The 115,343-nt window shown below is 71.5% G+C and carries 85 protein-coding genes (1 of these 85 running past the window's edge); 22 read left to right on the plus strand and 63 right to left on the minus strand.

Annotation, left to right across the window (positions count from 1 at the left end; all coding sequences use genetic code 11):
* From ADL03_RS44785 to ADL03_RS21775, 3 genes are all read right to left on the minus strand, one after another.
* Positions 1–1,171: lytic polysaccharide monooxygenase (locus tag ADL03_RS44785; protein ID WP_082373384.1), on the minus strand; the 1,171-nt coding region annotated here is incomplete at its 3' end.
* Between the two features lie 11 nt (positions 1,172–1,182).
* A complete protein-coding gene (locus ADL03_RS21770) occupies positions 1,183–4,056 on the minus strand; it encodes a glycoside hydrolase family 48 protein (RefSeq protein WP_053735368.1) in 2,874 nt (957 codons plus the stop codon).
* Between the two features lie 157 nt (positions 4,057–4,213).
* Positions 4,214–4,543: a hypothetical protein gene (locus ADL03_RS21775; protein ID WP_157529072.1), complete on the minus strand. Its 330-nt coding sequence runs from the start codon at positions 4,541–4,543 to the stop codon at positions 4,214–4,216.
* A gap of 167 nt (positions 4,544–4,710) precedes the next feature.
* On the opposite strand from ADL03_RS21775, the gene ADL03_RS21780 reads away from it, so the two are divergent.
* Entirely contained in the window at positions 4,711–5,475 is a 765-nt protein-coding gene (locus ADL03_RS21780) for a pectate lyase (protein ID WP_053735370.1), read from the plus strand.
* Positions 5,476–5,511: 36 nt separating this feature from the next.
* Here the strand turns inward: ADL03_RS21780 and ADL03_RS21785 are convergent, their stop codons facing one another.
* From ADL03_RS21785 to ADL03_RS21815, 6 genes are all read right to left on the minus strand, one after another.
* Entirely contained in the window at positions 5,512–6,657 is a 1,146-nt protein-coding gene (locus ADL03_RS21785) for an enolase C-terminal domain-like protein (RefSeq protein WP_053735371.1), read from the minus strand.
* Positions 6,654–7,922, minus strand: coding sequence for a sugar ABC transporter substrate-binding protein (locus tag ADL03_RS21790; protein ID WP_053735372.1), 1,269 nt, complete (start codon positions 7,920–7,922; stop codon positions 6,654–6,656). The genes ADL03_RS21785 and ADL03_RS21790 overlap by 4 nt, the downstream gene beginning before the upstream one ends.
* A gap of 243 nt (positions 7,923–8,165) precedes the next feature.
* On the minus strand, positions 8,166–9,047 hold the full coding sequence (locus tag ADL03_RS21795) for a carbohydrate ABC transporter permease (RefSeq protein WP_053735373.1): 882 nt from the start codon (positions 9,045–9,047) through the stop codon (positions 8,166–8,168).
* A complete protein-coding gene (locus ADL03_RS21800) occupies positions 9,044–9,919 on the minus strand; it encodes a carbohydrate ABC transporter permease (RefSeq protein WP_231642111.1) in 876 nt (291 codons plus the stop codon). The genes ADL03_RS21795 and ADL03_RS21800 overlap by 4 nt, the downstream gene beginning before the upstream one ends.
* Positions 9,916–12,099: a pectinesterase family protein gene (locus ADL03_RS48565; RefSeq protein ID WP_082373351.1), complete on the minus strand. Its 2,184-nt coding sequence runs from the start codon at positions 12,097–12,099 to the stop codon at positions 9,916–9,918. Before ADL03_RS48565 ends, ADL03_RS21800 begins: the two co-directional genes overlap by 4 nt.
* 211 nt (positions 12,100–12,310) lie before the next feature.
* Positions 12,311–13,507 (minus strand): MFS transporter, encoded by a 1,197-nt coding sequence (locus ADL03_RS21815; RefSeq protein WP_053735375.1) that lies wholly within the window; start codon positions 13,505–13,507, stop codon positions 12,311–12,313.
* Between the two features lie 72 nt (positions 13,508–13,579).
* Between ADL03_RS21815 and ADL03_RS21820 the strand changes: the two genes are divergently transcribed.
* Positions 13,580–14,563 (plus strand): LacI family DNA-binding transcriptional regulator, encoded by a 984-nt coding sequence (locus tag ADL03_RS21820; RefSeq protein ID WP_053735376.1) that lies wholly within the window; start codon positions 13,580–13,582, stop codon positions 14,561–14,563.
* A gap of 135 nt (positions 14,564–14,698) precedes the next feature.
* Here ADL03_RS21820 and ADL03_RS21825 read toward each other — a convergent pair whose 3' ends face one another.
* The 3 genes from ADL03_RS21825 to ADL03_RS21835 all read right to left on the minus strand — a co-directional run bounded on the left by ADL03_RS21825 (position 14,699) and on the right by ADL03_RS21835 (position 18,621).
* Entirely contained in the window at positions 14,699–15,535 is an 837-nt protein-coding gene (locus ADL03_RS21825) for a cellulose-binding domain-containing protein (protein ID WP_157529074.1), read from the minus strand.
* Positions 15,536–15,723: 188 nt separating this feature from the next.
* Positions 15,724–17,700, minus strand: a complete 1,977-nt coding sequence (locus ADL03_RS21830) for an RICIN domain-containing protein (protein ID WP_053735378.1) — start codon at positions 17,698–17,700, stop codon at positions 15,724–15,726.
* 129 nt (positions 17,701–17,829) lie between these two features.
* Positions 17,830–18,621, minus strand: a complete 792-nt coding sequence (locus tag ADL03_RS21835) for a hypothetical protein (protein WP_053735379.1) — start codon at positions 18,619–18,621, stop codon at positions 17,830–17,832.
* 157 nt (positions 18,622–18,778) lie between these two features.
* Between ADL03_RS21835 and ADL03_RS21840 the strand changes: the two genes are divergently transcribed.
* Positions 18,779–19,606, plus strand: coding sequence for an alpha/beta fold hydrolase (locus ADL03_RS21840; RefSeq protein ID WP_053735380.1), 828 nt, complete (start codon positions 18,779–18,781; stop codon positions 19,604–19,606).
* Here ADL03_RS21840 and araA read toward each other — a convergent pair.
* The 6 genes from araA to ADL03_RS21870 all read right to left on the minus strand — a co-directional run bounded on the left by araA (position 19,576) and on the right by ADL03_RS21870 (position 28,667).
* Positions 19,576–21,078 (minus strand): L-arabinose isomerase, encoded by a 1,503-nt coding sequence (gene araA, locus ADL03_RS21845; protein WP_053735381.1) that lies wholly within the window; start codon positions 21,076–21,078, stop codon positions 19,576–19,578. The two genes, ADL03_RS21840 and araA, sit on opposite strands and share 31 nt — an antisense overlap.
* A 17-nt stretch (positions 21,079–21,095) precedes the next feature.
* A complete protein-coding gene (locus ADL03_RS21850; RefSeq protein WP_053735382.1) occupies positions 21,096–21,749 on the minus strand; it encodes an L-ribulose-5-phosphate 4-epimerase in 654 nt (217 codons plus the stop codon).
* Complete coding sequence (gene araB / locus ADL03_RS21855) at positions 21,749–23,422, minus strand: ribulokinase (protein ID WP_053735383.1); 1,674 nt, start codon at positions 23,420–23,422, stop codon at positions 21,749–21,751. Before araB ends, ADL03_RS21850 begins: the two co-directional genes overlap by 1 nt.
* A 240-nt stretch (positions 23,423–23,662) precedes the next feature.
* Positions 23,663–24,676, minus strand: coding sequence for a LacI family DNA-binding transcriptional regulator (locus tag ADL03_RS21860; protein WP_231642113.1), 1,014 nt, complete (start codon positions 24,674–24,676; stop codon positions 23,663–23,665).
* 86 nt (positions 24,677–24,762) lie between these two features.
* Positions 24,763–26,202: a family 43 glycosylhydrolase gene (locus tag ADL03_RS21865; RefSeq protein ID WP_053735385.1), complete on the minus strand. Its 1,440-nt coding sequence runs from the start codon at positions 26,200–26,202 to the stop codon at positions 24,763–24,765.
* Positions 26,199–28,667 (minus strand): alpha-L-arabinofuranosidase C-terminal domain-containing protein, encoded by a 2,469-nt coding sequence (locus ADL03_RS21870; protein ID WP_053735386.1) that lies wholly within the window; start codon positions 28,665–28,667, stop codon positions 26,199–26,201. The genes ADL03_RS21865 and ADL03_RS21870 overlap by 4 nt, the downstream gene beginning before the upstream one ends.
* Before the next feature lie 163 nt (positions 28,668–28,830).
* Between ADL03_RS21870 and ADL03_RS21875 the strand changes: the two genes are divergently transcribed.
* The 6 genes from ADL03_RS21875 to ADL03_RS21900 all read left to right on the plus strand — a co-directional run bounded on the left by ADL03_RS21875 (position 28,831) and on the right by ADL03_RS21900 (position 34,701).
* Positions 28,831–29,805, plus strand: coding sequence for an ABC transporter substrate-binding protein (locus tag ADL03_RS21875; RefSeq protein WP_053735387.1), 975 nt, complete (start codon positions 28,831–28,833; stop codon positions 29,803–29,805).
* Positions 29,806–29,889: 84 nt separating this feature from the next.
* Positions 29,890–31,422, plus strand: a complete 1,533-nt coding sequence (locus tag ADL03_RS21880) for a sugar ABC transporter ATP-binding protein (protein WP_053735388.1) — start codon at positions 29,890–29,892, stop codon at positions 31,420–31,422.
* On the plus strand, positions 31,419–32,399 hold the full coding sequence (locus tag ADL03_RS21885; RefSeq protein WP_053735389.1) for an ABC transporter permease: 981 nt from the start codon (positions 31,419–31,421) through the stop codon (positions 32,397–32,399). Before ADL03_RS21880 ends, ADL03_RS21885 begins: the two co-directional genes overlap by 4 nt.
* A complete protein-coding gene (gene yjfF, locus ADL03_RS21890) occupies positions 32,396–33,367 on the plus strand; it encodes a galactofuranose ABC transporter, permease protein YjfF (protein ID WP_053735390.1) in 972 nt (323 codons plus the stop codon). Before ADL03_RS21885 ends, yjfF begins: the two co-directional genes overlap by 4 nt.
* Positions 33,364–34,224, plus strand: coding sequence for an expansin EXLX1 family cellulose-binding protein (locus ADL03_RS21895; protein WP_053735391.1), 861 nt, complete (start codon positions 33,364–33,366; stop codon positions 34,222–34,224). The genes yjfF and ADL03_RS21895 overlap by 4 nt, the downstream gene beginning before the upstream one ends.
* Positions 34,225–34,269: 45 nt before the next feature.
* Positions 34,270–34,701 (plus strand): nitroreductase family deazaflavin-dependent oxidoreductase, encoded by a 432-nt coding sequence (locus ADL03_RS21900; protein ID WP_053735392.1) that lies wholly within the window; start codon positions 34,270–34,272, stop codon positions 34,699–34,701.
* A 46-nt stretch (positions 34,702–34,747) separates the two neighbouring features.
* Here the strand turns inward: ADL03_RS21900 and ADL03_RS21905 are convergent, their stop codons facing one another.
* Positions 34,748–36,169: a cellulose binding domain-containing protein gene (locus tag ADL03_RS21905; RefSeq protein WP_197288540.1), complete on the minus strand. Its 1,422-nt coding sequence runs from the start codon at positions 36,167–36,169 to the stop codon at positions 34,748–34,750.
* A gap of 376 nt (positions 36,170–36,545) precedes the next feature.
* Between ADL03_RS21905 and ADL03_RS21910 the strand changes: the two genes are divergently transcribed.
* Both ADL03_RS21910 and ADL03_RS21915 read left to right on the plus strand, forming a co-directional pair.
* Positions 36,546–37,205 (plus strand): response regulator transcription factor, encoded by a 660-nt coding sequence (locus ADL03_RS21910; protein WP_053735393.1) that lies wholly within the window; start codon positions 36,546–36,548, stop codon positions 37,203–37,205.
* Positions 37,202–38,323 carry a sensor histidine kinase gene (locus ADL03_RS21915; protein ID WP_053735394.1) on the plus strand — a complete coding sequence of 374 codons (1,122 nt, stop codon included), beginning with the start codon at positions 37,202–37,204 and terminating at the stop codon, positions 38,321–38,323. Before ADL03_RS21910 ends, ADL03_RS21915 begins: the two co-directional genes overlap by 4 nt.
* 66 nt (positions 38,324–38,389) lie before the next feature.
* On the opposite strand, the gene ADL03_RS21920 is transcribed toward ADL03_RS21915, so the two are convergent.
* The 10 genes from ADL03_RS21920 to ADL03_RS21965 form a co-directional block, all read right to left on the minus strand.
* Positions 38,390–39,994 (minus strand): PHP domain-containing protein, encoded by a 1,605-nt coding sequence (locus ADL03_RS21920; protein WP_053735395.1) that lies wholly within the window; start codon positions 39,992–39,994, stop codon positions 38,390–38,392.
* Positions 39,991–41,277, minus strand: coding sequence for a jacalin-like lectin (locus ADL03_RS21925; RefSeq protein WP_197288541.1), 1,287 nt, complete (start codon positions 41,275–41,277; stop codon positions 39,991–39,993). Before ADL03_RS21925 ends, ADL03_RS21920 begins: the two co-directional genes overlap by 4 nt.
* Positions 41,278–41,490: 213 nt before the next feature.
* The gene (locus ADL03_RS21930) at positions 41,491–42,153 is read right to left on the minus strand and encodes an NADPH-dependent F420 reductase (protein WP_053735397.1); all 663 of its coding nucleotides are present in this window, start codon (positions 42,151–42,153) and stop codon (positions 41,491–41,493) included.
* Positions 42,154–42,305: 152 nt separating this feature from the next.
* Positions 42,306–44,336, minus strand: coding sequence for a cellulase family glycosylhydrolase (locus ADL03_RS21935; protein ID WP_053735398.1), 2,031 nt, complete (start codon positions 44,334–44,336; stop codon positions 42,306–42,308).
* A gap of 24 nt (positions 44,337–44,360) precedes the next feature.
* Positions 44,361–45,839 (minus strand): glycoside hydrolase family 43 protein, encoded by a 1,479-nt coding sequence (locus tag ADL03_RS21940; RefSeq protein ID WP_197288542.1) that lies wholly within the window; start codon positions 45,837–45,839, stop codon positions 44,361–44,363.
* Positions 45,836–47,887, minus strand: a complete 2,052-nt coding sequence (locus ADL03_RS21945; RefSeq protein ID WP_197288543.1) for an alpha-galactosidase — start codon at positions 47,885–47,887, stop codon at positions 45,836–45,838. The genes ADL03_RS21940 and ADL03_RS21945 overlap by 4 nt, the downstream gene beginning before the upstream one ends.
* The gene (locus ADL03_RS21950) at positions 47,884–49,878 is read right to left on the minus strand and encodes a beta-galactosidase (RefSeq protein ID WP_053735400.1); all 1,995 of its coding nucleotides are present in this window, start codon (positions 49,876–49,878) and stop codon (positions 47,884–47,886) included. The genes ADL03_RS21945 and ADL03_RS21950 overlap by 4 nt, the downstream gene beginning before the upstream one ends.
* Positions 49,875–51,914 (minus strand): TIM-barrel domain-containing protein, encoded by a 2,040-nt coding sequence (locus ADL03_RS21955; protein ID WP_082373354.1) that lies wholly within the window; start codon positions 51,912–51,914, stop codon positions 49,875–49,877. The genes ADL03_RS21950 and ADL03_RS21955 overlap by 4 nt, the downstream gene beginning before the upstream one ends.
* A 53-nt stretch (positions 51,915–51,967) precedes the next feature.
* Entirely contained in the window at positions 51,968–52,996 is a 1,029-nt protein-coding gene (locus ADL03_RS21960) for a LacI family DNA-binding transcriptional regulator (protein ID WP_053735402.1), read from the minus strand.
* A 6-nt stretch (positions 52,997–53,002) separates the two neighbouring features.
* On the minus strand, positions 53,003–53,980 hold the full coding sequence (locus ADL03_RS21965) for a carbohydrate ABC transporter permease (protein WP_053735403.1): 978 nt from the start codon (positions 53,978–53,980) through the stop codon (positions 53,003–53,005).
* A 164-nt stretch (positions 53,981–54,144) separates the two neighbouring features.
* On the opposite strand from ADL03_RS21965, the gene ADL03_RS21970 reads away from it, so the two are divergent.
* A complete protein-coding gene (locus ADL03_RS21970; RefSeq protein WP_231642146.1) occupies positions 54,145–55,416 on the plus strand; it encodes a transposase in 1,272 nt (423 codons plus the stop codon).
* Here ADL03_RS21970 and ADL03_RS21975 read toward each other — a convergent pair.
* Entirely contained in the window at positions 55,355–56,302 is a 948-nt protein-coding gene (locus ADL03_RS21975) for a sugar ABC transporter permease (protein ID WP_053735404.1), read from the minus strand. The genes ADL03_RS21970 and ADL03_RS21975 overlap by 62 nt on opposite strands.
* Positions 56,299–57,978 (minus strand): ABC transporter substrate-binding protein, encoded by a 1,680-nt coding sequence (locus ADL03_RS21980; RefSeq protein WP_053735405.1) that lies wholly within the window; start codon positions 57,976–57,978, stop codon positions 56,299–56,301. Before ADL03_RS21980 ends, ADL03_RS21975 begins: the two co-directional genes overlap by 4 nt.
* A 160-nt stretch (positions 57,979–58,138) precedes the next feature.
* Here ADL03_RS21980 and ADL03_RS21985 point away from each other — a divergent pair, with 160 nt between their 5' ends.
* Positions 58,139–60,973, plus strand: coding sequence for a glycoside hydrolase family 3 protein (locus ADL03_RS21985; protein WP_197288544.1), 2,835 nt, complete (start codon positions 58,139–58,141; stop codon positions 60,971–60,973).
* Between the two features lie 141 nt (positions 60,974–61,114).
* A complete protein-coding gene (locus ADL03_RS21990) occupies positions 61,115–62,098 on the plus strand; it encodes an acetylxylan esterase (protein WP_053735406.1) in 984 nt (327 codons plus the stop codon).
* A 78-nt stretch (positions 62,099–62,176) separates the two neighbouring features.
* On the opposite strand, the gene ADL03_RS21995 is transcribed toward ADL03_RS21990, so the two are convergent.
* Both ADL03_RS21995 and ADL03_RS22000 read right to left on the minus strand, forming a co-directional pair.
* Positions 62,177–62,869 (minus strand): hypothetical protein, encoded by a 693-nt coding sequence (locus tag ADL03_RS21995; protein WP_053735560.1) that lies wholly within the window; start codon positions 62,867–62,869, stop codon positions 62,177–62,179.
* 144 nt (positions 62,870–63,013) lie between these two features.
* Entirely contained in the window at positions 63,014–64,012 is a 999-nt protein-coding gene (locus tag ADL03_RS22000) for a LacI family DNA-binding transcriptional regulator (RefSeq protein WP_082373357.1), read from the minus strand.
* A 233-nt stretch (positions 64,013–64,245) separates the two neighbouring features.
* Between ADL03_RS22000 and ADL03_RS22005 the strand changes: the two genes are divergently transcribed.
* Both ADL03_RS22005 and ADL03_RS22010 read left to right on the plus strand, forming a co-directional pair.
* The gene (locus tag ADL03_RS22005) at positions 64,246–65,247 is read left to right on the plus strand and encodes a LacI family DNA-binding transcriptional regulator (RefSeq protein WP_053735408.1); all 1,002 of its coding nucleotides are present in this window, start codon (positions 64,246–64,248) and stop codon (positions 65,245–65,247) included.
* A gap of 219 nt (positions 65,248–65,466) precedes the next feature.
* Positions 65,467–66,324 carry a cellulose binding domain-containing protein gene (locus tag ADL03_RS22010; RefSeq protein ID WP_053735409.1) on the plus strand — a complete coding sequence of 286 codons (858 nt, stop codon included), beginning with the start codon at positions 65,467–65,469 and terminating at the stop codon, positions 66,322–66,324.
* Here the strand turns inward: ADL03_RS22010 and ADL03_RS50515 are convergent, their stop codons facing one another.
* On the minus strand, positions 66,325–68,844 hold the full coding sequence (locus tag ADL03_RS50515; RefSeq protein ID WP_053735410.1) for a glycoside hydrolase N-terminal domain-containing protein: 2,520 nt from the start codon (positions 68,842–68,844) through the stop codon (positions 66,325–66,327).
* Between the two features lie 333 nt (positions 68,845–69,177).
* Here ADL03_RS50515 and ADL03_RS22020 point away from each other — a divergent pair, with 333 nt between their 5' ends.
* Genes ADL03_RS22020 through ADL03_RS22030 form a run of 3 tightly spaced genes read left to right on the plus strand, consistent with a single transcriptional unit; the run spans position 69,178 to position 73,567 of the window.
* On the plus strand, positions 69,178–70,392 hold the full coding sequence (locus ADL03_RS22020; protein WP_053735411.1) for an MFS transporter: 1,215 nt from the start codon (positions 69,178–69,180) through the stop codon (positions 70,390–70,392).
* Positions 70,389–71,852, plus strand: coding sequence for an ABC transporter substrate-binding protein (locus tag ADL03_RS22025; protein WP_053735412.1), 1,464 nt, complete (start codon positions 70,389–70,391; stop codon positions 71,850–71,852). The genes ADL03_RS22020 and ADL03_RS22025 overlap by 4 nt, the downstream gene beginning before the upstream one ends.
* On the plus strand, positions 71,849–73,567 hold the full coding sequence (locus ADL03_RS22030) for an ABC transporter permease subunit (RefSeq protein WP_082373360.1): 1,719 nt from the start codon (positions 71,849–71,851) through the stop codon (positions 73,565–73,567). The genes ADL03_RS22025 and ADL03_RS22030 overlap by 4 nt, the downstream gene beginning before the upstream one ends.
* A 2-nt stretch (positions 73,568–73,569) precedes the next feature.
* Here ADL03_RS22030 and ADL03_RS22035 read toward each other — a convergent pair whose 3' ends face one another.
* Entirely contained in the window at positions 73,570–75,009 is a 1,440-nt protein-coding gene (locus ADL03_RS22035; RefSeq protein ID WP_157529078.1) for an RICIN domain-containing protein, read from the minus strand.
* 251 nt (positions 75,010–75,260) lie between these two features.
* Between ADL03_RS22035 and ADL03_RS22040 the strand changes: the two genes are divergently transcribed.
* Positions 75,261–76,001 carry a FadR/GntR family transcriptional regulator gene (locus ADL03_RS22040; RefSeq protein WP_197288545.1) on the plus strand — a complete coding sequence of 247 codons (741 nt, stop codon included), beginning with the start codon at positions 75,261–75,263 and terminating at the stop codon, positions 75,999–76,001.
* A 149-nt stretch (positions 76,002–76,150) separates the two neighbouring features.
* Here the strand turns inward: ADL03_RS22040 and ADL03_RS22045 are convergent, their stop codons facing one another.
* From ADL03_RS22045 to ADL03_RS22095, 11 genes are all read right to left on the minus strand, one after another.
* Positions 76,151–77,599 carry a BNR repeat-containing protein gene (locus tag ADL03_RS22045; RefSeq protein ID WP_197288546.1) on the minus strand — a complete coding sequence of 483 codons (1,449 nt, stop codon included), beginning with the start codon at positions 77,597–77,599 and terminating at the stop codon, positions 76,151–76,153.
* Positions 77,600–77,675: 76 nt separating this feature from the next.
* The gene (locus ADL03_RS22050; RefSeq protein ID WP_053735414.1) at positions 77,676–78,020 is read right to left on the minus strand and encodes a LuxR C-terminal-related transcriptional regulator; all 345 of its coding nucleotides are present in this window, start codon (positions 78,018–78,020) and stop codon (positions 77,676–77,678) included.
* Complete coding sequence (locus tag ADL03_RS22055) at positions 78,017–79,405, minus strand: alkaline phosphatase family protein (protein ID WP_053735415.1); 1,389 nt, start codon at positions 79,403–79,405, stop codon at positions 78,017–78,019. Before ADL03_RS22055 ends, ADL03_RS22050 begins: the two co-directional genes overlap by 4 nt.
* The gene (gene eboE / locus ADL03_RS22060) at positions 79,402–80,493 is read right to left on the minus strand and encodes a metabolite traffic protein EboE (RefSeq protein WP_053735416.1); all 1,092 of its coding nucleotides are present in this window, start codon (positions 80,491–80,493) and stop codon (positions 79,402–79,404) included. Before eboE ends, ADL03_RS22055 begins: the two co-directional genes overlap by 4 nt.
* Positions 80,490–81,344 carry a TatD family hydrolase gene (locus ADL03_RS22065; RefSeq protein ID WP_053735417.1) on the minus strand — a complete coding sequence of 285 codons (855 nt, stop codon included), beginning with the start codon at positions 81,342–81,344 and terminating at the stop codon, positions 80,490–80,492. The genes eboE and ADL03_RS22065 overlap by 4 nt, the downstream gene beginning before the upstream one ends.
* Positions 81,344–82,672, minus strand: coding sequence for an EboA domain-containing protein (locus ADL03_RS22070; protein ID WP_053735418.1), 1,329 nt, complete (start codon positions 82,670–82,672; stop codon positions 81,344–81,346). Before ADL03_RS22070 ends, ADL03_RS22065 begins: the two co-directional genes overlap by 1 nt.
* Positions 82,669–83,448, minus strand: coding sequence for an SCO3242 family prenyltransferase (locus ADL03_RS22075; RefSeq protein WP_053735419.1), 780 nt, complete (start codon positions 83,446–83,448; stop codon positions 82,669–82,671). Before ADL03_RS22075 ends, ADL03_RS22070 begins: the two co-directional genes overlap by 4 nt.
* A gap of 12 nt (positions 83,449–83,460) precedes the next feature.
* Positions 83,461–84,654 (minus strand): substrate-binding domain-containing protein, encoded by a 1,194-nt coding sequence (locus ADL03_RS22080; protein ID WP_053735420.1) that lies wholly within the window; start codon positions 84,652–84,654, stop codon positions 83,461–83,463.
* Positions 84,655–84,772: 118 nt separating this feature from the next.
* Positions 84,773–85,762, minus strand: coding sequence for an ABC transporter permease (locus ADL03_RS22085; protein ID WP_053735421.1), 990 nt, complete (start codon positions 85,760–85,762; stop codon positions 84,773–84,775).
* Positions 85,759–86,769 (minus strand): ABC transporter permease, encoded by a 1,011-nt coding sequence (locus tag ADL03_RS22090; RefSeq protein WP_082373361.1) that lies wholly within the window; start codon positions 86,767–86,769, stop codon positions 85,759–85,761. Before ADL03_RS22090 ends, ADL03_RS22085 begins: the two co-directional genes overlap by 4 nt.
* Positions 86,766–88,253 carry a sugar ABC transporter ATP-binding protein gene (locus ADL03_RS22095; protein ID WP_053735422.1) on the minus strand — a complete coding sequence of 496 codons (1,488 nt, stop codon included), beginning with the start codon at positions 88,251–88,253 and terminating at the stop codon, positions 86,766–86,768. Before ADL03_RS22095 ends, ADL03_RS22090 begins: the two co-directional genes overlap by 4 nt.
* A 243-nt stretch (positions 88,254–88,496) precedes the next feature.
* Between ADL03_RS22095 and ADL03_RS22100 the strand changes: the two genes are divergently transcribed.
* Positions 88,497–89,672: an ROK family transcriptional regulator gene (locus ADL03_RS22100; protein WP_053735423.1), complete on the plus strand. Its 1,176-nt coding sequence runs from the start codon at positions 88,497–88,499 to the stop codon at positions 89,670–89,672.
* 241 nt (positions 89,673–89,913) lie between these two features.
* On the opposite strand, the gene ADL03_RS22105 is transcribed toward ADL03_RS22100, so the two are convergent.
* The 17 genes from ADL03_RS22105 to ADL03_RS22185 all read right to left on the minus strand — a co-directional run bounded on the left by ADL03_RS22105 (position 89,914) and on the right by ADL03_RS22185 (position 113,870).
* Entirely contained in the window at positions 89,914–90,924 is a 1,011-nt protein-coding gene (locus ADL03_RS22105; protein ID WP_053735424.1) for a polyprenyl synthetase family protein, read from the minus strand.
* Between the two features lie 25 nt (positions 90,925–90,949).
* A complete protein-coding gene (locus ADL03_RS22110) occupies positions 90,950–91,645 on the minus strand; it encodes a hypothetical protein (protein ID WP_157529080.1) in 696 nt (231 codons plus the stop codon).
* A 104-nt stretch (positions 91,646–91,749) separates the two neighbouring features.
* Complete coding sequence (locus tag ADL03_RS22115) at positions 91,750–95,241, minus strand: ThuA domain-containing protein (protein WP_053735426.1); 3,492 nt, start codon at positions 95,239–95,241, stop codon at positions 91,750–91,752.
* Between the two features lie 31 nt (positions 95,242–95,272).
* Entirely contained in the window at positions 95,273–96,124 is an 852-nt protein-coding gene (locus ADL03_RS22120) for a sugar phosphate isomerase/epimerase (protein ID WP_053735427.1), read from the minus strand.
* 74 nt (positions 96,125–96,198) lie between these two features.
* Positions 96,199–97,410 carry an ROK family transcriptional regulator gene (locus ADL03_RS22125; protein WP_053735428.1) on the minus strand — a complete coding sequence of 404 codons (1,212 nt, stop codon included), beginning with the start codon at positions 97,408–97,410 and terminating at the stop codon, positions 96,199–96,201.
* 92 nt (positions 97,411–97,502) lie between these two features.
* Positions 97,503–98,246 carry a glycoside hydrolase N-terminal domain-containing protein gene (locus ADL03_RS22130; protein WP_053735429.1) on the minus strand — a complete coding sequence of 248 codons (744 nt, stop codon included), beginning with the start codon at positions 98,244–98,246 and terminating at the stop codon, positions 97,503–97,505.
* 88 nt (positions 98,247–98,334) lie between these two features.
* A complete protein-coding gene (locus ADL03_RS22135; protein ID WP_053735430.1) occupies positions 98,335–99,675 on the minus strand; it encodes an RICIN domain-containing protein in 1,341 nt (446 codons plus the stop codon).
* A gap of 37 nt (positions 99,676–99,712) precedes the next feature.
* Complete coding sequence (locus tag ADL03_RS22140) at positions 99,713–101,416, minus strand: ThuA domain-containing protein (protein ID WP_053735431.1); 1,704 nt, start codon at positions 101,414–101,416, stop codon at positions 99,713–99,715.
* Between the two features lie 37 nt (positions 101,417–101,453).
* The gene (locus ADL03_RS22145; RefSeq protein ID WP_053735432.1) at positions 101,454–104,294 is read right to left on the minus strand and encodes a PQQ-dependent sugar dehydrogenase; all 2,841 of its coding nucleotides are present in this window, start codon (positions 104,292–104,294) and stop codon (positions 101,454–101,456) included.
* Between the two features lie 330 nt (positions 104,295–104,624).
* The gene (locus ADL03_RS22150) at positions 104,625–105,788 is read right to left on the minus strand and encodes an inositol-3-phosphate synthase (protein WP_197288547.1); all 1,164 of its coding nucleotides are present in this window, start codon (positions 105,786–105,788) and stop codon (positions 104,625–104,627) included.
* A gap of 37 nt (positions 105,789–105,825) precedes the next feature.
* Positions 105,826–106,833 (minus strand): sugar phosphate isomerase/epimerase, encoded by a 1,008-nt coding sequence (locus ADL03_RS22155; RefSeq protein ID WP_053735433.1) that lies wholly within the window; start codon positions 106,831–106,833, stop codon positions 105,826–105,828.
* A gap of 13 nt (positions 106,834–106,846) precedes the next feature.
* A complete protein-coding gene (locus ADL03_RS22160) occupies positions 106,847–108,007 on the minus strand; it encodes a Gfo/Idh/MocA family protein (RefSeq protein WP_053735434.1) in 1,161 nt (386 codons plus the stop codon).
* 13 nt (positions 108,008–108,020) lie between these two features.
* Positions 108,021–109,055 (minus strand): substrate-binding domain-containing protein, encoded by a 1,035-nt coding sequence (locus ADL03_RS22165; protein ID WP_053735435.1) that lies wholly within the window; start codon positions 109,053–109,055, stop codon positions 108,021–108,023.
* A 43-nt stretch (positions 109,056–109,098) separates the two neighbouring features.
* Complete coding sequence (locus ADL03_RS22170) at positions 109,099–110,133, minus strand: ABC transporter permease (RefSeq protein WP_082373363.1); 1,035 nt, start codon at positions 110,131–110,133, stop codon at positions 109,099–109,101.
* The gene (locus tag ADL03_RS22175) at positions 110,130–111,647 is read right to left on the minus strand and encodes a sugar ABC transporter ATP-binding protein (protein WP_053735436.1); all 1,518 of its coding nucleotides are present in this window, start codon (positions 111,645–111,647) and stop codon (positions 110,130–110,132) included. The genes ADL03_RS22170 and ADL03_RS22175 overlap by 4 nt, the downstream gene beginning before the upstream one ends.
* 191 nt (positions 111,648–111,838) lie before the next feature.
* The gene (locus ADL03_RS22180) at positions 111,839–113,248 is read right to left on the minus strand and encodes a PHB depolymerase family esterase (RefSeq protein WP_197288548.1); all 1,410 of its coding nucleotides are present in this window, start codon (positions 113,246–113,248) and stop codon (positions 111,839–111,841) included.
* A 55-nt stretch (positions 113,249–113,303) separates the two neighbouring features.
* Positions 113,304–113,870 (minus strand): DJ-1/PfpI family protein, encoded by a 567-nt coding sequence (locus ADL03_RS22185; protein ID WP_053735437.1) that lies wholly within the window; start codon positions 113,868–113,870, stop codon positions 113,304–113,306.
* 466 nt (positions 113,871–114,336) lie between these two features.
* On the opposite strand from ADL03_RS22185, the gene ADL03_RS22190 reads away from it, so the two are divergent.
* Positions 114,337–115,343: the 5' portion of an SGNH/GDSL hydrolase family protein gene (locus ADL03_RS22190; protein ID WP_053735438.1), read on the plus strand. 256 nt of this gene lie beyond the right edge of the window; 1,007 of the gene's 1,263 nt are visible here — the first part of the coding sequence; its start codon is at positions 114,337–114,339; the stop codon falls past the right edge of the window.

Here is a 115,343-nt window from a genome sequence, read left to right on the forward strand (position 1 = left end):
GTGCGATGTCCGCGTTGTACGACACGCCCTTCGCGGTGGCCTTCCCGTCGGCGACGGTGATCGTCGACGACCAGGCCTGCTGGAGTTGCTGGCCTGCCGGGAAGTCCCACACGAGCTGCCACGCGCGAACCGCTTCGGTGCCGCTGTTGGACACCGTCACGTTCGCGGTGAAGCCCCCGTTCCACGTGCTCGGCCGCGCGTAGGTCACGGTGCAGGTGCCGCCGACACCGCCGCCGTCGGCGGTCCTGACCGTGACGCCCGGCGACGCTGTGGAAGCGTTGCCCGCGGCATCCGTCGCGACCACGGTGAAGGAGTAGTCGGTGTTCGGGCTCAGCCCGCTCACCGTCACCGAGTTCGTGGCCGACGTGGCGACGACCTGGTCACCGCGGTAGACGCGGTAGGAGGTCACGCCCCGGTCGTCCGTGGAGGCCGGCCAGTCGAGCCGCACCGAGCTGCCGGTGACGGCCGACGCGACCGGCGTGCCGGGCGCCGACGGCGGACGGGTGTCCGGCGTACCGGTCCCGCCGCCGAACACGACGTCCGAGCAGCTGTAGAACGCCTCGGGGCTGTCCGAGCGCTGCCACAGCGAGTAGATGATGTGCCGGCCGGTCTTGTTGGGCAGCTTGGCCTGCCAGGCGTACTCACCGTTCGCCAGCGGCGGGTTCGTCACCTTGTCGAACGGCACGGACTCCAGGTCCGACCACTTGAGCGGCTGCGTCGGGTCGTAGCCGTCCCTGGTGACGTACTGCTCCCAGGTACCGGGGTGCGGTGCCCAGGCGTTGTAGCGGAACGTCACCGTGGCGTTCGCCTGCACCTGCGTCGCGGGCCAGTCGGCACGCGCGAGGTTGTAGGCGGCGAACTTCGTGGTGGGACCGCACAGGCTGCCGTCGGGCACGATCTCCCGGTGGCGGCCGGCGGCGTTGCTGATGAGGTTGCCGAACCAGTCCCACAGCGGCTGCTTCCCGCCCTGGGCGACCGCGGCGACGCACGCCGGGTTGGTCGGCTGCAGGTCACCGCCGCCGCTGCCGGCGCGGCCGTCCTCGTAGCAGAGGTACGTGCGGCTGCCGGGCCAGACCATCGACCCGTGCGCGACCGCCGTGCCCCCGCCCTGCACGAGGACCGCACCGGTCGTCGCGGCTACGAGCAAGAGCGCTGCCAGTCGTTTTCTCATGTCGCTACTCCTCACCCGTAGAGCTCTGCGTGCAGGGAGAACGCCGTGGCGATCTCGGTCTGCGCCCAGAAGCGGTGGTAGGTGAACGTGGGAGCCGGCCCACCGTCCAGGTAGGCCTGGACCTTCGGCCACTGCGGGTCGTTGCGGAACATCGACCGCATCGACAGGAACGACGAACCCTGCTTGATCTCGTCGCCGTTCGGCATCTTCCCGGTCCAGCCCGGCGGCACGTACGGGCCTTCGAGCGTGCTGGTGTTGTAGACGTCGTCGAACCGGTTGTAGTCCGTGCGCGTCTCCGGCGTCGCGATGCCCAGGCTGTCCTGGTGCGACAGCAACGACGTCAGCAGCGCCTCACCCGTGGTCTTGGCCTGGGCGTTGCCGGACTTCGCCGCGTAGTTCAGCAGCACCTTGGCGTACGACGCGGCCACACCGACGTCCTGGTTGTGGTTGACCACACGCACCCGCAGGCTCGCGTTCGAGCCGGGGTTGGTGGCGTTCCACGTGTCCGGCGCGCCCGACCACTCCAGGTCCGCGGGGATCTGGAAGTTCGTGCCCGTGGTCGTGTTCGCGATCGCCCACGGCACCCACTTGTCGAGGAGCTTCTTGGCCCGCTCGTCACCGGTCAGCCGGTACAGCGCGGCCGTGCGCTCGATCCCCCACACCTGGAAGCCGAACCACCGGTTGCTCGGCGGGTCGCGCCACACCGGGTGGGCGTCGTAGTACATGCCGTAGAACGTCGGCGTGCCGGCGGGAGGCGAGGCGTACTGGCCCTCCCAGCTGTTCGTGACACCACCGGCGAGACCACCGTCGGCCGACTGCAGCCACTGCAGCATCTCGAGCTGCCGGTCCAGGCTCGTCGACCAGTCCTGCTGTCCGGTGGCGGACAACGGCTTGAGCGCGGGCACCTTCGACAGCGCGTACGCCGCCAGCGGGTTCTGGTAGCCCTGGTGCGAGGCACCGTCACCGATGCGCCACGCCCAGCCGGCGGACGTGTCGGTCGCGCCACCCCACGCGTAGTACCAGGACATCAGGTAGTGCGCGCTGTTCTTGCCGGTCGCGCCGGGGCACGTCGTCGGGCTGGTGCAGTTGCCGATGCGCTTGAAGTACTTGTCGAACATGGCGTACCGCAGGTAGTCGCCCATCTTCGCGGACTTGCCGATCTCGCTGGCGATGTCGCCCGCCTTGCCCTGCGCCGAGGCCCACTGCTGGGCGAGCAGCGCCACCTGCACCACGCGGGCGTCCGCGTCAGGTGCGTTGGTGTACTTCCACTGCTTGGCGTAGGAGCTGTCCTTGGTGAAGAGGTCGAGGAACCCGTTGGGGCCACCGTGCTTGAACGTGTCGCACGAGGGCTGCGGGATGGTCTCCCACACCGACTCCGACGAGCCGCGCTGGTAGGTGTTGATGTACGCGGGTGCCGTCGTGCCGTCACCACAGCGGCCGAAGCCGTAGGTGTTGTCGACGTCGATCAGCCAGTGCATGCCGTAGATGTCCGAGTTGCCGTACGCGGCCTTCAGCTCGTTCGCGATCGGGTCGCTGCCCACCGGCGCGGTGCTGCTGAGCACCGACGGGTACTGGTCCATCCGCGGGTGCTCGGGCGCGTAGGTCGCCGGCTTCGACGGGTCGTACTTGTCGTTGGTCGGCTGGTCGGCCTTCGCGGGGATGATGTACTTCTCCATCGACGCGAACGCGGACTTGAACGGCGCCCAGTCACCGGTGACCCGGCCGTAGCTCGCCTCCAGCCACAGGTAGTAGCTGTAGGCCTCGGACGTGGTCTGGTGACCGTGGTCCGGTGCCTCGACCATCAGCGTCTCGACCGAGTGGTACGGCACGAGCAGGTCGCCGAACTTGCGGAAGTAGCCGCTCGACGGGTCCTTGATCTTGTTGTACTGGTCGAGGAACGCCTTGTTGAAGTCCGACGTGGACGGGTCGAGCTCCTTGACCGTCACCGTCGCGGTGCTGTGACCGGGTGCCGACGCGGTGAACGTCGCGGTCCCGAGGGCGCCGCCGTTGTTCGCCGACGTCACCGTCACCTTCTGCTTCGCGGTGCTGGAGAACGTGAGCGTCGTCGGCGACGCCGTCAGGTCGGCGCTGCCGCCCGCGATCGTCACCGTCACCGGCTGGCTCGGTGCCGTGGCCAGCGAGACGTCGAACGTCGCCGTCTGCCCCTGCTTGACCGAGACCGAGCTCGGGGACGCCACCACCGCGGGTCCGGTCAGCACCTTCACCGCCACCGGCGTGGACGTCGTGGTCGCACCACGGTTGTCCGTCGCACGCGCGGCGATGCTGTGGTCACCGGCCGGCGCCGAGGTCCAGGTGCCGGTGAACGGCGCGCTGGTGTCGGTCGCGATGAGCTGGTCACCGTCGTAGAAGTCGACCTTGGTCACCGTGCCGTCGGTGTCCTGCGCGGTCGCCGCCAACGGGATCGTCGCGGGCACCGTGTAGGTGCTGCCCGCCGTGGGGGAGGTCAGCGCCACGGACGGGGCCTGGTTCGGGCCCGTGCAGGACACGCCGTTCACCGCGAAGTCCGTCGGTGGCCGGTTCGTCGAGCCCTTGCTGCCGTTGAAGCCGACCTGCGTGCTGCCACCGGAGGGCAGCGAACGCGCCCAGTCCGGGTTGGTCACGGTGACGACCGCGCCGTTCTGCGTGAAGTTGCCGTTCCAGCCCTGCTGGACGCGTTGCCCGTCGGGGAACGTCCAGGTCAGGTTCCAGCCGTTCAACGCGTCACCGTCGTTGCGGATCGACACGCTTGCGCCGAATCCGTTGCTCCACTCGTTTGTCACCTGATACGTCACGGTGCAGGCAACCGCGAGCGGTGCGGCCACGGCGGGTACCCCGCCCATGGCCATCACCGCCGCGATCGTTAACGCCGTTGTTCGCCGAGTCATGCCGCCGCCCTCTCGACAACTGGGAGCGCTCCCAGAGTTCACGGCACTGTAACGCGGGCCACATCGACCAACTGGCCGCCGGTGCAGCCGATGTTGACCCTTCAAGCCGGGCCCGTTGCTCCAGGTGCCACAACACGTGTTGGTCCGCCGGTTCCTCTTACTGCTCCCTTCGAGTGGAATTCTGGGAGCGGTCCCAGAAGGGAGCGCGGGCGCCCGCACAGCGGTGGGCGCCGTGTTGGTCACCCATGCCCGATTTGACGAAGTGGTTCTCACGTGCGACCGACACACCGCCGGACGCGGTGCCATGGTCGGTCACACCGCCGTAACAGTTGTCGTCGACGTCCACCACGGATGGAGTACCGCACGCGCCGCCGTCCTGGGTGGGCCAGCCGGCGAGCCCGAACGGTGCCGCGTTCGTCCGAGGAACGACCACCGCGCCGACGACCAGTGCGGTGGCCGAAATCAATGCCGCGCGTTCCGGAATCATTCCACGCTCCCATGGATGAGCGGCGGTAACCCGACCGAAGCACCCGGCCGTCACTCCGGTCAACCTGTTCGACGGTATTCGATTCGAACGTTCGAATGCGGTTGACAGAAAACACCGCCGCCCTAGGATTGAAATACCGCCGCGCATCCACTGCAAGCGGAGCGCACATGAAGAAACTGGCGACAATGGTGGTGGCCGCGGCACTGACCGCGTTTCTCGCACCACAGGCACACGCAGCAGGAAGCACCTTCCCCAGCCCGACGGGCCAGAAGCCCGTGGGTGCGACCATCAAGGTGTCCGCAGGCACCTACGACGGTGGCATGCAGCGGTTCTACGGCACCGGCAGCCTCGGCACCGGTGGCCAGGGCGAGGACCAGGGCCCGATCTTCCAGCTGGCCGACGGCGCGACGCTGAAGAACGTCGTGCTCGGCGCGCCGGCCGCGGACGGGGTCCACTGCCTGGGCACCTGCACGCTCACCAACGTGTGGTGGGAGGACGTCGGCGAGGACGCGGCCACGTTCAAGGGCACGTCGTCGGCGCAGACCATGACCATCAACGGTGGTGGCGCGCGCAAGGCGTCGGACAAGGTGTTCCAGCACAACGGGCCGGGCACGATGACCATCAGGAACTTCCAGGTGGACGACTTCGGCAAGCTCTACCGGTCCTGCGGCAACTGCAAGACGCAGTACAAGCGCCACGTCGTGCTGGAGAACATCACCGCGTTCTCCCCCGGCAAGGCGCTGGTCGGGATCAACACCAACTACGGTGACACCGCGCGTTTCTCGCGGATCACCGTCGTCGGGGACAGCAGCAGGAAGATCTCGATCTGCGACAAGTACCAGGGCGTCACGAGCGGCGAACCGAAGAAAATCGGTTCAGGCGCTGACGGCACGAACTGCCTGTACCAGTCCTCGGACATCACCTACCGCTAGCGAAAAGGGCCCCGGCGAATTGCCGGGGCCCTTTTCTCACCACACTTCGAGGGTGTGCGCCGCGATGTGCTCGACATTCCAGTCGTCGCCGGTTCCCGGCAGCCGGGGCAGGACGACGGTCCCGTCCTCGTCGAGCGGGTCGGCGATCGAGTTGCGGTGCGGTGGCACCCGGTCGAAGTCGACGTGCGGGTGCAACAGGCCGCGTTCGTACCAGCGGCCCGCGTCGGTCGCCCCGAGCACGGTGAGGCTGGCGCTGCCGTTGCCGTGGACCTCGCAGTCCACGTTGAACGACTCCGCGAGGTGCACGGTCTTGAGCACCGGCGTGATGCCGCCGGACCCGGCCGGACCGGCGCGCAGGATGTCGCACGCGCCCGAGCTGATCCACTCCGCGCGGGTGAGGTGCTTGCCCCACGCCACCTCCGGGCCGATCACCGGGATCGCCAGCTGCTCGGCGAGCCACCGGTAGGAGCTGATCGAGGCCTCCTCCATCGGTTCCTCGAACCAGTAGAAGTCCAGCTCCTCCAGTGCCTTCCCGAGCCGCAGCGCCTCGGTGCGCGAGTACCAGTGGCTCGCGTCGAGCATCAGCGCGACGTCCGGCCCGACCGCCTCCCGCACCGCGCGGCACGCCTCGACGTCACGGGCGACGCTCGGCGCTCCCGGCACCGGCGGCATCCACGTGTGCAGCTTGATCGCCCGGTACCCCGCGGCCACGAGCTGCTTCGCGAAGTCCGCGTAGTCGCCCGGCGTCGCGAGACCGTCGGTGTCGCCGCACATCGTGCTGGCGTAGGCGGGGATCCGGTCACGGGCACCGCCGGCGAGCTTCCACGCGGGCAGCCCGGCCTTGCGCGCGACGAGGTCCCACAGCGCCTGGTCGACGAACCCGAGCGCGCGGTCGGTGAACCCGCCGTGCGCACCCCGTTGCCGCCGGGCGAGCAGCCGCCACAACCGTTCCCGGTCCCACGGGTCCTGCCGGAGCAGCACCGGCCGCACGTGCCGTTCCAGCACGGCCGGGCGCAGCTGGTCCGGCTGCACCTGGCAGTACCCGGTCACGCCGTCGGTGTCGGTGATCTCCAGCAGCGCCTCGGTCACCTCGTGCTCGGGCGCGGGGTGCCGGTGCCCCTCGGCGTCGACGGACGTGCACGCGGTCGTCGTGAACGTGCGCACCACGACCCGTTCGATCATTTGCGCTTCTCCCAGTCCTGCTGGGCGGTGGTGAGCTTGGCCGCGAGCTGGTCGAGGAACTCCTGCGCGGGCAGCTGGCCGAGCAGCACCTTCTGGTACAGCGGCTCGGTGTCGGTCTTGGTGATCGACGAGTACTCGGGCAGGTGCACCGGGGCGGGCACGAGCACGGTCGCCGGGTCCTCCAGCACGCCCAGCGCCATCTTCACGGCCGGGTTCTGCTGGATCCACGCCGCACCGCGCACGTCGGTGTTCGCCGGGATCTGGCCGACCTTCTCGTTCCAGTAGCCGTTGCTCTCCGCGGAGACCAGGAACTCGACGAACCGCCACGCGGCGTCGGTGTTCTTGCCGCCCTTGAACACCGCGAAGCCGTCGGTCGGGTTCGGCAGCACGGTCCGCTTGCCCGACGGTCCCTTCGGCAACGGCATCGCGCTGACCCGTTCCGGCCCGAGGGTCTTCATCACGTCCGCGGTCGAGCCGAGGTTGTGGTGCATCATCGCCACCGTGCCGCCGGTGAACTGCGCGACCATCTGCGTGTAGTTGTTGTTGACGTCCGCTTCCGGGGTGGCCTTCTTGTACAGCTCGGCCACCTTGCGCACGAGCTCGGTGTTGCGCGGGTCGGCGACCGTGCTCTTCCCGCCGTCGTAGAACTTCTCGACGCCGGAGTAGGAGTAGGCCTCCGACAGCAGCTGGAAGACCGAGCCCGCGCCGCCGCGGATGGTGAAGCCGTACCGGTTGGCGGCCGGGTCGGTCAGCTGGGTGGCGGCCTTGACCAGGTCGTCCCACGTGACCGGCTCCTGGATGTGCTTCTCGGCGAACCGGTCGGACCGGTACCAGATCACGTCCAGGTTGCCCGATGCCGGAACGGCGTAGAGCTTGCCGTCGGACGCGGTCTGCCGCACGGTCTCCAGCAGGCCGGGGATGAGCTTGCCCTTGAGCGAGCTGCCCTCCAGCCGTTCGTCGACCGGCTCCAGCGCGTCCTGGCCCGCGAGGTGTGCCAGGTAGGAGGTCGTGACGCCACCGACGTCCGGTGTCGACCCGCCCGCGATGGCGGTGTCGTACTTCTGCTGCACTGACGAGCTCGGGATGCCGACGTACTCGACCTTCACGTCCGGGTTCGCCGCCTCGAACCGCTTGATCAGCTCCTCGTAGATCGGCGTCCGGCCGGGGCCACCGTTGTTGTCCCAGAACGTGATCGTGGTCTTGCCGTCCTGGGTTCCGGCACACGCGCTGAGCAGGAGCGCCAGCGCGACCAGCAGTGCTCTCATCGAGGCTCCTTTGTGGATGTTCCGGTCGGCAGCGACCTGACCGAGTGTCTTCCGTACCGCTGCGACAAACGTTGCGGCATCTGCAAACCGCGTTCGCGAACTCCTGCGCGAGACGTGCGGACTGCCCACGTTTCAAGTCGCGGAAGCGATCGCCGCTCGGCGGAGCTTGTGTAGGACCTCAACGAAACTCTCCGGGCGGGCAATCGGCGATGAACCAGGAACTCCCTCCTCCCCAGGGAGAGGTCAACCCTTGACCGCGCCGGCGCTCAGTCCCTGCACCAGGAACCGCTGCACCACGGCGAAGACCAGCACGACCGGCACTGCGGCGACGACTCCGCCGGCCGCGAGCGCCCCGAAGTCGGTGTTGAACTCGCCGAGCGCGTAGCTCAGCCCGACCGGCAGCGTGAACTTGTCCTGCCTGCTCGCGAACATCAGCGCGAACAGGAAGTTGTTCCAGGCACCGATGAACGCGAACGACCCGACGGCGACCAGCGCCGGACGCAGCTGCGGCAGCGTGACGGCGAAGAACGCGCGCAGTCGCGTGCAGCCGTCGACCATCGCGGCCTCTTCGAGCTCGACCGGCACGTTGCGCACGAACCCGCTCATCAGGATCAGCGCGAGCGGCAGCTGGAACGCGGTGTCCGCGATGACGAGACCGGTGAGGCTGTTCAGCAGCCCGGCGCCCTTGAAGATCACGAACAACGGGATCAGCAGCATCGCGCCGGGGATGAACTGCGTGCACAGCAACGCCAGCAGGAACACCCGCTGGCCGCGGAACCGGAAGCGCGCCAGCGCGTAGCCGCCCATGAGCGCGAACACGGTGACGACGACCAGCGTGCCGACCGCGATGATCAGGCTGTTCTGGAAGAAGAGCCCGAACCCGATGCCGTTCCACACCGTGTCGAAGTGCTCGAACGTGATCGGCCACGGCACCAGCGCGGTCTCCCCCGCCGGCCGGAACGCGAAGACGAGCATCCAGTAGAACGGGATGAGCGTGAACAGCAGGTAGAGCACCAGCGGCAGGTGCAGCCGGAGGTACCGGCCGGGGTCGCGGGGCTTGCGGCGCTTCGGCGGCGGTGGCGGCGGGCCGAGGGCCACCTCCGGGCGGACGAGGGTCTGGGTCATGCCCGGCTCCCGAACTTGGACAGCCTCAGGTAGAGGATGGAGAAGAACAGCAAGACCGCGAAGCCGGCCATCGTGAGCGCCGAGCCGTAGCCGAAGTCGTGCGAGTCGACGGCTTTGCGCGCCACGTAGAGCGGCAGCGTGGTGGTCTGGTTCGCCGGGCCGCCGCCGGTGAGCGTGTAGATCAGGTCGACGTTGTTGAACTCCCACACCGCGCGCAGCAGCGTCGACAGCACGATCGCGTCGCGCAGGTGCGGCAGCGTGACGCTGACGAACCGCCGCCAGCGACCGGCGCCGTCGACCGACGCGGCCTCGTACAGGTCGTTGGGGATGGTCTGCAGGTCGGCGAGCAGCAGGATCGCGAAGAACGGCACCCCGCGCCACAGCTCGGTGACGACGGTCGCGGGGAACACCGTCGCCGGGTCGCCGAGCACCGACGTGCCGGGATCGCCGATCCCCCACTGCGCGAGCTGCTGGAAGACGCCCGTCGACGGGTTGTAGAGCAGGATCCAGATGCCGGTGGTGAGCACACCGGACACCGCCCACGGCGAGAACACCAGCGACCGGGCCACCGCGCGGCCGACGAACGTCTCGTTCACGATCAGCGCGAGCACCAGCCCCAGCACGAGCTGCAACCCGACCTCGACGACCACCCACTTGGCGCTGAACGCGAGGCTCTGCCAGAACAGCTGGTCCTCGAACAGCATCCGGCGGAAGTTCTCGAAGCCGATGAAGCCGTTCTTCCACGGTTGCGTGACGGTGTGCTGGCGGAGGCTGAACCACCCGACGCTGGCGATCGGGTAGACCAGGAACACGAGCATCAGCGCCAGCGTCGGGGCGATCAGGGCGTACGGCGCCCACGTGCGGGTCCTCACGCGGGGTTCCACCCACCCAGGTAAGCCGCCTTCGTGTACTGCCGCGCCTGGTCGTCGGTCAGCTGCGGCCGGTCTGCGCCGGTGCCCGCGCCGGGCCCGGTGTTGCGGTACTCCGCGAACCGCGCGCCACGCCACGGGAAGCCGGACATGTCGGTCCACGGTGCGCGCTTGATCGCGGCGGGCAGCTCGGTGTTCCTGATGACGACCTGGGCGATCGCGTCCGGGTCGCCGCTGGGGTGCCACGGCCTGCCGAGGTAGTAGGTGCCGGCCGGGGCGTCGCTGCGGATCTTCGAGTCGACGACGAGGAAGCCGTACGGGTTGTCGCGGCGGGTGCTGGCGGCGGTCACGTAGCCGTTCGGGTCGCCGCCGCGGTTCAGCGCGGTGATGGTGGCCCGTTCGAAGACGGCGGTGGCGCGGCCGAAGAGGAAGTCGACGTCACCGGTGATGGCGCAGTCCCGGTAGTACTGCCGCGATCGCGTGCCGACGGCCGGGGTGTCCGCGTACAGCGTGTCCTGGTGGCCTTCGAAGCTGACGCGGTCGAACAGCATCCGGTCGCCGGTGGCCTTGACCGCCACGGCCTGCGTCGCGGTGATCTCCGGGTGCCGTGCGCGGTCGAAGGAGTTGCGGAAGGTGAGGTCGCGGGCGGTGAACCCGTCCGCGGCGATGGTCGCGGTGGCGCTGCCGGAGGTGCCGTAGGTGGTGCCGTCGGGTTTCTTGGTGCCGCTGGCGTTGTCGAAGTCGATCACCACGTCCTGGGCGCGGCCGGTGGCGCCGCGCAGGGTCAGGCCCTGCTTGCCCGCCGGGACCTTGACGACCTCCCGGTAGACGCCCTTCGGCAGGGTGACCACGCCGCCCGCCGGTGCCGCGTCGATCGCCGCCTGCACGGTCGCGAAACCCTGGCCCACCACGAGGTGCGGCCCTGCCGGTCGCGCGCCGGCCTGGAGGTGCCTGATCCGGTGCGCGGGTTCCAGTCCCCTGGTCAGCGTCGGGGTCCAGCCGGCGTCCGTGCCGAGGCGCTTGTCCGGGAACGCGGCGTTGTGGGCGTCGACCAGGCTGACCGGCCGCCCGTCGACCAGGTTGCCGACGTCGGTGATCGCCGCGCCACCCCAGTTGTAGACGACCTTCTCGGGTGCGATGCCGCGGATGAAGTTGTTCTGGGCGTAGATCTGCGAACGGACGCCGACGCCCCAGCTGTAGACCTGCGAACCCTCGTACAGGTTGTTGTAGACGTGCACCTGTCCGAACCGGACGCGCGGCGCGCGCTCCTGCACGTTGCGGAACACGTTGTGGTGCACCGAGACACGCAGCTTGCCCGGGTCGGTGGTGGAGCTGTTGGACGAGCCGATCAGCATGGTCTTGCCGTGGTCGGCGAACACGTTGCGGGACACCGTGACGAGGTCCGAGGCGTTCGTGATGTCGAGCTGGCCGTCGTGCACCTGGTAGGGCCGTCCGAAGTGGAGCGGCTGGGTGCTGTCGGGGTTCGGCTCGTCGGTGAACGTGTTGTGGTCCACCCACACGTGCTCGGAGCGCTGCAACGACACCGAGTCGTACAGCGAGTTCCAGTTGCCGGGCGACGCGCCGGGGCTGTTGTCGGTCGGGTCCCACTGCGGGAAGCAGTCGCGGGTGTCGCGGAAGGTCAGGTTGCGCACGATCACGTTGCGCACGCCGTGGATCCGCAGGCTGCCACCGGTGATCCCGGCACCGGCGCCGACCCCGATGATCGTGGTGTCCGACCCGACGGTCAGCGCGATGGTGGCCTCCTGCCGCTTCGCCGACGCGGCCCGCGCGTTCTCCAGCGGCCCCTCCGGCTCGCGTTCCCACCCCCACACCGCCGGGTCGTAGGCGGCCAGGTACCCGGCCTCGGTGTAGCCGTCGGTCGCGTAGTCCGCGCAGCCCAACGGTTTCCCGTCGGCGCCGGTGTTCGCGTCGATCACGCCCCTGACCTTGACGATCCGCGGCGCCGGTGCGGCGAGCGCCGCGACGAGCTCCGCCCGCGTGCGCACCTCGTGCACGTGACCGGCGGGCGCCGCCGCACCACCGGTCGTGCCTGGACCACTGCTCGCCCACCCGTCACCGGCGGGCAGCACCTGCCGGGCCGGGTCGTGGCCCGCGTGTGCGGTCGCGCCCGTCACCGCCGCACCCGCGCACGCCAAAACCACCGCACCAACGATCAGCCGCATCGGGGAATACCCTCTCGATCGATGAATTCACATTCTTGAACAACGTCCACGATCGTGAAACGAGTATTGCGAACGTTTCCGGCACGCGTCAACGCAGTGAATTCATTCGACGAACGGGCACGCCGTTCGATGATTCTTCGAGTCGAACGGCGTCGAATTACAGGCGATGCGGAAAATCTTTTCGATCAGAGACCGATGAATTCCTGTCCGGCTAGGGGGTGACGTCCTCGCGCACCGCACCGGCGGGCTGCCGCAGTGATGGCACGAACGCCAGCGCTGGCAGCAACAACAACGGCACGACCAGCAACCCGCGCAGCACCCCGACGTGGTCGCCGAGGAAGCCGACGAGCGGCGGTCCCGCCAGGAACGCCGTGTACCCGATCACCGCGACCACGCTGACCCGTGCCGCCGCCTGCTCGGCGTCGTCGGCGGCAGCACTCATCCCCACCGGGAACCCCAGCGCGGTACCGAGTCCCCACAGCGCGACACCGGCCACCGCCACGGCCGGCGAGCCGCCGAGCACCGCCAGCGTCACGCCGGCCGCCGCCAGCAGCATCGTGGTGACCAGCACGGGCACCCGGCCCCACCGGTCCAATGCGATCGTGCCGACGATCCGGCCGAACGTCATGGTCGTCACGAACACGCCGAACACCAGCGCGCCGGTCGCGGGGTCGAACTCGTAGCCGTCGACGAACGCCACCGCCACCCAGTCGTTCGCGGTGCCCTCGGTGAACGCCAGCACCAGCACGAGCGCCCCGATCAGCAACGTGCGGGGCTCGCGCCACGCGGCCAGGACACCGCTGCCGGTGCCGTGCTCCGGTTCGCCGGCGAAGCTGTAGGTGCGCGCGGCCAGCAGCGTGCCACCCGCGACCACGGCCGCCACCACGACGAGGTGCGCCGTCACCGGGAGCACCAGCCACGCCACCAGCGACGCCAAGCCCGCCGCGGCCACCGTGCCCAGGCTCCACATGGCGTGGAACCGCGGCATCACGGTCCGCCCGAGCGCGCGTTCGACCTCGGCGGCCTCGACGTTCATCGCGACGTCGCACAGGCCGGAGCCGTAGCCCAGCACGAAGATCCCGGCGGCGGTCAGCGCGACCGAGGGAATGGCCCCGATCCCGGTACCCGCCACCGCGAGGCCGGTGGCGACCACGACCGCCGACACGCACACGGTGCGCCGCGGTCCGAGCCGGTGCGTGACCTCGCCCGCGGTGAGCATCGCCAGGAACGCACCGGCGGACATGGACAACAGCAGCAGCCCCAGCGCGCCCGCCGTCAGGCCCAGCGCGTCACGGGCGACCGGCACGCGGGCGAACCAGGTCGCCACGGCCACACCGTTGAGCCCGAACGTGACCGCGACCCCCGCCGCGGCCGCTCGGACCTGCCTGCGCGGCAACGTGTCCGTCATTCCGGTTCCCCTTTCTCGATCCACAAACCCACACCCCACACGTGGAAGCGCTTCCACCGCAATACTGGGGAAATGACGGGACAACACACCCCGACACTGGACGACGTGGCCCGCGCCGCCGGCGTGTCACGGGCCACCGCCTCACGTGTGGTCACCGGTCAGGGCGCGGCTTCACGCGACGCGCGTGACCGGGTGGCCGCCGCCGTGGCACAGCTGGGTTACGTGCCCGACGCCGCTGCCCGCGCACTGGCCAGCCGCAGCGGCACGCGCCTCGCCGTCGCCGTGATCGGCCGCACCGCCGCCGTGCTCGACGACCCCTACGTCGGCCGGGTGCTGACCACGGCCGCGCACACCGCCGCCGAACGCGAGGTCGGCGTCTCCCTGCACTGGCTACCGCTGCACGACCCGTACTCGCTCGCCCGGCTCGCCGTGACCCGCAACCTGGGCGGCCTGCTGGTGGTGAACCCGACGCAGCCGGCGCTCGACACGGTGCCACGCGCGTTGCGCGGCCGGGTCGCCGCGATCGGCGTCGGCACCAGCCACGTGCCGTCGTTCGACGTGGACAACGGCACCGGTACCGAAGGCGTGGTGCGGCACCTTGCGAACACCGGCCGGCGCCGCATCGCCATGGTCACCGGCCCGCCGTGGCTGCCGTGCGGCGACCGGGCCGTCGCCGCCTACCGGCGGGTGGTGCAGGACACCGGCGGCGAGGCCAGGGTGGTACCCGGCGACTTCACCGCCGCCCGCGGCGCCGAGGCCGCCGCCGAGATCATGCTGCGCTGGCCCGACACCGACGCCGTCTTCGCGCTCAGCGACCTCACCGCGCTCGGTGTCCTCGACGGACTGCACGCCCTCGGCGTCGGTGTGCCCTCGGACGTGGCGGTCGCCGGGTTCGACGACATCGCGTTCGCCTGCCTCAGCCGGCCCGCGCTCACCACGTCCACCCACCCGGTGGAACAGATCGCCGCGGCCGCCGCACGAACCGTGCTCGACCGCCACGACACCGCGCCCACGACCTTCTACCCCTCCACCCTCGTGGTCCGCGACAGCGCCTGACCCGCCGCTCCCCCTGTCTCACGCGGGGGCCTTTCGTACGCTCCTGTAGTACGAAAGCTCCCGCGTGCGGTGCAATGGGGCTGGTGGGGCACGGGTGGGTGATCTAGCCGGTGGTCGGGAGTGCGGTAGAAGCGGTCACTCCACCATGCAGGTTTCGTCGTTGAGTATGAACGCGCCGGGTGCGGAGTTGGCGGCGCGCACGGAGCCGTTGAACCCGACCAGCACCGAGCCGCCGGCCGGGAGCTGCGCGTTGTAAGCCGCGTTGGCGGCGTTGACGGTGGCGCCGGTCTGGCGCGGGGTCGCGTTCCACATGCCGGTGACGGTCTGGCCGTTGGCGAAGGTCCACCGCAGGGTCCAGCCGTTGACCGCCTGGGGACCGGTGTTGCGGACCGTCACGTTCGCCTGGAACCCGCCGGGCCACTGGCCGGTGATGCGGTACGCGACGGCGCAACCGCGGGCGGGTGGTGCGGGCGGACGGGCGGGAACCGTCGTCGTGGGCGGCGCCGGGCGGGGCGGCGGCACCACGGGAGGAGCCGGTGGTGTCGGCGTCGTGGCAACCGGCACCGGAGGGGCTGGCACCGGAAGGGCTGGCGGCGAAGGTACGAGGTCGAGGCCGTTGCAGGGCGCGCCCCACAACCCGAGGTCGGCGGCGGCGGCCTGCGACTCGGCGGCCACCAGCGGCCCGCCGTCGACGCCCTCGGCTCGCAGCACTCCCTGCCGCACGGCGAGCTGTGCGTAGTCGGCGCCGTCCTCCAGCACGAGTTTCACGCCGTCGTCGAGGAAGTCGACCCGGACGGCGGTGGCCAGCAGCGTCGTGCGGGCGAACGCGACCGCGGCCTCCGCCCAGCAGTCCGCCGGTGCCGCCAGCCGTGCCACGCGCACCGTCGTGCCGTCGGCCAGCTCGACCGTCCTGGCGTCGATCACGTCCCGCACGAAGTGCAGCACGCCCTGGGAGGCCGTTTGCTCGTTCACGAGCGAGGGCGGCTTCCAGGGCGTGCGGCTTGGAGGTGGTGGTGTCGACGGTTCCGCCGTGCACGCTCCGGTGAGCAGGACCAAAATCACGAGCAAGTTCTTGCGCGCCACCACTACCCCTATTGTCGTTAAATCATCAACTACATTAGGGGGTGGCGGCGCCGTCTCAATCGACCGTTCGGAGTGGACTACCTGCGCGGAACGGGTGCGGCCGTCCAACGCTGGTTGGCACCGGAGGTCGCCTGGTAAAGACCGATTCTCGCGCCGTCCTCGCGGGATTCACCGATGACGTCGAGCAAAGCACCCGTTTGCGCGTTCACGAACGTCCAGGTGCCGTCTCCCGTGGACGAGAGGATCCACCGCGCGGCCGGTCCGTCCGACGCGGCCAGCACGGCGTCGCCGGAGCCGGCGGCGATCCGCTGGCCCGTCGCGGCGTTCACGACGGAGAACTCGGCGCGGTGGTCGTAGCCGCCGGTGCGCCGCTCCACCCGCCACACCTGGTCCGCCGCGGCCGGGTCGGTGGTGCGCTGCACGAGCGAGGTGCCCGAGGGTGCGAGTGACTTCCCGCTCTGCACGCCGGTGAGCCGGTACTCGCCGCCCAGCGCGGCCGCGCGGTTCACGCCGCTGACACCGGTCACCTCGAACGTGGTGACCGACCGCGGCGGCACCGACAGCGTCGCCCTGCGGTCCTTCACCCGCACCGCCGCGCCCTTCACCAGTGCGCCCTGCTCGTCGGTCACGACCGGGCGCACCGTCGCGTTCGGCCGGATCGACCCGAACGCGGACAGGTCGAGCGTCACGGACTGCGCCTGGGTGGACTTGTTGAGGTGCACCAACGACTTCAGCTCGGTGTTGCGCACCGCCGCGACGTCCGTGGTGGTGTTCACCTTCACCAGGCGGTCACCCGGCTTGACGTAGTGGGTGAAGTTGCGCAGCGTGTGGAACTTCGTGTTGACGCGCGCCGGGCAGGTCGCGAGCGTGTCCTTCGGCCCGCAGTCGAACGGGATCTGCACCACGCCCCAGTTCATGCCGTCCGGGGACTCGGCGCCGGGCTTCATGTTGTTGTAGTCCTCGACCGCCTGCCACAGCAGCCAGGCGCGCGGCTCCAGCTCGCGCAGGTCGTCGATCACCCGTTCCGCCATGCCGAGGCCGGGGTCCATGCTCGTGAAGCTCTGCCCGGTGCCCCAGTGGCCGTCGACCTCGCTCATCCACAACGGCTTCTTGCCGCCCTTGGCGATGTCACGGGCGGTTGTGCGGCGGGCGGTGCCGTAGGTGTGGACGTTGAGCTGGCCGACCTGGGCGCGCACCGGTTCCGGGTAGCCGGCCCAGTTCTCCGCGAAGATGCCGGGGTTTGTCTCGTCCGGTGCGGACACGGTCGCCGTCAACCGCTTGGCGCGCAACGCTTCGGCCATCACCGGCACGACCTTCGCCTGCAACGCGGGCCCCACGTGCGCGCCCTCCTGCCGGCCGCCCGTCGGGTTGCCGTCCGGCCCGAGCGTCGTGCGCCAGTAGGAGGTGTTGGGCTCGTTGAACGGGTCGACCGTGGCGAACCTGATGCCGTGCGCCCGTTCCAGCTCGGCCGCCGCCTGCGCCAGGTAGGCGGTGAAGTCGCCGATCCGGTCCTCGCGCAGCTGGTCGGCGTTCGGGTCGAAGCCACCGGAGACGTACCCGCTCACCGTCTGGAACCACGGCGGCGAGTTGCTGAACGCCTCCCAGTGGTCCACAGTGGACTTGATCCGGTCGACCCACCACCGCTGGCGCGGATCCGCCGCCGCGTCGAAGAACCGCGGGTCGCCCGGCTTCCACCAGTCGGTGTCGGTGCGGGTGGTGCCGGCCGGGGCCTTCCACCAGCCGGGGACCGCGGCACCGGCCCGCAGGTACTGCGGCACGTCCGGCGCGTTGCCGCCGCCGATGTTGTAGCGGGCGATGTTCAGGTTGAGACCGTCCGGTCCGAACAGCAGCTCCGCCAGCTGGTTGCGGATCTCGTCCGGGTAGCCGCCGGTGGCGTTCGCGAACCACACCAGGCTCGTTCCCCAGCCCTGGAACGGTTCCTGCTGGTAGGTCGGGTCCGGCCGCACAGTCACCTGCTCGACGGCGGCGGCGGCCGGGACCGCGGTGGACAGCGTGACCGCTGCGGCGGCCAGCAGGGCGAGCAGTCTGGTCATCGGTTCTCCGTTGAACGCGCGATGTTCACGCTAACAACTACCGAGACCGACCTGGGTCGTCAAGGTCCTGTCGAACGGGGCCGCACCCGTTCGACAGGACCCCCGGAAACGCCCACCCCGAGGAGGGTGTCACCTGAGCGTGCAGGTGGCGAAGCGCTCCAGGCCCTGCGGCTTCTCGGCGACGCGGCCGATGGCCGTCTCGATCCGGTTCAGCGCCGCGACCCGCTTGTCCTTCAACGGCCCGAGGATCGCGTTCTGCACGAAGTTCGGCCCGCCCTGGCCGGCCGACGTGCGCAGCCGCTCGTTGGCCTCCGCCTGCTGCTTGCCGAGGTTCGCGAGCTCACGGTCCACTTCGGCCCGTGCGGCGGCGGGAACGTTCTGCACCACCGGCGACGGGCAGTCGATCGTGCGCCCGGCCGCGCCGTTTCCGGCGCCGGAGTTGTTGCCTGAGCCCGGTTTCGCGGATCCCGAGGTGGACGACGTGGCCGGCGGCGCGGGCACGGCCGGAGCCTTCCCGAGCCCGCAGGTCGCGAACCGCTCCAGGCCCTCCGGCTTGTCGGCGACGCGGCCGATGGCGGTCTCGATGCGGTTCAGCGCTGCCACCCGCTTGCTCGCGAGTGGACCGAGGATGGCGTTCTGCACGAAGTTCGGGCCGCCCTCCCCCGCCGAGGTGCGCAGCCGGTTGTTGGCCTCGGCGATCTGCTTGTCCAGGTTGGCGAGTTCGCGCTGAACCTCCGCCTGCGCCTGGGCGGGAACGGCCGGGACGACCGGCTGCGGACACGCGATCGACCGGGTGCCGCCGTCCGAACCGGTGGTGGCGAAGGCAACGGCCGCGGTCACGGCGGTCAGCGTGCCCGCCACCGCGACTCCCGCGATCAGCCGGCGCTTGCCCCGCTCCGGTCGTGCATGTGCTCTCGACATATTCGAACCCTCACGACTTGGTGGACTGCTGATGTGCCGGCACAGCTGGATACGGACCGGGATCGTGAAGGGTTCAACTACTTGTGAGCGTTCACAGGCGGGTGGCATGCTCACTGGTCATTCCGCAGCCCGCACCTGCGAGGAACCGGGGACCGCCATGCCGTCGGCAGCCGGCGTCAGCCATGAACTGCTCCCGTTGCGCGTGCGCGGGGTGAACGTGGAGGTCGCGGCCGTGCGGCGGGAAGGCGCCGACGCACCGATCGTCTTCCTGCACGGGTTCGGCACGAGCAAGGAGGACTACCTCGACGTCACGCAGCGGCACGAGTTCGCCGGGCGGGCGTTCCTCGCCTACGACGCGCCGGGCAGCGGTGCCAGCGACTGCGCGGACCTCGCCGCGGTCGACATCCCGTTCCTGGTGGACGCCGCGTTCGCGGTGCTCGACCGCGCGGGCATCGACCGGTTCCACCTCGTCGGGCACTCGACCGGCGGCCTCACCGCGCTGCTGCTCGCGCACCGGGCGCCCCGCCGGGTGCTGAGCTTCGTCAACGTCATGGGCGTGCTCGCGCCGGAGGACTGCGTGCTCAGCAGGCAGGCGCTCGCCCACCCGGACCCCGCGGAGTTCTTCTTCGGACTGGCCGAGCGGAACCGCGCCGCCGCCCACCACGGCAGCGGCCTGTACGCGGCGGGCCTCCCGCACAAGATCAGGCGCGGTGCCGTGGCCGGTCTGTTCCGCTCGATGGTCGAGCTCGCCGACCACGGCGACCTGATCGCGAAGTTCCTGTCACTGCCCTGCCCGCGGATGTACCTCTACGGCGAGCAGTGCGCCGCGCTGTCGTACCTGCCGACGCTGGACGCGAACGGGGTGGAGCTCGCCGAGATCCCGCACAGCGGGCATCTGCCGATGTACTCCAACCCCGTCGCGATGTGGCGCCGGCTCGGCGACTTCCTCGCGCGTCAGTTGATACCCATGGCCAGGCGGTGGTAGGCCTGGTTCCAGCGCAGCCGGTCGCCGAACGACGCAGGCGTCGTGTCGGCGTCGATCAGCACGAGCTCGGTCGCCGCCATCTGGGCGAAGTCCCGCAACGTCTCCGCTCCGACCGCCTGGGTCATCACGGTGTGGTGCGGGCCGCCCGCGGTGAGCCAGCACTCGGCCGAGGTCGACAGCGACGGCGCCGGCTGCCACACGGCCCGAGCCACGGGCAGCTTGGGCAGCGGCTCGTCCGGCTCGACCACCGTGACCTCGTTGGCCACCAACCGGAACCGGTCGCCGAGGTCGGCCAGGCCGATCACCACGGCGGGACCGGTCGCCGCGTCGAACACCAGCCGCACCGGGTCCTCCCGGTCGCCGATGCCCAGCGGGTGGATCTCGCACGACGGCTGCGCGGTGGCGATCGTCGGGCAGACCTCCAGCATGTGCGCGCCGAGGATCTTCGGCTCGCCCGGCCCGAAGTGGTAGGTGTAGTCCTCCATGAACGACGTGCCGCGCCCGGTGCCCGCGCCCATCGCCTTCACGGCGGCGAGCAGGGCGGAGGTCTTCCAGTCGCCCTCGCCGCCGAAGCCGTAGCCGTCGGCCATCAGCCGCTGCACGGCCAGGCCCGGCAGCTGCCGAAGCCCGCCCAGGTCCTGGAAGTTCGTGGTGAACGCGCCGAACCCGCCGTCGTCGAGGAAGGACCGCAGGCCGATCTCGATGCGGGCGGCGTAGCGCAGCGAGTCGTGCCGCTCTCCCCCGCGCGCGAGCTCCGGTGCCAGCCGGTAGGCCTCGGCGTAGTCGGTGACCAGCAGGTCGATGTCCGCGTCGGCCACGGCGTCGACCACCGCGACGAGGTCGTTGACGCCGTAGGTGTTGACCGAGACGCCGAACCGCAGCTCCGCCTCGACCTTGTCGCCCTCGGTCACCGCGACGTCGCGCATGTTGTCGCCGAACCGGGCCAGGCGCAGGTTGCTCAGGTGCGCGCGACCGGCGGCGGCACGGGCCCAGCCGTCGATCCGCTGCGCCACCACGGGATCGCTCGCGTGGCCGGCCACCGTCTTGCGGGCCACGCCGATGCGCGTCTGCACGTAGGCGAACTCGCGGTCACCGTGCGCGGCCTGGTTGAGGTTCATGAAGTCCATGTCGATGGTGGACCACGGCAAGGCCTCGTTGAGCTGCGTGTGCAGGTGCAGCAACGGCTTGCGCAGCAGGTCCAGCCCGGTGATCCACATCTTCGCCGGCGAGAAGGTGTGCATCCACGCGATCACACCGACGCACGACGGGTCGTTGTTCGCCTCCTGCATGACCGAGCGGATGGCGCCGGAGTCGGTGAGCACCGGCTTCCACACGATCTCCGCGCTGATCCGGCCGGTGTCGCTCAGCATCCGCTGGATCTGCTGCGACTGGGCGGCCACCTGGTCGAGCGTCTCCGGCCCGTAGAGGTGCTGGCTGCCGGTGAGGAACCAGATCTGGGGCTTGTCCGGCATGTGCTCTCCTTCTGGGCTCACTGGCCGTAGACGTTCTGGTAGCGCTCGTAGAGCCGGTCGACGTGCTGCTGGTCGATCACGTCGGGCTTGCCGAGCTGGAGTGCGAAGTGGACGGTGCGGGCGACGTCCTCCAGCAGCACCGCGGCCTTGACCGCGGCACGTGCGGAGGCGCCGACGGTGAACGGGCCGTGGTTGCGCATCAGCACGGCCGGAGACCTGCTGCTGCTCAACGTCTCCACGATGCCCTTGCCGATCGAGTCGTCGCCGATCAACGCGAACGGGCCGACGGGGATCTCCCCGCCGAACTCGTCGGCGATCATCGTGAGCACGCACGGGATGGGCTCACCCCGTGCGGCCCACGCTGTGGCGTAAGGGGAATGCGTGTGCACGACGCCGCCGACGTGCGGCATGTGCCGGTACACGTAGGCATGCGCCGCCGTGTCGGAGGAAGGAGCCAGCTCGCCCTCGACGAGCGTGCCGTGCAGGTCGGTGACGACCATCGCGTGCGGGCCCAGCTCGTCGTAGGACACCCCGGACGGCTTGATGACCATCAGGTCCTGGCCGGGCACACGTGCGGAGACGTTGCCGGCCGTCCAGGTCACCAGTTCGTAGCGGGTCAGCTCGCGGTGCAGCTCGGCGACCGTGCGCCGCAGCTCTGCCGTGGCGGACATCAGCTCTTCCTCTCCAGGGCGTCGCGGCGGTACTGGCGCAGGCGGTGCATGACATCGTTGGCACCGCGGCCGAAGTAGTCGTGCAGCTCCAGGTAGTCGAGGAACAGCCGCTCGTAGGCCTCGACGTTCTCCGGCACGGGCGTGAACACGTTGCGGCGCACCGATCCCATCGACGCCGCCGCCTTGCGGATGTCCGGGTACGCGCCGGCGGCGACCGCGGCGTGCATCGCGGAGCCGAGTGCGGGGCCCTGTGCCGAGCCGATCACCGACAGCGGCAGGTTCACGACGTCGGCGTAGATCTGCATCAGCAGCTCGTTCTTGACCAGCCCGCCCGCGATCACCAGTTCGGTCACCGGCACACCGGAGTCGGTGAAGGTGTCGATGATCATCCGCGTGCCGAAGGCGGTCGCCTCCAGCAGCGCGCGGTAGACGTCCTCCGCCTTCGTGGCGAGGGTCTGGCCGACGATCACACCGGACAGCTCGTGGTCGACCAGCACCGACCGGTTGCCGCTGTGCCAGTCGAGGGCGATGAGCCCGTGCTCCCCGACCTCCTGCTGGGCGGCGAGCTCGGTGAGCAGCTCGTGCACGGTGATGCCGCGCTCGGCCGCCTGCTCGTGGTAGACCGGCGGAACGCCGTTGCGCAGGAACCACGCGAAGATGTCGCCGACACCGCTCTGCCCGGCCTCGTAGCCCCACAGGCCCGGGATGATGCCGCCGTCGACCACACCGCACATGCCGGGCACGTCGCGCAGCACGTCGCCGCTCATCACGTGGCACGTGGAGGTGCCCATGATCGCGACCATCTGGCCGGGTTCGACCGCTTGGGCGGCCGGTGCGGTGACGTGCGCGTCGACGTTGCCGACGGCGACCGCGATGCCCTCCGGCAACCCGGTCCACCCGGCGGCCTCGGCGCTGAGCGAGCCGGCCCGGTCGCCGAGCGCGGACAGCGGGTGGTCGAGCTTGTCGGCGACGAAGCCGGCGAAGTCCGGGTTGAGCTCGGCGAGGAAGTCCTCGCCGGGGTAGGCGCCGTCCTGGAGGATGCCCTTGTAGCCGGCGGTGCAGGCGTTGCGGGTGTAGGTGCCGGTGAGCTGCCAGATGATCCAGTCGGCGGCCTCGACCCAGTGCTCCATCGCCGCGTAGACCTCCGGTGCCTCTTCCAGCACCTGCAGGCCCTTGGCGAACTCCCACTCCGAGGAGATCAGGCCGCCGTAGCGCGGCAGCCACGACTCGCCGCGGCGGCGGGCCAGCTCGTTGATCCGGTCGGCCTGTCCCTGCGCGGCGTGGTGGCGCCAGAGCTTCACGTAGGCGTGCGGGTTCTCGGCGAACTCCGGCAGCTCGCACAGCGGCGTGCCGGCAGCGGTCACCGGCACCATCGTGCAGGCCGTGAAGTCGGTTCCGATGCCGACGACCTGCTCCGGCGAGATCCCGGCCGCCTCGACGGCCTGCGGGACGGCGGTGCGCAGGACGTCGACGTAGTCGGCCGGGACCTGCAGGGCCCACTCCGGCGGCAGCGGACGGCCGGTCGCGGGCAGAACCTGGTCCACGACCGCGTGGCGGTAGTCGTGAACGGCGGTGCCGAGCTCGGCGCCGTCATGGACGCGCACGACCACGGCGCGGCCGGACAGCGTGCCGAAGTCGACACCCACCACGCACGCGTCGCGGTCGATCGTCATGTCAGTCACGGCCTGAGTGTTATCGCTAACAATCGCGACGTCAAGATGCGCCGCTCACATCGTGATTTCCCTGCAAGGACGCGGAACCGCACCACCGTGAGCGCACGACAAAACGCCCGCCGGCGTGAAGCACCGGCGGACGGCTGTCACATCCTCACATCGCCTGCTCAACCGCACGCGGGGAGCTTTCGTGCACCACGAGCGCACGCAAGCGCCCGGCGCGCGGTGACCGGCAGGCAGTCAGGCGGGTGGGGCCACGCTGTCGCGCAGGACGAGCAACGGGGCGACGGTGCGCCGCGGGCGGGCGGTCTCGCCGTCGCTGACCTGTTCGAGCAGCAGGCCGAGCGTCTCGCGGGCCACCGCGGCGAAGTCCGGGCGCACGGTCGTGAGCGGCGGGATGAAGTAGGCCGCCTCCGGCACGTCGTCGAAGCCGACGACGCTGACGTCGTGCGGCACCCGCCTGCCGCGCTCGCTCATCGCCCGCAGCAGGCCGAGCGCGAGGTGGTCGTTGGAGCAGAACACCGCCGTCACCTCGGGCATCCGCGCCAGCATCTGCCCGGACCGGTAGCCGGAGGCCGCGCTCCAGTCGGCCGTCACCACGGGCGGCACCTCGGCGCCCACGGCTTCGAGCGCACGCCGCCAGCCCTGGACGCGGCCGGCCGCGTCGAACCAGTCGGCGGGACCGGACACGTGCCACACCGTGCGGTGCCCGGCCTCCAGCAGGTGGGTGGTGGCCTCGAACGCGCCGGCCGCCTGGTCGACCGTGACCAGCGGTGTGGGCCGGTCGGGGTCACCGTCCACCGTCACCAGCGGCACACCGGCGGGCACGTCGGCCAGCGCGTCGGCGGCCGAGGAGTTCGGCGCGATCACCACGATCCCGGCCACGCGCTGGTCGCGGTGCCGTTCGACGGCCGCGGAGATGGAGTCGCGGTCGAGCACCTTCACCCGCCCCACGCTCACCGCGAACCCGGCCTGGCCCGCCGCCTCCTCGAAGGCGGACAGCAGCGACGCGGGGCCGTACAGCGTCGAGTTCTGCGCGACCACGCCGATGAGCTGCGTCTTGCCGGTGACCAGCGCGCGAGCCGCGCGGTTGGGCCGGTAGTCGAGCTCCTTGATCGCGGCCTGGACCCGCAGCCGGGTCTGCTCGCGAACGTTCGGGTGGTTGTTGAGGACGCGCGAGACCGTCTGGTGGGACACCCCAGCGAGTCGTGCGACGTCGGTCATCGCGGGGTCACGCGAAATCTTCTGGTCCACGGACGGTCTCCGATCCCTCATCAATCTCCACCGCCGATGTTAGCGATAACACCCGTCGGTTTCGGTGCAGCGCACCCATTGTCCACTCATCCGAGCCGGAATGTGGCCCGTCTGCGCGCCTCCCGGTCGGCACCGGGCCTGGCAACCACGAACCGCCCGGTGTCATGGGCAAGATAGTTGTCTGTACCAACCCGCAGCGACACCGCCGTGCTGTCGGCGAGTCCCGGCACCCTGGTGAAGCTCGCGGCCCGGCCGTAAGCGTCGGTGTCCTCGAACGGATCGACCCGGATCACGTCACCGTCCACACGCACGTACCGGTCGGGGAAGTTCACCGACTGCACCGCCACCGTGCCGGTGCCGAGGAAGCCCGGCACGAACCGGAACTGCGTGTCGGCGAGCTCGCGGACGTTGCCGTCGACCCGCAGCCGGTACTCGTGGTGCCGCACGAACAGCGCCGGGGCGTCCAACGGGGACAACCGCACGATCGGTCCGCCGCGCCCCACCGGAACGCCGAACGAGGGCGTGCCGTCGGCGTTCCAGTGCAGGCGCTGCACGCGGGTGTGCCGGTTGGGGTCGAACAGCGGGTCACCGCTGATGTCGCGGTAGTCGCGGGCGTGGTAGACGAGCACGTCCTGGTCGCCGACGGTGGTGAACGAGTTGTGCCCCGGCCCGTACTGCGAGGTCGGCGCGTGCGTGGCGAACACCGGGTTCGGCGACTTCGTCCACGACCGCGCGTCGAGCAGGTTGGCGTTCTCGTCGGCGGTCAGCAGCCCCATGCAGTAGCGGGCGTCGGTGGCGCTCGCGGAGAACGTGACGAACACGCGGCCGTTGCGGATCAGCACCGCCGGTCCCTCGTTCACCCGGAAGCCCTGCACCTCCCACGACAGCGTGGGGGTCGCGATCCGCACCGGCGTGGTCCTCAACGCCAACGGGGAGGCCATCTCGGCGAGGTAGAGGTTGGTGCCGGAACCGACGGCCGGGTCGTTCTGCGCCCACAGGAGGTAGCGCTTGCCCCGATGTGCGAACGTCGTCGCGTCGAGGGTGAACGTGTCCAGGTGCGTCGTGATCTGCCCGCGCAGCACCCAGCCGTCCGCGCGCGGGTCGGCGTTCGGCGACTCCAGCACGTAGGTGCGGATGCGGAACGGCTCGTCCTTGTCGCCGGCGGCGAAGTAGACGTACCACCGCCCGTCGACGCGGTGCAGCTCCGGCGCCCAGATGTAGCCACCCATCCGGCCCGACGCGGGACGGCGCCAGATGGTGCGTTCGCGGGCGGAGGCCAGGCCGTCCAGGGTGGACGCACCGCGCACGACGATCCGGTCGTACTCCGGCACGGACCCGGTCAGGTAGTACATGCCGTCCGTGGGCGGCGTGACGAACGGGTCGGCGCGCTGCTCGACGAGCGGGCTGCGGGTGGGCAGGTCGCCCTCCGGAGCCGCGGCCACGGCGGCGCCGGGTGCCGCGGAGGCGAGTGCCCCGGTCGCGGCGAGCACGCCGCCGGTGCGCAGCAGAGATCGGCGGTCGATCACGAGCGGCTCCTGATCCTGAGGAACGTGACGGAGTTGGGCGGGAACGTGTGCGTGAAGGTGCTCGCGACCCGCACCTGCTCGGAACGCGGCTTGATCGGCTGGGCGAACTCGGTGTTGACGTCGTCGGCGCGGCCCTGCAGCACGGTGGCGCGGGCGAGCGGCGCGACCGGCACGCCCAGCTCGATCCGGGTGCGGGCGGCGTTGTCCTGGGCGTTGACGACCTTGACGATCAGCTCGCCGGTGGCGCGGTCGCGGGTGACGACCTGCCGGAACGGTTCGGCGACCTGGTCGGTGAACTCGCCCCACTTCCGCCCGTCGAGGAACAGCGCGACGTGCCGGCCCCTGACCTCGACGCGGACGTCGTACGTGCGGCCGGTGTCGATGCGGGTGCTGTCGGTGAGCAAGGTGCTCTTGGCGCCGCCGACGGCCTTCTCCACCGCGGACTGGGTGTTGTTCCAGCCACCGAGGTTCCACCAGTAGTGGTTGCCGGTGTCCTGCACGCCGAACGCGACCAGGAAGCCCTCGCGGCCGGACTGCTTGGTGGCCTTGAGGTTCAGCGTGTAGTCGTGCCACGACCGGTCGCCCGCGGTGACGAGCGTGTCCTCGGCGGCCGCGTCGGACTGGACGTAGGCGCCGTTCACGACGCTCCACGCGCCGCGGCCGGACTTCGTCCACTGCGCGTCGGTGCCGGAGAAGTCGTCGGTGAACAACGTCTGGCCGGCCGCCGAGGTGACCCGCACGTCGTCGTAGCTCGCGGCCGTGGCCCAGGTGGACAGACCGATCGCCCCGGTGACGGGCCGTTGCGCGGCGGGCGAGCCGGACGCGGTGCTCGGCACGACGTGGTCGCCCACGTTGGTCATGAAGAGCTTCTGCACCTCGTAGCTCGCCGAGCCCCACGACGCGTGGTTGTTGAACCAGATCATGTCCGGCCGCCACTGCACGTAGTCCTCGTTGGCCAGCAACGGCGCGTACGAGGCGAGCTTCACGACGTCGGCGTTGCGTTCGAGCCCAGTCATGTACGCGGCTTCGCTCAGCGCGTTGAAGAACCGGTTGTCCTGCGAGGCGTACTCGCCGAGGAACACCTTCGGGCCGTTGCGGTCGTAGGAGTCGTAGCGGTGGTTGTTCTCCAGGAACCAGCTCGGGCTGTTGTAGTAGTGCTCGTCGACCATCCCCACGCCGGCCTGCCGGTTGAGCTGCCAGAGCCGGTCGAACGTGCCGCCGGTGTCGTCGGGGCCGGAGTTGCTGACCACGGTGATGCCGGGGTACCTCGCGTTGATCGCCCTGCGGAACTCGGTGAACCGGGCGAAGAACTCCTCGGGGAGGTTCTCCTCGTTGCCGACTTCGAGGTGCGTGAGCCCGAACGGTGCCGGGTGGCCCATCTCGGCGCGCTTGCGGCCCCAGGTGGAGTCGGCGGGACCGTTGGCGAACTCGATCAGGTCGAGCGTGTCCTGGACGTGCCGCTGCAGCAGCGCGGGGTCGTCCGTGGCGCGGTTCTGGCCGCAGCCGGTGACCAGCGCGGGCACCACCGGCAGCGGCATGGCGCCGATGTCCTCGGCGAACTGGAGGTACTCGTAGTAGCCCAGGCCGTAGGACTGGTTGTAACCCCAGAAGTTCCAGTTCGTGGCACGCTGCTCGACCGGTCCGATGGTGTCCTTCCACTGGTACGAACGGCGGCGTTCGAAGTCCGGCGCGTCGTAGCCGTGGTGGCTGCCGGTGTTCACCAGGCAACCGCCCGGGAACCGGACGAAGCCGGGCTTCAGCGCCGCGACCTTCTCGGCGAGGTCGCGGCGCAGGCCGTGCCCCTTGAACGTGTCGCGCGGCATCAGCGACACCATGTCGAGCCGCAGCGTGCCCGTGCCCGCGCCGGTGACCAGCAGCCGGCCGGTCGTGGTCGACTTCTGCGCACGGATCGTGCCGGTGTACCTCGCCCAGCCGTCGCCGCGGACCTCGACGCGCACCGGGTCGCCGAGCGGGGTGCCGGCTGGATCGGTCACGACGGCGGTCAGCGCGGTGCCCGGCCGGTCGGCGCGGGCCCAGACGGAGAAGTCGTAGCGCTGGCCCTCGCGCACGGCGATGCCGGAGTTGTATCCGGAGTTGATGATCCCGCCGGGCAGGCCGAGCTCCAGGTAGCGGCGGTTGCGCTCGTTGAGCCGGCCGTCGTCGTCCACCACGTCGAGCGTGCCGCTGTGCGGTGCCCACGCGGTCAGTCCGGTGTAGGCCGCGTTGTCCGCCGGGTCGTACTCGAACGAGCGGTTCTGCACCAGCTCGGCGTACAGGCCACCGTCGGCGGCGCGGTTGATGTCCTCGAAGAACACGCCGTACATCGTGTCGTCGATCGACGGGCCCTTGCCCGAGGCGTCGACCTTGAGCGAGTAGTCGGTCTCGGCGGCCGTTCCCGACCCGGGAACGGCGACCAGCAGAGCCGCCGCGAGTGCGGCGCACAGGAGCACGTGCTTACGGGGCACGGGTTTGCCTCCCCAGCTCGGAAGTGAGCGTTAACATAGGGCTGCGAACTCGTTACAGGCAAGGACTTGACGCGGTGAATGTGAGCGTTCACTGTTGTCCACCAGACAACCGCGGACACGCGGTCGAGCTCCGCGACACCGTCGTCACCCCGGAGGAATTCCAGTGCTGAAGAAGATCACGACAGCCGCCAGCGTGGTCGCGCTGTTCGCGTTGACAGCGTGCGGCGGCTCGAGCGGCGGTGGGAGCACCACCACCGGCCAGTCCGGCGACACCATCACGATGGGCTTCGCCCAGGTCGGTGCCGAGAGCGGCTGGCGCACCGCCAACACCAAGTCGGTCCAGGACGAGGCCAAGGCCGCGGGGATCGACCTGAAGTTCTCCGACGCGCAGCAGAAGCAGGAGAACCAGATCAAGGCGATCCGCTCCTACATCCAGCAGAAGGTGTCGGTGATCGCGTTCAGCCCGGTCGTCGAGACCGGCTGGGACACCGTGCTGCTGGAGGCCAAGCGCGCCAACATCCCGGTGATCCTCACCGACCGTTCGATCGACTCCGACGACAAGTCGCTGTACAAGACGTTCCTCGGGTCGGACTTCGTCGAGGAGGGCCGCAAGGCCGGCGACTGGCTGGTGGCCAACGTCTCCGGGCCCACCAACGTGGTCGAGCTGCAGGGCACCACCGGTGCCGCCCCTGCGATCGACCGCAAGAAGGGCTTCGAGGAGAAGATCGCGGGCAAGTCCGACATCAAGGTGGTCGCCTCGCAGACCGGCGACTTCACCCGCTCGGGCGGCAAGCAGGTCATGGAGGCCTTCCTCAAGTCCCAGCCGAAGATCGACGTCGTCTACGCGCACAACGACGACATGGGTCTGGGCGCGATCGAGGCGATCAAGGCCGCCGGCAAGGTGCCCGGCAAGGACATCAAGATCATCACCGTGGACGCGGTGAAGGACGGCATGACCGCGCTCTCCAACGGTGAGATCAACTTCATCGTCGAGTGCAACCCGTTGCTGGGCAAGCAGTTGATGGACCTCGCCAAGAAGGTCGTCAAGGGCGAGGAGGTGCCGGCGCGGGTCGTGACCGAGGAGGGCACGTTCACGCAGGAGCAGGCCAAGGCCGCGCTCCCGCAGCGCCAGTACTGAGCTCCACCACACCAGACCGCGGGACCCGTCGCTCCGCCCAAGTGGCGACGGGTCCCGCACCCCACTGCGACGAAGGCCTGAGTCATGACCGAGTCACCGCCGCCGGTGGTCGAGATGCGCGGGATCAGCCTCGCGTTTCCCGGCGTGAAGGCGTTGCAGGACGTCGACTTCCGGTTGTTCCCCGGCGAAGTGCACGCCCTCATGGGCGAGAACGGCGCCGGGAAGTCCACTCTGATCAAGACCCTGACCGGCGTGCACCGCCCCGACAGCGGCCGGGTCGTGCTGGACGGCACCGAGGTGGCGTTCTCCTCCCCCGGTGAAGCGCAGCACGCCGGCATCAGCACGGTCTACCAGGAGGTCAACCTCTGCGCGAACCTCACGGTGGCGGAGAACATCCTGCTGGGCCGTGAACCCCGCCGTCTCGGTGGTGTCGACTTCCGTGCGATGCGCAAGCGCGCCGCCGAGGTCCTCTCCCGCATCGGCGTGCACATCGACCCGGCGTCGAGCCTGGGCGAACACCCGATCGCCGTGCAGCAGCTCGTCGCGATCGCCCGCGCGATCGCGATCGACTGCCGCGTGCTCGTGCTCGACGAGCCGACGTCCAGTTTGGACGCCGGTGAGGTCGCGGAGCTGTTCCGCATCATGCGGGTGCTGCGCGACGAGGGCGTCGCGATCCTGTTCGTGTCGCACTTCCTCGACCAGGTCTACGAGATCTCCGACCGGATGACCGTGCTGCGCAACGGAACCCTCGTCGGCGAGCACCTCACCGCGGACGTCGACCGCAGGGCGCTCATCGCCCAGATGATCGGCCGCGACCTCGGTGCCCTCGAAGCGATCGAGGACGCGGCCGAGCAACGACAGGCCCGCGGCCCCGTGCTGGTGCACGCGGAAGGCCTCGGCCGCCGCGGCGCGATCGAGCCGTTCGACCTGGAGATCCGCGCCGGTGAGGTCGTCGGCCTCGCCGGTCTGCTCGGCTCCGGCCGCACGGAGCTGGCGCGGCTGCTCTTCGGTGCGGACAGGGCCGACTCCGGCCGGGTGCTCGTGGACGGCGCGCCGCTGCGGTTGCGCGGCCCGCGTTCCGCGATCGCCGCGGGCATCGCGTTCAGCTCGGAGGACCGCAAGGGCGAGGGTCTCGTCGCGGACCTCTCGATCAGGGACAACCTGGTGCTGGCGATGCAGGCCGCGCGTGGCTGGAGCCGTCCGCTCTCGCGCCGCGTGAAGGACCAGCTCGTCGAGAAGTACCTGGCGGCACTGGACATCCGCCCCGCCAACCCGGACGCGCTGGTGCGCACCCTGTCCGGCGGCAACCAGCAGAAGGTCCTGCTCGCCCGCTGGCTCGTCACCGAGCCGCGGCTGCTGATCCTGGACGAGCCGACCAGGGGTATCGACGTCGGCGCGAAGGCCCAGATCCAGCAGCTCGTCACGACACTGGCCGCCGAGGGCACCGCGGTGCTGTTCATCTCCGCGGAGCTGGAGGAGGTCGTGCGCATCGCCGACCGGATCGTGGTGCTGCGCGACCGGCGCAAGATCGCCGAGCTGGACGGGTCCGTGACCGGCGTGGACGAGGTGGTCGAGCTCATCGCGGGCGGAGCCGCTCCCGAGAAGGTGGTCTCATGAAGAATCGACTGCTCTGGCCGCTGCTGGCGCTCGGTGCGCTGCTGGTGCTCAACCTCGTCGTCACGCCGTCGTTCTTCTCGTTGCGCATCCAGGACGGCCACCTCTACGGCGGCCTGGTCGACGTGCTCAAGAACGGCGCGCCGACCCTGCTGATCGCGCTCGGCATGACGCTGGTGATCGCCACCCGCGGCATCGACCTCTCGGTCGGCGCGGTGGCGGCGATCGCGGGCGCGGTGACGTGTGTCCACATCGGAGCTTCCGGTGACGCGGGCACGGCGTTCGCCGGCATGGCGCTGGCACTGGTGCTGTGCGCGGTGCTGGGCCTGTGGAACGGTTTCCTCGTGGCGGGGCTGGGCATCCAGCCGATCATCGCGACGCTCGTGCTGATGACGGCGGGCCGCGGTATCGCCATGCTCGTCACCGAGGGGCAGATCGTCACGGTCAACAACACCGCCTACCGCCAGGTCGGTGCCGGGTTCGTGGTGCTGCCGATCTCGATCCTGATCAGCCTGCTGGTGCTGGGGCTGGTGGCGTTCGCGACCCGCCGCACCGCGCTGGGCATGCTGATCGAGGCGGTCGGCGTGAACCCGGAGGCCTCGCGGCTGGCCGGGGTGCGGTCGCGCACGATCATCTGGACCGTCTACGTGTTCGCCGCCGTGTGCGCGGGCATCGCCGGCCTGATGATCAGCTCGAACGTGAGCGCGGCCGACGCCAACAACGCCGGTCTGTGGATCGAGATGGACGCGATCCTCGCGGTCGTCATCGGCGGCACGTCGCTCGCGGGCGGGCGGTACTCGCTCACCGGCACGCTGCTCGGCGCGCTGATCATCCAGACCCTCACCACCACCGTCTACACGATCGGCGTGGCCCCCGAGGTCACGCTGCTCTTCAAGGCGGTCGTCGTCATCGCCGTGTGCCTGGTGCAGGCCCCGAAGGCCCGTGCGGCGCTCAGCTTCCGGAAGGTGGCCGTCTCATGACCACGCTCGTGCGCGGGGTGCGCGGGGTGCCGTCGCGGTTCCTGCCCGTTCTCGCGACCGTCGTGCTGTTCGTCCTGTCCTTCGGGGTCGGCTCGGTGCGCTACGACGGCTTCGCGTCCGGTCAGGTGATCGCGAACCTGTTCATCGACAACGCGTTCCTGATCGTGCTCGCGGCGGGGATGACGTTCGTGATCCTCAGCGGTGGCATCGACCTGTCGGTCGGGTCGGTGGTCGCGCTGTCCACGATGGTCACCGCGGCCGGGTTGCGCGCGGGCTGGCCGCTGCCGCTGGTCGTGGTGGCGGTGCTGGTGATCGGGTCGACGCTGGGCCTGCTGATGGGGCTGGTGATCCACAAGTTCGACATCCAGCCGTTCATCGTCACGCTGGCGGGCATGTTCCTGGCCCGCGGGCTGTGCTTCCTGATCAGCGTCGAGTCGGTGTCCATCAAGGACCGCACGCTGCGCGACATCGCGACCGCCGCCATCCCGCTGCCCGGCGGGGTGAGCATCACCTACAACGTCGTGATCGCGTTGCTGGTGGTCCTCGTCGCCATGTACGTGCTGCACCGCACCCGGTTCGGCCGCACGGTGTACGCGGTGGGCGGCAACGAGTCGTCCGCGCTGCTGATGGGCCTGCCGACCGCGCGGGTCAAGGTCGGCGTCTACGTGATCAGCGGCTTCTGCTCGGCGCTGGCCGGTCTGCTGTTCAGCCTGTACATGCTGTCCGGCTACGGCCTGCACGCCGTCGGCATGGAGCTGGAGGCGATCGCGGCCGTGGTGATCGGCGGGACGTTGCTCGCCGGTGGCGTCGGTTACGTGCTGGGCGGGCTGGCCGGGGTGCTGGTGCTCGGCACGATCCAGACGCTGATCTCGTTCCAGGGCACGCTGAGCTCGTGGTGGACGAAGATCGTGATCGGTGCGCTGCTGCTGGTGTTCATCGCGGTGCAGCGGACCATGGTGCGGCGGTGAGACGAGCCGCCCCGTACGCGTTCGCGGTGGTCACCCTGCTGGTCGCGGTGCTCGGCCTGGTCGTGCTCCGCGACCGGCCGGGCATCGCGGGCACGCCCGCGGCCGCGGCGCTCGCACCGGCCCCGGCCACCGCGAGCACCACCGCGAGCACCACCGTGAGCGCCTCCTCCTCGTCGTCACCGAGCCCGGTTCCGACCACCACCACGGCGCCGCCGGTCGCGTCGACGGCGGCCGCAGCACCGCTGGCCGGGAAGATCAAGCCCGGCGAGGTGCGCACCGGGGTGGTGACGTTCTACGACTCCGACGGCGGCGGTGCCTGCTCGTACGACCCCGGTCCCGACCCGCTGACCGTGGCGATGAACTGGTCGGACTACGAGAACTCCGCGGCCTGCGGCGCGTACGTGCTGGTCAAGGCCACCAACGGCAAGAGCGTCACGGTCCGGGTCACCAACCTCTGCCCGGCACCGTGCCGGGTCGGGCAGCTGGATCTGAGCGCGGAGGCGTTCGCGCGGCTGGCACCACCCGTGCAGGGTGAGCTGCCGGTGACGTGGTCGCTGGTGAGCCCGCCGCTGCAGAAGACCATCTCGATCCGCTACAAGACCGGCTCCAGCCAGTGGTGGTGCGGCATCCAGGTGATCGACCACCGCAACCCCGTCGCGCGGCTCGAGGTGCAGGCCGGTGGGCAGTGGCGGCAGCTCAAGCGCGCCGAGTACAACTACTTCCTCGCCGAGGACGGTGCCGGCTGCGGCGGCGCGATCGCGGTCACCGACCTCTACGGCGAACGGCTGCTCATACCCGCGCTGCCGGTGCGCGCGGGCGTCGTCCAGGGCACAAACCTGCAGTTCAGCGCCCACTGACCTGTCACGGGGAATGCGCGCGGCACCGGCGATGTTGATCGTTGCATGGCAGACGACACCGTTGCGCTCAGCCCAGAGGACTGGGTGCAGAACCAGACGAAGCAGATCCTGGAGACCGGGACCACCGAGGGCATCCTGATCGCCGACCGGCCGATCGTGCTCCTGACGGTGCGCGGTGCGAAGACCGGCCAGCTGCGCTACACGCCCGTCATGCGCGTGGAGCACGACGGCAGCTACGCGGTGGTGGCGTCCAAGGGCGGCGCGCCCGAGCACCCGTCGTGGTACCACAACATCAAGGCGCACCCCGAGATCAAGCTGCAGGACGGGGCCACCACGAAGGAGTACGTCGCGCGCGAGGTCAGCGGCGACGAGCGGGCGCAGTGGTGGGAGCGGGCCGTGGCGGCCTACCCGCCGTACGCCGAGTACCAGGAGAAGACCGAGCGGCAGATCCCGGTCTTCGTCCTCGACCCCAGGTGACCGACGGGCGGTCCCGGAAGCACGCCGGGACCGCCACCCGGACCCCTCACCAGCCGAGGGACAGTCCGGCCAGGTAGTCGCCGAGCTTGGTGGCGATCAGCCGGTGGTCGCGGGCCGAGAAGTGCCAGTCGCACCCGAGCCGGTCGATCGCCGGGTCGGCGTAGTTCCAGTAGCGCACCCGCGCGTCGCCCTGGCCGGTGCGGTCCTGCACGACCTGGCGGACGGCGTCGGCGAACGCGCCGGAGGCCTCCGGGACGCTCGCGACGATCGTGGTGCCCGCGCCGTACCGGGTCCGCAGCTTGTCGAGGAACCCCTGGTAGGCGGTCTTGTACGCGGCGACCAGGCTGTCCTGCGTCGGCCACTGCTCGCCGGGGTTGAGCGCGGTGGAGAAGTCGTTGGTGCCCAGGCCCACGACGACGACCCGCGGCTGCCAGCTCGCCGGCTTCTGCCACACGTCGCCGTCGACGTTCAGCAACGCGCGGTCGTAGTAGGTGCGGTAGCTGGTGCCGGCGGAGTGGCCGTTGTAGTTGCGCACCATGCCCAGCCCGGAGAACGCGTTGACCTGGTAGTCGGCGTTCAGCGCGCGGGCGGCGAGGGCGCCGAAGCTCAGGTCGGTGTTGGTGTTGCGGGTGACCCCGCCGTTCGCGGAGCAGTCGCGGGTGGTGGAGAGGTTGCCGTAGCCCGCGGTCAGCGAGTCGCCGATGAACTCGATCTGCCGGGAGCGTGCCGCGGGTTTCGTGAGGACCGCCCCGCCGTCCGCGGCCACGAAGCCGCCGAACTCGCCCGCCGCGTAGGTGCTCTCGGTCCGCTTGACCAGCCGGACGCGGTGCTCGGCGTTGCTGAGGTTGCGCACCCAGTGGGTGGTCCTGCCGGGCGTCACCAGCGTCGCGACCGTCGTGCCGTCGACCTGCACGTCGTAGTCGTTGACGGCGTCGTTGAGCACGACGCCGACACCGGTGCCGCGGAACCGGCCCTCGAAGTAGACGCCCGGCCAGGTGTAGCGGCCGGTGGCGGTGACGCGGCCCGCGGTGTGCACCTGGGCCAGCGGGTCCGGTGCGGGCGTGGAGCCCGTGCAGGCCGTGCCGTTGAGCGCGAAGTCGGAGGGCACCGGGGTGGTCGCGCCCGTGGCGACGAACCCGACCCCCGCGCTCGCGCCGGTGGCCAGCCTGGCGTTGTAGGCGACGTTGTCGACGGTGACCTGCGCGCCGGACTGGCGCGCCGTGCCGTTCCACAGCTGCGTGACCGACTGGCCCGCGCCGAACGACCACGTCAGGTGCCAGCCGTCGACCGCGTCACCGAGGTTCGTGACGTCCACGGAGGCGATGAACCCGCCCTGCCACTCGTTGGTCACCTGGTAGGCGACCCGGCAGCCGGTGGCGGCCTGCGCCGGCGGTCCGGCGCTGATCGTGACGGCCGCCGTCAACGCGGCGGTGAGGACGGCGGCTGCCGTCGGCTTCAACCGGTGCACTCGGGTTTCCTCCGTCGGCCGTCTGTCCGTTGTGGACAATTGATGGGACCGTTTCCCCAGCGTGACCGTAGCGTCGAACGAGGTCGAAAACGAGACCGGCGGTGTTCGACCGCACCGCGTCGAACACCGTCGAAGCCGTCGGTGTGGCAACGGTTCGCACTCACCGAGCCTGCGCGCCACGTGCTGGCGCGGCAACGCCCACTCGCACGTTGGTTGAAGGTTTGACTACCGTGTCCCCCGCCGGTCGGTGCCCGTCCAGCCGATCGGCTGGACGGAACCTGCCGGTCGGCGGAGGCGCGCCGCCGGGTTCCGGATGGCCGGCCGGTGCGGCGGTCGGCGAGACTGGGCACGTGCGGTATCCACAAGGGAGCGTGGGATGATCCGGGTGGTCGTCGTGGACGACGAGGAGCTGGTGCGGACCGGGTTCCGGCTGATCCTGCAGGCGGCCGGGGACATCGAGGTCGTCGCGACGGCGACCGGCGCCCAGGCGGTGCGCGAGGTCGGCCTGCACAAGCCCGACGTCGTGCTGCTGGACATCCGGATGCCGGACGTGGACGGGCTCACCGTCCTGCGGCAGCTCCAGGGACTGCCGCACCCGCCGGTCGTCGCGATGCTGACGACGTTCGACTCCGACGAGTACATCGCCACGGCGCTGCGGTCCGGTGCGGCCGGGTTCATCCTCAAGGACACCGGGCCCGAGCAGCTGGCCCAGATGGTGCGCACCCTCGTCGGCGGCGGCGTGGTGCTCTCCCCCAAGGTCACGCGCACGGTCGTCGACGGCTACCTGGGTTCCGGTGCGGGATCGGCGGCCTCCGAGCAGGTCGGGCTGCTGACCGAACGTGAACGCGCGGTGCTCGTGCTGATCGCGGAGGGACTGTCCAACGGCGACATCGGCGCGCGGATCCACGTGAGCGTCGGCACGGTGAAGGACCACGTCAGCGCCATCCTCACGAAGCTGCGCGTCGGCAGCAGGGTGCAGGCGGCACTGGTGGCCCAGCGCGCCGGTCTGCTCGGTGGGGACGGGGACCGGGCATGAACCCGCTCACGCCGAACCGGTTCGTGGACGTGCTGGTGCTGGTGGTCGCCGCGGTCGAGGGGGTGCTGACGGTCGTCTCCACCGAGTCACCGGTCACCTTCGTCCCCTTCGTCCCGGTCGTCGTCGCCGTGCTCGCGCTCGTGGCGCGCGACCGCTGGCCGGTGCCGGTGTTCCTGGCGACCCTGCCCGCCGTCGTGTTCCCCGGGGCGATCCTTCCGGCGATCGTCGCGCTGTACGCGGTGTCCAGCCGCTACCGCGACCGCTGGCTGCTCGCCGGGTGCGGGCTGCTGGCCGCGGCCGGCTTCGTGTTCCCGACCGCGGACCTCGCCCCGTCCGACTGGGACTCCTACGTGCTGCTCGGCGTCATCTACTTCACGATGACGGCGCTGGCACCGATCCTGCTCGGCCGGTTCCTGCACGCCCAGCGCGAGCTGGCGCTGCGGCTGGAGGAGGTCGAGCAGGCCCGCGAGCACGAGCGGCGGCTCGACGCCGAGGCGGTCCTGGCCGCCGAACGCAACCAGCTCGCCCGCGAGATGCACGACGTGGTCTCCCACCAGGTGAGCCTGATCGCGGTGCAGGCGGGCGCGCTCAAGGTCAGCACCACCGACCCCGGCGCCAGACAGGCCGCCGAGAACGTGCGGCAGCTGTCCGTCACCACCCTCGACGAGCTGCGGCACATGGTCAACCTGCTGCGCGCGTCCGGCACCCCCGCCACCGAGCTCACCCCGCAACCCACCCTGACCGACCTCGACCGCCTCATCGGCAACAGCGCCATCGACGCCCGCCTCGTCGGCACCGCACCCGACGGCCTCGAACCGCCGGTGCAGCGCGCCATCTACCGCACCATCCAGGAAGCGCTCACCAACGTGCGCAAACACGCCCCCGGCGCGAGCGCCACCATCGAGTTCGGCCACGACGACACGGACCTGACCGTCACCGTCACCAACACCCCGCCCACCCGGCCGCACCTCGCCCTGCCCAGCGCCCGCCACGGCCTCGTCGGGCTGCGGGAGCGGGCCGCGTTGCTGCACGGGCAGCTCCACACCGGCCTCACCGCCGACGGCGGCTTCCGGCTGTGTCTGCGACTGCCGCTCACGACCGCCGGTGCCGCGCGCTGACGGGCACCACGGCCGTTCGCGCTGACGGGTACCGCGCCGTTCGCCACGGCGCGGTACCCGAGCGGTTCAGCGTTGTGCCGCCACGAACACCGGGTTCGAGTAGCACCACAGGTCTTCCCACGGGTCTGACGCGCCGGGCACGTCGATCGCCGGGCCGGCCGGGTCCACCGCCGCGCCGTGGAACCCCGGTGCGGTGCGCTTGCCGTCGGTCCCGCGCACCCGGACGTAACAGGGGCCGTCGACCGTCATCCGGTGGACCAGTTCGACGGTGCCGCCGCGCTGCCGCACGTCCCACGACCGCACGACCTTCGTCCGCGGCGCGTGGAACACCGACGGGTCCGGGGCCGGGCCGGTGACCGCGCCAACGATTAGGTCGACCCGCGCCAGCCGCGGCACGAACCCCGCGAAGTTCGGGCGGTCGGCCAAGTCCACCCTGACCACGACCTCCACGACGTCACCGCGCCGCGCCCGCAGCGTGCCGCCCATCGCCGCGCCGCCCCCGTGTGAACCCTTCGGCCGCACCCGCACGTCCAAGCCCGCCACCAGGTCGCCCAGGCAGACCCACATCCGGCCCGCGCGCATCGCCCGCATGACCTCGCGGTACCCGCGGTGGGTGACGCCGACCCAGGTCTTGTTGTAGGCGCCGGGCGGGAACGAGCTGTACTCGGTGACCGGGCGGCCGGCGTTCACCGGGTCGGGGAAGCGGCCCGTGGTGGTGAACGTGTGGCCCTCGCTGTCGTACGGGACGTTGTCGTAGCCCTGCTGGTCCAGCCGGTCGACGGGGTTCTTCATCCAGTCGCCGCAGCCCTGGTGGCCGTCGGAGGTGGTCGTGATCCACCACGGCCTGCCTTCGGCGAGCAGGCTGTCCCAGAAGCCGCCGACCGTGGCGGTGGTCCAGTCGAACCCGCCCCAGGTGCGGTAGCTCTCCGCCGGGTAGCCGGGGAAGGAGAACTTGCTCGGCGCCGAGTCGTACAACCCGCGGCCCCGCGCCATTCCCGGTGCGGGCAGGCCGGCCGCCTGGTGTCCTGGCGCGCCCTCCATGCCGATCACCACACCCGGCGCGGCGTCACGCCAGGCGCGGGTCTCCTGCGGGGAGTTGATGCCCAGCCGCGACGGGTGGTTGGGCAGCACCAGGGCGTCGTCGATGCGGCCGGAGGCCACGGCGTCCTTCAGGAACCTCAACGCCTGCACCGCGATCGCCTCGTTGGCGGGCGTGCCGTCGCGGGTGCCGTTCACCCGCGCGTCGAACCGGCTGACGAACTCCTGCAGCAGGCTGGCCTCGTTGCGGCCGGGTGCGAGCATCAGCGTGGTGTGCTCGCCCGCCGGGATGTTCCACTCCAGGCCGGTGTACACCAGCACGTCGGAGCTCCGGCGTGCCGCGGCGATGTCGGCGGTGAGCGGCGCGATGCTGTAGGTGGCGAACGGGACGTTGCCGTGGTCGGTGATCGTGAGCCAGCTCAGGCCGTGCCGGGCGGTCCGCTCCGCCTGCGTGGCCACCGGGTACATGGCGTCGTTGCTGTACTGGCTGTGGACGTGGTGGTCGCCCGCGAGCCACAGGTAGCCGCCGCGCCGCTGCTCGTCCGCCCTGGCCGGGGCACCGCCCAGCGCGGCACCGGCGACGAGACCGGTGCCGAGCAGGAAACCGCGGCGGCCCGTGTGCCCGGCCGTCACGGCGTCCTCGTGAAGATCACGCCGAGCGCGTCGAGCTCGCTGCCCGCCCGGCCGTGGAAGCCCGCGATCTGGAACCCCGCCGGTGCGGTGTAGGTGACGGCATCGGGTGTCTGCGTGCCACCGGAGAGCGTGCGGCCGGTGTTCGTGGTGAAGCGGGCGAAGAAGATCCTGGTGCGCCCGTCCCGCTGTCCGGAGTGGAGGGTCACCGAGGTCAGGTGCTCCCCCGGTGCCAGCGTCAGCTGCTGCGCCGTTCCGCCGGTGCCGCCGTGGGTGAACGAGGTGCCGTCGATGAGCGCGATGCCGACCTGGTCGACCCGTGTGCCCGCGCGGAGGCTGACGCCGGTGACGCGCTGTCCCAGCGGAACCGCGGCCACGTTGGTGAACGGCGTGCCGTGCGGCCCGCCCCACACGTCGCTGAGCGACAGGGCGGGCTCCAGCGTCCACTGGAAGTCCGCGGCGATCGGGTAGTGGTCGGACAGCATCTTGTCGTCGGCGGTGCGGAAGGCCGCGTTCTCGTTGGCGTAGCGGGTGAGGTTCAGGCTGATGTACCGGTTGCCGCGGAAGAGGATCTTGTCGACGACCTCGCACGCGTCGCTGACGGTGGTGTCCTCGCAGACCAGCGCCGGATCGCCGGCCGCGGGCGGCACGCCCCCGCGTTCCTCCTGCACCCACGCGTCGGTGAGGTCGTTGGCGGCGACCAGCTCGCGGATGTTGTCGCCGGTGCGGGTGTAGCGGGTGTTGGTGTCACCGGCGACGACGACGGCGTTGCCGGCCGAGTTGGCGGTGATGAACCGCGAGAGCTCGCTGATGTTGGCGCGCCGGGCGGCGAGGTCGGCGTCGGTCGAGCCCGCGTTCGTGTGCACGTTGTAGAAGTCGACGAAGACGCCCTCGGCCAGCCGGGTGCGGGAGAACGTGAAGCCCTTGGGAGTCAAGCAGTCCGTGCCGTTGCACCTGTCCCACTTGTCACGGACGAGGTCGGAGTACGGCGAGTTGGCCAGCGTGTTGAGGCCGTCGCCGAACGGGACACCGCCGCTGGTGGGCGTGCGGAACGGGTGGGTGTCGTTGGCGTAGAGCGCCGCGTGGTAGTTGAAGTCCTCCTGCACGTGCACGACGTCGTACGGCCGGATGCGCTGGCCGATGATCGGCGTGTTCACCCGCGGGTTGCCGCTGGACAGCCCTTCCGGCAGTCCGGCGACGTTGTAGCTCAGCACCGAGAACGTCCCACCGGCCGGCGGCACGGCCGCGGCGGGGACAGCGGCGGCCGGGAGCACGCTCGCGGCCACTAATCCGACTGCGGCAACAGATTTGGTCAACCGGGCCACACGCACCGCACGACTCCTGACTCACGTTCGAGCACGACGTCGCGAGGCTAAAACAACACGAAGAACCTTCACATACCGTGGACATGACAACACCGTGTACACAAAGCAACGAACACTGGGAAATCGTCGAACACCGCACCGGCGTTCGACGATCTCCCAGTCCGATGTGGACGGTTACAGGACGAAGTCCGGCGAGCGGTCGCGGCTCGCTTCGCCCAGCGCCCTGGTCACGCCTTCGACGCCCTCGCGCAGACCGTAGACGGGGGTGCCCGGCTGCTGCCGCCAGGACTCGTCGAGACCACCGGCGTCGACCGTGTCGAACCCGAGCTCGTCGATCAGCGCCCGCACCTTCGCCTTGGCCTGCTCGTCGTCGCCGGCCACCGGGAGCGCCTGCCGGTCCGGCGCACCGGCCGGGCGGGCGCGGTCCAGGATGTCGGCGGCGTACGTGCCGTTGAAGGCCTTGATCACCGGGTGGCCGAGGTGGCGTTCGGTCCAGCGGCTCTCGGTCACGCCCTCGTCCAGGATCTCCGGGATCCGGCCGTCGCGCTGCTGGGGGTAGTAGTTGCCGGTGTCGATCACCGCGACACCCTCCGCCGCCTGGTCGAACAGCCCGGACGGCAGGTCGGGGATCGCCTTGAGGGGGATCGTGACGATGACGACCTCCGCGCCGCGGGCCGCCTCCTCGACGGTGACGGGCGTGGCGCCGGTCTCCTCGGCCAGTTCGGTGAGCGTCTGCGGGCCACGCGAGTTCGCGACCGAGACGTCGTGGCCGAGGGCCGTGAGCCGCCTGGTGAGGTTGCCGCCGATGTTGCCGGCGCCGATGATGCCGATCTTCATGACAGGCCCTTCCAAGATCGATGGACATGCACGTCAACCCGGCACCCTCCCGCACTATTCCGCCGCCGACCGAACAACAGGCCGTCTCCCCCACCTCCGTTCACCCACCCGTGCCCCGCTTACGACAGCAACGGCGGCGGTGACGGTGGGTGTCAGGCGGGGGTGCCGGTGACCGAGTCGCCCGTCCTGGTCACGTGGTAGGTGACCTTCGCGCCGCTCCAGTAGTGGAACGTGAGCGTCACCCGTGCGCCGTCGCGGACGGCGGCGAAGAACTCCGCGGTCAGCGTGGTGCGGCCGTCGGTGTGGTCCGGCGCGAACGCGCGGTCGTACTCCTTGAACGGCGTCCAGTCGTGCGGACCGGCGTTGGTGCCGTCGTCGTACCGCGCCTCCATCGTGGCGAGCTGGTCGCCGCGGAACGCCGTCGGGATCGCGAACGCCGCCGTCGTGCCGGTGGCGCCCGACAGCACCGGGGTGTCGTAGGTGATCACGGTGAGCCGCCACGGCACGCCGTGCGAGAAGCGGACCGTCAGGACCGCGTTCGTGCCGTAGCCGCGTGACCCGCTCAGCCGGGTCAGCGCCGACGCGGTCAGGGTGAGCTGGTCGCCGGAGATCGTGTAGTCACGTCCGTTGGTCAGCTTGGTGCTGCCCTGGTAGAGGCCGGTGAACGAGGTGCCGTTGAGGTTGAGCGCGATCGTCCTGGCGGTGATCGGGCTCGACTTCGCGAGGAACACCTGGTCGGTGTACGCGGTGCCGGAGCGGGTCGTCCAGCTCGACCTGATCTGCGCGTACAGCTGGGGGTCGCTCCACTGGAACGACGTGCGGCCCAGGTGCTGGCCGTTGTCCCAGAGCATCGTGGTGATCTTCTTGGCCTTGGCGTAGTAGCCGAGGTGTTCGAAGAACTTGAGCTTCTCGCCCTGTTCGATGGTGCCGGTGTGGCGGTCGAACCCGAGCAGGCCGTACTCGCCGAGGACCACCGGGATGCCGCGCGCGACGAAGCTGGTGTGCACCCGGTCGAGCGTGTCGACGAGGTCCTTCTGGGCGGTGGCGTCGTAGCGCGTGCCACCCGCGACGTTCACGCTGAACGGCCAGTAGCCGTAGTAGTGCACGGTCGCGGCCAGGTTGGGGTCGCCGAACCCGCGGATCTGCTCCACCAGCGGGTCGACGTACTGCTGCTCCGACGAGGTGTGCAGGGTCGGCAGGACGAGCAGGCGGGTGGCGTTGTTGCCGCCCGACCGGCGCACGATGTCGTGGAACGACGCGTTGAGCTCGGCGTTGAGCGCGATCTCCTGCGGCTTGCCGGTGCTGCCGGTGAACTGGGGCTCGTTCCAGCTCTCGAACGTGAGCTTCGGCCCGAACTCGCCGAAGGCGCCCGCCAGCTGCGTCCAGATCCGGTTGAACCGGGTGAGCACCTGGTCGCGTTCGGCCGGCATCGCCGACATCCACTGCCACGAGTCGTGGTGGACGTTGACCAGCACGTAGAGGTCGCGGGCCAGCGCCCAGCGCACGACCTCCTCCACGCGGGCGAGGTAGGCCGGTTCGATCGTGTGGTCCGGTGCCGGGCCCAGGTGGGCGCTCCACGTGACGGGGATGCGGATGCTCTTGAAGCCCTGCGCCTTCACGGTGTCCAGCAACGCTCCGGTGACCCGCGGGTTGCCCCACGACGTCTCGTCGGCGCCCGTCGAGTCGAGGGTGTTGCCGAGGTTCCACCCCGGTTGCATCGCCGCGGTGTGCTCCATCGCGCTGAGCGAGGCGCCGTGGACGCAGCTGACGCCGTTGAGCGAGAACGCCAGCGGCGCCGTGTTGGCGTCGGCCCAGGTGCCGGAGAAGCCGAACGTGACAGTCGCGCCGGTCGCGATGCGGGCGTTGTAGCCGGCGTCCTGGGCGACGACGGCGGTGTCGGTCTCGGTGACCCGCGCGTTCCACGCGGTGCCGGTCTGCTGGCCGGACGGCCACTCCCAGCTCAGCTCCCAGCCGTCGACGGCGGCACCGAGGTTGGTGACGCCGACGCCGGCGGTGAACCCGCCGTCCCACTGGCTCGTGACCGAGTACTCGACGCGGCACCCGGTCTCCGCGGCGTCGGCGGCCGTCACGGCGGTGAAGCTCGCGGCGAGTGTCGTGGCCGCGGCGACGAACGCGCCGATCCTGCGGTGGAGTGAACGTTTCCCACCGGTCGATGTGAACATGAAGCGCCCCGCAATCGTCGTTGATCAGTCGAGCGGCTCGTGGTCGATCCAGTCGAAGTGGACGGTGCCGGTGGCGGCGTACGCGCCGATGACCCGTCCGGTGAAGCCACCGGCCACCTCGGTGGAGAGGTACCGGCCGTCGAGCGCGGCGAGCACGGTGAGCGTGCCGTCGGACGCCTCGACGCCGAAGGAGACGGTGTCCGGGCCGGACCGCGCGTCGCGCAGCTCCCGTGCCCGGTCCACCCGCACGTGCAGCACCAGCGGCCCGGCGGGCACCGCGCGGGCGGCCACGACCGTCCGCAGTGGACCGATGCGGGCCAGCACCCGCACCTCGCCGGAGCCGGCCTCGATCTCGTAGTGGTGTTCCTCGTCCAGCCGCACGGCCAGCCCGCCGCTGCCGGCCGCGGCGTCGACCAGGGCGCGGACGCGGCACGACCGGTGCTGCTGGCGCCGGCCGACGAACACGACGGTGGGGTCGTCCAGACCGGCCCCGCGCGCGTGCAACGTCAGCCAGCCGGGGCGTTCCCGCGTGGTGCAGTGCTGCTCGGAGCGGTCGCGCACGGAGATCCAGCACGGCCGCAGCACGCCGTCGTCGAAGTCGTCCCTGCCCGGCTCGGCCGGTCCGGGGTGAAGGGGCCACGGGGGCGTCGCGCCCACCGGTCCGGCCACCGGCCAGCCGTCGACCCAGCTGACCGGCGCCAGGAACGTCTCACGGCCCAGCACGTGCCAGCCGGGGGTGCCGCCGCCGGGCCGCACGCCGAGCAGCACCAGCCACCACGACCCGTCCGGCCCCGGCACCAGGTCGGCGTGGCCGGTGTTCTGGACGGGCTCGTCGGTGCCGCGGTGGGACAGGACGGGGTTGGCCGGGCACGGCTCGAACGGGCCCTGCGGCGACCGGCCGCGCGCGATCGACACGCCGTGGCCGCGTTCGGTGCCGCCCTCGGCGATCAGCAGGTACCAGTGGTCGCCGATCCGGTAGAGGTGCGGTGCCTCCGGGGCCTTGGCACCCGGTGTGCCGGACCAGAGCTCGCGCGCCTCGCCGAACGTCTCGCCGGTGCTCGGGTCGACGCGGTACTGCCCGACGCCGGCGACCGTGCACCAGCAGGTGCCGTCGTCGTCCCAGGCCAGGTCGGGGTCGATGCCACCGACGCCTGGCAACCGGACCGGGTCCGACCACGGGCCCGCCGGGTCGGTGGCGGTGAACACCATGGTGCCGCCGCCGTGGCTGACGCTGGTGACGATCAGCCAGAACCGGCCGTCGTGGTGGCGCAGCGTCGGTGCGTAGATCCCGGCGGAGGACGGTGTCTCCGGGGTCAGCAGCAGCTGGCTCGTGCGGTCGAGCGCGTTGCCGATCTGCGTCCAGTGCACGAGGTCGCGGCTGTGGAAGACCGGAATGCCGGGGAAGTACTCGAAACTGGAGCACACCAGGTAGTAGTCCTCCCCCACCCGGCACACGCTCGGGTCGGGGTGCATGCCCGCGATCACGGGCTCGGCGGCGCTCACCCGTCACTCCCGCGGTTCGAGAGGCGGTACAGCACGGCGGACGGCGCCGACGGCAGCGTCACCACGAGCTCCGCGGTGTCCGGCTCCCACCGCGCCTCCACCGCGCCGCCCGCCGGGTAGAGCCGTTCGACGTCCACATCGGACAGTCGTGGCAACGGCAGCGTCACCGCGTCCGGGCCACCGGGCCGGCGCCAGACGGTCAGGTAGGTGGTGGACGGGGTGCTGAGCGCGAGCGCCAGCCACGGGTCGTCCCAGCCGGGCAGGCCGAGCGGCCAGGAGGGCACCGCCACCGGCAGGTCGGCGCGGATCTCCCTGTACACGGCCAAGGCCTCGTGGACGAGCGCCCGCGCGTCCGGAGCCAGGTCCGCGATCTTCCCGGACAGGTGGATCCGGCCGAGCAGCGCGCTCGCCATGGTGAACGCGACCTCGTCGAGCGTGTCCTCCGGCTGCGGGTAGGCCCAGACCGCGCCCTGCTCCGGTGTGACGGCGGCGGGTGCGGCGGCCGCGATGGGCGCGTAGCGGTCCAGGTTCTGCTGGTCGCTGGTCGACTGGAGCTGCGTCCGGGACAGCAGCGCGTGGTCCATCCGCATGCCACCGGACGCGCAGTTCTCCAGCACCAGGTGCGGGTGGCGGTCCAGCACGCCGTCGAGCCAGTCGAGGTGGGCGCGGTTGTGGCCGAGCAGGCCGTCGGCGGGGCTCTCCGCGGGCTCGGCGCTCGTGCCGGAGCCGGGGTTGATGTTGTGGTCCAGCTTCAGGTAGCCCACACCCCACTGCCCCACCAGCCGGTCCACCACCGCGTCCAGGTGGGCGCGTGCGGCCGGGTGGCGCAGGTCGAGGTGGTGGCGGCCGCTGTCGCTGACCCGCACACCGGCGCGGCGGAAGAACGCCTCGTCCGGCAGGGTCCGCGCGAGCGGGCTGCGCACGCCGATGACCTCGGGCTCCAGCCACAGGCCGGGGACCATGCCGCGGTCCCGGATGCGGTCCAGCACCTCCCGCAGGCCACCGGGGAAGCGGGTGCGGGACGCCTCCCACGCACCGACGCTGTCCCACCAGCTCTCGGCCTCCTCGGCGTACCAGCCCGCGTCGATGACGAAGTACTCGGCGCCCGCCTCGGCGGCGGCGTCGACCAGCGGCAGCAGCTTGGCCGTGGTCGGGTCGCCCATCAGGCAGTTCATGTAGTCGTTGAAGACGACCGGCAGGTGCTCGTGGTCGGGGTGCGGCCTGCGGCTCGCGCGGCGGTAGCGGGTCAGCGCGGCGAACGCGTCGTCCGGGCCGTCCGTGCCGCAGGCCAGTGCGACGGGCACGGTGCGGAACTCGGCACCGGGGACCAGCACGCGGTGCCAGCCGTGGTCGTGGTCCTGCGGCCCGGACAGCGCCACGTACCCGGCGCCGTCCTGCTCACCGCACTCCCAGCGCCAGCCGCCGCCGTTGTGCTCGACCTGCCACACCCACGCCCGGCCGGTCGCGTGGTCCGTGAGGCCGCCCATCGGCAGGTGCCCGCAGCTGGACCAGACACCCTGTCCGGCAACGATGTGTGCGCCCTTGTGGCGGAAGTCGGGGTGCCGTCCGTTGCGGTCGGGTACCCGCACGCGCAGCGGTTCCCGCCGCCACCGGCACTCCGCGAGCCAGTCGTTCTCGGCCCGCAGCACGTCGGAGGTGGTCGGGTCGCCGAGCCCGCCCGTGACGAGGGACGTGACCGACTCCAGCCGCAGCGGCGCACTGCCCTCGTTGCGCACGAGGACCTCGCTGCGCACAACGGGAACACCGTCCGGGGAACGGTAGGTCAGCTCGGCGGCCAGCCCGCTCTGCTCGTCGTGCAGCTCGACCACGAGCAGGTGCCAGTCCTGTTCGGACAGTGTGCGGTGGCCGCGGTACCGCAACCGGCTGCCGATGGCGGTGTCGACCAGCAGGTTGCTCGACCAGGTGCGGCCGTGGTTCGCGGCCGTGGCCTCCACCAGCGGCAACGAGCTGCCCGCGTGGTGCACCCGGCCCTCGGTGACGTGGAGCTCCCACGTCAGTGCGTCGTGGCCCCAGCGGATCGTGGTCACAGCGACGTTCCTCCGTTCAGCACCGCGCATCCGCCCGGTGGCAGCCCCGCCACCGGTCCATCCGTGAGCAGGTCGTGGGCCGGCGTCGGCAGTTGCACGGGTTCGGTGCGGTGGTTGAGCACGAAGTGCCAGCGCCGGCCGTCCGCCGCCACGCGGGTCACGGCCTCGGTGCCGGGTGGGAGACCGGGCAGCACCGGGCCGACGCCGACCGTGTCGAGCAGCCGGGCGACCAGCGCCGTGTAGTCCGCGTCGTCGAGGCGGGTGGACAGGTACCAGCCGTGGCCGGCGCCGAAGTCGTGACGGGTGATCGCGGGCGAACCGGCGAGCATGCCATCGGTGTAGGCGGCGACCGTCTCGGCACCCTGTGGCCGCACGGACTCGCTCCAGACCGTGCCGTGCGAGCCGTCGGAGAGCGTGATCCGCTCCCCGTGCCGCAACGGCCGGTACTCCTCGACCCGGATGCCGAGCGCCTCCCGCAGCGGTGCGGCCGGGTAGCCGCCGAGCCGGGCCTGCGCACGGTCGTCCACGACCCCGCTGAAGTGCTGGACGAGCACGGTGCCGCCGTCCGCGACGTAGCGCCGCAGGTTCTCCGCCCCCGCGTCGGAGAGCAGGTACAGCGCGGGTGCGAGCACCAGCCGGTAGCGGCCCAGGTCCGCCTCGGGGTGCGCGAAGTCCGCGACCACGCCGGCGTCCCACACCGCGCGGTGGGCGTTGCGCAGCGCCGAGTGGTAGTCGAGCTCGGACGAGGGCAGGCCGTCCGAGCTGAGCCCCCACCACGCGTCGGAGTCGTGCAGCACGGCCACCTCCGCCGTGACCACCGACCCCGCCAGCGCGGCGAGGCGGGCCACCGCCGCTCCCGTCGCCGCGACCTCGCGGAAGACGCGGCTGTCCGGCCCGGCGTGCGGGACCATCGCCGAGTGCCACTGCTCGGCGCCCGCCTTCGACTGGCGCCACTGGAAGAACAGCGCGCCCTCCGAGCCGCGGGCGATGTGGGCGAGCGAGTGCCGCAGGATCTCGCCGGGTTCCTTGGCCAGCGTCCGGCCTCGGTCGTAGACCGTGCTCGTGCCCTGCTCCATCAGCAGCCACGGCCGACCGCCCGCGAACGAGCGGGCCCGGTCGGCGGCGAACGCGGCGTCGGCGGCGGCGCTGCGTCCCGGCCGGTCCGGGTAGTGGTCGATCGCGACGACGTCGACCTCGCGGCCGAGCTTCCACAGGTCGACGTTCTGGTAGCCGGGCATCATCAGGTTGGTCGTCACCGGCCGGTCGCTGTGCGCGCGGATCGCGTCGCGCTGCTCGCGGTAGGCGGCCACCACCTCGTCGGAGAAGAACCGGCTGAAGTCCAGCGTGTGGCCGGGGTTGCGGTGCCACTGGGTGGCGCGCGGTGGCAGCACCTGTTCCCAGCTGCCGTAGCGCTGGCTCCAGAACGCGGTGCCCCACGACTCGTTCAGCGCGTCGAGCGTGCCGTACCGGTCGCGCAGCCACATCCGGAACGCGGCGGCGGTGTGCTCGCAATAGCACAACGTCGCGTACTCGTTGTGCACGTGCCACAACGCCAGCGCCGGGTGGTCGCCGTAGCGCTCCGCGAGCGCGGCGGCGATGCGCCGGGCGGCGGCGCGGTAGGCGGGAGCGGTGAGGCAGTAGGTGTCGCGGCTGCCGTGGACCAGCCGGGCGCCCTCGGCGGTGACGGGCAGCGCGTCCGGGTGCGCCAGCGTGAACCACGGTGGCGGCGAGGCGGTCGGCGTGGCCAGGTCGACCGCGACACCGTTGGCGTGCAACCGGTCCAGGTGCGCGTCGAGCCACCCGAAGTCGTAGCGGCCCTCCTCCGGCTCCAGCAGCGCCCAGGAGAACACGCCGACCGTGGCCAGGTTGACTCCGGCCACGCGCATCAGCTCGTCGTCCTCCTCCCACACCTGCTCGTCCCACTGCTCGGGGTTGTGGTCACCGCCGAACGCGAGCCCGCCCAGCCGGTCGGTCAGCCGCCGGGCCGTCACGCGCCCTCCTCGCGCACGGGCAGGCTGGCGCCGTCGCGCAGGAACAGCGGGATGCGCTCGATCGGCGCCGCGGCGACGACCGTCCGCCCGCCCTCGTGCTCCTCGCCGGTCCACACGTCGGTCCACCGCGCCCCGGCGGGCAGGTGGACCTCGCGTTCCCGCGCGCCCGCCTCGGTGATCGGCGCGACCAGCAGGTCGGGGCCGAGCAGGAACGCGTCCTCGACCCGCCACGCCGCCGGGTCGCCGGGGAACTCCAGGAACACCGGCCGCATCGGCGGCACACCGGTCCGCGACGCCGTGCGCATCTGCTCCATCACATAGGGGCGCAGGCGTTCCCGCAGCCGCAGGTGCGCGGCCAAGACCTCGTAGGCCTCCTCGCCGTAGGACCAGACCTCGTTGGGCAGGCCGGTCATCGCGGGTTCCAGCACCTGCTCGTCGCCGCGGAAGCCGTGCAGCCGGAACAGCGGGCAGAAGGTGCCGTACTGGAACCAGCGCACGAGCACCTCGCGGTAGGCGGGGTCGTCCGGGTCGCCGCCGTGGAAGCCGCCGATGTCCGTGGTCCACCACGGGATGCCCGACAGCATCACGTTCAGGCCCGCCTTGATCTGCGCGCGCAGCGTGGCGAAGTCCGTGCCGATGTCGCCCGACCACAGCGCGGCGCCGTAACGCTGCGCACCCGCCCAGGAGGACCGGTTGAGCGAGATGACCTCGGTCTCCCCGGCCGCGCGGAGTCCGTCGTGGACGGTGCGGGCGTTCTCGCGGGGGTAGAGGTTGCCGACCTCCAGGCCGGGACCGGCGTGGTAGCGCAGGTTGTACTGGTGGCCGGGCTTGAGCTCGGGTTCGCCCGCGTCCAGCCAGAACACCTTGATGCCGAGGTCGTGGTAACCCTGCCGGATGCGGTCCCACACGTACGCGCGGGCCTCCGGGTTGGTGGCGTCGTAGAACGCGACCTGCGCGGAGTACGCGCCGAGCCCCTTGTCCGGCCAGTCGGCGTGCGCCATCGGGCCGAACTCGGTGCCGATGAACAGCCCCTGGTTGAGCATCGGGTGGTAGTTCTCGCTGGCCGGGCTGACCGACGGCCACACCGAGACCATCAGCTGGACACCCATCTCGTCCAGCTCGCGGACCATGGCCGCGGGATCGGGCCACTCGGCCGGGTCGAAGCGCCACTCGCCTAGGTGCGTCCAGTGGAAGAAGTCGCACACGATCACCGACAGCGGCAGCCCGCGGCGCTTGTACTCGCGCGCCACCGCCATCAGCTCGTCCTGGTTGCGGTAGCGCAGCTTGCACTGCCAGAACCCGGCCGCCCACTCCGGCAGCTCCGGCGAGTGCCCGGTCGCGTCGGCGTAGCGGCTCAGCACCTCGGCGGGCTCGCCGGCGGCGATCCAGTAGTCGATCTGGCGCGCGCTGTCGGACACCCAGCGGGTACCGGTCTCCGCGAGCTCCACCCGGCCGATGGCCGGCGAGTTCCACAGCAGGCCGTAGCCGCGGTCGGAGATCAGCACCGGGATGGTGACCTCGGCGTTGCGCTGCACCAGGTCGATGACGGCGCCCTTCTGGTCCAGCAGGCCGTGCGTGTGCTGGCCGAGGCCGTAGAGCCGTTCCCCGGGATAGGCGCGGAAGCGTTGTTCGAGGCGGTGGTGGCCGTTGCCGGTCGCGGTCGCGAGTCGCGGTCCGGGCCACCAGAAGTGCGCGGACTCCTCGGCGAGCAGCTCGGTGCCGTCCTCGGTCCGGCTGAACGTCAACCGCCCGGCCGACGCGGCCAGGTCCGGCGTCAGCGCGCCCTCGGTGCCGGCGTCGATCCGCACGGTGAGCGCGCCGTTGACGAGGGTCGCGTGGTGCTCGGCGATCTTGATCTCCACCTCACCGCCGTCCGGTGGCGTGTCGAGCAGCGCGCCGGGGAGGTCCTCGGCCAGCGGGCCCGCGGGGGTGGCCCGGACGCGCACGGCGTCACGGCCCCACGCCTCGACGCGCAGGGTCTCGCCCCTGGCCCGCCACTCGAGGGCGGTGCCGAGGTCTCGGAGGTACTTGGGCATGCGGGAGCTCCTCGCGTTGGTGAGCGGTGCGGAGAGGTCGGTGCCGGGGCGGGTCAGGGCAGGCGGGGCGCGGGTCCTGTGCTGTCGCGGATCGTCAGCACGGGCGTGAGCAGGACCTGGTCGTCGGCCGGCCGGTCGCCGTCACGCACCGCGGTGAGCCTGCGCATGATCTGCTCGACGGCCACCCGGCCGAGGTCCTGCGCGGACCCGGTGACCGCGGTGAGCCTGGGCGCGAACTGCTCGGCGAGCTGGTCCTGGCACAGCGCGATCACCGAGGCGTCCTCGGGCACGGTCCGCCCGCTGGTGCGCAGCAACGTGAGCAGCGGGCCGATCGCACCCTCGTTCTGCACCACGAAACCGGTGGTCGCCGGCCGGTCGGCGAGGACGCGGGCGAGCGCACCGGCCGTGCTCTCGTAGGTGCCCTCGCAGGAGCGGTGCAGGAAGCGCAGACCGCGCTGCTCGGCCCGCTCGCGGAACCCGGCCAGCGTGCGCTCGGCGTACCCGGCGTGCCGGTGGTAGACACCGGAACCGTAACCGATGAAGGCGATCTCGCGGTGACCGAGATCGGCCAGGTGGTCGGCGCACAGCGCACCGGCGACGGCGAAGTCGTGGTCCACACAGGACAGTCCGGCGGGGTCCTGCGGCAGGCCGATGAGCGCGGCCTGGGTGCCCTGCGCCTGCAGCACCGGGATGCGCTCGTCGTCCAGCTCGACGTCCATCAGGATCACGCCGTCGGCCAGCCCGCTGGCCGCGATCCGCTTGACCCCGTCCGGGCCCTCGTCGTTCGTGATCAACAGGACGTCGTACCCGTGCTGCCGGGCCGCCATCGTCACCGCGATCGCGATCTCCATCATCACCGGCACGTAGACGTCGGTGCGCAGCGGCACCATCAGCGCGACGATGTGCGAGCGCCGCGCTGCCAGCGCCCGCGCGCCGGCGTGGGGGTGGTAGCCGAGCTCCCGCACGGAGGTCCGCACCCGCAGGCGGGTCTCCTCGGAGATCGCGCGCTTGCCGCTCAGCACGTAGCTCACCGTGCTGGACGACACGCCCGCGTGCCTGGCCACGTCGGCAATGGTCACCATGAATGTTCAGCCCTTGATAGCGCCGGTCAGGACACCCGTGCGGAAGTGCTTCTGCACGAACGGGTAGACGATGAGCAACGGCACGAGCGTCAGCACGACCACGGCCATCTGCAACGACAGCGGCGCGGTCTGCGACAGCGCGTCACCGAAGCCGCTGTTGACCGAGCCGGGCATCCCGTTGCCGCGGCTGACGTACGTGTAGAGGACGTACTGCAACGGCCACTTCTCGCTGTCCGTCGGCATGTACAGCATGACGTTGAAGAACGAGTTCCAGTAGCCGACGCCGTAGAAGAGCGCCATCACCGCGGTCACCGCCCGCGAGGTCGGCAGGACGATGGACCACAGGATCCGCCACTCCCCCGCACCGTCGATGCGGGCCGCCTCGATCAGGTCGGTGGAGGTGCCGGAGTAGAAGGCGCGCAGGATCAGGATGTTGAACACCGACACCGCGCTCGGCAGGATCAGCGACCACAGCTGGCCGTAGCCACCGAGCCCGGTCACGACGAGGAACGTCGGGATCAGGCCGCCGTTGACGAACATCGTGACGATCAGCAGCGCCAGCAGGAAGCGGTGCCCGAACGACCGCGACCGGGACAGGCCGTAGGCGCACAGCACCGACACCACCATCGACACCGCCGTGCCGACCAGCGTGATGCCGAGGCTGACCACGAGTGCGTTGCGCACCGTCGAGTCCGCGAGCATCACCCGGTAGGTCTCCAGGGTGAGGCCGTCCGGCCAGAGCACCAGGCCACCGGCCCGGTTGACCGCGCCCTGGGTGGACAGGCTCGTGATCACGATGATCCACAGCGGGACCAGCATCACGAGCAGCACGCCGCCGAGGGTGATGCCCTTGGCCGCCTCGCCCGCGACGGTCGGCGGTTCCTCCCAGACCGGGCGCTCGTTCTTCCTCTTCTTGCGGACCTGCTGCGGCGCAACGGGGTGCGCGGCGGTGTCCGCGTCGGTGCGGTCGATCGCGAGTGTCATTCGAAGTCCTCCCAGGAGAACTCGGCCTTCAAGGCGGGGAGGAACCTGGCCCCTGCCGAGCAGGACACGGACGGCCGGTTCGTCGCCGGGACGGCGTAGCGTCCACACCCCAGCGAGGTGCGGACATCCGACGGCTTGATAGTTTGTGAACGGTGAATGGTCAGGTGAAGCGGGGGTTCAGGTACCGCTTCTATCCGAGCGAGGTGCAGGCGGCGGAGCTGTCGCGCACGTTCGGGTGTGTCCGCAAGGTCTACAACCTGGCATTGCAGGCCCGTGCGGAGGCGTGGACGCTGCGCGGCGAACGGGTCGGCTACGGGGCCACGTCGGCGTTGCTGACCGCGTGGAAGCGCACCGAGGAGCTCGCGTTCCTGGCCGAGGTGTCGTCGGTGCCGTTGCAGCAGGCGCTGCGGCACCTGCAAACCGGGTTCACGAACTTCTTCGCCAAGCGTGCCCGGTTTCCGCGGTTCAAGTCGCGCAAGAAGTCGCGGGCCAGCGCCGAGTACACCCGCTCGGCGTTCCGCTGGCGCGACGGCGCGCTGACGCTGGCCAAGATGGCCGAGCCACTGGACATCCGCTGGTCCCGGCCACTGCCCGCAGGAGCGGTCCCCTCGACGGTGACCGTGTCCCGGGACTCGGCCGGGCGCTGGTTCGTCTCCCTGCTCTGCGATGACCCCGCCGTGCGGCCGCTGCCCGCCACCGATGCGGTGGTCGGCGTCGACGTCGGTCTCGACCACCTGCTGGTGCTGTCGACCGGGGAGAAGATCGGCAATCCCCGGCACGAGCGCCGCGACCGGGAACGTCTGGTCAAGGTCCAGCGGGCGCTGTGTCGCAAGCAGAAGGGCAGCAGCAACCGGGCCAGGGCCCGCGTTGCGGTTGCCCGAGTGCACGCCCGGATCGCCGATCGGCGGTCCGACTTCCTGCACAAGATCACCACTCGGCTCGTGCGTGAGAACCAAACGCTCGTGATCGAGGACCTGGCCGTGTCCAACATGGTCAGCAACCGAAAGCTGGCTCGCGCCATCACTGACGCGGGCTGGCGACAGTTCCGGCGACAGCTGGGATACAAGGCAAAGTGGTACGGACGGCAAGTGATCGTGGTTGATCGCTGGTTCCCGTCGTCCAAGCTGTGCTCGGTCTGCGGCGCGCTCGTGGCGAGGATGCCACTGCACGTGCGCACGTGGACCTGTGGCTGTGGCGCGACCCATGATCGAGATGTGAACGGGGCACGCAACATCCTGGCCGCCGGGCTGGCGGTGTCGGTCTGTGGAGCTGATGTAGGACCTCAACGGAACCCTCCGGGCGGGCGGTCGGCGGCGAAGCAGAAACCCCGCGGCGCGAGCCGTGGGAGTCTCCTCGTGCACGAGGAAGAGGAAGTCAATTGCGGTACAACCCGTCTTCGCCGAAGGCGTGCGCCAGCCTGTTGGCTCCCCAGATGAGCAACAGCGAGATCACGCTCTTGAACAGCCCCGCCGCCGCGCCGTAGCTGTAGTCGTTGGTGGCGATGCCGAAGTAGAACGAGAAGGTGTCCAGCACGTCCGCCGTGTCGTGGCCGACCGCGTACCGCTGGATCAGGAACTGCTCGAAGCCGACGGTCAGCGCGTTGCCCAGGCGCAGCACCAGCATCAGCACGATCACGCCGCGCAGGCCGGGCAGCGTGATGTGCCACAGCCGGCGCCACCGGCCCGCGCCGTCCGCCGCAGCCGCCTCGTAGAGGTCGGTGTTGATGGCGGCGAGCGCGGCCAGGAACACGATGATCCCCCAGCCGGCCTCCTTCCAGATCACCTGCGCGCTGACCAGCAGCGCGAAGGTGTCCGGGTTCGTCATGACGTCCCACGTGCCGAGGTCGTTGTTGCGCAGGAACTGGTTGAGCGCGCCCGCACCGCCGAGCATCTGCTGGAAGATCGTCACGGCCAGCACCCACGAGAAGAAGTGCGGCAGGTAGACGACGGACTGGATGAAGTTGCGGATCCGTTCGCTGAGCACGGAGTTCAGCAGCAGCGCCAGCGCGATGGGGATCGGGAAGAACAGGATCAGCTGGACGAAGCTGAGGTACAGGGTGTTGCGCACCGCGCCCCAGAACAACGGGTCGTCGAAGAGCCGTTGGAACTGGTAGAGGCCCACCCACGGGCTGCCGGAGACACCGGACAGCGGGTCGTACTCCTGGAACGCGGTGACGACCCCGAACAGCGGCACGTAGTTGAACACCAGCAGCAGCAGGACGGCGGGCAGCGTCATCAGGACCAGCGAGCGGTCGCGCAGCAGCCTGACCCGCCAGTTCGGCCGCGCCGGTCGTCCCGTGCGGCGTGAGCCGAGCGTGGTCACTGCCCCGTGCCGTACTTCTGCAGGACGTTGTCGTTCGTCCACGCGATCAGCCGGTCACCACCGCCGCTGGACTTCCACGTCGCGATGGCGTCCTTGACGTCCTGCACCTTCTTCTTGCCGTGGTAGCAGTCCTTGATGGTGTCCTCGACGGCCTGCGCGGCGTCGGCGGTGGCCTGCGCCTGCGGCATGCTGACGTTCATGCTCCAGAAGACCGGCTTGGCAAGCGCTTTCACGTTGGCGTTCTGCCAGGAGGTGTAGTCCCTGGTGACGGTGTCGCCGGTGGGGTTGCTGATCACGGCGGGCGGCGAGGCGAGGAACGGGTAGGTCAGCGCCTGGACCTCCTTCTTGCCCGCCTCGGTGGGCGTCGGCACGCCGTCGACCATGGTGAAGTGGGTGCCTTCGACGCCGAAGTTGACCATCGTGTACTCGGCGGAGCCGAACGGTGCGGCCAGGTAGTTCGCGACCGACAGCAGCTCTTCGATCTGCTCGCGCTTCAGGTTGGCGTTGAGGTAGCTGATGATGCTGGTGGAGGGGCCCATGTCGACGCGGGGCGTGCTCTTGCCGTCGGCGGCGATGACGTTGAACGCGCCGCGGCGGTAGTTCGGGTTCGCGGCCCGGCCGGCCTGGTGGTCGGCGAGGTTCCACGCGCCCATGCCGTCGCCGGTGATCAGGGCCTTGCCCGCGTAGAAGCGGGTGGTGCCGGCGGAGTCACCGGCGAGCGCGTCGGGGTGGACGTACCCGGCGGTCGCGAGGCGGTGGTGCCAGTCGAGGGCGGCGAGGAACTCCTCGGTCTCGTACCTGTGGACGAGCTTCCCGTTGTCCACGCGCCACTTCAGCGGTGCTCCGAAGGTGGTGAAGAGGTAGGTCCAGACGTCGCCGAACGCCCACACGCCCGCTTTCGCGTCGGTGAGCTCCTTGCCGAGGTTCATCAGGTCGTCCGCGGACTTGACCTGGTCGGCCGTGATGCCCTTGGCCTCCAGGACGTCGCGGCGGTAGAAGACCGTGCCCGTGATCTCGAAACCCGAGGAGACGCAGGGGATCCCGTACAGCTTGTCGCCCCAGGCACCGGCCCGCCAGGCGGCGGTCGGGATGGCCGCGAGGTTGGGGTACTTCTTGACGTTGTCGCCGGACAGGAACGGCGTGAGGTCCGCCAGCTGGTTGCCGGCCAGGCCACCGGTGTTGAAGTTGGCGTTCCACCAGGCCGGCAGCTGGATCCAGTCGGGGAGCTTCTTCGCGGCCGTCATCGTCGAGACGATCGTGTTGTAGGTGTTGCCGTCGGCGGGCTTCATCTGCAGCTCGACGCCGAGCGCGGAGTTCATCGCCTGGTAGAACGCGTTGTCCGCGGGCGGGATGGTGCCCCACAGCGGGGTGACCGCCGAGTACCGGCCGCCCTTGCCGGGCACGCCGGAGACGGTGGCGACGCGGTCGGCCGGGTAGCCGAGGAAACCGGGCTTCGTCAGCACGTCGGGGCCGCCGGCCACCGAGGGGAAGTCCGGCTTGATGGCCGTGTTGGGCACGTGGGCCGGGAGCGCGGCCTGCAGGCCGGCTCCGGAGTTCACCCCGGCCCGCTGTGCCGCGCTGCCCCCGCAGCCCGACAGCAGTGGTCCCATCGCGACGAGGCCGGCCGCCGAGACAGCGGCGCCCAGGAAGCTTCTGCGGTTCAACTCGTTGCCCATGGCGGAACCGATCCTTCATCGTCGAAGTGTCGAAGCGCTTAAACGGATGTCCGGCACAGTAGTGACGCACGTCGCACGAAACAAGACCGTTGACAGCGGAAACCCCAGCGTGCCACCGTCGAAACGCTTCACTGCCACCTCCTACCTGAGGGGTTACCACGTGGTTTCCGAGGCTGTGCCCGCCGTCGACCGGCTGCCTTTCCGCGACCCGGCGCTGCCGACGCGCAAGCGCATCGACGACCTGCTCGGGCGGCTGACGCTCGACGAGCGGATCGCGATGCTGCACCAGTACTCACCGGCCGTGCCGCGCCTGGGCGTCGCCGCGTTCCGCACCGGCACCGAGACGTTGCACGGGGTGGCCTGGCTCGGTGTGGCCACCGTGTTCCCGCAGGCCGTGGGGCTGGGTGCGACGTGGGACGAGGAGCTGGTGCGCCGGGTCGCCGAGGCCACGTCGGTCGAGCTGCGCGCGTTCCACTACCGCCGCCCGACCGCCGTCGGCACCGGCACGAACAGCCTCCAGGCGTGGGCACCGGTGCTGAACCTGCTGCGCGACCCGCGCTGGGGCCGCAACGAGGAGGGCTACTCCGAGGACCCGCTGCACACCGCGCGGCTCGGGACGGCGTTCTGCCGCGGTCTCGCGGGCGAGCACCCGCGGTTCCTGCGCGCGGCGCCCGTGCTCAAGCACTTCCTGGCCTACAACAACGAGGACGACCGCTGCACCACCTCGTCCGGCCTGCGCCCGCGCGTGCTGCAGGAGTACGACCTGGCGGCGTTCCGGCCCGTGGTCGCCTCCGGTGCCGCCACCGGCGCGATGGCCGGCTACAACCTGGTCAACGGCCGCCCGTGCCACGTCACCCCGTTGATCGAGACCGAGCTGCGGCGCTGGGCAGAGCCGACCGGGCACGAGCTGTTCGTCGTCAGCGACGCCGAGGCACCGTCCAACCTGGTCGATCCCGAGCACTACTTCGACGACCACGCCGAGTCCCACGGTGCCGCGCTCAAGGCGGGCATCGACAGCTTCACCGACCACGGCGAGGAGAGCGACGTCCCGATCGGCAGGCTGCGCGCGGCACTGGAGCGCGGCTTGATCGACGAGGCCGACGTGGACCGCGCGGTGCGGCGGCAGCTGGCACTGCGCTTCCGGCTGGGCGAGTTCGACCCGGACCTCGACCCGTACACCGACATCGGCCCCGAGGTCATCGACTGCGCCGAGCACCGCGCGCTCGCGCTGCGGTCCGCGACCGAGTCGGTGGTGTTGTTGCGCAACAAGGGTTTGCTCCCCCTCGACGCGACCACCGCACCGCGGGTCGCCGTCATCGGGCCGCTGGCCGACACGGTGTGCGAGGACTGGTACAGCGGCACGTTGCCGTACCGGGTGACGGTGGCCGACGGGCTCAAGGCCGTGCTGGGGGTCCACGGCGGTGAGGTGGTCGTGGCGGACGGCGCCGACCGCGTGGCGTTGCGTTCGCGCACCAGCGGTGAGCTGCTCGGCAAGACGCCGTTCGACGTGCACGACTGGGGCGACGGCGTGCTGACCCTGCGGTCCGCCGAGAACCGGCGCTATCTGAGCCTCAAGCGCGACGACGCGTCGCTGGCCGCCGACCAGGACCAGGTCAAGAGCTGGGACGTCGCCGAGACGTTCCGCCTGGTGCCGGCCGACGACTCGGTGCTGGTCCAAAGTGTCCTCACGGGCCGGTACGCCGTCGTCGACCCCGTCGACGGCCGGGTGAGCGTCACCGCCGAGGCACCGGAGGCCGCCGAACGCTGGGAACGCGAGGTGCTGAGCGACGGCACCGGGGAGGCACTGGCCGCGGCGCTGTCGGCCGACGTCGCCGTGGTCGTCCTCGGCAACCAGCCGCTGATCCACGGCCGCGAGACCGAGGACCGCGCCGGCATCGCGCTGCCCGCGGCCCAGGAGTCGTTGCTGCGCGCGGTCGCCGGCGTCCGCAGGGACACCGCGCTGGTCGTGATGAGCAGCTACCCCTACGCCCTCGACTGGGCCGACGAGCACCTGCCCGCCGTGGTGTGGACCTCCCACGGCGGGCAGGAGACAGGCCGCGCGGTGGCCGCCGTGCTGCTCGGGGAGGCCGACCCGGCCGGGCGGCTGCCGCAGACCTGGTACCGCGGCGACGACGAGCTGCCGCACCCGCTCGACTACGACGTCATCAAGGCGGGCTGGACCTACCAGTACCACCGGGCGGCGCCGCTGTACCCGTTCGGCCACGGCCTGTCCTACACCGGGTTCGCCCACCGCGACCTGATCCTCTCCTCGGACACCGTCACCACGAACAGCGCGGTCGACGTGTCGGTGACGCTGGCCAACACCGGTGCCCGCACCGGCAGCGAGGTCGTCCAGCTCTACGTCCGCGCGCTCGACGCCCGTTACGCGGCACCGAGGCTGCGGCTCGCCGACTTCCGCAAGGTCGTGCTGGCCGCCGGGGAGAGCCGGGTGCTGTCCTTCCGGCTGTCCACCGAGCAGCTGGCCCACTGGGACGTCGCCACCGGTGCCTTCACCGTCGATCCCGGCGCCTACGAGCTGCTCGTCGCCCGGTCCGCCGAGGACGTCGTGCTCACCGCACCGCTCACGGTGGTCGGGCCCGCGCCCACACCCCGCGCCGGTGTCGACCGCCGGGTGCTCGCCGTGGACTTCGACGAGTACGAGGGCGTGACCCTGGTCGACGCGACGCGCACGAGCGGTGACGCGGTCACGGCCGATGCGCTGGGAACGCTGTGGTTCCACTCCGTCGACCTGACCGGTGCGGTCCGGGTCGAGGCCGAGGTCGCCCAAGACGCCGCCGGCCAGGACGCGCGGGTGGCGTTCTGGACGGACGAGGGCCTGCTCGCGGAGGTCCCGGTGCCGGTCACCGGCGACCGCTACCGGTGGACGACGGCGTCGGCCGCGCTGCCGGCACCGCTGCACGGCGTCCGCGACCTGCGGGTGACGTTGCACGGTACGTTCCGGCTGTCCGCGTTCCGCTTCCACTCGGCCGACTGAGGCCACCCAGACCGGTGGCCCGCCCATCCGGCGGTGGCGGGCCACCACCTTCCCGCCGGGCCACGCGCCCGGCAGGGGCCGGTGGCCCGTCCGTGGCGGACGACGGGCCACCACCGCCCCCTGTCTTGCCGAGGAGTCTCGATGCCGTTGACGGATCTGTCCGCCGAGGAGCTCACCACCTACCGCCCGGACCTGCCGGCACCGCGGGACTTCGACGCGTTCTGGGAGCGCACCCTCGCCGAGGCCCGTTCCCGTGGCGGCGCGGTGGAGGCCGAGCGCGTCACCGGCCGGCACCTGCTGCGCACCGTCGAGGTCGACGACGTCCGCTTCCCCGGCTGGAACGGTGAACCGGTCGCGGCCTGGCTGGTGCGCCCGCGTGGCGCCGAGGGGCCGTTGCCCGTCGTCGTCACGTACCTCGGCTACACCTGCGGCCGCGGCCTGCCCACCGACCACCTGCTGTTCTCCGCCGCCGGCTACGCCCAGCTCGTGGTCGACAGCCGCGGTCAGGGCCACGACACCCCCGACCGGGACGCGGGCGGCGGAACCCAGTGGGCCGGGGGGTTCATGACCCGCGGCGTCGACTCCCCCGACGGCTACTACTACCGGCGCCTGATGACCGACTGCGTCCGCGCCGTGGACGCGGTCGCGCAGCTGCCCGGCCTGGACCCCGAGCGGATCGTCGTCGCGGGTGGCAGCCAGGGCGGCGGCCTGACCATCGCCGTCGCGGGCCTCGCGGGCGACCGGGTCGCGGCGGCGATGCCGGATGTGCCGTTCCTGTGCCACTTCCGGCGCGCGGCCGAGATCGCGGGCGACGGCCCGTACCCGGAGCTCGCGGAGTACCTGCGCTGGCACAGCAGGCACCGCGTCGAGCCCACCTTCACGACGCTGTCCTACTTCGACGGTGTCCACTTCGCACAACGCGCCACCGCGCCCGCGTTGTTCAGCGTGGCGCTGATGGACCCGGTGTGCCCGCCGTCCACTGTGTACGCCGCGTTCAACCACTACGCCGGTGCCGACAAGACCATGACCGTGTGGCCGTTCGGCGACCACGGCGGCGGCTACGGCTCCAACGCGGCGGTGCAGCTCGACTGGCTGCACGCGCACGGCCTCTCACCGCGCTCCTGACCCCGTTGCCCGTCACACGCGGGGACCTTTCGTACGCCGATGTCGTACGAAAGCTCCCCGCGTGGCATTTCAGACGGGTCAGCCGAACGAGACGGAGTAGCTGTTGGTGTTGAAGTTGAGGCCGCCGCTCGACGAGGTGATCTCGTAGCCGAACTGCACCGCGCCGACCGTCACGTCACCGAACCAGCCGCGGCCGCGGATCCAGTCCATGACCGCCTTGACGTCGACCTGGCCGGACCCGGTGTTGGCCGTGCGGACGAACGAGAACACCTCGTTCGCGCCGTTCGACCCGCGGTAGACGTTCCAGCTGTGGCCGCCGACCGTCACCGAGGTCTGGTAGGAGCCGATCGGGCCGACGTTGCCGACCTTGTTCATCCACAGCATGATCTCGTAGGCGTTGTTGTTGGCCCAGATGTCGTACGCGGTGGTGTAGGAACCCGCGTTGGGGTACGACACGTTGAAGCTGCTGCGCAGGCTGCCGAGTGAGCTGAGCCTGCGGTTCACCATCTTCTCCGAGTGCGGGTAGGACTTCACCCCGCCGGTGTTGGGCTGGTTCGACCACACGCCCCAGTTGCTGTAGGAGTTGGCCCAGACCGTCTGCGGCCCGGAGCCGTTGCCCCACACGTTGTTGCGGACCGTGTAGCCGCCGTTGGACCAGGTGCCCCACCGGTCCGTCGAGCTCCACGCCGCGGCGAGTGCGGAGCCGGTGCCCAGCGAGACCGTCAGGACGGCCACGAGTCCGATGACAAAAGAACGCACTGTCTTGGACATCTTCATTTCCTTCCGCGCATCGTTGAACGGAATCCGCGCCGCCGGCGTCGAAGCGGTTCGCTGGTTCTGAACGTAACATCGAACTCATCGAACACAACTGCGCGAAATGATTCGACAACATTCGCGGCGAAATTATCCGCGTGCTCAACCGGCGCGGTGCGCGGCCGTGCGCACGGACAGCTTCGGCGGCAGCAACGTCAGCGGCGCCGGGTGCTCGCCGTTCAGCTTGGCGACCAGCAGTTCGACCGCGCGCCGGCCCAGCGCCTCGGCGGGCAGCTGCACCGACGTGAGCCGCAGCCGTTCCGCGATCTCGTCGGGGCAGATGGCGACCACGGCGACGTCGTCGGGCACCCGGCGCCCCTCGGCGCGCAGGCATTCGAGCACCCAGCCCAGCACGGCCTCGTTGTGCACGACCAGCGCCGTCATCCTGGGCAGCTCACGCAGCAACGTTCCGACGACGGCGTGCACGGAGTCGTAGCGCTGTTCGGCGGGCAGAGCGGTCGACGCGACACCGCGGCGCATGGCGGCGGCACCGAAGCCCGCGAGCGTCCGTTGCGCGAAACCCGTCTTGCGCGCGTAGACCGCGCTCGGCGCGCCGAGGAAGCCGATGCTGCGATGCCCCAGCTCGGTGAGGTGGTCGACGCACCGCGCACCGGCCGCCTCGAAGTCCAGGTCGACGCAGGTCAGGCCCTTCACCGCCGCCGGGTGCCCGAGCAGCACGGACGGACGGCCCAGCTCGCGCAGCACCGGGACGCGTTCGTCGTCGAGCCCCACGTCCATGACCACGCACCCGTCGACCCTGGCACCGCCGGCCAGCCGCCGCAGCCCGGCCGCGCCCTGGTCGGCGGTCACGAGCAGCACGTCCATGTCGTGCTCACGGGCGGCGGTGACCACGGCCGTCACGAAGCGCATGACCACCGGCAGCTGCACGCCCTCGCGCAGCGGCAGCACCAGCGCGAGCACGTTCGTCCGGCTGCTCGCCAACGCCCGCGCGCCCGCGTGGGGGTGGTAACCGAGCAGCTGAATGCTCTCCCGCACCCGCACACGGGTGTCGGCGGAAACCGGCCGGTTGCCGGTCAGCACGTAAGAAACCGTGCTGGGGGCGACTCCCGCGTGCTTCGCCACGTCAACAATGGTGACCACGTCGACACCTCCGTAAATCGAAGCGCTTCGAACGTGGTTGCATACCGTGACACAGTCGAAACGCGGGCGTCAAGGGAACGACATCCGTTCGATGATTTCGACGAATTCGGTGACATCGTTCGACCACCGTTTGGCCCCGTGCGGGCCGGGCCGGAACCGCCCCACGCCTGCCTCGCTCCGTCCGCCGCGCCGTACGATGATCGCCACTCAGCCGAGGCGACCGGAGGGCGGGCATGATCACCATCAAAGAGGTCGCCCGCCACGCCGGTGTCTCGATGAGCACGGTGTCGTACGTGCTCAGCGGGAAGCGGAGCATCTCGGAGGAGACCAAGCGCCGCGTCGAGCAGAGCATCATCACCCTGGGCTACCACCCGAACGCCGGCGCGCGGGCGCTCGCGTCGAACCGGTCGCAGGTGCTCGGCCTGGTGGTCCCGCTGCGGTCCGACCAGAACATGCCGGTGATCATGCAGTTCGTGTCGTCGATCGTGGCGTCCGCGCGCGGCTACGACTACGACGTGCTGCTGCTGACCAAGGAGGCCGGGCCCGGCGAGGCCCACCGGGTCACGGCGCGGTCCATGGCGGACGCGATCATCATGATGGACGTGGCGAGCGCGGACCCGCGCGTGCCGGAGCTGCGCGCGGTCGACGCACCGGTGGTGCTGCTCGGCATGCCGGACGACCACGAGGGCCTGAGCTGCGTCGACCTCGACTTCACCGCCGCGGGCAAGCAGATGGCGGCACACCTGGCCGACCTCGGGCACCGCTCGATCGCGCTGATCGGCTCGCACCCGTCGGTCTACGAGCGCGGCACGAGCTACGCGGCCCGGCTGCTGGCCGGGTTCCAGAGCGAGACCACCAAGCGGAACCTGCCCGCGTCCGTGCACTCGTGCGCTCCCGGCTACGACGCCGTCGCGGCGTGCCTGGACGAGGTGCTGCACCCCGACCGCGGCACCACCGGCCTGGTCGTGCACAACGAGGCGGTCCTGGGTCAGCTGCTGCTGGAGCTGCGGCGCCGTTCGCTGGACGTGCCGGGCGACCTGTCGGTGATCACGCTCTGCCCGGACGACCTCGCGGAGGGCCTGCCGGTTCCACTCACGTCGATCGCCGTTCCCGCGGAGGAGCTCGGTGCGATCGCGGTCGAGATGGTGATGACCCGCCTCGAACACGACCACGCCCCGGAGGTGCGCCTGCTCCAGCCGCGGCTCACCGACCGCGGGAGCACCGCCGCACGCTGACAACGATTTCCTGACGCGTTCGACGGAATTCGACTCGAATGCGTCGAACTGCGCTGCTGATTTCAGTTACCGGAAAGTTCTTCCGCCTCCGGCGCGGGCGTCGTAACCTGCCCGGACGAGATCAGCCGTTCGGGCGAACCCCCTTTGGTTCGATCGCCGAGCGCTCCTTGCCGCAGAGGAACAATGAGAAAAGCACCGGGCGCCGTCAGGACAAGACCCGTGAGATGGCTGTTGGCCGCCGCTGTTCTGCTCGCCAGTTCGGTGAGCGCGTGCGGTGGCGACGACCGGCAGCCGTCACCCCCGCCCCAGCCGGCGCAGGCCGACGTCCCCACCATCGAGCCGCCGGACAAGACGGCGCTGTCCACGACCGTGCAGCGGGTCGTGGACGTGCGGACCGTGCAGCTCTCCGACGGGGAGGAGGTCACGGTGAAGGGCCTCGCCGCGCCGGACGAGTGCTGGGCGGACGCCGCCACCACGTTCGCGCGGACCATGTTGCTCGACAAGCCGGTCGAGCCGACGGCCACCGGATCCCTGCGGCTGGCCGACGGCACCGACTACGCGGTGCTGGCCGTCGAGCTCGGCATGGTGCGCAGCGAGGCGGCCGACGACCGCACGCTGCGCGAGGCCGAGGAGTCCGCGTCGACCAAGCGGCTGGGCCGGTGGGGCCCGCCGTGCGTCAAGCCGAGCGCCCCGGCACCCGCACCGGTCGTCCCGCGGCCCACGACCACCACCACCCCGGCCGCGCCGCAGCCCGTGACCGGGTGCTCGGTCGAGTACCGCGTCACGCACACGTGGCCCGGCGGGTTCCGCACCGACGTGACCCTGCGCAACACCGGTACGACCGACGTGACCGGGTGGACGTTGCAGTGGAGGTTCGCCAACGGCCAGACGGTGACGGAGATGTGGAACGCCACCGCGAAGCAGTCGGGCCAGGACGTCTCCGCGATCGCGATGCCGTACAACCAGGCGATCCCGCGCGGGGAGTCGGTGCTGATGGGGTTCACCGCCGGCAGCGGCGGCACCAACTCCGCCCCGCGCGCCTTCACCCTCAACGGCCACGCCTGCACGCTCGTCTGATCAGGCCCGCACCTCCGCCAGCCCGCCGTCGAGCACGAGCCGGGTCCCCGGCCGCACCTCCACCCGCACGCGCCGGTCGCGGTACCGCACCGCGACCGGCCGGGCATCGCGCAACGCCACCTCGGTCAGCTCGCCGCCGTCCCACACCAGGTCGACCGTGATCCCGCCGCGAGCGCGCAGACCCGTCACCGACCCACGCCGCCACGCCGGCGGCAGCGCGGGCAGCAACCGCAGCTCGCCGGCGTGGCTCTGCAGCAGCATCTCCGCGATCGCGGCCGTGATGCCGAGGTTGCCGTCGACCTGGAACGGCGGGTGGGCGCAGAAGAGGTTGCGGTAGACCCCACCGCCGTGCGCGCCGTCCGCCGTGACGTCGGTGAGGAACAACGAAAGCAGCTCCTGCGCCCGCTCCCCGTCCCCCAGCCGCGCCCACAGCGCGGTCTTCCAGGCAAGCGACCACCCGGTGCCCGCGTCACCCCGCTCGAGCAACGCCCGCCTGGCCGCCGCCGCGTGCTCCGGCGTGCCGGCCACGTCGATCCGCCGTCCGGGGTAGAGGCCGACGAGGTGCGACACGTGCCGGTGCCCCGGCTCGGCGTCGGGCACGTCGTCGGCCCACTCCTGCAACCGGCCGCGGCGGCCGATCGGCGGCAACGGCAGCCGTGCCACCAGCTCCCGCGCCCGCACCACCACGTCGTCCTGCTCGACGCCGAGCCCCCCCGCCGCTTCGGCGACGCGGGTGAAGAGCTCCCACGCGAGCGTCAGGTCCATTGTGGACCCCTGTCCGACCGCGACCGGCCGTCCGGCGGTGTCGAGGTAGTGGTTCTCCGGCGACGTCGACGGCGCCGTGGTCAGGACACCGTCGTGCTCCACGAGCCAGGCGGCGCAGAACTCGGCGGCCCCGCGCAACACCGGCCACGCCCGCTTCAGCCGTTCCGCGTCGCCACCGAACTCGTGGTGCTCCCACAGGTGCAGCGCGAGCCACACCCCGCCCATCGGCCAGTTCGCCCACGCCGGATCCCCCGCCCCCGCACCGACCGGCGTGGCCAGACACCACGGGTCGGTGTTGTGGTGCGCCACCCAGCCGGGCAGGCCGTAACCGTCCCGCGCCACCTCCTTGCCGTGCACGGCAAGCCGTTCGACGAAGTCGAGCAGCGGCTCGTGGCACTCGGGCAGGCCGGTGACCTCGGCGGGCCAGTAGTTCATCTGCAGGTTGATGTTGAGGGTGTAGTTGCCGCGCCACGGCGGATCGACGTGCGGGTTCCACACGCCCTGCAGGTTCGCGGGCAACGTGCCGCGGCGGGAGCTGGTGATCAGCAGGTAGCGGCCGAAGTGGAAGAGCAGGGCGGCCAGTCGCGGGTCACGTGCCGCGATCCGCTCGTCGGTGGGGAGGTCGGGCACAGGGCCGGGGTCGGGTTCGGAGTCGGGGTCGGGCACGGGGGCGAGGTGGGGTTCGGAGCCGGGGTCGGGTTCGGAGCCGGGGTCGGGTTCGGAGTCGGGGTCGAGGCCGGGGTCGGGCACGGGGGCGAGGTGGGGCGCGCGGCCGAGGGCAGGTGCGGGGTAGGCGGCGGGTGCGGGTGCCGAACCGAGATCGGGTGCGGGGTCGGGGCCGGGCGTGGGGTCGAGGTCGAGGCGGACGCGGTTGAACAGTTCCCGGTGCGCGGCAACGGCCTCCGCACGCAGCCGCTCCCAGCCGAGTCCGGCCGCCTGCTCGACGCGCTCGGTGGCGAGCCGGGCGCACTCGGCCGGGTCCCGCTCGGGTTCGACGTCCGGGCCGCGGTAGCCCGCCTCGCTCGCGACGCAGACCGTCACGGCGTCCGGCCCGTCCCGGTGCACGGCAACCGCCACGGCGTAAGCCATCCCCGCCGGACCCACCATCCCCATGGCCGCCGCCTCACCGGCAAAGCCCGCCGCCGACGCCTCCGTTGCTGCCGCCTGCCCCGCTACCGCCGCCTCCGCACCCCCGGCGTCCATCGCCGCTACCACGCCCGACAGCCCCACCACGTGCCCGCTCGCAAACCCCTTGGCGCCCAACGCGTTGTCGAGCCCCACCGCCAGCCCGACCTCGGCGGCGCGGTCGGTCCGCACCCGCCACGCCAGCACGTGCAGCCCCGGATGGCACACCGCCTCCCGCAGTACACCGACCTCCCCGAGCCGGTAGCTCACCGAGTACACCCCGCTCCCCAGGTCCAGCCGCCGCCGGTACCCCGACACCTCCCCACCACCGATGCGCAGGTCGAGCCGCAGATCGGCGAGCGGGAGGTACCGGGCGGTGTTCGGGCCCTGCACGGTCTTCAACAGCTCCTCCGCCTCGGCGGCGGCACCGGCCAGCGTCAGCCGCCGCGCCCGCTCGACCACGTCCGGATCGCCCGCCACCGGCGCCATCGGGTGCCCCGACCACAACCGGTCGTCGTTGAGCTGCACCAACTCGCCGAGCACCCCGCCGAACGCCATCGCGCCCAGCCGCCCGGAGCCCAGCGGCAGCGCCTCCTCCCACACCGCGGCGGGCGCGCGAAACCACAGCACGGTGTCCCGCTCCGCCGACCGACCCGAAATCGAAACGCTTCGACCCATTGCGCCAGTTCACCCAACGCCCGGCCACCCCGTCAAGCGGAACCAGCCGCGAACTGCGGTTTTCGCCACGTTCGACGGCAGATCGTCGAACCCGCCACGAACCGTTCGAGCGCACACCGCGCAGCAACCCATCAACCAATAGCCATCGAACAATATGTGCTCCACATCTCCGATTCATTGCAGAAAACGCATGCAATTCCGTGCGATTTCCTCACAAACCGTGGTTAGGGTCGTTTTCGATCTGGCGGTGCCGCTCAGCGGTCAAGGGGATGAGCGGAGTTCGTCGTGGGAGTGGTGCGCGAGCGCGGTCGTGCGCTGGGGCGGTTCAGGTCGCTCAGCCCGGTCGCGCGGCTGCTGGTCGGCAGCCAGTTGGTGTTCAACGCCGGTTTCTACCTGGTCGTGCCGTACCTGGCCGGGCACCTCGGCGGTGAGCTGGGGCTCGGCGGCTGGGTGGTCGGGCTGGTGCTGGGGTTGCGGACGTTCAGCCAGCAGGGGTTGTTCGTCGTGGGCGGTGCACTCGCGGACCGGTTCGGGCCGAAGCCGCTGGTGCTGGCCGGGTGTGCGGTGCGGGTGGCCGGGTTCGGGGTGCTCGCGGTGGCGGTGTCGCTGCCGGGGGTGCTGGCCGGGGTGGTGCTCGTCGGTGTGGCGGGTGCGTTGTTCTCGCCCGCCGTCGAGGCCGCGCTGGCGCGTGCGGCGGAACCGGGGCGGCGGGGTGACGCGTTCGCGGTGTTCGCGGTGTGCGGTGAGGTCGGCGCGGTCACCGGGCCGCTGCTCGGGGTGGTGCTGGCCGGTCAGTTCCGGGCCGCGTGTCTCGCGGGCGCCGTGCTCTTCGCCGCGGTCGGGCTGCTGCACGCGCGGCTGCTGCCCCGGCTGCCCGGTGAGCACCGCGCGGAACCGGTGCTGGCGGGGTGGCGGGAGGTGGTGCGCAACAAGGTCTTCCTGGTGTTCGCCATCGGCTATTCCGCGTACCTGGTGTCGTACAACCAGCTCTACCTCGCGTTGCCGGTCGAGCTGGAGCGGGTCGGCGCCGGCGACCGGGCGCTCGGGCTGTTGTTCGCGCTCGCCTCCACGCTGGTGATCGCCGGTCAGCTGCCCGTGGCCGCCTTCGCCCGCGGGGTGCTCGGCAGGACCGGCGCGCTGGTCGGCGGGTTCGTCCTGATCGGGCTCGCGTTCACCGTGGTAGCACTGCGGCCGCCCGGCGTCAGCGGGGCCGTCGCGTTCGTCGTGCTGCTCGTCCTCGGCGAGATGCTCGTCGTGCCGCAGGCGAAGGAGCTCGTGCCGGTGCTCGCGGGTGAACGCCGGCTCGGGACCCACTTCGGTGTGCTCGCGTCGGCCGGTGGCCTCGCCGTGCTGGTCGGCAGCACCGCCACCGGCGCACTCTTGGAGCACGGCAGGGCCGCCTGGGTCGTGCTCGCCCTGCTCCCACTGGCGGGGGCCTGGGTGCTCGCCGCCCTCGCGCGCCGCGGCGCGTTCACCGGAACAGCGAAAGGCCGGACATGAGAACACGACGAGCCCTCCTCACGACCACGCTGGTGGCGGTGTGCGGACTGACCGCCGGGTGCTTCACCGGCACGGCTTCCCAGGAGCCGCAACGGTTGCGCGTGGCGTTGCCGTTCCCGCCCACCCAGGCGATGTCGCCGTGGGGCAACGACGGCGTGCTGCTCACCAAGCTCGGCATCGCCGAGACGCTGGTCGGGCTCGACCGCTCCGGACGGCCGGAGCCGCAGCTGGCCGAGAGCTGGACGCGGCCGTCGGACACGCGGTGGCGGTTCCGCCTCAGGGCCGGTGTCACGTTCCACGACGGCACGCCGCTCACCGCGCAGGCGGCGGCCGACGCGCTGAACCGGGCCGCGCACGCCGCCCCGGTGCCGCGGGCGATCAAGGGCCTCGACCTGGTGGCGGCCGCCGAGGGCGACCTGGACGTCACCGTGACGACCGCGCGACCGGACCCGATCGTGCCGCAACGCCTGTCCTCGCCGAACCTCGTGGTGCTCGCCCCCGGTGCGTACACCGGCAGGAACGCCGACCCGCGCAACGCCGGAACCGGTCCGTTCGTGTTGCAGGAGCTCAGGGGCGAGGAGGGCGCGACGCTCGCCGCCTTCGCCGGTCACCGGGACGGTGCGCCCGCACTGTCCGGAGTGGACGTCCGGTTCATCCCGGACGGCCAGACCCGCACCGCCGCGTTGCGCGCGGGCGAGGTCGACGTGGCGGCGGCACTCCCGGTGTCCACAGTGGAAGACCTGCACCGGGTCGAGGTGCCGCTGCCGAGGGTGGTCTCGCTGTCGCTCAACACCGCGAAGGGCGTGTTCGCCGACCCGGCGCTGCGGGCCGTCGCGCGCGGTGCCGTCGACCGGGACGCGCTCGCCGGTGGCGTGTACGAGTCCAGGGCGGACGCGGCCCGCGGCCTGTTCGGCCCGGCAACGCCGTGGGCCAAGGCACCGGCACCACTGCCCGCCGTCGACCGCGCGGCGAACAGCGAACGGGTGGTGCTCGCGACCAGCAGCGACCGGCCGGAACTGCCGGAGGTCGCGTCCGTGGTCGCCGAGTCGTTGCGGCGCAAGGGGTTCGTGGTCGAGCAGGTCGTCAGGCAGTACAGCCAGCTGGAGGCCGACCTGCTCGCCGGGCGGTTCGACGCCGTGGTGGCGTCGCGGTCCTACGTCCTCGACAGCGGCGACCCCGCCGGGTACCTCGACACCGACTTCAGCTGCACCGGCACCTACAACCTGGCGAAGCTGTGCTCGGCCGACGTCGACGCGGCGATCGCGAAAGCCCTTGCCGCGCAGGACGTCACCGCCAGGGAGCAGGCGACGCTCGACGCGCAGGACGCCGTGCTCGCGACCTCGGCGGTGGTGCCGCTGGTGCACGAACGCGCCGTCATCGGTCAGTCCGGCACCGTCCGCGAGCTCGGTGACGACCCATACGAACGCCGCCTCGTGACCCGGTCGACGACGCGCGGATGACCGGGCGCATCACCGCCGCCGCCGGCCGCACCGCCGTCGCCGCGGCGTTCGTCACCGGCATCGCCGTGCTGGTCGGCCTCCTGCCGCTGCTCTCGGGCCGGGACCCGGCGCTCTCGGTGCTGCGGGCGCGGTCGGCCGAGCGGGAACCCGACGCCGCGGCGCTGGCCGCCGTGCGCGGGGAGCTCGGGCTCGACGCGGGACACACCGCGTTCCTGCTGCGGTGGGCGCAGGACGCGACCAGGGGCGACTTCGGGCGGTCCTGGGTCTCCGGCGAACCCGTTGCCGGTCGCGTGGTGGCCGCGCTCGGTGTGTCCGCCACGCTCACCGCGTTCGCGGTGCTGGTCGCGTTCGCCGTCATGGCGCTGCTGGTGGCGCGCACGCTGGTGCGGGCGGTGGACGGTGGCCGCGACAACGGCCGCAACGGCGTGGCCGCGGTGCTCGCGGGGCTACCCGAGTTCGTCCTGGGCGCGTTGTTCGTGGTGCTGTTCGCCGTGCGGCTGCGGTGGCTGCCCACCTCGGGGTGGAACGACCTCTCCCACGCGGTCCTGCCCGCGGTCGCGCTCGGCGTTCCCGCGGGTGCCGTGCTCGGTGTGGTCGCCCGCGACGCCGTCCGGGACGCGGCGAGCGCGCCGTGGCTGCGCGCGTGGACCGCCGCGGGGCTGCGTCGGCGGGTGATCGGTCTCGCGGTGGTGCGCAGGGCCGCGGCCGTGGTCGCCGAGCAGCTCGGCCTGCTCTTCGCGGGGCTCCTCGGCGGTGCGGCCGCGGTGGAGGTGGTGTTCGCGGTGCCCGGCATCGGCCGGCTCGCGGTCAACGGCGCGATCGCGCAGGACGTTCCCGTCGTGCAGGCGTGCGTGCTGGTGGTCCTGGCGGTCGGTGTGCTCGCGAGCGCGACCGGAGGGCCGGCCCGCCGCCTGCTGCTCGGGCCGGCCGGCGAGGCGGCGGCGCTCGACTCCGCACCGCCCGCGCCCCGGCCGCCGGTGCGGGTGTGGCTGTGGACGTGCGCGCTGGTGGTGGCCGCAGCCGTGGTCGCCGGCGGGGTGTGGCGTGACCCGTTGGCGGTGGACCTGACCGCACGGCTGCGGCCGCCGTCGCCGACGCACCCGATGGGCACGGACGCGCTGGGCCGCGACCTGCTGGCGAGGCTCAGCCATGGTGCCGTGAACACCGCGCTGCTGGCGCTCGCCGTGACTGCGACGACGGCGGTGATCGGCGTGCTGATCGGCCTGGCGGCGAAGCGGACCTCCACGGCGGCCGCGCTCGTGAACGCGCTGCCGCCGGTGGTGGTCGCACTCCTCGTCGCGGTCACGTTCCAGCCGGGCTGGGCCGGCGCGGTGGCCGCCGTCGCCGCCACCGGGTGGGCACCGCTGGCCGGGCACGCCCGCTCGCTGGCCGCCGACCAGCGCGCCAGCGGCCACCTCGTCGCGTCACGTGCGCTCGGTGCGTCCTCGTGGCACCTCACCACGCGGCACGTGCTCCCCGCGATCGTCCCCGCGGTGGTGCGCAACGCCGGTGTGCGGCTGCCCGCCGTCGCACTGGCGTTGGCGACACTGGGATACCTGGGCCTCGGCGCTCAGCCGCCCGAACCGGAGTGGGGGCTGCTGATCGCCGAGGGCATGCCGTACGTCGAGCGCGCGCCGTGGACCGTGCTGTTCCCCGCGGCGGGCCTCGTCGCCCTCGGACTGGCGGCGACATCGCTGGCGGCCCGCGCGCGGTGAGGTCAGCCGGCGGCCACGATCCGCCACTGCTGGTTGGTGCTGTTGCTGTCGCTCCACTGACCGAGGTTCGCCGCGGTCGCCGTGCGGCCCATGCCGTCGAGGTACAGGCCGGTGGCGCGGTTGCGGATGCGCACGTCGTTGCCGCGGCTCTTGCCGGTCACGACCGTCCACTGCTGGCTCGTGGCCGTGCTGCCCGCGCGTTGCCCGGTGTCGGCACCGTTGGCCGTGCGACCGGCGCCGTCGAGGTAGAGGCCGGTGACCACGTTCTTGAAGCGCACGTAGCTGCCGGTGTTCTCCACGACCCACCGCTGGCTGGTGCTGGTGCCGCCGGTGCCCTGCCCGGCCGTGGTGTCGCCGGTGCGGTTCAGCCCGTCGACGTACCAGCCCGTCCCGATGTTGCGGATCTCGACGGTGGTGCTGCCGCCCTCACCGACGCCCCACGCGTAGCGCAGCTGCTGCAACCCCGACGGGTTCGTCAGCGACAGCGCGATGTTCTGACCGCTGCCCGTCTTCGTGGTCATGCTGTACCAGTCGCCGTCGCGCAGGCCGGGCCAGTACACGCTGCCCATCCCGAGGCTGCGCAGCTTCGCGCTGACACCGCGGACGTAGTCGGCCATGTACGACCCGCTGGGCACGCTGTAGTCGACGGCGTCGAAGTACACGTTGTTCTTCGTGCCCGGCCCCATCGCGCCACCCCACTCGGTGGCGATGGTGCGGCTGGCGTAGCCGCCGATGTAGCTCCCGATGTGGTCAGCCCACTCGGTCTCGCTCTCGTAGCCGGCGAAGAACGAGTAGTCGTGCACCGCGAGCAGCGTGCCGTTGAGCCTGCTGTCACCGCCGACGGCGGGCACGTTCTGGGCGAGCCCCGCGCCGTCGAGGACCACCCGGCCGCGCGGGACGGACGAGTACCTGTTCAGCCAGTCGTTGTACATGTTGTTGAGGTCGGCCGTGCCGTAGCCGTGTGGCTCGTTGATGACCTCGAAGTAGGCGTTGGGGTGCGCGCCGTACTTGGCGATCACCTTGTCCCACATCTGCTGGAACGCGCCTGCGTTCGGCGGCCGGCCACCGGTGTGCGCCCAGTACGCGAGGATCACGTTGCCCTTGGTGAGCGCGGTGTCGATCGCACCGGTGTAGGTGGCCCAGTAGTTCGCCACGGTCGGTTCGTTGATCGGCATCCGGACGGTGTTCGCGCCGGTGAGCGAGTAGAGCTGACCGACGACGCGGTCGGCGACCACCGCGGCCGACGAGTAGGTGTCCGACGCGCTCAGCCCGGACGGGTAGAGCACGCCGTTGACGAAGTTGTCCCTCTGGTCGGCCCAGTTCACGCCGCGGAACTGGGCGGTGGAGGCCTGCGCCGTGCTCGGCGTGACGGTCACCAGACCGGCCACGAGGAGCGCGGAGGCCAGCAACCGCAATGTGGTAAGCGCTTTCCAACGACCCATCGAGTGCTCCGTTGCCATCGTGTCATCGGTGGTTGGTCAGGCGACCCGCACGCCCTGCCCGGTGGACCATGAGAACAGCCCGCCGGAGCCAGCGTCAAGGAAATGAGCATGCTTATCGCAGCCTGGTGGTGGCACCGGATCATGATGCTGACCAGGAGCGATTGACCGTTCGACGGGTTGTCCTGCTCGTTCGACGCGCATGTACCCTCGGTGGACGGACGAGAAGTCGTACTCTTGAAGGAGGCGTCTCGGTGGATGCCGATGCCGCGTACGCGCCGCCCGCCTCCTACCGCCCCGGCTACGAGCTGGTCGCCGAACGCATCCTGCAGCTCATCGCCGAGCTGGAGCTGCGCCCCGGCGACCGCATGCCCACCGAGAACGAGCTGGCCGGCCGCATGGGCACCAGCCGGACCGTGGTGCGGGAGGCCGTGAAGATCCTCTCGGCGCTCGGCAGGGTCCGCGCCCACAAGGGCCGCGGCCTCTACGTGGCCGACGACGAGGGCATGCTCGGCTCGTCGCGGTGGGGCGGCTTCTTCCTGCCGACCGACCTCGACCACGTCTACATGCTCTTCGAGTTCCGCCGCGTGCAGGAAACCGCGGCCGCACGCCACGCCGCCACCCGCGCGACCCCGGCCGAACTGCACGCCATCGAGGTGGCCGCCGACCTGTGCCGCGAAGGCCACCTGACCGGCCACGCCGCCCTGTTCGACCGCGGCGACGACGACTTCCACCACGCCGTCGCCGCGGCTTCGCACAACCAGTTCCTCGTCGCGGCCGTGCGCGAGGCCCGCCGCCTGCAACGCCAGTCCAACATCATCGGCCTCAACGGCGCCGTCGGCAGCCACACCGCGGAGGCCGTGCAGGAGCACGCCGCCATCCACGAGGCCATCCGGCGGGGCGACCAGGAGGCGGCCGCGGTGGCCGCAGCTGTGCACGTGGACCGGACGTTGGACGACTACCGGCGGGAGATCCAGCGCCGCGTGTTCGGCTGACGCGGGGGCGGCTGGCGGGCTGGCTGACGGGTCGGCTGACAGGTCGGCCGGGGACGCGCGGCTCGGGACGGGCAGCGGAAGCGCTGTTGCCCTGCTGTGTAGGCCCCGTTGCTCTGCTTCACGGGCCCACGCCACGCGAGCGGGCGGTGTCACCCGAGGCGGAAGTCCGCGACGCGGATCGGCGACGGTGTGGTGCCGCTGGACGTCTGCTGGTACTGCACCGACAGGATCCCCTGCGCCGCGACGCGCGACGTGTCCACGTTGACCTCGCCGAACGCCCGCAGCGACGACCCGTCGAACACCGTCGCCCAGTCCGTCCAGCCGCTGGCCCGGCTCGCCGACACGATCTTGCCGCGCGGCATCACCAGGTAGGCGTTGTCGGCGCGGTCGAACACGATCTTCGTGCGCTGGGTGTGGCCGGGTGGGACAGGGACCTCCGCCTTGGTCCACCTGCCGTCCGCGCCGCGCTGGACGTGGAAGGTGCGGCCGTACTGGGCGCGCTGCTGGGCGTAGTTCGTGACGCACTGGGTGAACCGGCCGGGCACGTAGCTGATCACCACGTGCGGGCGGCCCGAGGTGTCCACGGCTTGGCTCTCCTGGTTCATCAGGCCGTGGTTCGGGTCGAGCGGGTCGGCCACCAGGCCGGGTGAGCCGATGCCCACCGGGCTGCCGCCGGTCGTGCCCACCAGGGTGCCCGCGCCGTTGCGCCACGTGCGGCCGCGGTCGTCGCTGTAGACGTAGCCGGTGTCGTGGTTCGTGAGGCCGCCGGGGTTGCACAGCACGCCGGAGTTGCCCTCCCGCCAGGTGAACGCCGCGTGCAACCGTCCACTTCGGTCATACGTCAGGCCGTGCAGGTACATGTTGCGCGTGGTCGACGTGACGCCGTTGGGGCCGGTGTAGGTGCCGGTCGCCGACGACCACGCGCCGAGCTTGCGCCAGGTGCCGCCGGTGTACTCGGCGAGCTCGTTGACGCCGTTGCCGGAACCGCCCGTGCGGTAGCTGAACTGCAGCGCACCCTCCGGCGTCACCACGAACTGCGGGTAGGTCATCGCGCCCAGCTCCATGCCGCCCAGGGTGCGTTGCACCGCGCCGAACGCGGCCGCGTTCCACGGCACAGCGCCGTTCGCGAGTCCGGCTGCCGAGCGCAGGTAGTACAGGCGGGTGTTGTGCGTGTCCATCGCGACGTGGATGGTGCCGTCCTGCGGCGAGATGCCCAGCGAGATCACGTTGTGCGAGTCGTCGGCGGTGAGGCGGTGCGGCAGCACCACCGTCTCCCACCGCGTGCTGTCCACGGTGCGCCGCGCGATCACCGCGTTGCGGCTCGCGGTGTACCAGGTCGCGTACTGGCGGCCCTGGTAGGTCAGGATCGCGTCCTGCTGGAACGAGTTGTTGTTCACCAGGCCGTCGTAGGAGACGAAGTACAGCGCGGAGGCGTCGAGCACGGTGTCGGCGACGAGGCCGACCTGCGGCGCCGCCTGCGCGACGGCGGGCACCACCAGCGCGGCGACGACGGCGGCCGTGGTCAGCAGGTGAGCGGAGGTCCTGGCCATGTCCGGCAGCGTGGTGTCGAACGACCTCGAACGCAAGACCGCCCGCATTCGACCACACCCGCGCGAGCCAGGAAGACGGCCCGCCCCGCCGCTTCCGCGTCCCACAGCGGCCGGGCGGGCCCGTTCACTCCCCCACGGCCTGCGGTGGCGGGGTCATCACGAGCCACTCCAGCTCGGCGGCGAGCACCCCGAGCTGGAAGCGCGACTGCACGCCCAGCATCGACTGCAGCCGCGCGATCCGGCGGTGCAGCGTGCGCAGGCTGACGTCCAGCTCGCGGGCGATCGCGCGGTCGGTCGCGCCGGTGCCCATGAGCCGCAGCAGCCGCCGGGTCGCTGCGGTGGGTTCCTTGCCCACGGTCACGGTGTGCGGTCCCGGCACCGCGGTCAGGTGGCTTTCCCGCCGGGTGGGCGCCTCTTCGCACGGCACGTGGGCCCACCGGCCTGGCCGTGGCGTGAGCGGTCTGGTCATCGGCTGAACTCCTCCACGGGCATTCCCTGCAGTTCCAGCAACAGGTTCCGTACTTCGGTCGCGGCGATGCGGCCGGTGCGCTCGACCGACGGCGGTGCCACCGGGTCCGAGCACAACAGCACCGGCCCGTCGGCCGCGCGGTCGGGCAATCTGCCGTGGGTGCCGCGCACGCACGACGGGTCCAGCGGCACGACGTTCATCGCGTACCGCAGGCCGAGCTTCTTGCGGGCCAGGTTCAGGCCGGCCTTGGCCTTCGCGAGCGGGTCGGCCGGGTCGAAGAACAGCTCCGCGGGGTCGTAGCCGGGCTTGCGGTGGATGTCCACGCCACGCGCGAAGTCCGGTGCACGGTCGTCGTCGGTCCAGTAGTAGTAGGTGAACCAGGCATCCGGCTCGGCCACCACGACCAGCTCGCCGGACCGTTCGTGGTCCAGCCCGACAGCCGCCTGCGCCTCCCGGTCGTAGACGACGTCGACGCCGGGCAGCTCGGCGAGCACGGCCCTGGTGCGCGGCAGGTCGGCCGCATCGGCGACGTAGACGTGGGCGATCTGGTGGTCGGCCACGGCGAACGCCCTGGACGTCCACGGGTCCAGGTACTCCATGCCCGCCTGCGTGTAGACCTCCAGCAACCCCGCCGCACGCAACGCGCGGTTGATGTCGACCGGCCGGCGTGCGTCGGTGATGCCGTACTCCGACAACGCGACCACGGTGGCGTCCGCCGCGTCGGCCAGCAACGGCGCCAGCGCCCGGTCCACGTCCGCCGCGGCCTTGACCGCCTGCGGCGAGGACGGACCGAACCGCTGCAGGTCGTAGTCCAGGTGCGGCACGTAGACCAGCAGCAGGTCGGGCCGGTGCTCGGACAGCACCTTCCGCGCGGCACCGATGATCCACTCGCTCGACGCCAGTGCCGCCGTGGGACCCCAGTACTGGAACAGCGGGAAGTCGCCCAGCGCGCCGACCAGGTCGTCGTGCAGGCCGGTCGGGCGGACGTAGCAGTCCGGCGACTTGCGCCCGTCGGCGTGGTAGATCGGCCGCGGGGTCACCGTGATGTCGGTCGACGCGCCCATCGCGTACCACCAGCAGATGTTGGCGGCGGTGTAACCGGGACGGGCGCGGCGGGCGGTCTCCCAGAGCTTCTCCCCGCCGACGAGGCGGTTGTGCTGGCGCCACAGGTGGATCTCGCCGAGGTCGCGGAAGTACCAGCCGTTGCCGACGATCCCGTGCCGCGCCGGGGTGAGGCCGGTGAGCAGGGTGGCCTGCGCGCTGCACGTCACGGCGGGCAGCACGGTGCCCAGCTCGGCCTGCCAGCCCAGCCGCGCCAGGTTCGGCATGTGGGTGAGCAGCGACGGTGTCATGCCCACGACGTTGAGCACCACCAGCGGTTTCACGCCGCCACCCCCGTCTTCAGGTGCTGCCGCGCCCACCGCAGCTCCGCCGCGATGCCGTCCGCGAGGTCGCCCGCGCCCGGCAGCACGGTCCAGGTGTAGGTCTCCACCTCGACGTGGGTGCCGGGGTCCACCGCCGCGACGGCGGCCACGAGCACGTCGGTGGTCGACGTGAGCGGTGCGGGCGGGACGGCGTGCAGCGGCACGTGGAAGTGCACCCGCCACGGGTGTTCGGCGGGCAGGGACTCGAACGCCTCCGGCAGGTCGTCCGCAGCGAGCACGCCATCGGGCGCGTTCTCCCTGACCTGGTGCAGGTAGCGGGGTTCGCTGTAGAGGGCGATCGCACGCCGGCCCTCCGGCGTACCGGGTGCGGCCACCTCCAGCGCCGCCGACGCCTGGACCTTGACCACCGACAGCCCGGCCGCGCGGATCGACTCGACCGCCTCCACCGGGTCGGCGAACGACACCGCGAGGTGGCAGGTGTCCAGGCAGATCCCGATGAGGTCGGGGTCGACCCGGCCGGCGAGCCAGCCGACCGCGTCCGCGACGGTGTCGAGCACACAGCCCGGTTCCGGTTCGACGGCCAGCCTGATCGGCCTGCCGTGCCGGTCGGCCTCGGTGCGCAGGAACCGGGTCAGCTCGGTGAGCGCCTCGGTGGCGCTGCCCTGGTCGCGCAGCGTCCACGGCTCCCGCCAGGACAGCGGCAGCGTCGAGATGCTGCCGTAGGCCGCGGAGTCCGGCAGCAGGTCGGCCAGCACGGTCGCGCAGTCCGTCGTGTACCGCAGGCGGCGCGGATCGGTCCACGTCGGGAAGTACACCGCGTGCTTGACCACCTCGTCGTGGAAGTCGCCGTACGGGAACGCGTTGAGCGTCGAGACCGTGAGGCCCCTGCTCGTGAGCTCGGCCCGCAGGTCACGCCGGGCGGTGGCGTCCTCGGCGAGGCCGTGCGCGACCGGTGCGGGCAGCCACAGCCCCAATGGGAGCGTGTCCACCGCCAGCGCCTCACGCACCCGCACCGCGTACCGGTCGAGCTGGGCGAGGATGCCGGCGAGGTCGGGCGCCGGGTGGACGTTGGTGCAGTAGGCGATCACCGCTCACCCCGCAGCACCGAGCTGCCGGTGGCGGCGTCGACCGCACCCGTCACGACCGCGTCGAGCACGAGCCGGCCGCTCTGGCCGTAGAACTCGACGGGGTTGTGCCACAACACCTTCTCGACGTCGGTGGCGGTGAACCCGGCGTCGAGCATCGCGAGCCCGGTCTTGTGCGTCTTCAACGGGTCCGAGCGGCCCCAGTCTGCGGCGGAGTTGACGAGCATCCGGTCGGTGCCGTGCTCGCCGAGCAGCGCGACCATCCGCTTCTCGTCCATCTTGGTGTCCGGGTAGACGGAGAACCCCATCCAGCACCCGGCGTCCGCCACCATCGCCACGGTGGTCTCGTTGAGGTGGTCGACGAGCACCCGCTCCGGCGCCAGGCCCGACTCGCGGACCACGTCCAGCGTCCGCCGCGTGCCCGCCTGCTTGTCCCGGTGCGGTGTGTGCACGAGGACCGGCAGGTCGTGCCGCAGCGCCAGCTCCAGCTGCCGCGCGAACGCGGTGTCCTCCTCCGGTGTCATCGAGTCGTACCCGACCTCGCCGACCGCGACCACGCCGTCCTTCGCGAGGTAGCGCGGCAGCACGTCGAGCACCTCGACGCACCGGGGATCGTTGGCCTCCTTGGGGTTCAGTGCGAGCGCGCAGTGGTGCGCGATGCCGAACTGCGCGGCGCGGAAGCGCTCCCACCCGAGCAGGCCGTCGAAGTAGTCCACGAACGACCCCACGCTCGTGCGGGGCTGACCGAGCCAGAAGGCGGGCTCGACGACCGCTTCCACCCCGGCGGCGCGCATGGCCTCGTAGTCGTCGGTGGTGCGGGAGGTCATGTGGATGTGCGGGTCGAAGATGCGCATCACGAAGCCTTTCCGAGCAGGGCGAGGGCGTCGGCGGGCACGGGGCGGCCGGCGGCGCGGCGTTCCTCGGCGAACGCGGCCACCATCCGCAGCAGCTCCGCGTCCGAGTGCCGGTCGAGACCGTCGACCGCGGTCAGCGGGATGCCCATGAACAGGCACTTGAGCACGCCGTGCCGCCACGCGTGCCGGCTCAGGTGGCGGGTGGCGAACGCGCCGAGCGCCGCCGCGACCAGGCCGGTCTCGTTGCTGCGCAACGCGTCCTCGACCAGCGCGACACCGGCGGCCGGTGCGCGGTCGCCGAGTTCGGCCAGGCCGCGCAGGACGCCGCGCCGTTCCGCGGAGGTGCCGTAGCGGTAGAGCTTCGTGAGGCCGTCGGCCGGGTCCTGCGCCGTGTCGGCGAACGCGGTGAGCAGCCGCACCCGTGCGGCGTCCTCCTGCGCGCCCACCGCTCTTCCCACGGCGGGGAACAGGGTGTCGATCGCGCTCGGGTCGGCGCGCACGGCCCGTTCCGCCTCGGCCAGCCACCGCGCCGCGCGCAACGCCCGCAGCGCCCGTGCCGCCACGTCCGGTGCGGCGTGGCTGTGGCGAGGCAGTTCGACGGCGGCGACACCGGTGTAGCCGATCTCGGTCAGCGCGGCGAGCGTGCCGGGCAGGTCGAGCTGCCCCTCGCCGAACTCCAGGTGCTCGTGCACGCCGGGCAGCATGTCGTCGAGCTGCACGTTGACGAGCAGGTCGCCCGCCTGCCGGATGCACGCCGCCGCGTCCTGCGGCTCCACGGCGACGCAGTGGCCGACGTCGAGGGTGATCCGCAGCAGGTCCGGGTCGCCGAGCTCGGTGCGCAACCGCAGCGCCTGGTCCAGGCACTGCACGACCATGCCCGGTTCCGGTTCGAGTCCTATCGGGACGGACGGCCCGTTCTCCAGCACGGCGGCGACGCCGGACCGCAGGCGGTCCCAGTCGTCCGGCGAGCCGATCCCCGACCAGAACGACACGCAGTCCGCGCCGAGGTCGGCCGCGATGTGCTTGGCGCGCACCAGGAAGTCGACCCGCACCTCCTGTGAGGTGCTGACCAGCGTCGGGTGGTGCTTGCGGCGCGGGTCGAGCAGGTAGCGCGCGCCGGTCTCCACCACGCAGCGCAGCCCCAGCTCCTGCAAGCGGGTGGCGAGCCGTTCGGTCTGCTTGGCGATGTCGTCGGCGAACGGGTCCAGGTGGTGGTGGTCGAGGGTGAGTGCGACCGCGGTGTAGCCGAGGTCGGCGATCACGGCGAGGGCGTCGTCGAGCCGGTGGTTGCTGAAACCGTTGGTGCCGTAGCCGAGGTGGAACGTCATGTCGGGCTCACCTTCCTGCTCAGCGCCCGCGCGAGCGGCAGCACCAGCGGCAGCGCGGCGCCGTGCTCGGCCAGCGCGGACTGGAGCAGCACCATGCCGTGGATGCCCTCCTTCGTGGCGGCACGGGCGGCCTCCGCCGACGGCGTGCGGACCACCTCCCACTGCGCGCGTCCCACCGTGAGCGCGTAGGCCGCCGCGGCCGCGATCCCGGTGAACCGGCGGCTCGACGCGCCCGCCACCACCGCGGTCAGCACCGTGCCCGACAGCACCGCTTTCGCCGTGGCGGACGACGTGCCGTGCACCTCGCCGCGGGACAGCACGGTCAGCCCGAGGGTGTGCGCGGCCATCAGCCCGGCGGGCAGCACGGCCCGGCCGCCCAGCAGGACGTCGAGCGCGCGGCACGCGGCCATCGCGAACGGCCCCGCGGGCGTGTCCTTGAGGACCGTGTCGTAGGCCCACACCGCCGCGGCGAGCGGCAGCGCGTTGCGCCCGGCCGCCGCGGCGAGGCCGACGCCGACCGCGGTCAGCCCCGCGGCCGTGGCCAGTGCCGCGTCCGGGCCGACGCGTCCCGACGGGATCGGCCGCTCCGGCCGTTCGACCGCGTCGAGGTCGCGGTCGGCCCAGTCGTTGAGCGCCATTCCGGCCCAGTACAGCGACACGGAGGCCAGCGGGAGCAGCAACGTCCGGCCCCGCAACGGTTTCCTCGCCCCGATCAGCGCGTCACCGAGGACGGTGAGCGCCGCCGGTGCCCGCACCAGTTCCAGGTACGCCCTCATCGCCGGGCTTCCTCACTTCCAGGGTGCGGGGTAGCCGGGCATCTGCTCGCAGCCGCACATCGCGTAGTGCAGCGGCGGCATGTCCTGCTTGATGAAGTCCTTCAGGGTGTCCTGCGTGACCTTCGGCTGCGGCAGCACCCACTCCTTCGGCACCTGCTTGCCCGCGAGCACGCGCAGGGCGGCGATGACCGGCGTGCGCCACTGGTAGGTCGGGTAGGTCGGGGCGACGGCGGTCATCTTCTCGTCGGCCCAGATGCGCAGGAAGTCCTGCTGGTCCTCGCCCACGAACGGCGGGATCGGCACACCGGCGTCCTGGAACGCCTCCACCGCCGCGACCGCGGTCGCGCCCGCGTCCATCCAGACGCCGTCGATCTTGCCCTCGCGCTGGATGTACTCGTTGACGATGCTCTTGGTCTTGGCCGCGTCGCCGTCGGTGAACTCGACGCCCACGACCTTCACCTGGCTGCCGGAGAAGACCTCGTCGGCGGCGGCCCAGCGCTGTTCCAGGACGTCCACGCCGGGCAGGATCCGCAGCGCGAGGACCTTTCCGCCGGGCGCCACCTTCTCCTTGAGGAACTCGGCACCGTCGGCACCGAACGCGAACCCGCCGATCGGGTGGATGAACGTCACCGGGCAGCTCGTCTTCACGCCGCGGTCGAAGACGATCACGGGAATGCCGGTCGCGCAGGCGGACTCGACGGCCGGGGTGAGCGTGGCGGTCGTGTTCGGCGACACGACCAGCGCGCTGCACCCCTGCGCGGCCAGCGACTGGATGTCGCTGATCTGCTTGTCGTCCTTGGCCTCCGCGTCGAGCACGGTGAACTTGGTGATCTCCGGGTGCAGCTTCACCTCCTGCTGCATGGTCTTGAACCCGACCTGCCGCCACGGGTTGTCGACCGAGGCGTTGGAGAAGCAGAGGTGGTAGCCGCCGCCCGGCTTGGCGTACTTGCCCATGTCGGCCAGCTCCGGTTCGAGCATCTGCTCCCAGGGCCCCGCCGCGCCGTCCTGGCCGTCCAGCCCGACGGCCTTCGCGGTGCGGAACCGCAGCTGGCGCGCGAACTCGGTCTGGTCGAAGAACTGCGACTTGGCGTTCGCCTTGGCCGGTCCGGACGTGCCGCCGGTGCCGGTCGCGGCGGGCAGGTCGCTGGAGCACCCCGCCACCGCGAGCGCGCCGGCCAGGGCCACGGCGGGCCATTTCCTGTTCATGTGCTGCTCCTCGGCTTCGACGGCGGGGCTCAGACGGCGTGGTGGGGCGGTGTGGTGGGGCGGTGTGGTCGAGCGGCGTTGCACGACCGCCCTCCGCGGCGGTCTTCCCGGGGCAGCGTCAGGCGCTGTCCACGGTGGATCTGCGCGGCCGCAGCACCCGGCGCAGGTCGGCACCGCGGGCGGCGTAGGCCACCGCCGCGATGATGATCACGCCCTGCACGGCGGACTCCAGCGCACCGGACACGCCGAGCAGGTTCAGCAGGGAGAAGAGGGCTTCGAGCGACAACGCGCCCGCGGCCGCGGCGACCACGGAACCGCGGCCACCGCCGAGCAGGACGCCGCCGAGCACCACCGCGGTGATGGCGCGGAACTCCAGGCCTTGGCCGACCTGGGCGGACACCCCGGCGAACCCGGCGAGCAGGATCGCCGCGACCGTGGCGAGCAGCGCCGACAGCACGAACGCGAGCAGGCGGACCCGGTCCACCCGGCCGCCCGCGAGCCGGACCACGTTCTCGTTGTCCCCCACCGCGATCAGCGTGCGGCCGGTCGGGCGGCGCATGAACCACACGGCCGCGCCGACCACCACCAGCAGCACGACCACCGACCACGGCACCTGGCCGAGCAGCGGCACATCGGCACCACCCCGGCCGGCGACGCGGAACGACGGTGACAGGGCACCGCGGGGGGCTCCGCCGGTCCACAGGAACACCGCGCCGTCAAGCACGAGCAGCATCCCCAGCGTCACGATGAACGACGGCACCAGCAGCTTCGTGGTGACCAGCCCGTTGACCAGGCCGACCAGCAGCCCGAAACCCAGCAGCAGCGCGATCACCCACGCCGTGTTGGCGTCGTCGCCGTCGACCAGCCTGGCGGCGATCACCACCTCGGCGGTGACCAGCGAGCCGACCGAGAGGTCGAAGCCACCGGACACGATCACGAAGTACTGCCCGACGGCCAGCACCACCAGCGGCGCCGCCCGCTTGAGCAGCGCGAGGTACCCGCTGGGTTCGGAGTAGGCGGGACCGGCGAACACCAGTGCCACCACCAGGACCACGAGCACGACCAGCACGGGTCCCGTGCCGTCGGCCAGCCTCGGCCACCGCGTCACGCCGACCTCCCGGCCTGCCTGCGGCGGGCGTACAGCGCCACCGCGACGACGAGCACGACGCCGCGCACGACGTCCTTGAAGAACGAGTTGACCCCGAGGTCGTCGAAGATCGTGTCCAGCGTCGCCAGGATCAGCACACCGCCGACGGTCCCGGCGACACCGCCGCGGCCGCCCGCGAGGGCCGTGCCGCCGAGCACGACGGCGGCGATCGACTCCAGGTCGTACCCGGCGTCGGTGCCGACGTACGGCGCGCCCGATCCCAGGCGTGCGGCCAGGAACACCCCGGCGAGCCCGGCCATGAGCGAGCACACGACGTGCGCGGTGACGATGGTCCGCCCGGTGCGCACACCGGACAGCCGGGCCACGTCGACGTCGCCGCCGACGGCGTACATGTGGTAGCCGGTGCGGGTGCGCCGCAGGTACCACCACGCCGCCGCCGCGAGGAGCAGCATCAGCAGTGCCGCCACCGGAACCGGTCCGATCCGGTCGTAGCCGATGTGCTGGAACGCGCGCGGCACGCTCCCGGCCGGGCCGGTGTAGCCGTGCTCCAGGTAGCCGCGCAGCACCAGCGCGACGCCCAGGGTGGCGATGAACGCGTTGGCCCGCAGCACGGTGATCACCAGCCCGTTGACCAGGCCGACCACCGCCGCGACCAGCAACGCCGCCAGCACGCCCGGCACGATCATCCCCGCGCTGCCCGCCATGGTCTCGGCGGCCACGAGCGAGCACAGGCCGACCAGGTAGGCCACGGACAGGTCGAGGGAGCCGGTGACGATCACCAGCGTCTGCCCGATCGCGACCAGGCCGAGCACCGTGCTGCGGGTGAGGATGTTGAGGATGCCGCCCTGGTCGAGCAGCACGCCGCCGTCGAGCGCCACCACGACGCTGCCGAGCACCAGCAACGCCGCCAGCGCCAGGTAGACGACGGCGACCGGGGTCAGCGGGAACGTCCGCTGCCGCACCGGTGTCCGGCTCTGTTCGCGGGCCTCCGCGCGCACGGCGCTCACGCCGGTTCTCCGATCAGGTGTCCGGTGGCCAGTCCCATCACGGTCTCCTCGTCCGCACCGGCGGGCACCTCACCCGCGAGGGTGCCGTCGCGCATCACGAGGACCCGGTCGCTCATGCCGATCAGCTCCGGCAGCTCGGAGGAGATCATCAGCACGGCCATGCCGTCGTCGGCCAGGTCGCGCAGCAGCCGGTACAACGCCTGCTTCGCGCCGACGTCGACACCGCGGGTCGGCTCGTCCACGAGCAGCACGCGCGGCCGCACGGCGAGCCACTTGCCCAGCACGACCTTCTGCTGGTTGCCGCCGGAGAGGTAGCGCACCTCCTGGTGCGGCCCGCGCGCCACGACGGCGACCGACGCGAGCAGCCGGTCCAGGTCGGCGTCGTGCCGGGCCGCCGCACCCCGGCAGGCCGCGCGCCGGACGAGCAAGGCGTTGTCCCGCACCGACTGCCGCAACGCCAGCCCCTCGCCCTTGCGGTCCTCGGTGACGTAGCCGATGCCCTTGCGGACCGCCGTGCGCGGGCCGGTGATCCTGACCGGCACGCCGTCGAGCTCGACCACGCCGGTGGTGAACGGTTCGACGCCCCAGATCGCGCGTGCGATCGCCGAACGGCCGGAGCCCTGCAACCCGGCGACGCCGACGATCTCACCGGCCCGCACGTCGAACGTCAGGTCCCGCACCCGGTCGTTCCCGGCGCCGCGCAACGCGATCCGCACCTCGCCGGGCTCGCTCGCGCGCTCGGGGTAGAGCGCCTCCAGTGGCCGGCCGACCATGTGCCGCACCACCTGGTCGGTGCTCAGGCCGGCGGTCGGCGCGCAGGTGACGAACGCGCCGTCCTTCAGCACCGTGATGCGCGAGCTCAGGTCGAACACCTCGCGCATCCGGTGGGAGACGTAGAGGATCGCGATCCCGCGGTCGCGCAGCCTGCGCACCAGGTCGTACAGCAGCTCGACCTCGCCGTCGGCCAGCGCCGCCGTGGGTTCGTCCATCGCGAGGACCCTGGCGTCGGCCGACAGCGCCTTGACGATCTCCACGACCTGCCTGCGGGCGACGGAGAGCCGGGCCACCTCGGTGCCCGGCTCGATGCCGTCCTCGCCCAGCCAGTCCAGCAGCCGCCGGGTCTCGGCCTCCATCGCGCGCCGGTCGACCCGCCCGCGGCGCACCGGTTCCCGGCCCAGGAAGACGTTCTCGGCCACCGTGCGGTGTTCGAGGAGCGTGAACTCCTGGTGGATGATCGCGATGCCCGCGGCCTGCGCGTCGCGCGGCGCGGCGAACGAGACCTCCTCGTCGCGCACCACGACCCGGCCCGCGTCCGGGCGGTGCACGCCGGCCAGCACCTTCAGCAAGGTCGACTTGCCCGCGCCGTTCTCCCCCACCAGCGCGTGCACCTCGCCCGCCCGCAGCGCGAGGTCGACACCGCGCAGCACCGGTACGCCGAAGAAGCTCTTCTCGATGCCCTCCAGCCGCACGACGACGTCGGTCATACCGCCGTCCCCGTCCCCGCTGCACCTGCGGCGACCAGGTGGGACAACGGAACGCCCGCGGGCGGGGCCGTCGGCCCGACGGGGTCCGCCACCACCCCCGGTGTTACGCGGGTCACAGTCATGAGGCGAACGTAGAGCCGACTATTGGCGCCTGTCAACCAAAAGTTGGCGCTTCTCTGCCAAAGCACACATACCTTAAGGATGAACATCGCCATTACTCGGCATGTTTGGTTCACTGATCCGGTGCCGGACGTACCTTGGGCCCCTGCGGCGTCTCCCGGGCAGCTGCTGCGACTGCTGCTGGACGGGGTGCCCCGCACCCGTGCCGAGCTGGCGAGCCAGACCGGGCTGACCCGTGCCGCGGTCCGGACGCGGCTCGACGCGTTGCAGGGTGCCGGGTTCCTCACCGACCGCGTGATCACCGTGGCGACCGGTGGCCGTCCCGCGGGGCGGCTGGCGTTCAACGCGGGTGCCCGCACCGTCCTGGCCGCCGACGTCGGCGCCCGCCACGCCACCGTCGCGGTCACCGACCTCGCCGGTGGCCTGCTGGCCTCGCGGCGGCTCGCGCTGGACGTGGCGGCCGGACCGGCACCCGTCCTCGCACACCTGGCCCGGACGTGGCGGGAGCTGGTCGCGGACGCCGGTCTGTCCGCCGTGTCGCTGGCCGGTGTCGGCATCGGGCTGCCCGGTCCCGTCGAGCACTCGTCCGGGCGGCCCAACCACCCGCCGATCATGCCCACGTGGAACGGCTTCGACGTGCCCGGTCACCTGCGCGCCGAGTTCGGGGTGCCGGTGCTGGTGGACAACGAGGTCAACCTGATGGCGCTGGGCGAGCACGCGCACTCGTTCCCCGGCACCGACCACATGATCGTCGTCAAGGTGGCGACCGGGATCGGCTCCGGGTTCATCAGCAACGGCGTGCTGCACCGGGGCGCCGCCGGTGCGGCTGGGGACCTCGGCCACATCCAGGCTCCCGACGGCGACGACACCCCCTGCGGCTGCGGCAACACCGGGTGCCTGGAGGCCGTCGCGAGCGGCTCGGCGGTCGCGGCCCGGTTGCGCTCCAAGGGGGTCGAGGCCCACACCAGCGCCGACGTGGTCGCCCTCGTCAGGGCGGGCAACGTCGAGGCTGGTCAGGCGATCCGGCAGGCCGGCCGGTGCATCGGCGAGGTGCTCGCCGCCTGCGTCAGCATGGTCAACCCCTCGCTGATCGTGGTCGGCGGCGACCTCGCGGCGGCCGGGGAGATGCTGCTGGCCGGTGTGCGGGAGGCGGTCTACCGCCGGTCGCTGCCGCTGGCCACCGAGAACCTGCGGATCGTGCCGTCGCGGGCCGGCGAGGTGGCGGGGGTGCTCGGCGCGGCGGCCATGGTGATCCACCACGTCCTGTCCCCCGCCGTCGTGGACCAGCAGCTCGGATAGCACCGGAGCGCTCGTCCGGGGGTGCGGCTGCCCGGTCTGCCGCGGATCGCGGGCTGATGTCCCACCGGGAGCTCGGCCGCAGGGCGAACCATCGCGCTGCCCGGCGCCCTGATGGGTGCGGACTTCCGAGTCCGCGCTGAGCACGGCGTTCGTCCGCGGCGGTGACGCCGAGGAGTGGGACCGCACGGTGGCGAGAGCCGGCGACGCCCTGCGGCGGGAACACCGGGAAAGCGCGTGCGGGTCACCGGTCCCTGCGCACGACCAGCCCGGCCAGCACGCGCAGGTCGTGCGCGGCGGCCGGGTGCGGGCGGGCCCGGTGCAGGCTGTCGAACGCCAGCCGCACCCGCCGGTCCGCCTCGGCCTCCGCCCACTCGCGCCCGCCCGCTTCCGCGACGAGGTCGGCGACCTGGCGGACGGCCTCGTCCGACCTGGCGGTCTCGCGGTAGAGGTGCGCGAGGCGGCGGGCGGCCGGTGAGTCCGCGGCCAGTGCCGCCACGACGGGCAGCGATCTGCGGCGGGCCCTGATGTCGGCGTGGGCCGGTTTGCCGGTGCGCGCGGGGTCGCCCCAGATGCCGAGGACGTCGTCGGCCAGCTGGAAGGCGACGCCCAGGTGCACGCCGAACCAGCGGCAGTGCTCGGCGGCGGCGTCCCCGGCTCCGGCGGCGAGGGCGCCGAGGCGGCAGGCGGCGCCCAGCAGCGCACCGGTCTTGCGTTCCGCGGTGGTGAGGCACCGCTCGACCGTCACCGCGGGCTCCTGCGCCACGTCGGCCGACTGGCCCTCGCACAGCTCGACCAGCACGTCGGCGAGCACGCCGGTCAACGCGCGCGGCACCCGGCGCAGCGCCAGGCCCACGAGCGCGTCGCCGGCCAGGATCGCCGCGGTGGTCCCGAACGCCATCCACGCGCAGGGCCGGTGCCGCCGGGTCTCGTCGCCGTCCATGACGTCGTCGTGCAGCAACGAGAAGTCGTGCACCAGCTCCACCGCCGTGGCCGCGGCGACCACCGCGGGCACGGGTGGCCCGTCGGCGAACGCGCGGGCGCAGGCGAACGTCAGCGCGGGCCGCAGCGCCTTGCCGGTCGCCTGCGACGGCCGGCCGTCCGCGTCCCACCAGCCGATGTGGTACCCGGCGACGCGCCGCAACGCGGGCCCCAGCTCGTCGACGCTGGCGCGGTGCACGGGCTCGATCACCGTCCGCGCGTCGTCCAGCAGCCGGAGGGCGTCGGCCGGGCGCAGCACGTCGTCGGCCCTCACCGCTGGTCCCGCAACGCACCCGCGGTCACCGGTGGCCACTTCCCTCCGCCTCGTCGTCGGGCGCGAGCGCGCCGGAGTCGCCGGTGGAGAGCTGCACGTGCACGTGCCCCTTGCCGGCCTCGATGTTGATGACGTCGAGCTGGACGGCGGCCACCGACCACGTGCGCAGTGCCAGCGTGCGCTGCTCACCGGCCAGCGCCAGCAGCGTGCGCGGCTCTGCCTGCCCGAGCGCCGCCTCGAAGGCCTTGACCGCCGCGGCGAGCTGTTGCACGGCCGTGCGCAGGCCGGAGCGGGCGACGTTGATCCCGTTGCCCGCTGACGGCGACTGCTCGTACGACTTCTCCGCCGCCGTCACGACATCGCGCCACCCGGTCACCACCTCCGGTGTGAGCGCGGTCTTCGGCGCTGACCCGTCGGCTGGAGCCGCCTGCGCCATCGCCGCGAGCACCGGGCTCAGCCGGTCGGCGGTCTGCCTGGCCAGGTCGGTCAACGGCCCGAGCTGCGCCACGTCGCGTTCGGCGTCCTCGCGTTCCAGCTCCGCGATCCGCCGCTGCGTGGCGTCCGGCCCGTTCCACGCACCGACCAGGAACGAGACCGCCAGCCCGAGCAGGAACGCGGTGAGCACTACCGCCCACACCCGCCCCCTCGGCCGGGGATCGGGCGTGCCCCACGCGGCCGCCCTGGTCGCGCGCGGCCGGGTGGCCCGCATGGTTCTGCCCATCGTGTCCTCCTCGACGCCGTGCCGCGGTGACGAACCGCACCCACCCAGGTGATGGCCGAAGAGCGGTCAGCGGCCCCGAAAAGCCGCTGACCGCCCGCCTTCCGCTACCGCAGGGTCCACCTCTGGTTCGTCCCGCCGTGACAGGTCCAGATGATCAGCTGGGTCCCGTCCGCCGAGCTGCCTCCGTTGGCGTCCAAGCACTTCGAGCCGTTGCGGATCGTGCCGTCGGACTGCGTCGTCCAGTTCTGGCCCGACGCGCCGTTGCACGACCAGAGCCGGACGAGCGCGCCGTCGGTCTGGCTGTTGCCGGTGACCTCCAGGCACTTGTCCAGCGCCCGCAACGTGGTGCCGGTCTGCGTCCACTTCTGGTTGGCACCGCCGTTGCAGGTCCACAGCTGCACCTTGGCGCCGTCAGTCGAGCTGGCGCCGTTCACGTCGACGCACTTGCCGCTCGCGCCGACGATCTCCTTCGCGGTACCGCCACCGCCGCCCTGCCCGACACCCGGCCCGACGAACGTGATCGAGTCGAGGTCGAAGCTGGTCGACGAGGTTGTCTTGAACACCGCGAACAGCTCGACGGTGCCGGTGGGAGCGGTCACGTTCACCGCGGGCAGGCTCGCGTAGGTGTCCCACCCGCCGGTGCTGGTCACCGCGGCCGACGCGACGAGAGCACCGGTCGGCGAGCCCGAGTGCAGCTCGATGGTCCCGCCACCGCCGGACGGCGCGGACACCCGGAACGACACCTGGTTGATCCCGGTGAAGTTCACCGGCTTGAACGAGATCCAGTCGCCGTTGCCGATGTCGCCGACCCGCGCGCCGGACTCGGCACCCGCCTGCGACACCACGCGGACGCCGGACGAGCCGGTGAAGAACTCGGCCTGCTTCTGCTTGGGCTGCAGCACGACCTGGGCGCCACCGGTCAGGGCGGGCACCCCGCTCGCGCCGCCGTCGGTGTACTCGGCGGAGCCGATCACGTGCACGTTGAGCCCCTGGTGCCCGGAGTCGATGCCGGTCTGCAGCGTTCCGGTGCAGCCGGTCGCCGGCGAGCCGATGGGGTGCTTGTGCGTGTCGTGGCCCATGTTCGACTGCACGCTCACCCTGCCGCAGTCGATGGTGCCGTCCTCCTGGTCGGTCACCGACACCGTGTACGGGACGGTGTCACCGAAGTTGATCATGCCGCCGTCCGCGGGTCCGGTGAACCGCACGACCGGTTCGGTGTTGCCCGCGGTCACCGTCACGTTCGCGGTGCCGATCTTGCCCGCCGAGTTGGTGACGGTGAGCTGGGCGGTGAACCGGCCACGTCCGGTGTAGGTGTGCGTCGGGTTCGCCTCGGTCGACGTGCTGCCGTCGCCGAAGGCCCACCGGTAGGTCAGCGGGAGACCCGCCGGGTCGGTGGAACCGGCGCTGGAGAAGGACACCGTCAGCGGCGAACCGCCCGAGAGCGGCGTGCCGGTGGCCTGCGCGACCGGGCTGCGGTCGCCGGTGGCGGTGTAGTCGATGCGCCAGAGCCCGGCGCCGGGCAGCGGTTTGTTGTCGTCCCAGCCGGTGCCCCACGTCAACAGGTACATCGACCCGTCCGGGCCGAACTTGGCGTCCATCGGCGAGGCGAACGACATGTTCGACAGGAAGTTGTTGATTTTCAACAGGTTTCCGGACGAGTCGAGCCGGAACTCCCACATCCGGTTGCGCGACCACTCGCCGAAGAACGGCGTCTGGTCGAAGTAGGCCGGGAACTTCGTCGTGGACGGGTTGTTCGCGTTGTACTGGTAGGCGGGGAACGCCATCGGCGCCTCGCCACCGGTGCCCATCTCCGGCCACACGTTGCCGTTGGCCCCGTTGCCGTACCACATGTCCGCCGCGCGCGCCGCGGGCAACGTGGTGAGACCGGTGTTGTTGGGCGAGTTGTTCACCGGTGCCGCGCAGTTGAACTTCGGGCCCGAGGTGTTGTTGGCGAAGTTCCAGTCGTTGTAGGCGATGTTGTTCGCCACGCAGTACGGCCAGCCGTAGTAGCCCGGCGACTTGATCACGTTCCACTCCACCAGACCGGCGGGGCCGCGGTTCGCGTTGTCCGACCCCGCGTCCGGGCCGTAGTCGGCCGCGTAGACCACGCCGGTGGTCGGGTGCACGCTGAACCGGAAGGCGTTGCGGAAGCCCATCGCGTAGATCTCGGGCCGCGTCTTCGCCGTGCCGGGCGCGAACATGTTGCCCGCGGGCACCGTGTAGGTGCCGTCGGCCTCCGGGTGGATGCGCAGGATCTTGCCCCGCAGGTCGTTCGTGTTGGCCGCGGTGCCCTGCGCGTCGTACAGCGAACGGCCGGGACGCTCGTCGATCGGCGCGTAGCCGGCCGAGTCACCGTTGGGGTTCGTGTCGTCGCCGACGCTGATGTAGAGGTTGCCGTTCGGCCCGAAGTTGAGCTGGCCGCCGGTGTGGCCCGGCTCCTCGCGCCGTGACGCGGGAATGGTGAGCAGGACCTTCTCGGTGGAGGTGTCCAGCCGGTCGCCGTTCATGGTGAAGCGGGAGATCCTGGCGATCTCCTGGGTCCCGGTGGGCGAGTAGTTCAGGTAGACCCACCGGTTCGTGGCGAACGCCGGGTCGAGCGCCATGCCGACCAGGCCGTCCTCCGAGGTCTGCCCGCCGCCGTAGACGCTGAGCGTGCCCGCCACGACCGTGGTCCTGGTGTCCGGCTTGTAGATCTTGAGGTTGCCGTTGTACTCGGTGAAGAACACCCGGCCGTCGGGAGCCACGTCGAGGGTGCTCGGCGCGATCGTGGAGCTGTCGAGCTGCACCTTCTGGAAGCTGCTCCACACCGTGGGACCGCAGTCCGCGGCCACCGTGCCGCCGGCCGACTCCACACCGCCGGTGATGTGCTGGCGGAACAGGGGTTCGGAGTAGCTCGACGCGTTGTGACCCATGCCGGTGGCCCACAGCCGGCCGCCCTCGTAGTTGCGGCACCACGAGATCGGGTGGTCGACGCCCATCTTGGACGGGCCCGCGTCGTAGGTCGACTCGTCCGCGGTGGCGATCACGTGCACGTCGCCGCGCGCGGAGCGGTTGAAGTTGTACCACTCCTCGGTCCGCGTCCACCGGTCCGGCAGGCCCGCTCCGGACGGGTGCTTGCGGTCCGCGACCTTGGCGGTGCCCTGCAGGATCGACGAGTGCGCGGTCATGGTCATGCCGAGCATCTGGTCCCACCACGGGAACTGCTGCTCGATGTTCATGTCGGTGGCGTTGTGGATCGCCACCACGCCACCGCCCTTGCGCATGTACGTCTGCATCGCGGTGCGCTGCGCGGCGGTGTCCCAGACCATGCCCGAGGTCTGCAGCATCACGACCACGTTGAACGTGGCGAGCGTGGCGTCGTTGAACACCGACGCGTCCTCGCTCTTGGTGAGCTCCCAGCCGCGTTCGGCGGCCAGCTGCTCGAACATCGTGATGCCGGCCGGGATGGAGTCGTGCCGGTACGCCCCCGAAGCGGTCTTCGAGAACAGCAGCACGTGCAGGCCGTGCGCCTGGGCCGGGGTTATCGGCACGACGAGCCCCATCACCACCAGAGCACCCGCCAACACTGTCAGTAATCGCTTGAGTGTGCGTTGCATTGCCACTCCTCCGGGGTGGTGATGCGGTCGGCTAACAGGTGAGCGCAGCGGCGGCGGCGCGCAGGAAGGCCAGTCCTTCCACGGCGAGTGCGTCGGGTGAGTCGGCGAGCGGGCGCCAGATGGACGCGGCGGTCGCGATGGCGGCGTTGTCCGGGGTGAACGACTCGATGCACAGCGGACCCCGGTAGCCGGCCCCGGAGAGGGCGCCCAGCAGGGCCGGCCAGTCCTGGTGGTCGCGGCCCGGTGTGCCGCGGTCGTTGGCGCACACCTGGACGTGCGCGATGCGGGACCCCGCGGCGAGGACGGCCTTCACCGGTGCCGATTCCTCGATGTTGAGGTGGTAGGTGTCGAGCGCCAGCCCGCAGCCCTCGTCCGGCAGGCCGGCGAGCGCCTCCAGCGCCTGGTCCACGGTGTTGAGCAGGCTGGTCTCGTAGCGGTTCAACGGTTCCACGGCGACGCGGACGCCCCGTTCGGCGGCGTACTCGACGACCGGGAGCAGGTTCGCGCGCAGCTCGGCGTAGACCCGCGGCCGGTCGTCGATCCGCCAGGTGCGGCCGACCGAGCTGTACGCGGGACCCGCGATCACCGGGCTGCCCACGACCGTCGCGACGTCGACCACCCGCCGCAGGTAGTCCTGGGTCTGCTCGACGGTGTCGGCCACGACCAGCTCGCGGCCCGGCGGCATGACGAGGCAGACGGTGGCGCGCAGGCCCAGCCCGGCCAGCAGGTCGGCGGCGCGGTGCGGGTCCCAGTCACCCGGCTGCTCCACCGGCAGCTCGATGACGTCGAACCCCCACTGGCGGACCTTCGGTGCGAGAGCGGCCAGCCCGTCGTCGGTCAGCGGCGACGTCCAAACCCATGTGTTGACGCCAATGTCCCACATGAGGGTGAACGTAAGCCCGGAGATATGGCTCGGTCAATGCAGAAGTTGGCCACTACTGGCCTAACTTATGACCACTAACCGCCAAAAGTGCCGTGGGCCTGCCCGGCGGCCACCACCTCGCCCAGCCGGGCGTCCAGCACCTCGGGTGACAGCACGTGCCGCACCACCATCGCCGCGGCTCCCAGCGCCCCGGCCGTGAGGCCCGCGCCCGACGCGACGATCCGCAGGTTCTCCGTGGCCAGCGGCAGCGACCGCCGGTAGATCGACTCGCGCACACCGGCCAGCAGCATCTCCCCCGCCTCCGCCAGCAGCCCGCCGATGACCACGAGCGAGGGGTTGAACATGCTCACGCACCCGGCCAGCACCTCGCCGATGTCCCTGCCCGCCTGCCGCACGACCCGGCCGGCCTCGAGGTTGCCGGAGCGGACCAGGTGCACCACGTCGGCCGTCGAGTGCGCGGGCAGGTCCAGCTCCCGCAGCCTCGCCGCGAGCGCGGGTCCCCCGGCCACCGCCTCCAGGCACCCGGTGTTGCCGCACCGGCACAGCACCTCGCCGCCATGCGGCACCCGGATGTGGCCCAGGTCCCCGGCGGCGCCCGCGGCACCCCGGTGCAGCACGCCGTTGCTGATCAGCCCGGCGCCGATGCCGGTCGCCGCCTTCACCACGATCATGTGCTGCACGTCCGGGTGCGAGGCGGTGTGCTCGCCCAGCGCCATCAGGTTGACCTCGTTGTCGACGAGCACCGGCGCGTCGAACTCCGCCGCGATGGCCGCCGGCACGTCGTACCCGTCCCAGCCCGGCATGATCGGCGGGTTGTTCGGGCGGCCGGTGGAGTGCTCGACCGGGCCGGGCAGGCCGATGCCGACACCGGCGACCTGCGCGGGGTCCACGGTGCGCAGCAGCTCGCGCCAGGTCGCGACCAGGAGCGGGAGGATCACCGCGGGTCCGTCCGCGACGTCGAGGCCCACCTGTTCGACGGCGAGCAACCGGCACCCCAGGTCGGCCACGGCGACCGTGGCGTGGGTGGCGCCGACCTCGGCGGCCAGCACCAGGTGCGCGCCGGGGTTGAACCCGAACCGGCCGGCCGGGCGGCCACCGGTGGACTCGCCGGTGCCGTTGCCCGTCACCAGCCCGGCCGCCACGAGCAGGTCGAGCCTGGCCCGCACCGTGGAGCGGGCGAGACCGGTCGCGGCCACGATCTCCGCTCGGGTGCGCGGCCTGCCGTCCATCAGCATGCGCAGCACAGCGGCCGGTGAACCCGCCTCGATGCCCAGGGTGCTCTCCATCCGACAATTGTCCCATCGGCACCGGAAGACGGGGCGCAGATGGCGTGGCAGCGTGTCCGCACCGCCCGAACCGGTGACCCGGCCGGCGGTGGTCAGTCCGGGAGGGCGTCCCGGTGCCGCGCGAACAGGGTGGCGTAGTCGGCGTCGAGCTCGGCCAGTGCCGTGCGCAGCGCCTGGAAGACCCACTCGGTCGGCGACTCGTTGAGGTCGATCCTGGTGAGCAGGAGCAACCGCGGCGCGCCGATGACGACGAGCGTGGGCCCGCTGGCGGAGATGCTGCCGTCGAAGGCCACCACGCGCGTGACGCCCTCGCAGCCGAGTGCACCCCTGCGTGCGGGGAAGGCGCCGCGCAGGTTCAGGTAGCCGGAGCCGTTGCTCACGGTCGCCCTGGCGGTGAAGCGGGTGCTGCCGGGCAGCCCGTCGAGCGCGGTGTCGACGCTCAGCGTGGTGTCGATCGTCCGTCCGGGCGCGGGCACCAGCTCGTGCACGATCACCTGGTCCACCCTGGACGCGAACGCCCTGCGGGCCCAGATGCCGTACCCGTCGCTCCACGTCGAGATGACCTCGCCGGTGCGGAAGTCGGTGATGCGGCCGTAGCCGTCGACCGCGGTCGTGCCGGGACTGGAGATCCGGAACTCGTACGCCGGGTCGCAGCCGGGGTGGCCGAACACCACCTTCTCCATGGCGGGCATCCCGTACAGCAGGGCGCCGCACTCGCCGTTGCCGGTGCGGAAGCCGTCGGTGCTGGAGACGGCCGGGCTGGTGTCGTGGCGGCCACGGTCGGGCCAGGTGGCCGGTCCCGGTGGGAACCGCTCGCGGTCGACGGGTGTGCGCATCACACGACTCCTCTGTCAGTGCTGAGGTTCTGCCGGTCGCGGTGCGGCGGGGTACCCGGCGTGCCGGGTACCCCGCCGGTGTCACGTCTTACTGGAACTGCGCGAAGAACCTCCAGATCTCGGCCTTGGTCCACGTGCGGGCGCCGTCGTCACAACCGCACCCCTCGACCGGCGCGGGCGCGTGCCCTCCGTCGAAGGCGGCCCACTGCACCGGGAACCCGGCCCGGCACGAGTAGGTGGTGGTGACGTGCGTCCGGCTGCCCGGCGCCGGTTCCCGCGGGCTCTGGGCGGCACAACCGTTGTTGCGCACGAACCGGTCGCGCAACGCCCGTCCCTGGGCGATGCCCAGCACGTTGTCGCTGACGCCGTGGATGCCGAAGTACGCGACGGCCTGGCTGCCGCCGCTGCACCCGCTGATCTCGCCGCCGGAGATGACGGCGACCGCCCGGAACACGTTCGGCCGCGCGCAGGCGAGGGCGTAGCTCATGCCGCCGCCCCAGCTGAAGCCGGTGGCGAAGCGCTGCGCCGGGTTGACGCACAGGTCGCCCTCGATGCGCCGGATCATGTCGTCGACGAACGTGACGTCCTCACCGCCCGCGTTGCCCCAGCCGTTGCCGAGGCCCTGCGGTGCCACGAGGATCGCGCTGTTGTTCGACTGCTCCTGCTGCCCGTAGTAGGCCCAGGACGCGCCGCTGCTGCCACCCGAGGCGACGTCGTTGGCCGTGCCGCCCCGCCAGTGCAGGCCGAAGATCAGCCGGTACCGGGTGGTGTTGTTGTAGCCGTCGGGGATCCGCAGGATGAAGCTGCGGCTCTTGCCGCCGCTCTGGATGGTGTACGTGCCGTTGCGCAGCGTCGGCGCCTTGCCGCACCCGCTGCCGGGGCCGGGGCCGGGGCCGGGATCGGGGTTGCCCGACACCTTGACCAGCTGCCACTGCTGGCTCGCGGCACCGGTGTCGGTGTTCTGGACGACGTCGACGTCGTCCGCGGTCGAGGCACCCCGCACGTCCACCGCCTTGGCGCTGTGCCTGGCGATCAGCCGGACGTGCCCGCCGTCCGAGTCGGCCGGCCGGAACTGCTGGTTGGTCCCGTTGTTGTCGGTCCACTGCACGATCGCCGCGTTGTCGGCGGTCGACGCACCGGACACGTCGAGGACCTTGCCGGAGCTCCTGGACCTGAGCCGGTAGTAGCCGCCACCGGAGTCCACGAACTGCCACTGCTGGTTCACGCCGTCGTTGCGGGTCCACTGGATGATCCGCGCGCCGTCGCTGGCCGACGAGCCGCGGACGTCCAGCGCCTTGCCGCTGTTGCGGTCGAGCAGGACGTACCACGCGGTGGTGTCCACCGTCGCGGCCGACGCCTGTGGCTGGTCCACCGCGACGAGCGCGCTGATCGCGATGACCGCCGCCGCCGCGGCACCGATGGTCCTCATGACTCACCCCTTCGCGAAGCCGGTTCGAGCGGGCCGGTCATGGCAGCGTCCAGCGCTGGTTGGTGCCGCCGTGGCAGGTCCAGATGATCAGCGACGTGCCGTCGGCCGAGCTGCCGCCGTTGGCGTCCAGGCACTTGCCCGACTGCTGGTTGACCAGCGAGCCGTTCGAGCCGGGCGCCCAGTTCTGCCCGCCGCTGCCGTTGCACGTCGCGAGCTGCACCTGCGCGCCGTTGGCGGTGCTGCCGCCGGCGACGCCCATGCACTTCCCGAGCGCCCGCAACGTGGTCCCGCTGACCGTCCACTGCTGGCTCGTGCCGGAGTGGCACGTCCACAGCTGGACGCGGGTGCCGTCCGCGCTGCTGCCACCGGCGACGTCGGCGCACTTGCCGCTCGCACCGGTGATCGGACCCGTGCGCGACGGCGTCCCGCCGAGTTCCTTCACCCGGACGTTGCGGAACGACACGTCGTCACCGGTGCCGTGGTTCTGCAGGCCGATGTGGCCCGAGGTGAGCGACCTGGCCGGGTCGGTGTTGGTGAAGTCGTTGATCTTCACGCCGTTCAGGAACACCTGCAGCCGCTCACCCTCGACGAGCAGCTCGTAGGTGTTCCATTCCCCCGGCGGGTTCAGCGCCGCGTCCCTGGCCGCGATGTCCGCGCCCTTGAACCCGTAGACCGCGCCCGTGGTCTTGTCGGCGGTGTCGGTCGCGTCGATCTGGACCTCGTACCCGGTGGTGAGGGCCGAGTCCGGGGTGCTGCCCGCCGGGAACCCGAGCACGACACCGGAGTTGTCGTCACCGGCCATCTGCCAGTCCAGCTTCAGGGAGTACGACCGCAGCTCCTTGGCGCTGTACCAGAGCATTCCCATGCCGTCGTACGACGTGAGCGTGCCGTTGGTGTTGGTGAAACCGCCGGGGCCCGCCTGCGTCCACCCGGTCGTCGAGCCGTTGTAGAGGGTGGTGTAGCCGGTCTCGGGCCGGCAGTCGGCCTTCGCCCGGTTCGCCGCGTAGCGGATGCCGCCGAGGATCATCGAGCGGAACGCCGGGTCGGCGTAGCTCTCCCTGGTGTGACCGGTGCCGGTGTAGAACGACCGGCCGCTGCTCATCGTCTTGCACCAGGTGATCGGGTGGTCGCCGCCCATCGACCCGCCGGAGTAGGTCGACTCGTCCAAAGTGGACAAGACGCGGGCGGTGGAACGCGGGTTGCTGCGGTAGTTGTACCACTCGTCGGTGCGCACCCAGGCCGGGTTGAGGTGCGCGGTGGCCGCGTGCGCCCGGTTCTCCGTGCGGACCGTGGCCTGCTGGATGGCCGGGTGCGAGGAGAAGTACGCGCCCACCAGCTCGCCGTAGAACGGCCAGTCGTACTCGGTGTCGGCGGCGGAGTGGACGCCGACGTAGCCGCCCCCGCCGCGGATGTAGGACTCGAACGCCGTCTGCTGCGTGGCGTTCAGCACGTCACCGGTGGTGTTGAGGAAGACCACGGCCTCGTACTGCGCGAGGTTCGCGGTCGTGAACACCGCGGAGTCCTCGGTGGCGGTCACGGTGAAGTTGTTGCCCGCGCCCAGGTCGCGGACCAGCTGGATGCCGGTCGGGATCGCGTCGTGCCGGAAGCCCGCGGTCTTCGAGAACACGAGCACGTCGTACGGTGCGTCCGCGGCCGCCGCCGGTGGTGCGGCGGCGAGCCCGCCGACGACGAGCGCGGCGGCCGCGAGGCCGAGCGCACGCCGGAAAGCCTGGTACCTCATCTCATCCTCCTTGATGGTGAAGCAGGCGGCGGAGTCCTCACGGCAGGGTCCAGCGCTGGTTCGTGCCGCCGTGGCAGGTCCAGATGATCAGCGCGGTGCCGTCGGCCGTGCTCGCCCCGTTGGCGTCCAGGCACTTGCCCGACTTCGTGTTCACCACGGAACCGTTGGCGCCGGCGGACCAGTTCTGGCTCGTGGCGCCGTTGCAGGTCGTCAGCTGCACGGCCGTGCCGTCGGCGGTCGCGCCACCGGCGGTGTCCATGCACTTCGACAACGCCCGCAGCGTCGTGCCCTGGACGGTCCACCGCTGGTTCGTGCCGCTGTTGCAGGTGTACAGCTGGATGCGGGTGCCGTCGGCGGTGCTGCCGCCGGTCACGTCGGCGCACTTGCCGCCGGGGCCGGTGATCGGCCCGGTGCGGCCACCGCCGCCGGTGGAGGTGTCGAACGTGAACGCGTCCAGGTCGAACAGGTAGCCCGTGCCGCTGCCGGCGAAGGTCAGGTACAGCCGGCCGGTGGTCGTGGGCACCGAGCTGAGCGCGGTCGAGACCTCGGTGAAGGTCTCCCAGCCTCCGGTCACCGGCACCGTCAGCGTGGCGATCGCCGTGCCGGTCGGGGACCCCGTGCGGACCGTGATCGTGCCGCCCGCTCCGGCGGAGGACACCCGTGCGGTGAACCGGTTCGCGCCGGTGAGGTTGTAGGTGTCGAACGCGATCCAGTCGCCGTTGTGGATGTCGCCGACGGTCCGGCCGCCCTCCGCGGGGGTCTTGTCGAACAGGCCGGTGCCCGACTGGGCCGCGTAGTGCTCGGCCTGGCGGTGCCGCGGCTGCAGCACGTGCTGGGTGTGCGTGGTCGCCGCCGGGACGCCATTGGCGCCGTTGTCGGTGTACTCGGCGTCGAAGACCGCGTAGATGTTCGCCGCCGTGTCGTGCTCACCGTCGACCGGGATCGTCAGGCTGCCCGAACAGCCGTTCTGCGAGGTGATCGGGTGGCCGTGGCTGTCGTGGCCGAGGATGTAGGACAGCTTGACCCGCGAGCAGTCGATCGTGCCGTCCTCGGCGTCGGTGACCGTGATCGTGTACGGGATGGTGTCGCCGTAGCTGAACAGGCTGCCGTTGACCGGGGTGTTCAGCGTGACGACCGGTGCGGTGTTGCCGACCGTGACCACCACGCTGGTGCTGGCCGTCACCCCACCGGGGTCCGTCACCGTCAACGTCACCGTGTACTGGCCGTTGGCGGTGAAGGTGTGGCTCGGGTTGGCCGCGGTGGACGAGGTGCCGTCACCGAAGTTCCAGGAGTAGGTCAGCGCGCCGTTCTCCGGGTCGGAGGAGCCCGCGGACGAGAAGTTCACGGTCAGCGGAGCGGCACCGGACGAGCGGTCCGCACTCGCCTTCGCGACCGGCGCACGGTTGCCCGACGGCACGTACTCGATGCGGTAGAGCGCGGAGCTCGCGTCACCGCTGCCCCAGCCGGTGCCGTAGTCGAGCACGTAGAGCGCGCCGTCCGGGCCGAACGCGGCGTCCATGACCTGGGTGCCGCGCCACGGGAAGTCGCCGACCGTGCCGGGCGTGCCGTCGGAGTTGACGTCGATCGTCTTGATCCAGCGGCGGCCGAACTCGGTAGCGAACACGTGCCCGTCCAGGGAGGCCGGGAACTTGACCGTCGACGGGTTCGTCGAGTCGTAGCGGTACACCGGCGCCGCCATCGGCGACTCCGACCCGCAGCCGAACGCGGCGAACGAGCAGTTGTCGTACTTGATCCACGCCGCACGGGCGGGCGGCAGGTTCGTCAGGCCGGTGTTGTTCGGCGAGTTGTTGACCGGTGCGGCGCAGTTGAACCGGTTGCCGGACGGGCCGGACGGGAACGTGTAGTCCACATAGGTCTCGTTGGTGGTGTTCCCGCCGGTGCAGTACGGCCAGCCGTAGTTGCCCGCCGAGGTGATCCGGTTGAACTCGACCTGGCCGGCGGGACCGCGAGTGGAGGTCGTCGATCCGGCGTCCGGGCCGTAGTCACCGAGGTAGATCGTGCCGGTGGCTTTGTCCACGTTGAACCGGAACGGGTTGCGCAGGCCCATCGCGTAGATCTCCGGGCGCGTGCGGGCCGTTCCCGGCGGGAACAGGTTGCCGGCCGGGATCGAGTAGGAGCCGTCGGCGTTGACCTTGATCCGCAGCACCTTGCCGCGCAGGTCGTTGGTGTTGCCGGCGCTGCGCTGCGCGTCGTAGGCGGGGTTGCGGCCCGAGCGCTCGTCGATCGGGGTGTAGCCGCCGGAGTCGAACGGGTTGCTGTCGTCACCGGTGGACAGGTACAGGTTCCCGGCCGCGTCGAAGTCGATGTCGCCACCGACGTGGCAGCACATGCCGCGGCTGGTCGCCACGTCCAGCACCGTGACCTGGCTGGCCATGTTGACCGTGAAGTCCGAGTTGAGGGTGAAGCGGGCCAGCCGGTTCACGCCGTTCCACGCGGAGAAGTCCGACCCGCTGGCCGGTGCGTCACCGCCCGGCGTCGACAGCGGCGGCGCGTAGTACAGGTAGATGTAGCGGTTGGTGGCGAAGCCGGGGTCCGCCGCGACGCCCTGCAGCCCCTCCTCGTCGTGGGTGTAGACGGGGATGGTGGCGATCACGCTCGTGGTGCCGGCCGCCGTGGTGCGGCGCAGCGTGCCGTTGCGGGAGGTGTGCAGCACGGAGCGGTCCGGCAGCACGGTCATCGACATCGGCTCGCCCATCTCGGCGACGCCCTTGGCCAGCTCCACCTGTTGGAAGTCGGCCGGGTTGACCACGTGGGCGGCGGCCGGTGGCGCGGTGGCGACGGTGGCGGCCGTGAGGGCCACCGCACCGGCCACGGTCAGGAGTGCGGCGGAGAACGCCGCGGTGAGTCGTTTTCTCATGGCTGGTCATACCTTCGGTCTCGTTCGCACGCGGGAGCGCGCGGTCCGCTGTGGACGGTCAGGGCGTCGCGTCGGGTGGTCCGGTGAGCAGGCGCGTCCGCCACGGGTGTTCCCCGGTCTTCTGGGAGCGCTCCCAGAAAAGGGCGGGCTGAACGGCCTGGGAAAACCAGGCCGAAAGGGGCTATCTGCTGGTCGGACGACCGGACGAGGAGACGCCGGACAGCGGGACGACTCCTCTGGGGCGGGCGCGCCGCCTCGTCGTGGTGTTCACGCCTGCTCCTTTGCAGGGAAAGGGTCGCGCAGCGGAAGCGAACCGGGACGGTGGGTGGGTCAGTCGGTGGTGCGCGGGTGCGGGTCATCCAGGCCCCGCGCCCACTCGTGCAGTTCGCGGGCCTGTTCGGCGAGCCGGTGCTCGTCGCTGCCCAGCGGGTCCTTGAAGAAGAAGGCGAGTGCTCCCTGGGCGCCGGTGCGGCCGGCCGCGTGGGCGGCGGCGAGCAGGCGGGCCAGGTCGAGCACCAGCGGGGCGGCCAGGGACGAGTCCAGGCCGCTCCACGTCAGCTGCAACGACATCCGCGCGCCCAGGAACCCCTCGAACGACACGTGGTCCCACGCGGTCTTGCGCTCGCCGAGGTCGGGTACGTGGTCGATGTGCAACGGCGCCACGACGTCCTCGCCGAGCAGCGCCGCCAGCCCCCTGGCCTTGGACGCCAGCTTGCTGTCCGCGTGCGCCGGGTCCTCCAGCGTCGCGCCATCACCGCCGCCGAGCAGGTTCGTGCCGGTCCACGACAGCACGCGCAGCGCCCGTGACGTGAACATCGGTGCGAGCGCCGCCCGCAGCAACGTCTCCCCCGTTTTGCCGTCCCGTCCCGCGTACGGCACGGACCTCGCCCGTGCCAGCTCGTCCAGCGCGGGCAGCGCCACGCCGGTGGACGGGGTGAAGTCCACGAAGGCGCACCCCGCCTGGAAAGCGGCGTACGCGACGAGCGAGCTCGGCGGCAGCACGGCGTTCCCGGGCACGGCCAGCGCCTCCTCCAGCGCGGCCAGCGAGTCGTGCGGCACCCGCACCGGCGGTTCCGTCGACGCCACGTTCACCACCACGACGCGGGCCAGCCCGTGCCGTGAGCGGAAGTCGGTGATGTCGGCGGCCAGCCGCCGGGCGGCGTCGGCCTGGGTGCCGGAGAAGGCGGCCGGGTCGTGGCCCGGCCGGATCTCCGCGTCCACGGCGTCCAGCCCGCCGGCCACCCACCCCGCCACGTCGTGCGGCAGCACGCCGTCGCGCACCAGCGACTCGGCCCGCTTGACCAGCGGGGTGGTCACGACGTCGTGCCCGCCGACCACGAACGCGTCCCACGGCGGCAGGTCGGCGTCCAGCAGTTCGGACGCGCAGCCCGTGGGCGGCACGAGACCCGCCCGCAGGGCGAGCAGCCCGCTGATGGCCGTGGTCGCCACCGATCCCCTGGCACCGTTGAGCCACAAGCCGATCCGTTCGGTCACGACCGTCTCCTTTCGTCAGCGGGCCCTCGCCCGCGCGTCACCCGCCCGAGCTGAACGCGGCGTCGAACGAGGCCGACGGCGGGTCGAAAGCGTTGCGGCGCACGAACTCCAGCGCCTCGGGCGCACCGACGAGGCGGTCCATCCCGGCGTCCTCCCACTCGACGCTGATCGGACCGGTGTACCCGATGGTGTTGAGCATCCGGAACGACTGCTCCCACGGCACGTCACCGCGACCGGTCGAGACGAAGTCCCAGCCGCGCCGGGGGTCGGCCCACGGCAGGTGCGAGCCCATGCGGCCGTTGCGCCCGTTGCCGACCTGGCGCCGGGCGTCCTTGCAGTCGACGTGGTAGATCCGGTCGCGGAAGTCCCACAGGAACCCGACCGGGTCGAGGTCCTGCCAGACGAAGTGCGACGGGTCCCAGTTGAGGCCGAACGCCGGCCGGTGCCCGATCGCCTCCAGCGCCCGCACGGTCGTCCAGTAGTCGTAGGCGATCTCGGACGGGTGGACCTCGTGCGCGAACCGGACGCCGACCTCGTCGAACACGTCGAGGATCGGGTTCCAGCGGTCGGCGAAGTCCCGGTAGCCGGCGTCGATCATCGACTGCGGCGCGGGCGGGAACATCGCGACGGTCTTCCAGATCGACGAGCCGGTGAAGCCCACGACCGTGTCGACGCCGAGCCTGGCGGCGGCCCGCGCGGTCGCCTTCATCTCCTCCGCCGCGCGCTGCCGCACGCCCTCGGGGTCGCCGTCACCCCAGTTGCGCGCGGACAGGATGCCCTGGTGCCGCTCGTCGATCGGGTCGTCGCAGACGGCCTGGCCGGTGAGGTGGTTGGAGATCGTCCACACCTTCAGGTCGTACTTGGCGAGGATCGCGAGCCGGTCGGCGACGTAGTCGTCGTCCTCCGCGGCCCGCCACGGGTCGAGGTGGTCACCCCAGCAGGCGATCTCCAGGCCGTCGTAGCCCCAGCCCGCGGCCAGCCGGGCGACCTCCTCGAACGGCAGGTCGGCCCACTGGCCGGTGAACAACGTGATCGGGCGTGCCATCTCGGTCTCCTCCTCAAACCTGCTGCCACGTGCGGGACGTCGCGCTCGTCTCGACCGCCGCGAGGACGCGCTGCACCTGCAGCCCGTCGGCGAACGACGGCGCGGGGTCGGTTCCGGCGGCCACCGCCTGCACGAAGTCCACGGCCTGGTGGGTGAACGCGTGCTCGTAGCCCAGGACGTGCCCGGCCGGCCACCAGGCCGACACGTACGGGTGCCCCGGCTCGGTGACCACGATCCGGCGGAACCCCGCGACCGCGGCGTCCTCGGTGCCGTCGAAGAACTGCAGGACGTTCATGTCCTCGAAGTCGAACGCCAGGCTGCCCGCCGAGCCGTTGACCTCGATGCGCAGCGCGTTCTTGCGGCCGTTGGCGAACCGCGTGGCCTCGAACGAGCCGAGCGCGCCGCCGGTGAAGCGGGCCAGGAACAGCGCGGCGTCGTCCACGGTGACCGGCCCCGTCTCACCGGACACCGCGGTGCCGGACAGCCCGGAGTGCGCGGCCGCGACGGGCCGCTGCGGCACGAACGTCTCCATCGTGCCCGACACCTCGCTGATGGTGTCGCCGAGGATGAACTGGGCGGCGTCCACGATGTGCGCGCCGATGTCGCCGAGCGCGCCGGAACCGGCCTTCTCCTTGTCCAGCCGCCACGACAGCGGCGCGGCCGGGTCCACGATCCAGTCCTGCAGGTACACCGCGCGCACGTGGTGCACCCGGCCCAGCCGGCCCTGCGCGACCAGGTCGCGGGCCAGGCTCAGCGCCGGCACCCGCCGGTAGCTGAAGCCGACCATCGCCCGCACCCCGCGCAGCGCGGCGCGGTCGGCCGCCTCCGCCATGGCCACGGCCTCGTCGACGGTGTTGGCCAGCGGCTTCTCGCACAGCACGTGCTTTCCGGCGTCCAGTGCCGCGACCGCGATCTCGGCGTGCGTGTCACCCGGCGTGCAGATGTCCACCACGTGCACGTCGTCGCGGTCCAGCACGGACTTCCAGTCGGTCACGGCCTCCGCCCAGCCCAGGCGCGCGGCCGCGGCCCCCGTGCGGTCGGGGTCGCGGCCGCACAGCACGGCCATCACCGGTCGGACCGGCAGGTCGAAGAAACGGGGAGCGACCCGCCACGCCTGGGAGTGCGCTGCTCCCATGAACTCGTGGCCGACCATTGCGATGCCCAGCGTCGTCACAGTGCGATCCCTCTCAGGACTCGAAGGCGGTCGGCAGGTAGCGGTCGACGTTGTCCTTCGTGACGACCGGGGCGTACAGCTCGACCTGGCGGGGAACCTCCACCTCGACCAGGTCGCCGAGGCTCTTGCCCTGCACCGCGAGGCGGGCCAGCCGGATGCCGTCGGCGCCCTGGGTGGACGGGTAGACCACGGTCGCCTTGTGCGGGCCGTTGTCCGCCTTGATCTCCCGCATCACGTTGGCCGAGCCCGCGCCGCCGACCATGAAGAACTCGCTGCGGCCGGAGTTCTTGACGGCGGCGGCCACGCCCACGCCCTGGTCGTCGTCGTGGTTCCAGATGGCGTCGATCTTGCGCGCGGCCTGCAGCAGGTTCGCGGCGGCCTTCTCGCCGCTCTCCACGGTGAACTCGGCCGCGACGCGGTTGCCGACCTTCAGCCCGCAGCTCGCGAGCGCCTCCGAGAAGCCCTTGCTGCGCTCCTGGGTCAGCGGCAGCGAGTCGATGCCGGCGATCTCCGCGACCACGGCGTCGGTCTTGCCCTTCAACCGCTCGCAGACGTACATGCCGGCGGACACGCCCATGCCGTGGTTGTCGCCCAGCACGGTGGACCGCGCGGCGAACGGGCTGTCGAACTGGCGGTCGACGTTGATCACGGTGATGCCGGCCTTCATGGCCTTGAGCGCGACCGGGGTGAGCGCGGCGCCGTCGAACGGCAGCAGGACGATCGCGTCCACCTTGTCGTTGATGAACGTCTCGACCTGGCTGATCTGCAGGTTGACGTCGTTGGTGCCCTCGACGACCTTCAGCTCCACGTCGGAGTACTTGCCGGCCTCCTTCTTCGCGGCCTCGGTGATCGCGGCCATCCAGCCGTGGTCGGCGGCCGGCGCGGAGAAGCCGATGACCACCTTCTTGCCCGGCTCGTCGTTGGCGACCTTCACCCCGCCCTGGTTGCCGCCGCCCTGCGTGCTCTGGGGCGTGTTGCCCGTGCACGCGGTGAGCGCGACACCGAGTGTCAGCACGGCGACGAGGCGGGTTGTTCTCTTGTGTGGCATGGGTTTCTCGGCTCCTCGGGTGGCAGCGGGTCGGGGTGCGGCGTCAGGCGCCGCTGCGCCGGGCGAGCCGCTGCTGCAGGAGGACGGCGACCACGATGATCGCGCCCTTCGCGACGGCCTGGGCGGAGATGGAGAGGTTGTTGAGGGTGAACACGTTCGACAGCGTCGTGAAGATCAGGACGCCGAAGACGGTGCCCGCGATCGTGCCGCGGCCGCCGGACAGCAGCGTGCCGCCGATCACGACCGCGGCGATCGCGTCGAGCTCGTACAGGCCGCCGTGGGTGGCGCTGCCGGTGGTGGTGCGGGCGATGAGCATCACGGCGGCCAGCCCGCAGCACAGGCCGAGCAGCGAGTAGAGCAGCACGGTGTGGCGCCGCACGTCGATGCCCGCCAGCCGGGCCGCCTCCGGGTTGCCGCCCACGGCGAACGTCCGCCGCCCGAACGTGGTGCGGTTGAGCAGCACCCACCCGGCCACGGCGACCACCGCGAAGATCACCACGAGCACCGGTACCCCCAGCACCGATGCGTCGAAGAACGCGGCGAAGCCGGGCACGTTCACGATCTGCGTCTTGCGGTTGGAGATGATCTCGGCCAGACCGCGGGCAGCGGCCAGGCTCGCCAGCGTCGCGATGAACGCCACGACCCGGCCATAGGCGATCAGCACGCCGTTGACCAGTCCGCACGCCCCGCCCACCAGGAGCGCGGTGAACACGATGACGATCCAGTGCGAGTCGTTGGCGATCCCCTGCGTGGCGAGGGTCGTGGCCCACACCGAGGACAGCGCGACGATCGCGCCCACGGACAGGTCGATCCCGCCGCCGGTGATCACGAACGTCATGCCGACGCTCACCACGCCGATCACCGCGGCGAGCCGCAGGATCGTGAGCAGGTTGTCGACGTCGGCGAACCGGTCGCCCGCGGTGACCACCCCGCCCAGGCACAGCAGGACCAGTGCGACCACGAGACCGGTGTTGCGCCCGGCGGCGGACCCGAGCAGCGCCGAGACGCCGGTGCGGGACTCCTTCACGACCGGAGGTCTGCCCTGCGCGGTCACAGCGGCGGCGGTGTTCTCGCTCACGCGGCATGTCCTTCCATGACCAGGTCGAGGACCCGGGACTCGTCGATCTCGTCGGCCGGTCCCTCGTGGACCACCCGGCCCTCGCGCACCACCAGGACCCGGTCGGCCAGCCCCAGGACCTCCTCGACATCGCTGGAGACGACCACCACGGCCACGCCGCCGGCCGCCAGCTCGCGGATCAGCTCGTAGATCTCGCTGCGGGCGCCCACGTCCACGCCGCGCGTGGGTTCGTCGAGCAGCAGCACGCGGCACTCCCGCAGCAACCACCGCGCGAGCACGACCTTCTGCTGGTTGCCGCCCGACAGGCCGCGCACCACGCGGTCGACGCCGGCCGGCCGGACGTCGAGCGCCTCGGTGAGCCGGGCCGCACGGGTGCGTTCCGCCCGGTCGTCCAGGAAGCCGAAGCGGGCGAACGACGACATGGACGAGACGGTGATGTTGCGGTACACGGCCTGGTCCAGCAGCAGGCCCTGGCTCTTGCGCTCCTCCGGGCACAGGCCCATCCCCGCGCGCACGGCCGCACCGACACTACCCCGCCGCAGCTTCTTGCCGTCGACCTCGACGGTGCCCTCGGTCGGTTTGCGCGCGCCGTAGACGGCCTCCAGGATCTCCGACCGGCCGGAGCCGACGAGACCCGCGAGCCCGACCACCTCACCGGCGCGGACCGTGAGGTCCACCCCGCTGAACCGGTCGCCGCCGGCCAGTCCGCGCACGACGAGCACCTCCGGTGCGTCCTGGGCGACCGGTGGCCGTTGCGGGAACACGTTGTCGAGCACCCGGCCGGTCATCAGGCCGATCAGCTCCGACGTCCTGACCTCGCGCGCGGGCAGGCCCGTCGCGACGGTGCGGCCGTCCTTGAGGACGGTCACCCGGTCGCCGATCTCCCTGATCTCGGCCATCCGGTGCGAGATGTAGACCACGGCCACGCCCTGGGCGGTCAGCTCCCTGATGACGCCGAACAGGACCCGCACCTCGTCCGGGTCCAGCACGGCCGACGGCTCGTCCATGATCAGCAGCCGGCCGTCCAGCGACAGCGCCCGCGCCATGCTGACGACCTGCTGGTGGGCCACCGACAACCGGCCGACGTCCCGGTCGGGCGGGATCTCCGGATGGCCCAGCCGCTGCAGCAGCGCGCGCGTCCTGCGGTGCGCCTCCGCCCGCCGGGTGAAGCCCATTCTGGACAGTTCGTGGCCGAGGAACACGTTGTCGGCCACGGACAGGCCCGCGACGAGGTCCAGCTCCTGGTAGATGGCGGCCACCCCGCTGCGCATGGCGGCGGTCGGGTCCCCGAACGACACGACCTCGCCACGCCAGCGGATCTCGCCCTCGTCCGGCCGGTGCGCACCGGACAGGACCTTGATCAGCGTCGACTTGCCCGCACCGTTCTGGCCGAGCAGGCAGTGCACCTCACCCGCGCGGACGTCGAAGTCGACGCCCTGCAGCGCGGTCACACCGGGGAAGCGCTTCACGAGACCGCTGACCGACAGCAGTGCCGCCGCTGTCGCGACCGTCATCCGGTCACTCCCGTCCACAGCCGAACGAGCGCGCGACCGCACGAGCTCACCATCGATTCCTCCGAGCCCCGGCAACTGCTTGTGCCAGCAGGAAGTCCGGTCATTCCGAACAGTCAAGCTAATGAGCCGTTCTTCCTGCGACAAGGAGACCGGGGTGGCACATATCGGCCAATTTTTCCCTTGACCAGCGGTCACCGGGAGGCGGCGGCACCTCCGCTCGGAGCGGACCACCGCTGGTTGGGCTGACCGGCGCAGGTCCAGATGATCACCGCGGTGCCGTTCGCGGTCGCGGCGCCGTTCACGTCGAGGCAGAGTCCTGATTGGACGCTCGTGATCGTGCCGTTGGTGTTGGCGTTCCACTTCTGGGTGCCGGAACCGGTGCAGGAGGCGATGACCGCCGCCGTGCCGGCACCGCCGCCGCCGCCGAGCGTGTCCAGGCACCGCCGCGCGTCACCGGTGTAGACCGACAGCTCGCCCGCCGTGGTGCGGGTCCACTGCTGGTTCGTCCCGCCGTGACAGTCCCAGATCTGCAACCGGGTGCCCGGCGTGGTCGCCTGGCCCGGTACGTCCAGGCAGCGGCCGGACGCCACGGCGCGCACCGGTCCGGTGCTCCCGCCGGTGCCACCGCCGCTGTCGAGGCCGAGGAAGGCGATGGCGTAGGCGAGCATGCCGGCCTGCGGCAGCGTGTGGCCGGTGCCCGCGATGCTGATGCCCTCGACCGTCGCCTTGGTGCTCGTGTCACCGTAACGGGTGCGGGTCCAGTTCGACTGCGGCCGGTCGGTGGCCGCCGGGGTCTGGCTCAGGCCGTGGAGGTTGGTCCACTGCTTGATCTCCTCGCCGAAGTTGCGGTAGGCGAGGGTGGTGTCCTGGTCACCGTGCCACAGCTGCATCCGCGGGTACGGGCCCGCGTAGCCGGGGTACATGGCGCGGGCCTGGTCACCCCACTGCTGCGGGGTCTTGCTGATGGAGCCGCCGGAGCACTGACCGTTCCACAGCGAGCCGTCGGTCGTGGCGAAGCAGCCGGCCGGAACGCCCGAGAACGCCGAGGCGGCGGAGAAGACGTCGGGGTACTGCGCGGCCAGCACGGTGGTCATCATCGCGCCGGAGGAGAAGCCGCTGACGACGATGCGGGCCGCGTCGACGGGGTAGCGCTGCCGGACCCAGGCGACCATCGACATGATGCCGGTGGAGTCGCTGCCGCCGTTCCTGGTGAGCGCGGCCCTGGTGGACACGTCGAAGCAGTGCCCGGAGCGGGTGGCCTCCGGCACGACCACGAGGTAGCCGTACCGGTCGGCCGCGGTCGCGAAGTCGCGCCCGTTGCCGTTGAAGATCCCTCCGGCCGACCCGCCGCAGTAGTGGACGAGCACGAGCAGCGCCGGTCGGGGCGCGACGCGGTCGGGCACGTAGACGTACATGTCCAGGTTGGTGGGGTTGGCGCCGAAGCCGGTGACCCTGGTCAGGGTCGCGGCCGATGCCGGTGCCGCCGCCGACGCGAGCACGCCAGCGGCGAGCAAGAACGACAGCACGGCCGCCGACAGCGCGCGCAGCAGCCGCCGCACCACCGGCTTCCCCGTCCCGTGCGAGGTGATGTCGTGGTTCAACGCGGACTCCTGTTCAGCCGGTGGTGGTGTCGGGCAGAAATTCCACTGTGGACCGTCAGTGCGCCTGGCCGCCCGACTTCGCCAGCACCCGCAGGAACGCGCGCGACCACTGCGGCAGGTCCGGCCAGCCGCGGCAGGACACCATCGCACCGTCCACGACGTCCGGCGCGTCGGCGAAGGTGCCGCCGGCCTGCTCCACGTCCGCCCGCAGCGGCGGGTAGGCGGCGGTCGTGCGGCCGCGCAACAACCCCAGCGCCGCCGGGACCTGCGGGCCGTGGCAGACGGTGCCGACCGGGAGGTCGTGGGCGAAGAAGTGCTCGACGATCCGCGCCACGTCCGGGTCCGTGCGGATGTACTCCGGCGCCCGGCCGCCCGGGATCACCACCGCGTCGTACTCCTCCGGGCGGACGTCCGCGAACGCCAGGTCGACCGGCAACCGGCGGCCGGGCTTCTCCGTGTAGGCGTCGCACCCCGGCTCGAAGTCGTGCACCACCAGCTGCACCGGCCGGGTCGTCGGCGCGGCCACGACCACCTCGTGGTCGTCCTCCCGCAGCCGGAACAACGGGTACATCGAGTCGAGCTCCTCCGCGGCGTCACCCACCAGCATCAGCACTCGCGCCATGCTCACTCCCCAATCACCGTTGATTTCGGGCACAGCAGGTCCCGCGAAGAAGGTGTCGCCACCGGAGAAAATGTCCACAATGGACCATAGAATGCGGGCCTGACCATGGGTAAGACAGTTCAACGGTAGGACCGCCGCACGTGCCGGTCAATAGGTAGGACATGTCACCGGGGACGAGCCGGGAGTGGGCCGGTCGGCGTGCGGACAAGGCCGTTCAGCCCAATCCTCCCGCTGTCACCGAGATGTGGCGGACAGGATTTGTATGACTCATCCTCCGCCGGTGTCACCACGACGAGAGTGCTCCCGCCCCGCTCGAAACGTCGTCGGAGCGCAGTCTTCCCCGCGCCTGCGGCTCACGCGAACTCGCAGGCGTTTGAGTGGATTTCCCTTGTCTCACCGCATTGACGACGTCGTCGCGTCCCTCCTAGGTTCGTCTCGAATGCCTTCTTCCCGAAGGGCAGGAACGATGCGCAGACGGTCATTCCTCGGCGCGGCGGCCACCACGGTCATCGCCGGGACCACCACGGCGGCACACGCGAGCACGCCACCGAGACCACGCGAACGCTGGGTCGGCACCTGGACGTCGATGCCGCAGCTGACCGAGCCGCACAACATGCCACCGGCGCCGTTCACCCAGGACGGCCTGGTGCTCGCCGACGCGACGCTGCGCCAGACCGTCCGGGTGACGATCGGCGGCCGGCGGATGCGGCTGCGGTTCTCCAACGCCTTCGGCGGTGCGACCCTGCCGATCACGGCGGTCACCGTCGCGCTCCCGGCCGGCGGTCGTGCGGGCGTCAGCGCCGTCGAGCCGGGGACGACGCGCGGGGTGACGTTCAACGGACAGTCCTCAGTGGACACCTCGCCCGGTGCGCTGGTGCTGTCCGACCCGCTGGACTTCCCGCTCAAGGCGGGCACGAACCTGACCGTGACCACGTACCTCGCGACCGGGCAGGCGTCCAACGACGTCACCTCGCACCCCGGTTCCCGCACGACGTCACACCTCCTGGCCGGCAACCACGTCGACGCGGCCGACCTGCCGGGGGCCACGCCGACCGACCACTGGTACTTCCTCAGCGGCGTCGAGGTGCTCGGCGGCGGACCGGCCGTCGTGGTGATCGGCGACTCGCTGACCGACGGCCGCGGCTCCACCACCAACGGCAACGACCGCTGGCCGGACCGGCTCTCCGACCGGCTGCGGGCCGACCGGCGCACGGCCGGTGTCGCGGTGCTGAACCAGGCGGCGGGCGGCAACCGGGTGCTCGAGAACGGGCTCGGCCCGAGCGTGCTGGCGCGGCTGGACCGCGACCTGCTGGCGCAGAGCCGGGTCGAGTGGCTGATCCTGTTCGAGGGCGTCAACGACATCGGCACGGCGGCCGCCGACCAGGCGGCCCAGCAGCGGATCGCCGACCGCCTGATCGCCGGCTACCAGCAGGTCCTCGACCGGGCGCAGGCGCACGACGTCCTGGTGTACGG

This window comes from Nocardia sp. NRRL S-836, assembly GCF_001279525.1.
In the GTDB taxonomy this organism is placed as follows: Bacteria; Actinomycetota; Actinomycetes; order Mycobacteriales; family Pseudonocardiaceae; genus Lentzea.

Excerpts from the sequence above, each read along its gene's own strand:
- ADL03_RS21785 (WP_053735371.1), bottom strand. The coding sequence starts at position 6,657 with ATGATCGAACGGGTCGTGGTGCGCACGTTCACGACGACCGCGTGCACG.
- ADL03_RS21910 (WP_053735393.1), top strand. The coding sequence starts at position 36,546 with ATGATCCGGGTGGTCGTCGTGGACGACGAGGAGCTGGTGCGGACCGGG.
- ADL03_RS21960 (WP_053735402.1), bottom strand. The coding sequence starts at position 52,996 with ATGGTGACCATTGCCGACGTGGCCAGGCACGCGGGCGTGTCGTCCAGC.
- ADL03_RS21795 (WP_053735373.1), bottom strand. The coding sequence starts at position 9,047 with ATGACCCAGACCCTCGTCCGCCCGGAGGTGGCCCTCGGCCCGCCGCCA.
- ADL03_RS21815 (WP_053735375.1), bottom strand. The coding sequence starts at position 13,507 with ATGACGGACACGTTGCCGCGCAGGCAGGTCCGAGCGGCCGCGGCGGGG.
- ADL03_RS21780 (WP_053735370.1), top strand. The coding sequence starts at position 4,711 with ATGAAGAAACTGGCGACAATGGTGGTGGCCGCGGCACTGACCGCGTTT.
- ADL03_RS21930 (WP_053735397.1), bottom strand. The coding sequence starts at position 42,153 with ATGAAGATCGGCATCATCGGCGCCGGCAACATCGGCGGCAACCTCACC.
- ADL03_RS21965 (WP_053735403.1), bottom strand. The coding sequence starts at position 53,980 with ATGACACTCGCGATCGACCGCACCGACGCGGACACCGCCGCGCACCCC.
- ADL03_RS21770 (WP_053735368.1), bottom strand. The coding sequence starts at position 4,056 with ATGACTCGGCGAACAACGGCGTTAACGATCGCGGCGGTGATGGCCATG.
- ADL03_RS21885 (WP_053735389.1), top strand. The coding sequence starts at position 31,419 with ATGAAGAATCGACTGCTCTGGCCGCTGCTGGCGCTCGGTGCGCTGCTG.
- ADL03_RS22185 (WP_053735437.1), bottom strand. The coding sequence starts at position 113,870 with ATGGCGCGAGTGCTGATGCTGGTGGGTGACGCCGCGGAGGAGCTCGAC.
- ADL03_RS22070 (WP_053735418.1), bottom strand. The coding sequence starts at position 82,672 with ATGACGTTCCACCTCGGCTACGGCACCAACGGTTTCAGCAACCACCGG.
- ADL03_RS22175 (WP_053735436.1), bottom strand. The coding sequence starts at position 111,647 with ATGACGGTCGCGACAGCGGCGGCACTGCTGTCGGTCAGCGGTCTCGTG.
- ADL03_RS21915 (WP_053735394.1), top strand. The coding sequence starts at position 37,202 with ATGAACCCGCTCACGCCGAACCGGTTCGTGGACGTGCTGGTGCTGGTG.
- ADL03_RS21900 (WP_053735392.1), top strand. The coding sequence starts at position 34,270 with ATGGCAGACGACACCGTTGCGCTCAGCCCAGAGGACTGGGTGCAGAAC.
- ADL03_RS22115 (WP_053735426.1), bottom strand. The coding sequence starts at position 95,241 with ATGCAACGCACACTCAAGCGATTACTGACAGTGTTGGCGGGTGCTCTG.
- ADL03_RS22025 (WP_053735412.1), top strand. The coding sequence starts at position 70,389 with ATGAGAACACGACGAGCCCTCCTCACGACCACGCTGGTGGCGGTGTGC.
- ADL03_RS22030 (WP_082373360.1), top strand. The coding sequence starts at position 71,849 with ATGACCGGGCGCATCACCGCCGCCGCCGGCCGCACCGCCGTCGCCGCG.
- ADL03_RS21980 (WP_053735405.1), bottom strand. The coding sequence starts at position 57,978 with ATGGGCAACGAGTTGAACCGCAGAAGCTTCCTGGGCGCCGCTGTCTCG.
- ADL03_RS22165 (WP_053735435.1), bottom strand. The coding sequence starts at position 109,055 with ATGCCACACAAGAGAACAACCCGCCTCGTCGCCGTGCTGACACTCGGT.
- ADL03_RS21820 (WP_053735376.1), top strand. The coding sequence starts at position 13,580 with ATGACGGGACAACACACCCCGACACTGGACGACGTGGCCCGCGCCGCC.
- ADL03_RS22140 (WP_053735431.1), bottom strand. The coding sequence starts at position 101,416 with ATGAGGTACCAGGCTTTCCGGCGTGCGCTCGGCCTCGCGGCCGCCGCG.
- ADL03_RS22135 (WP_053735430.1), bottom strand. The coding sequence starts at position 99,675 with ATGAGGACCATCGGTGCCGCGGCGGCGGCGGTCATCGCGATCAGCGCG.
- araB (WP_053735383.1), bottom strand. The coding sequence starts at position 23,422 with ATGACGATCGACCGCGACGCGTGCGTGGTGGGTGTCGACTTCGGCACG.
- ADL03_RS21995 (WP_053735560.1), bottom strand. The coding sequence starts at position 62,869 with ATGTCCAAGACAGTGCGTTCTTTTGTCATCGGACTCGTGGCCGTCCTG.
- ADL03_RS21830 (WP_053735378.1), bottom strand. The coding sequence starts at position 17,700 with ATGACCAGACTGCTCGCCCTGCTGGCCGCCGCAGCGGTCACGCTGTCC.
- ADL03_RS22050 (WP_053735414.1), bottom strand. The coding sequence starts at position 78,020 with ATGACCAGACCGCTCACGCCACGGCCAGGCCGGTGGGCCCACGTGCCG.
- ADL03_RS22130 (WP_053735429.1), bottom strand. The coding sequence starts at position 98,246 with ATGCGCACACCCGTCGACCGCGAGCGGTTCCCACCGGGACCGGCCACC.
- yjfF (WP_053735390.1), top strand. The coding sequence starts at position 32,396 with ATGACCACGCTCGTGCGCGGGGTGCGCGGGGTGCCGTCGCGGTTCCTG.
- araA (WP_053735381.1), bottom strand. The coding sequence starts at position 21,078 with ATGCCGGACAAGCCCCAGATCTGGTTCCTCACCGGCAGCCAGCACCTC.
- ADL03_RS22120 (WP_053735427.1), bottom strand. The coding sequence starts at position 96,124 with ATGTGGGACATTGGCGTCAACACATGGGTTTGGACGTCGCCGCTGACC.
- ADL03_RS21790 (WP_053735372.1), bottom strand. The coding sequence starts at position 7,922 with ATGAGAGCACTGCTGGTCGCGCTGGCGCTCCTGCTCAGCGCGTGTGCC.
- ADL03_RS22110 (WP_157529080.1), bottom strand. The coding sequence starts at position 91,645 with ATGGGCAGAACCATGCGGGCCACCCGGCCGCGCGCGACCAGGGCGGCC.
- ADL03_RS22005 (WP_053735408.1), top strand. The coding sequence starts at position 64,246 with ATGATCACCATCAAAGAGGTCGCCCGCCACGCCGGTGTCTCGATGAGC.
- ADL03_RS21850 (WP_053735382.1), bottom strand. The coding sequence starts at position 21,749 with ATGTCCGCCACGGCAGAGCTGCGGCGCACGGTCGCCGAGCTGCACCGC.
- ADL03_RS22035 (WP_157529078.1), bottom strand. The coding sequence starts at position 75,009 with ATGGGTCGTTGGAAAGCGCTTACCACATTGCGGTTGCTGGCCTCCGCG.
- ADL03_RS22075 (WP_053735419.1), bottom strand. The coding sequence starts at position 83,448 with ATGAGGGCGTACCTGGAACTGGTGCGGGCACCGGCGGCGCTCACCGTC.
- ADL03_RS21935 (WP_053735398.1), bottom strand. The coding sequence starts at position 44,336 with ATGTTCACATCGACCGGTGGGAAACGTTCACTCCACCGCAGGATCGGC.
- ADL03_RS22065 (WP_053735417.1), bottom strand. The coding sequence starts at position 81,344 with ATGCGCATCTTCGACCCGCACATCCACATGACCTCCCGCACCACCGAC.
- ADL03_RS22080 (WP_053735420.1), bottom strand. The coding sequence starts at position 84,654 with ATGAACAGGAAATGGCCCGCCGTGGCCCTGGCCGGCGCGCTCGCGGTG.
- ADL03_RS21955 (WP_082373354.1), bottom strand. The coding sequence starts at position 51,914 with ATGCCCAAGTACCTCCGAGACCTCGGCACCGCCCTCGAGTGGCGGGCC.
- ADL03_RS22145 (WP_053735432.1), bottom strand. The coding sequence starts at position 104,294 with ATGAGAAAACGACTCACCGCGGCGTTCTCCGCCGCACTCCTGACCGTG.
- ADL03_RS21775 (WP_157529072.1), bottom strand. The coding sequence starts at position 4,543 with ATGATTCCGGAACGCGCGGCATTGATTTCGGCCACCGCACTGGTCGTC.
- ADL03_RS21840 (WP_053735380.1), top strand. The coding sequence starts at position 18,779 with ATGCCGTCGGCAGCCGGCGTCAGCCATGAACTGCTCCCGTTGCGCGTG.
- ADL03_RS22095 (WP_053735422.1), bottom strand. The coding sequence starts at position 88,253 with ATGACCGACGTCGTCGTGCGGCTGGAGGGCATCGAGAAGAGCTTCTTC.
- ADL03_RS22045 (WP_197288546.1), bottom strand. The coding sequence starts at position 77,599 with ATGCGGGCGGTCTTGCGTTCGAGGTCGTTCGACACCACGCTGCCGGAC.
- ADL03_RS48565 (WP_082373351.1), bottom strand. The coding sequence starts at position 12,099 with ATGCGGCTGATCGTTGGTGCGGTGGTTTTGGCGTGCGCGGGTGCGGCG.
- ADL03_RS22125 (WP_053735428.1), bottom strand. The coding sequence starts at position 97,410 with ATGGAGAGCACCCTGGGCATCGAGGCGGGTTCACCGGCCGCTGTGCTG.
- ADL03_RS22155 (WP_053735433.1), bottom strand. The coding sequence starts at position 106,833 with ATGGCACGCCCGATCACGTTGTTCACCGGCCAGTGGGCCGACCTGCCG.
- ADL03_RS21835 (WP_053735379.1), bottom strand. The coding sequence starts at position 18,621 with ATGTCGAGAGCACATGCACGACCGGAGCGGGGCAAGCGCCGGCTGATC.
- ADL03_RS21880 (WP_053735388.1), top strand. The coding sequence starts at position 29,890 with ATGACCGAGTCACCGCCGCCGGTGGTCGAGATGCGCGGGATCAGCCTC.
- ADL03_RS21990 (WP_053735406.1), top strand. The coding sequence starts at position 61,115 with ATGCCGTTGACGGATCTGTCCGCCGAGGAGCTCACCACCTACCGCCCG.